The organism is Tsukamurella serpentis (assembly GCF_054780975.1).
Genome location: NZ_BAAGVH010000009.1, coordinates 1 through 115,343, shown reverse-complemented (window position 1 = coordinate 115,343; position 115,343 = coordinate 1). Strand labels below are relative to the sequence as shown.

Genomic DNA, 115,343 nt, shown 5'->3' with positions numbered 1-115,343 from the left:
CCTCGTGGTGCACCACGAAGTCGGCGGCGCGCACCGCGGAGGTCCACAGGGTGATCTGCAACGGGGAGTCCTGGTGCCGCAGTTGTCCGCGGTAGTCCACCTCCAGCCGGGCCAGCAGCAGGCCGTCGAGCAGATCCCTCGTGGGTGCGTCCGGCGCGAACAGCAACGGCACCCGCGCCTCCTCCAGCAGCGTCACCATGCGTGCGTTGTTGATGTGCTGGTAGACGTCCATATCGGACCATCGGACGTCCACCGGCACGGTCAGGGTGGCACCGTCGTCGCCGACGGTGCGCACACCCGTGACGCCGGCCGCGGTGAAGCTGTAGTCGGTCACCCGACCAACGTTAGCCGACGTGCCTCAGCAGGGACCGCAGCGATCGCGTGGCCACCGACAGCCGCGACTCGTCGTTGGCCACCGCCGTGCCGGCGTCGGCGGGGTCGAGGATCTCCCCGAGCAGCGCCCCGACCCGTTCCAACCGCCGCGCATGGTGCGAGGCCCAGTCACCGATCTTCTGCTCCGCCGGCTCGGCCGGGTCGGTGAAGTTGAGCACCTCGACGGTGAGCGCCCGCAGCACGCCGTACAGGTCATCGCGCAGCGCCAGGCGAGCCATCCCACTCCAGCGGTCGCCGCGCGGAAGATCAGCGACCGCACCGAGCATCCGGTCGATCCGCAGATGCTGCATGAGCGCGAAGTACAGGCGGCCCACCTCGTCGTCCTCGCGGTCGGTGATGTCGGCGATGTCCACCACGTCGAGCAGGCTGAACCGGTACAGCGCGCGGGAGACGGCGGTGGCGATCGCATCGGAGACCCCGGCGGCCCGTGCACGCTCGGCGGCGGCGTCGGCCTGGTCGTCGTAGCGGATGCCCCAGTCGTCCATCGCCGCCGTCATCGCCGCGATCCGCTCGGCGTACCGGTTCACCTCGGCTCCGATCGCGATCGGCTGCGGTCGGTTGGTGAGCATCCACCGGGTGCCGCGGTCGAGCAGGCGGCGGCTCTCGGCGAGTAGCGCACCGGTCTCCGCGGCGGAGACCGGCTGGTTCCGAATGTTCCGCCAGGTGGCTTCCAACCCGAAGACGCGAGTCACGGCCACGAATGCCCGGACCGCTTCGGCGGCACCGGCTCCGGTCTCCTCCGCGAGCCGGAACACGAAGCTCACCCCGGCGTTGTCGACGAGCTCGTTGACCACCTGGGTGGCCACGATCTCCCGGCGCAGCGGATGCGCGCCGATGGCGTCCCCGGCCCGCTCGCGCAACTGGTCCGGGAAGTACTCGGGCAACCGTGCCGTGAGCACCTCGTTGTCGGGCAGGTCGCTGGCCAGGACGTCCTGCTTCGCCGCGAGCTTGACGTGCGCCATCAGGTTCGCCAGCTCCGGGGAACTCAGTCCCTGGCCCGCGGCGCGCAACCTGTCGATCTCCTTCGAAGTGGGCAGCGCCTCCAGGCGCAGGTCGACACCCCGGTTACGGGAGAGGTCCGCGAGCACCCGGGCGTGCACCCCGAGTGACTTCGCCGCGGTCGAGCGTTCGACGGACAGTGCCGTGTTCTGGGAGATGTTGTCGTCGAGCACCAGCCGGGAGACGTCGTCGGTCATCGACACCAGCAGGTCGTGGCGCTCGCCGGGGTCGATGGCGCCGGCCGCGATCTGCCGGTCGAGGAGGATCTTGATGTTCACCTCGTGGTCGGAGCAGTCCACACCGGCGGAGTTGTCCATCGCGTCGGTGTTGATCCGTCCGCCGCTCCGGTCGAACTCGATCCGCCCGCGCGGGGTGACTCCGAGGTTCCCGCCCTCACCGATCACCTTGGCGCGCACTTGGTTACCGTCGACCCGGATGGCGTCGTTGGCGCGGTCTCCGACATCGAGGTTGGTCTCCGTCGAGGCCTTGACGTAGGTGCCGATGCCTCCGTTCCACAGCAGGTCCACCGGCGCCAGCAGGATCGCCTGCATGAGCTCGGGCGGGGTCATCTCGGTGACGTCGTCGGCCAGGCCGAGCGCCCGACGCACCTGCTCACTGATCGGCACGGACTTCTGATCGCGACTGAAGACGCCGCCACCGGCGCTGATCGCGGCACCGTCGTAGTCCTTCCAGGACGAGCGCGGCAGCTCGAACAGTCGTTGCCGCTCAGCGAATCCGGTGGCGGCGTCGGGATCCGGGTCCAGGAAGATGTCGCGGTGGTCGAACGCGGCGACCAACCGGATGTGCTCGGAGAGCAGCATTCCGTTGCCGAAGACGTCGCCGCTCATATCGCCCACCCCGACCGTGGTGAAGTCCTCGGTCTGGGTGTCCACGCCCATCTCCCGGAAGTGCATCTTCACCGATTCCCAGGCCCCCCGAGCGGTGATGCCCATGGCCTTGTGGTCGTATCCCTCGGAGCCGCCCGAGGCGAAGGCGTCACCGAGCCAGAAACCGTATCCGGCGGCGACCTCGTTGGCGATGTCGGAGAACGAGGCGGTGCCCTTGTCGGCGGCCACCACGAGGTAGGTGTCGTCGGCGTCGCGCCGCACCACCCGTTCGGGCGGGAGTACCGCACCGTCGGGCCCGAGGTTGTCGGTCACATCCAGCAGGCCGGCGATGAACATGCGGTAGCAGGCCACCCCCTCGGCGCGCTGCGCGTCGCGGTCGGTCGCCGGGTCTCCGGTCGGCCGCGGTGGCTGCTTGACCACGAAGCCGCCCTTGGCACCCACCGGGACGATCACCGCGTTCTTGACCGCCTGCGCCTTCACCAGCCCCAGGATCTCGGTGCGGAAGTCCTCTCGGCGATCGGACCAGCGCAGTCCACCGCGCGCGACCATGCCGAAGCGCAGGTGCACCCCCTCCACCCGGGGCGAGTAGACGAAGATCTCGAACCGCGGACGCGGCTTGGGCGCCTCCGGAATGCGGCCCGGCTCCAGCTTGAGCGAGATCACCGGCTTGTCGGCGTAGAAGTTGGTGCGCACGGTCGCCTGCACCACGTGCAGATAGGCGCGCAGGATCCGATCCGCGTCGAGGCTGGCGACGGCGGCCAGCGCCGTCTCCACCTCGGCCTGCGCCTGGCGCGCGGCGTCGGCGTCGGCGCGGACCGGATCGAACGAGGCGGTCCACAACCGGTGCAGCGCGAGCACCGCGTCCCGGTGTTCGAGCAACACCTGCGCCACGTGGCCGGGGGTATAGGGGAAACCGCATTGCCGCAGGTAGTGGCCGATCGCCCGGAGCAGGGCCGTACGCCGCCAGTCCAGACCGAAGGCCAGGATCAGTTCGTTGAACCGATCGACTTCGGCATCGCCGCGCCAGACCGCGGAGACGCCGTCACCGGCCAGGGTGCGCAGCGCCGCCAGATGTGCGGGAACATCGGTCTCCGCGACTCCCTCGGTGGCGGTGGCGTGCAGGGCGGGTGGCACCCGCAGCCCGAAGTCGTACACCGAGCAGAGCACACCGTCGGGCCGGCGGACGGTGAAGGGCCGCTCGTCGAGCACGTCCACGCCCAGCGACTGCAGCACCGGCAGCACCTGCGAGAGCGTGACCTGCCCTCCGGTGACGTACATGGTGAAGCCGAGGTCGGCGGCTGCGGGCTGGGGCGGGTCGTAGAAGGCGAGTTCGGTGCCCTCGGCGGGCAGCTCCGCGATACGCGCGATATCGGCGAGCGCAGCCGCGGGAGTCTGGTCCTCCTTGTAGGTCGGCGAGATCCCGGGCAGGTACTGGGCGACGGTGCCGGGGTCGATCCCGGAGGCCGACGCGGCCGAGAGCACGTCCTCGTCCCAGGTGCGGCTGGCGTCGCCGAGCCGGCCCCTGATGCGCGCCTCGTCGGCGGCCTCGAACGCGGGGACGGGGGCATCGCCCTGCGGGAGCAGCACGAACTGGATACGCGCGATCGCCGATTCGGTGACGCGCGCGGTGAACCGGTCCACCCGCATACCGGTCTCCTGCTCCAGCACGTCGATCAGGACGCCGCGAGCACGGGAGGTGTAGCGGTCGCGGGGCAGGTACACCAGCGCCCACGCGAACCGGGCCAGTCGGTCGGCGCGCAGGAACAGCGCGAGGTCACCGTCGCCGAGGTCGCGGAGCCCGCCGAAGACCCGAGCCAGTTCGTCCTCCTCGGCCACCACCAGCCGCAGTCGCGGGTACGTCTGGATGTACTCCATCAGCCGCTGGTTCTTCGGATCGGCGCGGTCCACGCCGATCCGGGCCAGCACCCGTTCGATCTTGGCGCCCACCATGGGAATACCGAAGACGTTGTGGTGCAGGCCCAGCACTGTCAACGCCATGGCGAAGACCTCCACCGGTCCGCCGTCCTGCGGAGCGGCGGCGAGCAGGAACGGTGAGCCGGCGGCGTCGCCGAGCGGTCGTGCCAGTTCCACCACACTGATCGCGCCCGGCTCCGGAGCGGTCATGGAGTCGATCACCGCGCGCACCTGATCCCCCGGGTCGGCGAGCGCACCGGTCCCCGTTCCGTTCGACCACTCGCCGAGGACCCGGGCGTTGTCCTGCGCGAGCCACGTCATCAGGTCCGACGGTGACCGACCGGGCGGTTGTGCCGCGACGGTCGCGGCGATACGGGTGAAGACGGACGGATCGATCGCGGACTGCGCCACGGACGTGAACCTCCTGCAGGTACCGGAAACAGGCACGCCAAATGCGGAGTCAGCACGCGGCGCCGTTGCCAAGGTGTGACGGAGCCGGGTGAGCTCCATCGCCCACCCTACGGCCGATATGTCGGCTACGGGCCAGTAATGAACCAGGGCTGGGCTCCGACCTGCGTCGGAGCCCAGCCCTGTTCATCGTTGTGCAGTTCATCGGCGCGCTTCAGCGATCACGCACGCCGTTGCGCCGCCGATCAGTCAGTCGATCAGTCGCGGGTCAGCTTGCGGTGGGTGACCGCGTGCGGGCGGGCGGCCTCGGCGCCCAGTCGCTCGATCTTGTTCGCCTCGTAGGCCTCGAAGTTGCCCTCGAACCAGAACCACTGCCCCTCCTCCACGTTGCCCTCCCAGGCCAGGATGTGGGTACAGGTGCGGTCCAGGAACCACCGGTCGTGGGAGATCACCACGGCGCAACCGGGGAACTGCTGCAATGCGTTCTCCAGGCTGGAGAGGGTCTCCACGTCCAGATCGTTGGTCGGCTCGTCGAGCAGGATCAGGTTGCCGCCCTCCTTGAGGGTCAGCGCCAGGTTCAACCGGTTGCGCTCACCACCGGAGAGCACCTCGGAGGGCTTCTGCTGGTCCGGCCCCTTGAACCCGAACGCGCTGACGTAGGCGCGGGCGGGCATCTCGTTCTGCCCGACGGTGATGTAGTCGAGCCCGTCCGAGACCACCTGGAAGACGGTCTTCTTCGGATCGATGTTGGCGCGGTTCTGGTCGACGTAGCTGAGCTTGACCGTCTCGCCCACCTTCACGTCGCCGGAATCCGGGTTCTCCAGCCCCACGATGGTCTTGAACAGCGTGGTCTTACCCACACCGTTCGGGCCGATGACACCGACGATGCCGTTGCGCGGCAGGGTGAAGCTCAGGCCCTTGATCAGCACCCGGCCGTCGAAGCCCTTGTCCAGGTCGGAGACCTCCACCACCACGTTGCCCAGACGGGGCGGGGTGGGGATCTGGATCTCCTCGAAGTCGAGCTTGCGGTGCTTCTCGGCTTCGGTCGCCATCTCCTCGTAGCGCTCGAGACGGGCCTTGTTCTTGGTCTGCCGGGCCTTGGCTCCGGAACGGACCCAGGCGAGTTCCTCCTTGAGCCGCTTCTGCAGCTTCTGGTCCTTCTTGCCCTGGACCTCCAGGCGCTCGGCCTTCTTCTCCAGGTAGGTCGAGTAGTTGCCCTCGTACGGGTGCAGCTTGCCGCGGTCGACCTCACAGATCCACTGCGCGACGTGATCGAGGAAGTACCGGTCGTGGGTCACCGCCAGGACGGCGCCCGGGTAGCCGGCCAGGTGCTGCTCGAGCCACAGCACCGACTCGGCGTCCAGGTGGTTGGTGGGCTCGTCGAGCAGGAGCAGGTCCGGCTTGCTCAGCAGCAGCTTGCACAGTGCGACGCGGCGCTTCTCACCGCCGGAGAGGTTGACCACCGGCGAATCGCCCGGCGGGCAGCGCAGTGCGTCCATGGCCTGCTCGATCTGCGAGTCCACGTCCCAGGCGTCGACGGCGTCGAGCTGCTCCTGCAGCTTGCCCATCTCCTCCATCAGCTCGTCGCTGTAGTCGGTGGCCATCAGCTCGGCGACCTCGTTGTAGCGGCGCAGGTTGACCATCGTCTCGCCGAGACCGTCCTCGACGTTCTCCTTGACCGTCTTGGTCTCGTCGAGCTGCGGCTCCTGCATCAGGATCCCGACGGTGGCCTCCGGATCCAGGAACGCCTCACCGTTGCTCGGCTGGTCGAGCCCGGCCATGATCTTGAGGATCGACGACTTACCCGCACCGTTGGGTCCGACCACACCGATCTTCGCGCCCGGGTAGAACGACATCGTCACGTCGTCGAGAATGACCTTGTCGCCGTGCGCCTTGCGCACCTTCTTCATCGTGTAAATGAACTCAGCCACGACTTACCACCTCTGACCTCGCTGTATCAAAATCTCCGCAGGTCGCGCTAGCAATCGGTTGCTATTCGGGCAGACGGGCCCTAGCCGCCGACCTCGGAGTGTCCTCGTGAAGCCTACCCAACCTGCACCGGGCCAGTTCCTCGGCGCTCGTCCTTGCACGGGCGTCCTACGTCGTCTTCTACGCCTGGTCGCGGCCCGTGCCCGATCGCCGCGTCAGATGTCCGAAACACGCTGTCCTTGACACTCGATCCACTACGTTCACCACGAGGTCGGTGGGTGTTTCCACCCGGAACGACATGCTCAGGTGAGATCGAGTGCAACTGTGTCGATGCAACACGCAATCAACTGCGGCACGTCGTAGGAGAACGAATGACGAACATGAAGAAGATCGGCCAGATGACTCGCGGAGCGCTCGTCGCAACGGTGGTCGCGGGTGGCGTCCTGCTCGCAGGAGCCGGATCGGCGAACGCTTTCACCGCACAGGACCAGGCATTCCTGACTGCATTGCGCGCGCAGGGCATCGTCGCCACGGACGGAGGTGCGACTGCGGTGCGCATCGGGAAGGCGGTGTGCGCGGATCGCCGTGACGGGATCCCGCTGCAGATCATCGTCAATAAGCTCAACCGGCAAGCCGGACTCACGCCGTACAACGCTTCGTACTTCGCCGGAGCCGCAACGCGGGTCTACTGCCCGCGCTACCTCTGAGCCGTCGAAAGCGTAGCGGGCGCGGAGGGTTTCCCCCTGACAGAATCGGGGGTATTCACGGAGCCGGGGAATGGGGGCATAGTGGACTTGTCGGACTACGCGGTGATCCGGCCGCTGGGTCATGGCGCCATGGGTGAGGTCTTCCTGGTGCGGCATCCACGTCTGCCTCGATTGGAAGCACTCAAACTTCTGACGCCGGCGCTTTCGCGGGACGAAACGTACCGGGCACGGTTCCATCGTGAGGCGGCGATCCTCGCTGCCGCGTCGCATCCCAATGTCGTCACCGTGTTCGACTCAGGTGCTGCCGGAGAGCGCCTGTGGATGACGTGTCAGTTCGTCGACGGGCCGGACGTGTCCAGCCTGATCAGAAGCAACGGCGCGCTGGCTCCGTGGCAGGTCATCCATATCGTGAGGGCCGTCGCTGAAGCTCTGGACTTCATGTGGTCGAGGTACGGGCTGGTACACAGAGACATCAAGCCTGCCAACTTCCTCACAGTCTTCGACGGCGGCCGTCCGTGCGTCGTCAAACTCGCGGACTTCGGCGTCGCGCCGATGACGGAATTGACCAGTGGATTGACCGAAACGCGCGGAATGGTCGGCACGCTGGCGTATCTCGCTCCCGAGGTGATCCGCGGCGACGGCGCGGACCCGCGCTCGGACCAGTACTCACTGGCATGTTCGGCATTCGAGATGCTGACGGGAACTCCCCCGTACCGCGGCGCCGCACCTGCTGCGCTGATGATCGACCATCTTCACACACCTGCGCCATCGGCTTCTGCCCGGAGGCTCGGCCTTCCTGAAGCCGTCGATGCCGTCCTCGCGAGGGGATTGGCCAAGAGACCGGATCTGCGGTACGGGTCGTCGGCGGACTTCGCATCCGCACTTGCAGCTGCGCTCGACCGGGGGCACGCTCCTGTCCAGCGCGCACAGCAGGCATCGTGTCGGCGGGGGCTTCGATGGCGCACTGCTGTGGCCTTGAGTGTTGTCGCGCTCCTGTCGGTGACCGCCGTGGTACTGGTGGGACCGTTCGGCTGGGGGGTACAACGGGTGTCGGGTCAAGCGATTGTGAGCGAGCCGGTACTCGACACCGGCAACTTCGGTACCGAGCCGCGCACTGTCGTCGCGCGCACCGAGTCCGACGCCTGGCAGCAAGAGGCGCTCAACATGACGGACGCCGTCGTGGCACCGTGGGAGGTGGATTCGGACTTTCAGCACAGATTCGACACGACCACCGACGGCCAGAACTACCAGGAGGTCAGCGGGCCGATCGTTTCGACCGCCAAATTCGGATACCAGACGACCGCAAGGCTGTTCAACGCAGAGCAGGCAAGCGCACTCCGGGCAATCAGAATGACTGCGGGTTACGTCGCGGTATCGGTGGACGCAGCAGGCAATGCTGCCAATCGAGTACTCCGAGTGGGCATGCTCCGCTTCCGCAGCGCGGACGCGGCGGAGTTGGCCTTGCGCGCAGCGAGGGCGAAGCCAAGCACGGACGCATTCTTGAAGGGCGCCGGCAACACGGTGACGATTCTGGACGAGATTCTCGCCGTAAACTATCCGGATGGTTCTGGAAAGACCGTTCCCATCCGCACTCTGACCGCTGCGATCAAGCTCGGCGACCTGCTCGTAGTGGCGGGCGCGTCAGGGGTCGACGGAGCCGCAGCGGCCAGGCTGGTCGCGAAAGCGCTTGCGATGCAGGAAAAACGATCGGCGCAGTACAAGCCGACAGCCTTTCCGACTTCCTCACCAGAGATCCCACGCGTCCTCATGGATCGAGATGGGATCATGAGTGCCACACTGCCCAACAAGGTGGACACGAATTCCGACCAGGGCTTCTCACCCGGCATCTCGGCAGGGGACGGATACGTCACCGTTCGCGGTTGGGCTCTGAACCAGGGAAGCCATCTGACCGAACGGACCCTGGACGAGTACGGAGTCGATCTCGTCGGGTCCACCCAGAACGGCAACAGCGTCGTTTTCCGCGCCAAGGATGCAACACAGGCGGGGCGGATGTTCGCAGGGTACGTCTCGGACCGTACCGCCGGCGGCGTCACGAACTTCGGCGTGCCAGGACTGGATCGAGCGACCGCCTCCTGCACCGAGACCCCGGAAGCAGGATCTGACCGGTCCGTTCGGCCGTATTACGTGTGCCGCGTACATCGGGGGCGATACATGGCAGCTCTGGGCAGCTTCCAGAAGACTGATGCGCTGCAGGGCATCGCGGCGCAGTACAAGATCGTCGGCTCATTACCGTGACGATTACCGTTCCCGGACCGTCTTGGAAGCCCCGCACGACGATGAATTCGTCAGAAGGAATCGTCCCGAGCCGCGCGGTATTGAAGCAATGAGCGCAGCTGCTCGACAAATGAACCACTCCGGGCAGGTCACGGAGTTGACGAATCATGACATCAGACGCAGCGAGTCGCGCGATAATGGCCTGCTGGCCGCGGTCCATTCACAGCGCGCGCCACGGCGGTCAGTCGCAGTGGAGCGTGGGGCGAGGCCCGGAATTCTCACAGCGGTTCGCTTGATGCACAGATCATCGATCCTTCGCTCGCGCTTCGTCATCGACCATTCGACACAGCAGACTGCATCCTTCGTCGAGACGATCTGCACAGTTCCAGTACGAACTAGGGCGCAGGCACCACGAACCCCAGAAATGTCATGTTCATCACTCCTGTATGAAGGTAGTCGAAACGATGCCACTACGAGTAGCCATACAATTTCGGGCCGTCCGCTTCACCGAAGCGCCCGGGGTAGTTGTTCGTCTCGGCGTTCGCTCCGAGACGCGATATGGAAACCCGTATCGGGCACGATCCTGAGCCTGACCGCATGAGGACTGTCCCGACGCCTAGTCAGTAACAAGCAGCGTCCAAGCGTCGACAGAGAACATAGGGGCCGACGGCGGCGGTACCACCGGTCCGCCGGCCCGCCAGAATCGAAGATGAGGAGTGGACGACTTGAGTGACGGATCCATACCGGGCTACTCGTCCGATCGCACCGATCACGAACCGATCGCCGTCGTCGGAATCGGGTGCCGCCTGCCTGGCGGGGTGCGTTCGGCGGCCGAGTTCTGGGATCTGCTCGACGCCGGTCGCGATGCGATCACCGACATCCCGGACGAGCGGTGGAGCCGGTCCCGGTACTACGAGCCGGACCGGGTTCCCGGGAAGAGCCGGGTCAGCCGCGGCGGCTTCCTCGCCGAACCGGTCGACGAGTTCGATCCCGCGTTCTTCGGGATCTCGCCGGTCGAGGCCGATTCGATGGATCCACAGCAGCGGCTGCTGCTGGAGGTGGCGTGGGAGTCCATCGAGGACGCGGGGATGCGCGCGGAGGATCTGGAGGGCTCTCGCACCGGCGTGTTCACCGGCGGTTTCACCCTCGACTACGGTCAGATGCAGTTCTCCTCGGCCACGGCCGAAGCGCCCACCGTCGCGGCGCACACCGCCACCGGCGTCGTGATGACGATGCTCTCCAACCGGATCTCACACGCCTTCGACCTCCTCGGACCGAGCATGTCGATCGACACCGCCTGCTCGTCGTCGCTGGTGGCGATCCACCTCGCGTGCCGCTCCCTGTGGAACGGCGAGAGCGATCTGGCCCTGGCCGGCGGGGTCAATCTGATGCTCAGCCCGAACTTCACGATCGCCGCCTCCACCGGCGGCTTCCTCTCCCCCACCAGCACGTCCCGGGCTTTCGACGCCTCCGCCAACGGCTACGTCCGCGGAGAGGGCGCCGCGCTGGTGGTGCTCAAACCGCTCAGCCGGGCACTGGCCGACGGCGACCGCGTGTACGCGACCGTGCTGGGCACAGCCGTGAACCAGGACGGCCGTACCAACGGCATCACCGTGCCCAACGGGGAGAGCCAACAGCGCGCCATCGAGGCCGCACTGACCGATGCCGGAATCCGCGGCGAGAGCATCTCGTACGTCGAAGCCCACGGAACCGGGACCCCCGTGGGTGATCCGATCGAGGCCCGGGCCATCGGTCTCGCCTACCGTGGCGACCGTGATCCGCAGCAGCCCTTACTGATCGGTTCGGCGAAGACGAACCTCGGCCACCTCGAAGCGGCAGCCGGTGCAGTCGGATTCATCAAAACTGCTCTCTCCCTGTTCAATCGCCGAGTTCCACAGCACCTCAACCTCGAACAACTCAATCCCGACATCGACCTCGACGAATTGCGCCTACGCATCCCCACCGAGCCCGCGCGACTCCCCGCGAGCGGCCCGGTCCGCGCCGGGGTGAACTCCTTCGGGTTCGGCGGCACCAACGCCCACGCCATCCTGCAATCACCACCGGCTGCTGCGGATCAGGCCGACTCGCGCAGCACCGCAGTTGCTCCCACTCCCAGCGCTCCCCCTCCCAACCCGCTGGTTCGGGACGGGATCGCCCTCGTCCTACCCATCGCCGCACGCAGCGACGCTGCCCTGGCACGGCTCGCCGCCGACTACGCCGACCTGCTCACCGCCGGAGGCGTCGGGGAGACCGCAGCGACTGCGGAGGTCGCAGCGGCTCTGGTGCACCGACGCAGCGCCCACCGCACCAGCCGGATCGGTGTGGTCACCGGGGACGCAACGGCCGCCTCCGATGCGCTCTCCGCCGCGTCGGAGGGACTACCGCACCCGAATCTGCGGTCCGGTTCGGCGACGCTCCCCGCCCGCCCCCTGGTGTTCGTGTACACCGGGATGGGGCCGCAGTGGTGGGGTATGGCCCGCGGTCTCCTCGAGAACAATCTGGTGTTCCGGGAGGCGGTCGACCGGTGCGATGCGGCACTGCGTCCGATCATCGGGTGGTCGGTCACCGACGAGTTGCTCGCCGATGAGGATCGCTCGCGCATGGGTGAATCCGTGGTCGCCCAGATCGCGAACTTCGCGGTGCAGTACGCGCTCACCCGGCTGTGGCAGACCTTCGGTGTACGCCCGGACGCGATCGTCGGACACAGTGCCGGGGAAGTCGCCGCCGCACTGGCGGCGGGAGCTCTGACCTTCGAGGACGCGATCACCGTGATCGCGCATCGCGCTCGCCTCCAGCACCTCGCCAGCGGCGGTGGTCGTCTGCTGGCCGTCGCGCTCAGCGAATCCGAGGCGGCGAAATCGCCTGCCGTCGCCGACGGCAGGCTCGAGTTCGCGGCGTTCAACAGCCCCGATTCGGTTGCGCTCGTCGGTGAACTCGCAGAACTGGAACCGGTCCGCGAACAGCTCACCGCCGACGGGGTGTTCGCGAGGCTGGTTCCGGGCGACGTGCCCTACCACAGCCGGTCGATGGACCCGCTGGAACCGGAGGTCCGCGCGGCCCTGCGCGATCTCCGCCCGACGGCACCGGCGCTACCGCTCTACTCCACGGTGACCGGCACCGTGGTCCCCACGGACGGCTCGGTGCTGCACGACGCCGAATACTGGTGGCGGAACATCCGCCGGCCCGTTCTGTTCGGTGCGGCGGTCTCGGCCCTGCTCGACGACGGTGCCACGACCTTCCTGGAGATCGGGCCGAGCGCGGTACTGGCCCGGGCGATCGCGGAAGCGGCGGCCGCCGGGGACGCTCACGCGCCCACCACCGTCGCGTCCCTGCGGCGCGACGGCGACGATGCGCACTCCTTCGCCACCGCCCTCTGCGATCTCTGGGTGCACGGCGTCGACGTCGATCTCACCCCGCTCGCACCGCGCGCGCCGATGCGCACCCTGCCCGCCTACCCGTGGCAGCGGGCACGGTACTGGTCCGAATCCGGATCCGGACGCACCGAGCGTCTCGCCGAGACCGTCGAGCCCTACCTGGGTAACCGCAAGGACGACGCGCGACCGTGCTGGCGACGGATCCTCGACGGCACCGCCCCGAAGGCGCTGCGCGACCACGTGGTGCACGGCGCCGCTCTGTTCCCGGGCGCCGGATTCGTGGAGATCGCCGCGGAGGTCGCCCGCGACGAGTACGACGCGTCCACGGTGACTCTGCTCGACGTCTCGTTCGACGCCGCTCTGGCGCACCGGAGCGGGGGCACCTACCTGGTGGACACCGATCTCGATCCGTCCTCGGGACGGATCACCATCCACGGACGGCTGCCCGAGGCGCAGCGCTGGATCCGGCACAGTGGTGCCACACTCCGGCCCGGGCCGGTGCTCCGCTCGGTCATCGACGTCTCGGACGCCACCGTCGAGGCTCTCTCCCCGGTAGCGGCCGAGGCGCTGTACCAGGATTTCGCGCGCGCGGGATTCGAGTACGGTCCGGCGTATCGACTCCTACAGGAGGTACGGATCGGCGACGGTGCAGTCGCCGCGCGGATCGCGGCCGTGACGCCCGAGCCGGTCGCCGACCGGGAGCCGGTGCTGGAGCCGAGCGTCCTCGACGCCGCCTTCCAGTCCTTGCTGCCGCTGGCGCTGGCGCGCACCGGTGAGGCCCGGATCATCCCGGTCGGTGTCGACCGGATCTCGGTCTGCGGCCGGGCGGAGGGCCCGCTGCTGGTCCGTGCATCCGCACGGGAACCCTCCGATCCTGCCCTGATCAGCGGTGACGTCACCATCGCCGACGACAACGGCACCGTGCTGGTGCAGGTCGAGGGATTCACCGTCCGGGTGCTCGACGGTCCGGCGCCGTCGCGGGTGGGCACCGACTGGGTGTACGAGCAGCGCTGGCAGCCGAGCGCCGCCGGCGCGGCGGTGCCCGCGGAAGGCACCTGGCTGCTCTTCGCCGACGACTCCGGGATCGCCGAAACGCTCGCTCAGCGTCTGACCGCCTCCGGCGCCACGCCGGTTCTGGTGCCGCTCGGCGACGCCACCGGGATTCCGGCAGCGGACGACCGGGACGCTCTCTCCGCGATGCTCGACCGGGTGCTCCCCGACGACGGACTGGGCGGGATCGTCCACCTGTGGTCGCACGATCCGGCCCGCACACAGACCGCTCGGGCGCTCGGGTGGACCTCGCACGACGCCGTTCTCTCCCTGGTGCACCTCGCCGCCGAGTTGGACCGTCGCGGGGTGGCCGCACCCACCTACGTCGTGACCAGCGGCGCGCAGCCGATCGACGGCGCGATGTCCGAGGACGGTCTGTGGCAGTCGTCGATCCTGGGGATCGGCCGGGTCCTGCACCACGAGCTCCTGGGCCTGCAGGCACGGCTGGTGGATCTCGATCCGGCTGACCTGCCCGGCAGTACCGAGCTCCTCCTCGACGAGCTGACCCACGACGGTGGCGACGAGGATCAGGTGGCCTTCCGCGGCGGCGAACGCCTGGTGGCCCGACTCCATCCGTCCGCCCGCTCCGGCGGCCGGATCCCCGCCCACCTGCGGCCGGACGGCTCGTACATCGTCACCGGTGGATTGGGCGCCCTCGGTGCCCTGGTGATCGGCACACTCGCCGAGCTGGGCGCCGGGCACCTGGTGGTCACCTCCCGCTCGGGCCTGCCGCCTCGGGAGACCTGGGACGCTCTGACCGATACCCGGCAGCGAGCCGCGGTGGCGGCGATCCACCGCGCCGAGGCCGCGGGTACCGCAGTGCACGTCGAACCGGTGGACGTCACCGATCAGCGGGCGCTCACCGCGATGCTGGAGCGGCTGCACGCCCGGGGGCTACCACCGGTGCGCGGGGTGATCCACTCCGCAGGCACCGTCGAGGACCAGATCCTGGTGCGGATGACCGCCGATCAGGTGGACCGGGTGGTCGGCCCCAAGGTTCTCGGGGCGTGGGCACTGCACGAGGCCACGCTCGGCGCTCCTCTCGACTTCTTCGTCCTGTTCTCCTCGATCTCGGCGGTGATCCCCTCCCCGGGGCAGGGCAACTACGCCGCCGGTAACGCTTTCCTGGACGCCCTCGCGCACTATCGGCGCGGGCGGAACCTTCCCGCACTGTCGATCAACTGGGGTCCGTGGGATGCCGGCATGATCGCCGATCTCGGCCTGCGCGAGTTGTACAGCCAGCGCGGCATCGACCTCATCGACCCGGAGACCGGCATGGCTCTGCTGCGGGAGCTGATCGGCTCCGGTGAGGTGCAGCAGGGCGTGGTGTCGGCGCACTGGCCGTCGGTGATCGCCAGCTACGCCCTCGAACCAGTGCTCGTCGCCCACCTCGGTGACCAGCCCGAAGACGGCGCACACGCCCAGGATTCGGTCCTCGACCGGCTCGCCGGCGCGGTCGAATCCGATCGTTACGCGATCGCCGCCGAGGGGGTCCGCGGCACGGTGTCCCGGGTCCTGCGGATGCCGGAGGACCACGTACCCGACGACGAACCGCTCGGCCGCCTCGGGATGGACTCGATGCTGGCGACCGAACTGCGCATCCGGTTGGAGCAGCAGTTCGCAACGGCGCCCACCATCGCCTTCCTGCTGGACGGTGCCACTGTAGCCACCATCACGGCGGAGCTACTGGCCGCGATCGATCCCGTACCGGCCGACGCCGAGGTGGAGGACCTCGCCGACCTGCTCGCCGATCTCGACGCCGACGAGGTGGCCGCCCTTCTGGCGGCCACCGATACCACCGACCCCGGCACGGAGGCCCCCGTTGACTGAAATCAGCTCCCGCCTCGCCGCGCTCAGCCCTGAACAGCGCGCCCGACTGCTGTCCCGCCTGGGACGGGCACCGTCGCGACCGGCCGAGCCGCGGATCGAGCGTCGCGTCGGCGACGGTGATCCGGCACGCCTGTCCGCGACCCAGGAGAACATGTGGTTCCTCGAGCAGTTCCACCCCGGGACCAGCATGCACGTGATGTCCGGGGTGGCGAGACTGCCGGTGGACGTACCCGAGCACGTGTTCATCGACTGCCTCGGCGAGGTCATCGAGCGTCACGCGGTGCTGCGCACACGGTTCGAGAACCACGACGGTGCACCGGTCGCACGAGCGGTGCCGGTCGGCCGGCCGCAGGTGAGGATCCTCTCCGGCCTCGATGACGCCGCAATGTGGGCAGCGTTCGAGGAAGATGCGCGGACCCCGTTCGACATCGAGCAGGCGCCGCTGATCCGGGCCACCCTGGCGCGGGCGGTGGGCGGAGGGTCGTGGGTGCAGATCTCTCTGCACCACATGGTCGCCGACGGGTATTCCACCGGCATCCTGTTCGGAGAACTGGGCAGGCTGATCACCGGGCGGCTGATCGGGCGGTTGCAGACTCTGGCGGACGTTCCGTTCCAGTACGCCGACGTCGCCCTCTGGGAGTCCGACCGCGCCGAAACCGAAGCGGACGACGCCGAGATCGCCTACTGGACCAACGGTCTGGCCGGCGCGCCGGCCGCACTCTCGCTCCCCACCGACCATCCACGGCCGGACCAGCAGAGTCATCGCGGACGACGCACCCCGTTCACGCTCACCGCCGATCAGGCGAGCGCGCTACGCAGTTTCAGCGCCGACCTCGGCGTCACCCCGTTCGTCACCGTCGTCACCGCGTACGCGGCGGTCCTGAGCCGCTGGTCAGCGCAGGACGAGGTGATGATCGGCGTCCCTGTCGCGCAGCGCTCGCAGCCGGGTACCGAGTCTGTGATCGGTCCGCTGCTCAACACCCTCGCCCTCCGGATCCGGATCGGCACGGACGATCCGGTGGAGGATCTGCTGGCGCATGTCAACGACGTGGTCCGGGAGGGATTCCGGCACCGCGGCGCACCGTTCGACCGAGTGCTCGCGGCGCTGGACCTGGCCCGCGACCCGGCACGGCCACCGCTGTTCCAGGCGATCCTCAACATGCAGGAGGACCGCAGCGCGCCGGAGATGCAGATGCGCGACATGTACAACGGCTGCGCCAAGTACGACGTCCTGCTGAACGTGACCACCTCTGCGCAAGGCGTATCCGGCACCCTCGATGTGGCGGCGGACCTGTTCGACCAGCCGACCGCCGACGCCCTGATCGAGGGCTTCCTCGCGGTGCTCGACGCCCTGGTGCAGCCGGGACGCGACACCGGCCGTCCGGCCGGCGCACTCCCGCTCACCACCACCGCACCGGTGCCCGAGGTGCCCGCGCCGCAGTCGCTCACGGCCGCCTCGCTCGACGAGTACGTCCTGGGCTCGGTGTCCGCGGGGTCCGGCCGAGTGGCCGTCGTCGCCGGCGGCGAGGAGATCACCTACGCCGACCTCGAACTGCGGGTCGATGCTCTGGCCGCCCGTATCCGCAGCGGCGTCGACGCTCCTCCCGGGACTCCGATCGGTCTGCTGCTGCCCCGCTCGCCGCACGTGGTGATCGCGATGCTCGCGGTGATGCGAGCGGGCTTCGCCTTCGTGCCACTCGATCCGGCGTACCCCGCGCAGCGGCTCGAGTTCATCTGCACCGATGCCGGAATCCCGGTCCTGCTGAGCACGCCGGAGGACCGGGAGGCGCTGCCCGCCTCCACGCTGCCGTGGATCGATGTCAGTGCCGATCCGGGTTGTGCCCGGGCGAAACCGTCCGCACCCAGCGAACAACCCGACCCCGCCGAGCGGCCGGCGTACATGCTGTACACCTCCGGCTCCACGGGCCGCCCCAAGGGGGTGCGGGTCTCGCACCGCAACGTCATCACGTTCCTCGCGGCCATGGCCGCCGAGCCCGGGATGACCGCGACCGACACCTTGCTGGCGGTCACCAGTCCGTCGTTCGACATCGCCATGCTCGAACTGCTGCTGCCGCTCGCGGTCGGCGGACGGGTGGTGTTGGCCGACGCCGACGACGCCCGCGACGGGGACCGGCTGGCCCGGATGCTCACCGACCACCGGGTCACGCTGATGCAGGCCACGCCCACCACCTGGCACCTGCTGCTCGACGCCGGCTGGGCGGGACACCCCGGGCTGCGTGCCCTGTGCGGCGGCGAGGCGATGCCGGCGGTGCTCGCCGGGAAACTGCTGCGCCACTGTGGCCAGTTGTGGAACATGTACGGTCCCACCGAGACCACCATCTGGTCGACGGTGCACCGGGTCACCACGGCGGACGTCGAACGAGGGACGATCCCGATCGGTCGCCCGATCATCGGAACCGGTATCGCCGTCGTCGACACCGCGCTGGCCCCGGTGCCCGACGGGGTCTTCGGCGAACTGTGCATCGTCGGCGACGGCGTCACCCTCGGATACCACGAGCGCCCCGACCTCACCGCGGACCGGTTCATCACGCTGGCGGGGCCCGGCGGCCCGCGCGCCTACCGCACCGGTGACCTGGCCCGCCGCACCCGCGACGGCCGGATCGAGTTCAGCGGCCGGATGGACACCCAGGTGAAGGTCCGCGGCTACCGGGTGGAGCTCGGCGAGATCGAAAGCGCGCTGGAAACCGCAATTCCCGGGATCCGGGCGATCGCCGGGCTCGACTCGGCGGGTGCGGCCGTCGTCGCCTACCTCGAATGCACGGCCGACGATCTCGGTGACATCCCGGCCCTTCTGGACCGGCTGCGCCGGACCCTGCCCCCGTTCATGGTTCCGAGTTCCTTCGTGCCGGTCGGGGCCTTCCCGCTCACCCCCAATCGCAAGATCGACCGGAAGGCACTCGCCGCGCGGGGCGGCACACCGGTCTCCCTGGCGACCGCAGCGGGCACGGAGTTCATCGCCGCCCGCACCGACCTGGAACGGGATCTGACCGCGATCTGGGTGGACCTGCTCTCCCTGCAGACGGCACCCGGCCTGCGCGATGACTTCTTCCTGCTCGGCGGACATTCCCTCCTGGCCACGAAGCTGGTGTTCCGGGTCCGGGAGAAGCTCGGCCTGATGGTGCCGTTGCCGGCACTGTTCGCCGGCGAGCTCACCATCGAGCGACTGGCGCACATCCTCGAAAACGGTGGCACCGTTCACAATCCCCTGGTGCTCGCCGACGAGGCGGTGCTGCCGGACGAGATCCGGCCGGCACCGGGCGCACCGGTGCGCAGCACGGCGAACGCGACGAACCTGCTCGTCACCGGCGCCACCGGGTTCGTCGGCGCCTTCCTTCTCGCCGAACTCCTGACCACGTCCGACGCCACCATGCATTGCCTGGTGCGCGCCGGCACCGTCGACGAGGGCGCCGCTCGGCTACGGAGCGCGCTGGAGGGATACGGCATCTGGGACGGGTCCTTCGCCGATCGGATCGTCGCGGTCCCGGGCGATCTCACCGAGGAGAGACTGGGGCTGAGTGCGGATTCGTGGGCCTCACTGGCCGCCGGTGTGGACGCCATCATGCACTGCGGTGCCGACGTCAACTTCCTACGGCCCTACCAGACCCTCAAACCGGCGAACGTCGGCGGAACACAACAGGTTCTCGCTCTGGCCTGCGACGGTCCGGTCAAGCCCGTGCACTTCGTCTCCACCACCTACGTCTTCTCCCGCTTCTCCTACCCGCAGGACACGGTGTTCTCCGAGCAGGACCACGATCCGATCCAGAACCTGGAGTACACGTTCGGCTACACGCAGTCGAAGTGGGTGGGTGAACAACTGGTGTTCGAGGCCGGGCGGCGCGGCGTTCCGACGTACGTCTACCGCACCGGCCGGGTGTCCGGTCACAGCCGCACCGGCGCCTGCCAGTTCTCCGACTTCCTCTGGCAGACGATCCGATTGGGGATAGCACTGGGCGCCGCACCGGTGATGGACATGTCCACCGATGTCACCCCGGTCGACTACGTGGTCGGGGCGATCGCCCACCTGTGCCGGGACGACCGCGCCGCCGGCCGCGCCTTCCACGTGGTCTCGTCCGAGACCGTCGCAGTGGCGGACCTGGTCCGCTGGATGGCCGAGTACGGTTACGACGGCATGCAGGTCCCGTTCGCGCAGTGGTGCGAGATGGCCACCGACCTCGCGGACACCACCGGGGACGAGACCGCCGCCGCTCTTGCACCGTTCCTCTCCGCCACTCCGCTGGACCGGATGCCCGACGCTGTCTTCGACGACTCGCACGTACGGGAGGGGCTGGCCGGCACGTCCATCGCCTGCCCACCGATCGACTCGGAGCTGTTGCGACGGTACTTCGACTGGTTCGTCGACAGCGGCTATTTCCCCGCCCCCACACCACCCGACCTGCGAGATCGCGCCTCATGAGCGATCGGACGATCCTGCTCTGCCTACCGTATGCGGGTGGCATGGCAGGGAGTTTCCAGCGCTGGCAGCGTCTGCTCGGTGATCGGGTCGATGTACGCCCCCTGGACTACCCGGGCCGGGCCGCTCGGGACACGGAGACGCCGGTCCTGGACGCGCAACAACTGGCACGCGACGTCGCCCGTCACGTCCTCGCGCTGGGACCCGCCCGGACGATCCTGTTCGGACACAGCATGGGCGCATGGATGGCGTACGAGGCGGCGCTCCTGCTGCAGCGTGCCGAAAGCGGCCCGGCGGGCCTGATCGTCTCGGGTGCTCCCGCGCCCCGGCACGCCGCCCGCCGGGAACCACACGGCCGGCTCGACGACGAGCGGCTCCGCGCGAAATGCCTCGACTGGGGCGGCACCCCCGTCGAACTGCTCGACGATCCCGCGTTCCGGGAGCAGGCCTTCCCGCACCTCCGTGCCGACCTGCAGGCCATCGACTCCTACGTTCCGACTGTGGACGGCGTGGTCGAAGCGCCGATGATCGCCCTCGCGGGCCGCGAGGACAACACCGCACCCGCACGGGAGGTCGCGGGCTGGGCCGACCACGCCCGCACCTGGCGCGGAAACCACATCGTGCCCGGCGGCCACTTCTTCCTCTCCAGCGCGGAGGACGTCGTGGTTCGCCTGGTCTGGCAGCATTGCCGTACGTCCCGCTCGCCCATCGGCACCGTCTCCGGCGACAACCAGTGAAGGGAATCACGTGGCACCGGTAATCAGAGTGCACAACCTGATCAAGGACTACGGCAGCGTGCGGGCCGTCGACAACCTGTCGTTCACCGTCGACGCCGGTACGACGTTCGCCTTCCTCGGCACCAACGGCGCGGGCAAATCGACCACGATCAGCTGCATCACCACCTTGAGCGCTCCCACCTCCGGAGCCATCGAGGTGGCGGGAATGAGGGTCGGCAAGCAGGACACCGATATCCGGCGCTCGATCGGTGTGGTGTTCCAGGAGTCCTTGCTCGATCCGGCCCTGTCGGTCCGGGAGAACCTGGCTCTGCGCGCAGCGTTCTACGGGATCGACAAGGGCGAGGCAGGCATCCGGATCGACGGCCTGTCGAAGCTGCTCGATCTGGACGAGTTCATCTCACGGCGGTACAAGGGACTCTCCGGCGGTCAGAAGCGCCGCGCCGACATCGCACGCGCGCTGATCCACCGGCCGAGGATCCTGTTCCTCGACGAGCCGACCACCGGACTGGACCCGGACTCCCGGGAACGGGTGTGGTCGACGATCGTCGATCTGCAGCGGCGATTGCGGCTGACGGTCTTCCTCACCACGCACTACATGGAGGAGGCCGAGCGGGCGGACCGGATCGCGATCATCGATCACGGCCGGATCGCCATCGCCGGGACGCCGACGGACCTGCGTGCCCGGTACGCCAAGGACGAGTTGCGGCTGACCCTGCGCAACGGGCGCCGGTTCGACGCGAAATACCCCACCCCGGCGTTCACCAAGGACAACGAACGCCGCGTCCATGTGGCATCGAGCCGCGAAGCGATGCGGATCCTGCGCGAGTTCAGCGCCGAGATCACCGACTTCGAGTTCCGCCACGGGACCATGGACGACGTCTTCCTGAACATCACGAGGAACGGGCGATGATGCTGTACCACCTGACTGCACGCAACGTCATCGTGTTCTTCCGGGACCCGGCGGCGGTGTTCTTCTCGCTGCTCTCGCCGATCATCCTGTTCGTCTTGTTCGCGGCGTTCCTGGGTGGAGTGCAGACGAAGGCGCTCTCGGATTCGGTCCCCGGCTCGTCGCCGGAGGACGTCGACGCCTTCGTCTACTCCTGGGTGATCGCCAACCTGGTGATGATCACAACCGCCACCACCAGTCTGTCCGCACTCGTCGTGTTCGTGACCGACCGGGCCGGCAACGTCTTCCGGGACTTCCTGGTGTCCCCGATCAGTCGGATACAGATGATCCTGGCGTACCTCTTCGGCGCCTTCCTGATCGCCTTGTCGCTGAGCGCGGTCGTTCTGGTTCTCGCACAGATCTACCTCGCGGTCGTGTACTCGGCGGCGATGTCGATCGGTGCGTTCGCGCACGCCCTGGCGCAGATGATCGGATTCTGTCTGCTGTTCTCGGCGGTGTGGAGCCTGGTGGTCACTTTCATCGCCTCGAACGCAGTGTTCACCTCGGTTGCGACCATCGTGGGCACCGCAGGCGGATTCCTCGCCGGGGCCTACATCACCACGGGCGCGCTGCCCGGGGGTGTGGTGACGGTGATGAACCTCCTGCCGTTCAATCAGGCCGCCACCCTCATGCGCCGCCCGTTCACCACCGGGCCGCTGGACGATCTGGCGGGGAATTCGGAACAGACCCGCACCGCCATCCAGGACGAGTACGGGCTCATCCCGCACCTCGCGACCATGCAGATTCCGGAGTGGGCCATGTGGTTGTGGTTCGCTGTGATCTTCGTCGCGTTCACCCTGCTCGGAGCCTGGCGGATCGGTCGCCGGATAGGTTGACACCACCGCGGGCGGCGACCCGGCCACCGTCGCCCGCTCTCGACAGGAGCGCATCGTGTTCGATCGGCAGGTGTTCCGCGACCCACCGGTTCCCCTGACGCCCCGCCAGGAGTGGAACGCCAGGTACGAGGCCCGCAGGTCCGCGCGACGGGCTCGCAATTCACTGCGCACCGCCCGCGGTGAGTACCGCCGCTACCGCGCTCGAATCGACGCCGCGGCATACCTCGACTGGCCGCGATGGAAGGACGAATACGACAGGACCTTCCGGCGCATCGGAGTCGCGGCACCGCCCGCGGAAGGTGGGCCGGTGTCGGGACTGGGCGGCTGACCGGACGGTTGCGCACGGACGCACCTGCAGCCGCACGCGACGGCGGTGACACCGCCGTAACAATCCGGCCCGACACCGGAAACACCGCACGGGCACCGTGGCGATATGGACATCGAGACGGTGTGCGGCTACTGCGGGGTGGGCTGCGGCCTCACCCTGCAGGTGCGCGACGGCGCTGTGACGAAGTCCGTCGGCACCAAGGATCACCCGGCCAATCGCGGCAGGCTGTGCACCAAGGGCACGACCACCGTCGACCTACTGGCCGCCGGAGGCCGGCAGAGCCGCGCGGAACTGCGGGCCGACCGTGACCACGACCGCGCCCCGGTCGAACTCACCGAGGCGGTCGCAGCCACCGGGCGCCGGCTGCGCGCGATCCGCGACGAACACGGACCGGACTCGATCGCCCTGTACGTCAGCGGACAGATGACGATCGAGGCGCAGTACCTCGCCACCAAACTCGCGAAGGGCTTCCTCCGCACGAAGTGGATCGAGTCGAACTCACGACTGTGCATGGCGAGCGCGGGAACCGGTTACAAGCAGTCCCTCGGCTCCGACGGGCCGCCCGGCAGCTACGACGACCTCGACCACGCAGACGTCTTCCTGGTCATGGGCGCGAACATGGCGGACTGCCACCCGATCCTGTTCCTGCGGATGATGGACCGGGTCAAGGCCGGAGCCAAGCTGATCGTGGTCGACCCGCGACGCACCGCCACCGCCGCCAAGGCCGACCTGCACCTGCCGATCCGCCCCGGAACCGACCTGGCGCTACTCAACGGGCTACTGGCGCTACTCCTCGAACGCGACGCCGTCGATCACGAGTTCATCGACGCCCACACCGAGGGCTGGGATGCGATGCCCGCTCTCCTCGCCGAGTACCCGCTCGATCGGGTCGCGGAGATCACCGGGCTGAACGCCGAAGACGTCGCCGCAGCTGCGGACCTCATCGCCGGAGCCGACAACTGGACCAGCCTGTGGACGATGGGCCTCAACCAATCCACCCACGGCACCTGGAACACCGTCGCCCTCTGCAACCTCCATCTGGCCACCGGTGCGATCTGCCGAACCGGCTCCGGCCCGTTCTCGCTGACCGGTCAACCCAACGCCATGGGCGGCCGGGAAATGGGGTACATGGGACCCGGCCTGCCCGGGCAGCGGTCGGTCCTGGTCGACGATGATCGTGCCCGTGCCGAGGGCCTGTGGAACCTGCCCGCCGGTACCATCCGCACCGATGCCGGCGCGGGCACCGTGCAGATGTACCGCGAGATGGCGGCGGGAGACATCAAGGCAGCATGGATCATCTGCACCAACCCGGTGGCGTCGATGGCGAACCGATCCACGGTGATCGACGCGCTCCGAACCGCCGAGCTGGTGATCGTTCAGGACGCCTACACCGGCACCGAGACCGCCGCCTACGCCGATGTGGTGCTGCCCGCCGCGCTGTGGGCGGAGACCGACGGTGTGATGGTGAACTCCGAACGCAACCTCACGCTCACCTCGGCCGCGACACCGCCGCCCGGCGACGCGCTCCCGGATTGGCGGCTGATCTGCCTGATCGCCGCCGAACTGGGCTACGGCGAGCACTTCGACTACCCCGACGCCGCCGCCGTCTTCGACGAACTCACGACGTTCCACAATCCGCGGACCGGGTGGGACCTGCGCGGTGTCGATCACCAACGGCTGCGCAGCGGCCCGGTGCAATGGCCCGCCCCGCCGGGCGCACCCGACCGGAACCCCATCCGGTACCTCGACCCGCACGCCGATGAGCAGGACCGACCCGGCCACCGCGGATTGCGGTTCGCCACCGCGTCCGGTCGGGCCCAATTCCTGCCGCGGCCCTACCTGCCGCCCGCCGAGCTGCCCGACGACGAGTACCCGATGGTGCTGACCACCGGTCGCCTCGCGCACCAGTGGCACACCATGACGAAAACGGGACGGGTGGACAAGCTCAACAAGCTCAACCCATCGCCCTTCCTACAACTGCACCCCGACGATGCGCAACGCCTGGGACTGGCGTCCGGCGCGCAGGTTCGAGTCTCCAGCCGGCGCGGCGGCGCGACCCTGCCGGTCGCCGTGGACGCCACCGCCCGCCCTGGGGTCTGCTTCGCCCCCATGCACTTCGCCGACGCCTACGCCCCGGAGGTGGCCGTGAACACCGTGACCAACGACGCCGTCGACGCCGAGTCGCTGCAGCCGGAGTTCAAGGTCAGCGCGGTCGCACTGACGCCGGTCCCCGCCGATCCGGCCACCGTCGGACCTTCCGCGACTGTGCCCGATTCGCCGCTCGCGGCGGTTCACGATTCGCCGCTCGCGGCGGTTCACGATTCGCCGCTCGCGGCGGCCTTAGCGCCGTACGCATCCGGCCCCGGTGAGCTCTCCGCCGAGGCCTCCGGCTATCTCGGGGGCCTCCTCACCGGACTCGCCGCCGCGCCCCCGTCGGGCGTACCGACGGTGCCCGACAACGCACCCCTCACCCCGATCGCCCGCGCCTGGCTCTCCGGCGTCCTCGCCGGTGTGTACGCCGCCCGCACCGACGACACCGGCTCCGTCACACAGACCGTGACGGTGGTGTGGGCCTCGCAGACCGGCACCGCCGAGGGTTACGCCACAGACTGCGCCGCCGCCCTCACCAGTGCCGGAATGGCGCCGACGGTGCTCGGTGCCGAACAGATCTCACCCGCGCAACTGAACGGCACCGTCGTCTTCCTGGTCGCGACCACCGGCGACGGTGACGCCCCGGACAACGGCGTCGCACTGTGGGATGCGCTCGCCGCGGCCGAACCCGGCGACCTCGACGGGTTGCGTTTCTCGGTCCTCGGATTCGGCGACCCCTCCTACGCGGACTTCTGCGGATTCTCCCGCAAGCTCGACGCCCGCCTCGAACACCTGGGCGGGACCCGGATCGCGCCACGCGCCGCATGCGAACCCGACTACAGCGAGACCGCCGCGGCCTGGCTGACACAGGTGGTCTCAGCCCTGGCCCCGCACCTCGACGCCGACACCGCGACCGACGCCGCAGCATCGCAGGGCCCGCTGGGCTACTCGCGCACCAACCCGCTGCGCACCCGATTACTGGAATCCGAACGGCTCTCCGGCGACGGCTCGGCGAAGGACGTGCGCCGCTTCACGTTCGCGCTACCCGCCACGGAACTGCCGTACCGGGCCGGTGACGCTCTGGGGGTGTGGCCCCGCAATTCGACAGCGGTGATCGAGGAGTTCTGCGCCCGGACCGGCGTCCGTCCCGAGACCGAGGGACTGGACCGGATGGACCTCACCCGCATCTCCCCGGAACTGCTCCGGTTCGTCGCCGACCGCTCGGAGGCGAGCGACGAACTGCGCGGAATCATCGACGAGCCCACCAAGTTCGCGGATTGGACCTGGGGCCGGCAACTGCTGGACCTGCTGACCGCCCATCCCGTCCGGGCCGACGAGGCCGAATGGACCGCGCTCCTACGACCGCTCACTCCCCGCCTGTACTCGATCTCGTCGAGCCCGCGCGAGGATCCGGACCGGGTCTCGGTGACCGTCTCGGTGGTCGGATTCGACCACGCCGGTGCCGACCGCTCCGGGGTGTGCTCCTCACATCTGGCTTCGCTCAGCGAGTCCGACGAGGTGGACGTCTTCATCCAGCCGACCAGAGCCTTCCTGCCGCCGCAGGATCCGCACGCCCCGGTGGTGATGATCGGACCCGGCACCGGCATAGCGCCGTTCCGCGGATTCCTGCACGAGCGGCGAGGAGCCGGGCACGACGGTGACAACTGGCTGCTGTTCGGGGAGCAGCACGAGGCGACCGACTTCTATTACCGGGACGAGCTGGCCCGACTCGCCGACGCAGGAGTGCTGACCCGGCTCGACACCGCGTTCTCCCGCGATCACGCCCAGAAGGTGTACGTACAGGACCGGATGCGGGAGAACGCCGCCGAACTGTGGCAATGGATCCGCCGCGGCGCCTACGTCTACGTCTGCGGCGATGCCGCCCGGATGGCCCGCGACGTGGACGACGCGCTGCGCGGTATCGTCGCCGAACAGGGCCATATGGCTCCGCGGAGCGCGGACGCCTACGTCGCCGCCTTGTCAGCGGAACGGAGATACGTGCGTGACGTCTACTGACCACGATGACCCCGCCGCTCTCCCGGATGCGGCGATCATCGTGGCCGGAGGCGAAGGACGCCGGCTCGGCTGCGACAAACCTGAGCAGGTGGTCGGCGGGCGACGCCTCCTCGACGCAGCTCTCGACGCCGTCCGCGGTACGACGACGGTGCTGGTGGGACCACCGCGCACCGTTCCCGATTCGGTGCCGCCCGATTCCGTGACGACGACGCGCGAGGATCCCCCCGGCGGAGGACCACTCGCGGCGCTCGCCGCGGGGCTCGCGGCACTACCGGAGCGGTGTCGCACCGTCGTCGTCCTCGCGGCCGACCTGCCCGAGGTCGATCGAGGTACGGTCGCGCGGCTGGCGCAGTTGCGGGCGCGGCGCCGCGCACCGGTCGCGCTCGCACAGGACACCACGGGCCGGCTCCAGTACCTGCTCGCCGTATGGGACACCGCCGCTCTGCGGGCCGCGCTCGCCGGAGTCGGGGATCCGGCCGGGAAACCGGTACGCGCCATCGTCCCGGCCGACCCTCCCTGCCTGCGTTCGGCGATCGCCGACGTCGATACCCCGGACGACCTCACGCGGGCTCGGCGCTCCCCCGACGCCGCACGCCGCACGCTCCGCGCCACCCTCCCGACCCTGCCCGCCGCTCCCGGCCCGCTGGTCGACGGCGCGGTGCTGGCCGAACCGCTGCACGCGACGGCCCCGTTCCCACCGTTCGACCAATCCGCGATGGACGGATGGGCCGTCGCCGGCCCGGGCCCGTGGACCGTGACGGCCGGCGCCGTCCTCGCCGGACACCGCTCAGCGCGGCTGGGACCGGGCCGCGCAGTGCGGATCGCGACCGGCGCGCGTCTCCCCGCCGGCGCCGACCGGGTGATCCGGGACGAGGAGGTCACCGTCGACGCCGACCGGGTGAGCTGCTCACACCCCGGGCGGGACGACGTGCGCCGCACCGGTTCCGCCTGGCCCGCAGGGCGGATCCTGGCACCGGCCGGCGCCGTCGTCGACCCGGCGCTGATGTCCGTGGCGGCGGCCGCGGGCACGAACAGCGCCGCGCTACGCGGACCGGTCCGGATCGCGCTGCACACCTCCGGTGACGAGGTCGGGTCACCCGGCCACGCGGGACTGCCCGAGACCGCGGCGGGTCCGGTGACGGCGCTGCTGGAGGGTCTCGCCACGCGCGTGACCCGTGCCGCGCACCTACCCGACGACGCCACGTCCTTCGCCGCGTCGTTACGCCCGGATTCGGCGGACGTCGTGATCATCATCGGCGCCACCGGGCGCGGCGCCGCCGACCGGTTGCGAGGTGCGCTCGCCGGCGCCGGCGCCACCCTGCTGGTCGACGGCATCGACGTCCGGCCCGGTGGATCCCTGCTGGTGGCGACCGTGCCCGGCGGACCGGTGGTGATCGGCCTCGGGGGCAACCCGGTGGCCGCGCTGCTCGGCGCGGCGCTGGTGGCGCGCCCGGTGTGCGAGACACTGACCGCAGCCCGGCCCCGGCCGGTGGAACTGGTCCCGCTCGCCGGCCGCAACCCCGATCCTCGTACCCGGATGCTGCCGGCCGAACCGGACGGCCACGGCGGCTGGCTGGTGCCGGAATCGGTGGCGACAGGGCACCTCCTGGGCGTGCACGACCACCGCGCGATCGTGGTCCTGCCTCCGCTCGCACAACCCGGTGACCTGGTCGAACGACTCGCCTGAGCGGTTCTCACAGCCTCCCGGCGCGAATGTGAGGATTGCGTGACGGAGCCGCAACGCACGAGCACCTGACGGCAACACCGTCTCCCTACCGTCGTCTCCAACGAGTTCGCAACGTGAGGAGATCGACATGACTGCGCCACGCACCGTCGTCGTCATCGGCCACGGCATGGTCGGCCACCGGTTCATCGAGGCGCTCCGCGCTCGCGACGACGACGGCGACTGGCGCGTGGTGGTCTTCGGCGAGGAGACGGACGCCGCCTACGACCGGGTGGGACTGTCATCGTACGTCGGCAAGTGGGATCGCAGCGGCCTGGCGCTCGCCGGCAACGACTACGCCGGCGACGATCTGGTGCAGGTGCGCCTCGGGGAGCGGGTCACCGGTATCGACCGGGCCGCGAAGACGGTCACCACCGCTACCGGATCGGTGTCCTACGATGCGTTGGTCCTGGCGACCGGCTCCTACGCCTTCGTCCCACCGGTTCCCGGTCACGACCTCCCCGGCTGTCACGTGTACCGCACCCTGGACGATCTCGACGCCATCCGCGCCGACGCCGATGCCGCCCTCGCCCGCGGTGAGGGCGCCGTCGGCATGGTGGTCGGCGGTGGCCTGCTCGGTCTGGAAGCGGCGAACGCACTGCGCACCCTGGGGTTGCGCCCGCACGTCGTGGAGGTCAACCCGCGCCTGATGCCGCAGCAGGTCGACAGCGGTGGCGGCGAGCACCTGGCCCGGTTGATCGGCGAACTGGGCATCGACATCAGCCTGTCCTCCGGCACCACCGACATCTCCCGCACCGACACCGGCCTGGCGGTCACCCTCAAGGACGAGACAGTGGTCGCCGCGGCGGTCGTGGTCTTCGCCGCCGGGGTCCGCCCGCGGGACGAGCTGGCCCGCGCCGCGGACATCGAGGTCGGCGAGCGGGGCGGCGTGATCACCGACCTCGGCTGTGTCACCTCCGATCCAGACGTCTACGCCATCGGTGAGGTCGCCGCGATCGAGGGTCGCTGCTACGGCCTGGTCGGTCCCGGTTACGCCACCGCCGAGGTGGTCGCGGACCGTCTGCTGGGCGGCGACGCGCAGTTCCCGGGTGCGGACATGTCCACCAAGCTGAAGTTGCTCGGCGTGGACGTCGCCTCCTTCGGCGACGCGCTCGGCACCACCGAAGGCGCACTGGACGTGGTGGTCAGCGACCCGATCGGCGGCACCTACGCCAAGCTCGTGCTCTCCGACGACGCGAGCACCCTGCTCGGCGGTGTGCTGGTCGGCGACGCCTCGCAGTACGGCGTCCTGCGTCCCCTGGTCGGCTCCTCGCTGCCCGGTGATCCGGTCTCGCTGATCGCACCCGCCGGTGCCGATTCCCCCGGCATCGGCGTGGGTGCGTTGCCCGGCGAAGCACAGATCTGTTCCTGCAACGACGTCACCAAGGCCACACTGTGCAGTGCCATCGCGGACGGCTCCTGTACGGTCGCCGAACTCAAGGGCTGCACCAGCGCCGGAACCTCCTGCGGTTCGTGCGTGCCCCTGCTCTCGCAGCTGCTCGAAGCCGAGGGCGTCACCGTCTCGAAGTCCCTGTGCGAGCACTTCTCCCAGTCCCGGGCAGAGCTCTTCGAGCTGGTCCAGGCCAGCGGTATCCGCACCTTCTCGGGCCTGATCGAGAGGTTCGGCACCGGCACCGGCTGCGACATCTGCAAGCCGACGGTGGCCTCGATCCTCGCCTCCACCAGCTCCGACCACATCCTCGACGGCGAACAGGCCTCGCTGCAGGACTCCAACGACCACTTCCTGGCGAACATCCAGCGCAACGGCACCTACTCCGTGGTGCCCCGGATGCCCGGCGGCGACGTGACCGCCGAGCAGCTGATCGTGATCGGTGAGATCGCCCGGGACTTCGGGCTGTACACCAAGATCACCGGTGGCCAGCGGATCGACATGTTCGGCGCCACCGTCGACCAGCTCCCGCTGATCTGGCGACGACTGGTGGACGCAGGCATGGAATCCGGTCAGGCCTACGGCAAGTCCCTGCGCACCGTCAAGAGCTGCGTGGGCAGCGACTGGTGCCGCTACGGCCAGCAGGACTCGGTGCAGATGGCCATCGACCTGGAACTGCGGTACCGGGGCCTGCGGTCCCCGCACAAGATCAAGATGGGCGTCTCGGGCTGCGCCCGCGAATGCGCCGAGGCACGCGGCAAGGACGTGGGGGTCATCGCCACCGAATCCGGCTGGAACCTGTACGTCGGCGGCAACGGCGGTATGACTCCGCGGCACGCGCAATTGCTCGCCGGCGACCTCGACGACGAGACGCTGATCAAGTACGTCGACCGGTTCCTCATGTACTACATCCGCACCGCGGACCGCCTGCAGCGCACCGCGGCCTGGGTGGAAGGGCTCGACGGCGGCATGGACCGGCTGCGGGAGGTGGTGATCGACGACGCACTCGGCCTCAACGCCGATTTCGAGGCCAGTGTCACCCGGCACGTCGACGGCTACGGCTGCGAGTGGAAGGGCGTCCTCGACGATCCGGACAAGCTCTCCCGCTTCGTCTCCTTCGTCAACGCCCCCGGCGCCCCGGACCCGACCGTCGACTTCGGGGAGAAGAACGGCCGCAAGGTCCCGGTACTGCTCGGCACACCCGCACCGCCCACCACTCGTCCGCTCACCGGTCAGGAGGCCTGAGATGACAAGCGTTCCCTTCGATCTGCACCGCTGGACCCGGGATTGGACCGAGGCCTGCCCGGTCAGCCGGCTCGAACCACTGCGCGGGGTCGCAGTGCTGCTACCCGACGGTGCCCAGGTGGCCCTGTTCCGGCTCGCGGACGACAGCATCCGCGCAGTCGGCAACATCGATCCGATCGGTCGCGCCGCGGTGATGTCACGCGGAATCGTCGGTGACCGCGGCGGTTTCCCGGTGGTCCAATCGCCGCTGAAGAAGCAGGCGTTCAGCCTGCTCGACGGCCGCTGCCTGGACGCACCGGGAGTCTCGATCCCGGTCTACGACGTCCGGATCTCGCTGGACGGCACCGTCTTCGTCGCGAACTCCCCCGAGGTGCGGTTCGGATTCCGGCCGCGCCCGGCGACCGCCTGAGGTCAGGTGCGGACGGTGGCCGTCGCCGGGACCGCGATCCCGGCGTGCGTGCGGCGCAGGCACGCCAGGCGCACCACCGACGGATGCAGCCCCAGCGGCGCACCGACGGCATCGGCGCCGGACTCGCGCAGGCGTTGCTGAAACAGTCCCTCGGAGAGCAGGTACGAGGACACGGCGACTCGGCGGGCACCACCGGCCCGCACCCTGGAGACCACCTCCGGCACCGAGGGATAGCCCTCGGTCTGCTGGCTGGGGGCGGCGAAGGCGATCGACACGCGGGCACCGACCAGTGCGGACAGCGCCGCCGCGGTGCGCCGCAACTCCCCCTGCGCGTGTATGTCACGGGTTCCGGCCGCGGCCATCACCACCGCGTCGCCGCGGCGCCATCCGGCGTCCTGGAGCCGCCCGAGCATGGCGCGGGCCAGTTCCGGAGACGGCCCCAGCGCGGGAGTGACAGTGACCCTGCGGTGCCCGGATTCGGCGACCTCGCGGGGCAGATCGTGGCGCACGTGGAAGCCGCTGGACAGGAACGCCGGCACGACGACGGTGTCCTCGTCGTGCACCGCCCGCAGTACCTCGCTCGGGGTGGGTCCGAGGACGTCGACGAAGGCGACCCGGACCTGCTCGTCGAGCCGGCCGGCCATCGCGGTGGCCAGATCACCGATCAGTGCGACCCCGTGTTCGCTGCGCGTTCCGTGCGCCACCAACAGTGTTCCCATGTCACTACTCCTCGTCGGTGGCCAGGCGGTAACCGCGCTTGACCACCGTTGCGATGATCTCCTTGTGCCCCATCCCCAGGCGCAGCCGGGCGACGGCGGCCTCCACCGCGTGGGTGTCGTCGCCACCGAGAGCGGCCAGCAGCTCGTCCCGGGAGACCACGTCCCCCGGATGCCGCGCGAGCAACCGCAGCAGCACGATCGAGGTGGGAGTGAGTTCCCGGACCTCGTCGTCGACCACCACGCCGCGGGCGCGGATGCCCACGGTGTGCCCGGCCACCGACAGGTCGGGGCGCCGCTGCGGCAGGTCCTGCTCCACGAGCCGGGCCAGTGCACCCAGTCGCATCCGGTCCGGGGTCACCGAGTCCACGCCCACACGCTGCAACGGTGTCGCGGTGACCGGCCCCACGCAGTACGGGACCACGGGACCGCTCAGTGCGGCCCGGACGGCACCGTCGAGACCCACCTCCGCTGCGCGTTCGAGGACGGAGGCCACCGCGGGGGCGGAGGTGAAGGTGACGGCGTCGACGTCGGCGGTGGCGATCGCCTCGACGATCCGGTCCAGCCCGGTCAGGTCCGCCGGCTGCTCCCATCGGTACACCGGGACCGGGATGATCTCGGCGCCGAGGGCGCGCAGGCCGTCGAGCAGACCCGGGTTCGGGTCCCAATCGTCGGTGGCACCGTGCAACTGGACCGCGACCCGCTGACCGGTGAGGTCGGCACCGCTGAGGTGGCTGAGCACTTCCTCGGAGGACTCCGACGGCGGCGACCACTCCTCCCGGAGTCCGGCCGCGCGTAGCGCTCCGGTGGCCTTGGGCCCGCGGGAGATGACCCGCCCCGCTCCGAGGCCGGCCAGCAGCCGCTCCGCCACACCCCACCCCTCAGCGGCTTCCAACCAGCCCCGGAAGCCGATCCCGGTGGTCGCGACCAGCAGGTCCGGTGGATCGCCGAGCAGCTCGTCGGTGGCCGCCCGCAGCCGCTCGTCGTCCGAGAGCGGAACCATGGCGATGGCGGGAGCTGCGACCACAGCGGCGCCGCGCCGTTCGAGCATGGTGGTCAGCTCGTCGGCGCGGCGCGCGGCCGTGACGGCCACAGTGAATCCGAGGAGGGGGCGGTTCGGCGCCTCGGTCATCGGATCCGGCTCCTTCTGCGTTGCGGTCATCGGGTGTCGGCGGCGGTGAGCTCGCCTTCACGATGCGTCGTGTCAAGGGTCGCATGCTCGGGCGCCGAGGGCCTACGCACGTACACCTTCCACGTGACCAGCGCGGCGACCGCGTAGAAGCCGACGAACACCCAGAACGCCGTCGTGGCGGTGCCGTAGGACTGGTAGGAGGCCCGGAGCACCAGGTTGATGCCCACGCCGCCGAGACCGCCGATCGCACCCGCGATGCCGATCACCGCGCCCGACATGGCCCGCGAGTAGTGGATTCGGGTCGCCTCGTCGGCGTCCAGCGAACGGGACTTTGCCTCGAAGATCGACGGGATCATCTTGTAGACCGACCCGTTGCCGAGCCCGCTGAGCAGGAACAGGGCGATGAAGCCACTGACGTACGCCACCATGACCGAGCCCGACGGCGCCCCGGAACCGGCTGTGGTGGCCGCGGCCACCAACACCCCGCCGGCGGCGATCATGCCGCCGAAGACGTACAGCGTGACCCGTCCGCCACCGAGACGATCGGCCAGTTTGCCGCCGTAAACCCGGGAGATCGAACCCAGCAGCGGGCCGAGGAAGGCGATCTGTGCCGCATGCAGCGATGCCTGCGCAGCGGTCTCGCCGCCCGCCTTGAACGTGGCCTGCAGCACCTGACCGAAGGCGAACGAGAAGCCGATGAACGAGCCGAAGGTACCGATGTAGAGCAGCGAGATGATCCACGTGTCCCGATCGGTGGTGGCCGCCTTCATCGCGGCGGTATCGACCGTCGGGACCTGCAGGTTGTCCATGAACAGAGCCGCACCGATACCGGCGATGGCGAGCAGCACCAGGTACACCGCACACACCCAGTAGGGCTGCCGGTTACCCGCGGCCGCGATCACCAGCAGGCCCACCAGCTGCACCGCCGGGACGCCGATGTTGCCGCCGCCGGCGTTCAGGCCCAGGGCCCAACCCTTGAGCCGCTGCGGGAAGAAGGCGTTGATGTTGGTCATCGACGAGGCGAAGTTGCCGCCTCCGAAACCGGTGAGCGCCGCGCACAGCAGGTACACCCAGAGCGGCTGCCCCGGATTGGCCAGGATCACGATGGTCGCGACCACCGGTACCGCGAGCACGAAGGCACTGAAGATGGTCCAGTTGCACCCACCGAAGCGGGCCGTGGCCAGGGTGTACGGAATCCGCAGGCAGGATCCGACGAGGGTCGCGGTGGCGCCGATCAGGAATTTGTCGGCGGTGGTGAGGCCGTAGACGTCCTGCGGCATGAACAGGACCATCACCGACCACAGTGACCACACCGAGAATCCGACGTGCTCGGCGACGACGGACCAGAGCAGGTTCCGTTTGGCGATCCTCTCGCCACCTGACTCCCACTGTTGCCGGTCCTCAGGGTTCCAATCAGTGATGGTGCGTGCGCGAGCCATAGTGCCCTCCCGGCATTCTCGACGGCCTTTCCGGTTGAAGGTAAGGACGTGATGTTGCAGCTCCGATGCCCACCGTGTCCCCTCGGTGAACTCATCCTCACGGCGCCGTGGGCCGCACGGTGAGCACAGGGTGGATAATCGCGGCGTGATCGTCGCGACCCTCACCGCATCCGCGACACTGGTGGTGTGGTGCCTGCTGTCCGGCCGGATGACCCGATGGGGAATCTCGGCACCGCTGGTGATGGTGCTCGCCGGTGCGATCGTGGGCATCGGCGCCCACGGAGTCGTCTCCGCGGCCCTGAACACGACTGCGGCGCAGCGCGCGGCTGAGGTGATCCTGGCGATCCTGCTGTTCGTCGAGGCTACCGAGGTCCGCGGCTCTCTGTTGGGCCGGTACCCGCGGCTGGCGTCCCGTTCACTGCTGATCGGCATTCCGGTGGGGCTGATCCTGTCGGTGCTCCTGGGCTGGCTGCTGCTCCCGCAACTGAGCTGGCCGGTGCTGCTGTTGATCGCCTGCGTCGTGGCGCCGATCGATTTCGCATCGGCTCCGTCGTTGTTGCGGAACCGGTACGTCCCGGACCGGGTACGCGATGTGCTCACCGTCGAGTCCGGGTACACCGACGGCCTGGTGACCCCGCTGTTCGTCTTCGCGCTGTTCTGGGCGGACCCGGAGCACGGTGCTGACGATCCCGCTCGGGCGCTGCTGGCCGCGGCTCCCCAGGCCGCCATCGCGCTCGCGGTGGGCGTGGTGACGGGGTTCGTGTTCGCACTGGCGATGAAGGCCAGCGAGCGGGCCGAGCTCTCATCGCTCAACGCCCGCAGACTGGCGGTGGTCGCCGTTCCCCTCGTGGTCTACACCCTCGTGGTGGGACTGAACGGGAACGGCTTCGTCGCCGCGTTCGTGTGCGGCATCATCTACCGGCTGCGCCGCGGTCCGGCCGCCGCCGACGACGTCCGGCTCAGTGAGGACGTGGGATTCCTGCTCACCGGGACCATGTGGTTCGTCTTCGGCTCGACCGCGGTGTTCGCACTGTTCGGCGGCTACGACTGGCGCGTACCGGTGTACGTGATCGCGGCGTTGACCGTGGTGCGGATCATTCCCGCGGCGGTCGCCATGACCGGCGCCGGGCTGCCGCGGCGGCAGGTTCTGGCACTGGGGTGGCTGCGGCCACGCGGTACCTCGACGATCGTCTTCGCGTTGATCGCCTACAACACGCTGCCGGACGGTCCGGTCGCCGAACTCGCGCTGACGATAGCCGTGCTGGTGGTCCTGGGCAGCGTGGCGCTGCACACCGTGGGCGTGCCGATGGCGATCGCCGGCCACGACCGCCGGGAGCGGCACCGGGTCTGAGCCCGGGCCTCCCCGCGCCTCCCAGGGCCTGCCCGGGCGCAATGGGCCTGCCGGGTGGGCGGGCCGGGTGGGCGGGCCGGGCGGCGCCCTCAGAACGCGGGCTGGTCGCCGGCCGCCATCGGCTCACGCACCGGCCCGAGTTCAGGCGCACCCTCGTCCCCCGCACCGTCCGCCAGCGCTCCATCCGGGGCCCTCCCGCCGAGCGCCGTCCCGTTCGGTGCGGTGTCCACCCGGCCGTCGTCCGCCCGTCCGGTGACCGCGGGCGCGATGATCTCGCGGTACCGCTCCCCCGCGCCGACGTACTGGCTGGCGCACATCCGCAGGTTCAGCCCGATCGCGTCGGCCTTGAGTTCGAGCAGGCTGTGCCGGTGACCGTCGGCACCGTCGAAGCTCTCGTGCTTGAGTTCACCGTGCACCATCACCGGCCGCCCCTTGGCGATGGCGCTGCGTGCGTTCCTGGCCAGGGCGCCGAAGGCCTTGACGCTGATCCACAGCGTGCCGGTCTGCTTCCACTCACCGTTCTCGTCGATGTAACCGTTGTTCGCGGCCATGGTGAAGCTCAGGAAGTCGTGGCGCTGATCACGCGCCGATTCCCGATAGGTCAGGTCGTTCGTGACGTTCCCCGCCGCGAAAATCATCACCCCGGGCATGCGGTCCTCCTCGTCTGCAGTGCGACCGGGACGTCCGGCCGTCTGGGTGCAGTGTGAACCGCGCCGCTCCCGCGCAGCGCCGCTGAGCGGCCGCCCTGTGGAGAAAACACGTTTCATACGCTCAGTTGTGGAGGAACCGTGGCATCGTGCCCTCTCCGACCGCCGGTGCGGGTATGTTCCGCGCACCGCGATCAGAACCCTTTCACTCGGCAAGGACAGGTGGTGGACTGCCACCGTTCCCGTCGTCGAGCGAAAGGCAGGCAGCCGTGAGCTCCGCCTCCCCTCTCCACCTGCACTGGTTCCTGCCCACCTACGGGGATTCACGCAACCTCATGTCGGGTGGTCACGGCAGTTCGATGAGCGGCGACCGGCCGGCTGACCTGCACTACCTCAAGCAACTCGCCCTCGCCGCGGAGGCCAATCGCTTCGAATCGGTGCTGATCCCCACCGGACTGTGGTGCGAGGACGCCTGGCTCACCGCGGCGCTGCTCACCGAATCGACGCAGTCACTGAAGTTCCTGGTGGCACTGCGCCCGGGGTTGGTCAGTCCACTGCTGTCGGCACAGATGGCCAGCACCCTGCAGTGGCAATCCGGGGGCCGGGTTCTGCTGAACGTGGTCACCGGTGGCGAGTCGTCCGAGCAGCGCGCCTACGGCGACGATCTCACCAAGGACCAGCGCTACGCCCGCTGCGGGGAGTTCCTCGACATCACCCGCAAGCTGTGGACCTCGACCGAGCCGGTGACGGTGCGCGGCCGGTACGTCGGCGCCGAGGAGGCGGTCCTGGCGCGGCGCCCCGATCCGGCGCCGCCGATCTTCTTCGGTGGTAGCTCCCCGGCGGCCGGAGACGTCGCCGCCGAGCATGCGGACACCTACCTGACCTGGGGTGAGCCGCCCGCTCAGGTGGCCAAGAAGATCGAGTGGATCCGGTCCCTCGCCGCCGCGCGGGGCCGGGAACTGAGTTACGGGATCCGGCTGCACGTGATCTCCCGAGACACCTCCGAGCAGGCCTGGGCGGAGGCGAACCGGCTGCTGGGGAACCTGGACCCCGCGGCCGTGCGTTCCGCGCAGGAGAACCTCGCGCGCAGCGAGTCCGAGGGACAGCGGCTGATGCGGGAGCTGCACGGCGGCGGCAACGCCTTCGACGAGGCCGCCGACGCCCGGTCGTTGCAGGTCTACCCGGGTCTGTGGACCGGGGTCGGTCTGGTTCGCGGCGGCGCCGGTACCGCTCTGGTCGGCTCGCACGACGAGGTGGCCGACCTGATCGCCGAGTACGCCGCGCTCGGCCTCGATCACTTCATCCTCTCCGGGTATCCGCACCTGGAGGAGGCCTACCACTTCGGTGAAGGCGTACGACCGCGGCTGGCGGCACGCGGACTGCTCAGCGCCGACGGAGCACCGTCGGAACCGGTTCGGGGCGCCTTCCTGCCCAACCTCGCCCCCACCTCCTGACCTCGATCCCCGAACCGCTATCCCAGCCCTCGAACCGAAGGACGCCATGACCACCGAGAAGATCACCGACGAGATCAAGTTCGCCTACTGGGTTCCCAACGTCTCCGGGGGCCTGGTGACCAGCGACATCAAACAGCGCACCAGCTGGGACTTCGAGTACAACAAGAAGCTCGCGCAGACCGCGGAGCGGGTGGGCTTCGAGTACGCGCTCTCCCAGGTGCGGTACATGGCCAGCTACGGCGCCGAGTACCAGCACGAATCCACCTCGTTCAGCCTGGCACTGCTCGGTGCCACCGAGAAGCTCAAGGTGATCGCAGCCGTGCACCCCGGGCTCTGGCACCCGGCGGTGCTGGCCAAGTTCGGCGCGACCGCCGATCACCTCAGCGGCGGTCGGTTCGCCATCAACGTGGTCTCCGGTTGGTTCGCCGGCGAGTTCAAGGCGCTCGGCGAGCCGTGGCTCGAGCACGACGAGCGGTACCGCCGCAGCGCCGAGTTCCTGGAGGTGATCCGCCGGATCTGGACCGAGGACGAGGTGAACTACGGCGGCGACTTCTACCGGATCCGCGACTTCACGCTCAAGCCGAAGCCGCTGAACACTGCGGAGCGCCCGAACCCCGAGCTGTTCCAGGGGGGCAACTCGTCCGCAGCACGGGTCAACGGCGGCAAGCACGCGGACTGGTACTTCTCCAACGGCAAGGACTTCGGCGGGGTCACCGAGCAGCTCGACGACCTGCGCCGGGTGGCGCGGGAAGCCGGCCGCGAGGTGAAGTTCGGTCTCAACGGCTTCATCATCGCCCGTGACACCGAGGCCGAGGCCCGGGACACCCTCCGCGAGATCGTGGAGAAGGCGAACCGGCCCGCGGTCGAGGGCTTCCGCGACGCGGTGCAGCAGGCCGGCAAGTCCACCTCGGACGGACGCGGCATGTGGGCGGACTCGTCCTTCGAGGATCTGGTGCAGTACAACGACGGTTTCCGCACCCAGCTCATCGGCACACCGGAGCAGGTGGCCGAGCGGATCGTGGCCTACAAGGAGCTCGGCGTCGATCTGATCCTGGGCGGTTTCCTGCACTTCCAGGAGGAGATCGAGTACTTCGGGGAGAAGGTGCTGCCGCTGGTCCGCGAGATCGAGGCCAGCCGGACCGGGGCTCTGGTGTGACCCTGACGACGCCCCTCGACGCCGCCCGGGCCGCCCGGGTCGCGACCGAGCTCGCCGCCCGGTTCGCCGACGGTGCCGCCGCGCGGGACAGGGATCGTAGACTGCCGCACGCCGAGGTCGAGGCACTCTCGCAGGCGGGCCTGTTCGCGTTGACGGTGCCCGCACGGTTCGGCGGTCCGGATCTGCCACCGTCCGCAGTCGCCGAGGTGTTCCGGATCATCGCGGGCACCGACGCCTCGCTCGCGCAGATCCCGCACAGCCACTACGTGTACCTCACCGCCCTCCGGCTGGCGGGTTCGGAGGAGTTGCAGGGCAACATCTTCGGTCAGGTTCTGGCCGGGGCGCGGATCGCCAACGCTCAGTCCGAGCGGGGCGGTAAGACCGTCGCCGAGGTCGCCACCACGCTCACCCGCGGCCCTGGTGGCGGACGGATCGACGGTGAGAAGTTCTACTGCACCGGCTCCCCGTACGCGAACCTGCTCGCCGTGCTCGCCCGGGAAGCCGGGTCCGAGCAGCAGGTGATCGCGTTCGTGCCCGCGGACGCACCGGGAGTGACGATTGTCGACGACTGGAACGGTCTCGGTCAGCGCACCACCGGGAGCGGCACCGTCCGCTTCGACGGCGTACAGGTCGACGACGACGCCATCGTCCCGCGCTCACCCGCGGTCTCCGCACCCACCGGATACGGGGCGTTCGCGCAGTTGCTGCACGTGGCGATCGACACCGGGGTGGCCCGCGGTGCACTGGAAGCCGCAGCCGAGTTCGTTCGGACCCGTTCCCGTCCGTGGTTCGAAGCGGGTGTGGACCGTGCCCAGGACGATCCGCTGTTGCTCCAGCGGTTCGGTGAGCTGACGGTGACGGTGCGCGCGGCGGAGGCCGCCCTGACCGTGGCCGCCACGGCGGTCGATGCGGTGTTCACCGCGCCCGGCCCGGACGCTGCGGCGCAGGCCTCGCTCGCGGTGGCGACCGCGAAGGTGCTCGCCGATCGTGCCGCCACCGAGGTTCCGTCCGCCCTGTTCGAAGTGAGCGGCACCCGCAGCGCCGGTGGCGATCTGGGTTTGGACCGCTACTGGCGCGACGGCCGCACCCACACCCTGCACGACCCCGTGCGGTACAAGACCCATCACCTGGGACGATTCACCGTGAACCAGGAGAGGCCGCCGCTGCACGGTGTCGTGTGACCGCCGTCCGACGACCGGCCCCCGGAACTCGCCGGTCAGCGGGTCATGCCGAGCCGATGACCGGCGAGTTCCGCACCGTCGCCGTCGATCCCGGACAGCCCGGCGGGCCGGCCCGAGAGCACCAGGAGCAGGTCGGCGATCGGCCCGCGAACCGTGGGCCCCTCACCCGCGGACCAATCACAGTCGGTCGCTGCGAAACTCAGCCCGGCGAACCGCTTTCGCGCTCCGAACAGGTAGCCGACCCGCCAGATGCGCTCGGCGCCCTGGGCTGCGGCGGCCGTGTCGAGCGGCATCACGAACCCGAGTGGGCGGGCGATGTCCTGACTGTGGATCTGCGTGTCGAACAGGATGTTCTGCCAGTTCGTCATCCGCGGCAGCGCGGTCACCTCCGCCTCCTCCCGCAGCATCACCGCCGAGCGGGTTCCGTACTCGGCGGCCGCCTCACGGGTGAGCAGGTCGATCATCCCGTGCAGTCTCCCCCGGGCGCGGACCGCCGCCGCGATCATCGCGCCCGCCGACGCCGGCCGGAGCACGGCCGCGAGGTGGCCGGCGACATCGCATACCGTCCAGCCCGCGCACAGCGACGGTGTGGACCACTGCTCCGGCGTCAGTCCGTCGAGTAGGTCCGCGATCGCCACCCGCTGTGCCGCGATCACCCGCCATGCTTGCCGATCGTCCACGACGACCTCCCAACAGTCAGATTCTCTGACCAATAATAGTCAGTCTCTAGTACCATCGCAAGGGTGGAGATCGGAACCGGTGTGCTGATGTTCGTCGCCTACCGCGCGATGGAGAACCGCGCGATCGGCGCCGCGCGGGACGCCGGTTACACCGATATCACGCTCGCCCAGGCACGCATCGGTCAGCGCATCGGCCCCGACGGCACCCGGCTCACCGACCTCGCCGAACAGGCCCAGGTGACCAAACAGACCGCGGGGTTCCTGGTCGACCAACTCGAACGCGCCGGGTACGTCGAGCGCGTCCGTGATCCCGCCGACGGCCGAGCCCGACTCATTCGGCTCTCCGCACGCGGCGTCGGCGTGGCCTCCGTCGCGAACGCCGAAGTCGCCCGGGTGGAGCGGGAGTGGGCAGCACACCTCGGCGCCGACTCCTACCGGGAACTGCGCGGTGCCCTGCTGAGACTGCGGGAGATCACCGACCCGTACCGCTGACACGGCACCGTCGTCCACCGCGCGCCGAGGGTTCCGCAACCCTGCCCCTCCCACGCCCGCACTATCCTGGCCGGGTGCCCTTCCCACGCGCGCGCGGCGCCGCATCTCGACCTCTGATCACCGGTATCGCCCTGGCTGCGGTGGTGATCGTCGTGGCGGCGGTCGCCGCCATCGGCTTCCTGGGGCGGTCCGGTGCGGCGGCCGTGCAACGCACCGATCAGATGCTCGACGGTGCCGGCGTCAGCCTGGACACGTCGTTGTTCACCCCGTCGGGCGGCGGCGGACCGTACCCGGCGGTGCTGCTCGCGCACGGCATCGGCGGCAGTAAGGATGATCTGCGATCCGAGGCCGAGGAACTCTCCCGACGGGGCTACGCGGTCCTGACGTACACCGCCCGCGGTTTCGGCCGGTCGACGGGGCTGGTCGGACTGGACGCCCCCGACACCGAGGTCGCCGATGCCCGCAAGCTGCTCGACTGGCTCGCCGCCCGCCCGCAGGTGCGCACCGACGGCCCCGGTGATCCGCGGGTCGGCGTGGCCGGCGGCAGCTACGGCGGCGCACTGGCGCTGCTGCTCGCCGGGCTCGACTCGCGCGTCGATGCGATCGCCCCGCGGATCACGTACTGGGACCTCGAACAGGCCCTGTTCCCGGGTGGGGTGTACAAGAAGCAGTGGGCCGGGGTGCTGTTCACCACGGCGGGTGGTTGCGCGAAGTTCGAGCCCGCGGTGTGCGAGATGTACAACCGGATCGCGCAGGGCGGCTCCCCCACGGACGCCGACCGGGCACTGATGGCCGAGCGCAGCCCGGCGAGTGTGGGCGCGAACATCCGCGTCCCGACCTACTTCGCGCAGGGTGAATTGGACTCGCTGTTCCCACTGGAGCATTCCGATGCGGCGGCGCGCCGGATCGCCGGCAACGGCGCACCGGTGGCGGTGGATTGGGTGGCCGGTGGTCACGATGCCGGCAGCGCTGAGGAGAGCCGGGTCAATGCGCGCACCGTCGACTGGTTCGACCGGTACCTCAAGGGGGAGAACGCGCCGGCGGTACCGGCGTTCGCGGTGAGCAGGTCCGGCGGAGTGGACCGGGAGACCGGAACGCCCACACTGCGCGGAGCGAGCGCACCCGAGTACCCCGGCATCGACGGTGCCACGACCTCCGAGATCGCACTGCGGGGTGCACCGCAGACCGTGGAGAACCCGGCGGGCGGTGCGCCACCGTCGATCTCCGGGGTACCTGGGCTGGGCGCCCTCGCCTCGTCGGCAGCGGCGCTCGGAACCGGAGGGCTGGCACGGGACCTGCCCACCCAGTCCGCGGGCTTCGAATCAGAGCCGCTCACCGAGGGTGTGACCGTCACCGGTAGTCCGACGGTGACCGTCAAGGTCGATTCGAGCGCGCCCGAGACGGTACTGTTCGCCAAGCTCTACGACGTGGGCCCGGGCAGCGCCCCGGTGCTGCCGCAGCAATTGGCGGCACCGATCCGGATCACGCTGCCGGGCGGCAGCGCCACCACCACGGTGCGACTGCCCACCATCGATCACTCGTTCGCGGCCGGTCACCGGCTGCGCGTGGCGTTCTCCACCACTGATCTGGCGTACCTGTCCCCCGCAGCTCCGGCCACCGTCACCGTCGCCGTGACCGGTCCGGTCACCGTACCGCGCGCACCCGCACTGGTCACCGCTCCCGCCCCGCTCCCGACCTGGGTGTGGGTGCTGCCGGCCGCGGCCCTGGCCGTCGCGGTCGCACTGGTGACGCTGCGCCGGCGCACCCCGGCCGCTGCGGAGCCGGACCCGGCGCAGCACTCGGAACCGGCCGATGCCGCGCTGAGAATCGACGGCCTGTCGAAGAGGTACGCAGGTGGAGACGGGTACAGCGTGCGCGAGGTGAGTTTTCAAGTGCAGCGCGGACAGGTGCTGGGCCTGCTCGGCCCGAACGGTGCCGGGAAGACCACCACGCTGCGGATGCTGATGGGGCTGATCACCCCCGACGAGGGCGAGATCAGAGTCTTCGGGTTCCGGATCGAGCCGGGCGCCGCGGTGCTCTCCCGGGTCGGTGCGTTCGTGGAGGGTTCGGGTTTCCTACCGCACCTGTCCGGCCGGGCCAACCTGGATCTGTACTGGCGCGCCACCGGCAGACCCGCAGCCGATGCGCACTTCGACGAGGCCCTGCAGATCGCCGATCTCGGTTCCGCGCTGGACCGTCCGGTGCGCACCTACTCGCAGGGCATGCGGCAGCGACTGGCCATCGCCCAGGCGATGCTGGGCCTACCGGACCTGCTGGTCCTCGACGAGCCGACCAATGGCCTCGATCCGTCGCAGATCCGGGAGATGCGCGCGGCGATCGCGCGGTACGGCGCCACCGGCCGCACGGTGATCGTCTCCAGCCACCTGCTCTCCGAAGTGGAGCAGACCTGCTCGCACGTGGTGGTGCTGCGCGAGGGGCGGCTGATCGCAGCGGGCACCGTCGAACAGATCGTGCAGTCCGGCGGTACGGGGACCGGAAACCTCGAAGACGCATTCCTCCGACTGACGGGCGACGACGCATGAGCACCGACACCTCCGTCTACCCGCGCGGCGCCGGCCCCGGTTACCGGCCCGGCCACACTCTGACGGTGCGGGTGGAGCTGACCCGGCAACTGCGCCGGCGCCGAACCCTGGTGGTCGCCGCGTTGCTCGCGGCGCTGCCGGTCATCCTGATCACGGCGCTCGCCGTGGGTGACGGAACGAACGAGCACGGCAACGGCCGGCCGTCGATGTTCGACGTCGCGACCGCCTCCGGATTGAATCTGACCGCGACGGTCCTGGTGGCGGGTACCGGCTTCCTGCTGGTGATCCCGGTCGCGTTGTTCTTCGGTGACGCGGTCGCGTCGGAAGCGGGCTGGTCGACGCTGCGGTATCTGCTGGCGGCGCCGGTCCCGCGGACCCGGCTGCTGGTGACCAAGGCGATCGTCGCACTGATCCTGTCGGTCGCCGCAGTCGCCCTGCTCACCGCGGTGGCGCTGGTCGCGGGCACCCTCGCCTACGGCTGGGGACCGTTGCAGACGCCGACGGGGGCCGCACTACCGGCCGGCGAGGCGTTGTGGCGGGTGCTAACCGCGGCGGCGTTCATCGTCGGATCAGAGCTGGCCACCGCCGGGCTGGCGTTCTGGCTCTCGACCCGCACCGACGCACCGCTGGCCGCGGTGGGCGGCGCGGTGGGCCTGACGGTGATCGGCAGTGTGCTCGATCAGGTGACCGCGCTCGGGGACCTGCGGGCCGCGCTGCCTGCGCACTGGCAGTACGCCTGGACCGACCTGTTGCAGCCGAGCATCGAGTGGGCACCGATGGCGCAGGGGCTCTCGCTGTCGGTATCGATCGCGATCGTCTTCTTCGCGCTCGCCATCCGCGGCTTCCGCACCAAAGACATCGTCAGCTGACATCTCCGTGCCGGTGACCGAACGTGTCACACCAGCGCGTAGCGCTGACGGGGCCGCCCGGTGGAGCCGTACTGCAGTTCCATGGTGAGAGTGCCCTCGCGGACCAGTTCCGCGAGGTACCGGCGGGCGGTCGCCGGTGCCACGCCGACTTCGGCGGCGATGTCGTCGGCGAGCAGCGGGCCGCCGGCCGCGCGCAGGGCTTCGACGATTCGTCGTTCGGTGACCGAGCCGGAGTCCTCGCGGCGTTGCGGCCGCCGGTCCGAACGCAGCACCGAGGCCGCGGCGTCGACCTGCTCCTGAGTCACCTCCCCACCGTCGAGGATCCGCCGGTAGGCGGTGTACCCGGCCAACCGGCGGGCGAGTTCGGTCGCGGAGAACGGCTTGATGAGGTACTGCAGGGCGCCGGCGGCGAAACCGGCGCGGACGCTCGCGGCGTCGTCCGCCGCGCCCAGGATGAAGCAGTCGCAGTCGGCCTCACGGACGAAGTCGATCCCGGATCCGTCAGGGAGGTACACGTCCACCAGAGCGAGGTCGACCCGCTTCTCGCGCAGGAGGGCACGTGCCTCGGACAGGGTGCGCGCCGAGCCGACGGTGCTCAGGCCCGCCATCGTGTCCACCACCTTGGCGTGCATGGCCGCCACCCGGAAGTCATCGTCGACCACCAGGATCCGCAGGTCACTCGGCATCGTCGTGCACTCCCTCCGGCAGGGTCGCCATCACGGTGGTCGGCTCGCCGCCACCGCCTTCCCGGGAGGCGCCTCCGCGGGAGACGACACTGACCTCGCCGCCGTGTCCGCGGGCGACCTGCCGGGCGATCGCCAGGCCCAGGCCGCGCCCGCCGGGGACGGTGGGATCGGTGCGTGTGGAGACGCCCTCCGCGAACGGATCGCCGACGGTGAATCCAGGGCCGCTGTCGGTGACGACCACGGCCAGGTCGTCGCCGTCGCGCAGCACGTCCAGTTCGACCTCCCGCGGCTCACTCCCCTCCGCAGCGGCGTCGATCGCATTGTCGAGCAGGTTCCCCACCAGGGTGGTGGTGTCCACCGGGTAGGCGAGCACGCCGACGAACGCCGTGTCCGAGCCGATCCGCAGCGTGACGCCGCGTTCGCGGGCGCGGGCCGCCTTCGCGGAGACGAACGCGCTCAGGTGCGGCTCGTCGAGGCGGTCCAGTCCGGACACCGGCAGCACGCCCGCGCGACCGGCGACCTCCTCGATGTAGGCCAGGGCCTCGTCGGTGCGGCCGTCGCGCAGTAATCCGGTCACCACGTGAACCCGGTTCGCGGTCTCGTGCCGCTGCGCCCGCAGGGCCCCACTCATCGCCTGCACCGAGTCGAGTTCCCTGGTCAGAGCCTCGAGGTCGGTCCGGTCCACCGCGGTGAGGACGGTTCCGAGGTCGGTTCCGTCGCGGTGCACGCGCCGCGAGGCCACCAGCACGACTCGTTCGTTGACGGCCGCGGCCACCGGGGTGTCGGTGGGGTTGTCGACCACCGCGGCGACCCGGTCGGTCAGGCCCAGGTCCGCGAGCGGGGTCCCCGGTTCGGCGGTGATCCCGAGTAGTTCGCGGGCGCGGTCGTTGATCACCCTGGTCACGCCTCGGGCATCGATGGCGACCACGCCTTCGGACCCGGAATGCAACACCGCCTCCTGTTCCCGGATCAGTTCCGCCATCTCTTCCGGTTCGAGCCCGAGAGTCAGGCGCCGCCACCGTCGGGCGAGAAGACCCGAGCCCGCGATCCCGACGGCCAGGGCGATCGCGATCAGACCGGCCATGAGCAGCATGGTCCGGCGGGCCGCTGCGGCGACGGTGCCGGTGGAGACACCGACACTGACCAGGCCGACGACGCGACCGTCGTCCCCGAGGATCGGGGCCTTCGCGCGCACCGAGTCCCCGAGGGTTCCACGCTGTTCGGTGAGTTCGACCTTGCCCGCCAGCGCGGTCGACGGGTCGGTGCTCAACGGTTGTCCGAGCAGGTCCGGCTCCGGGTGCGCGATCCGGAAGCCGGCGTCGTCAGCGATCACCACGAACATCACGTCGGTGCGGTCGATGATGGCGAGGATCTGGCGCTGCAGCGGTTCGGCGGCCAGTTGGGCCGCACTTGCCGGACGTCCGGCGCGACGGGCCGCGGACTGCTCGGCGGCACCGGCACGGACCTCCGCGTCGGAGGCGACGGTCTGGGCGATCGCCTCGGCCCGCAGGCCGAACTCCCTGCGGGTCTCGGAATCCACGCGGTGCAGGACGATACCGAAACCGGCGGCCAGGCTGACGACGATGATCACCACCTGGAGCAGGAGAATCTGCGTACGCAGCCTGATCCTGGGCATCGTCATAGCCTAGCCGCCGGCAAGCGGATTCAGAGCTTTAGAACGGGATCTGGCCGAGCAGGATTCCCACTCCGAGCATGACCAGCGAGACCACGGCCGCTCGCCAGAGCACCTTCTTGTGGTGGTCGGCCAGTCCGACACCGGCCAGGGCCACCAGCAGCAGGATCGCCGGAACCAGCGGGCTCTGCATGTGGAAGGGCTGTCCGGTGATCGAGGCCCGCGCCATCTCGGCGGCGCTGATCCCGTAGTTGCTCGCGGTCTCCGAGAGCACCGGCAGGATGCCGAAGTAGAAGGCGTCGTTGGACATCAGGAACGTGAACGGGATCGACAGGATGCCGGTGATGAGCGCCAGGTGCGAGCCCATGGAGGACGGGATGATGCTGGTCACCCACGCGGCGACCGATTCGACCATGCCGGTGCCCTTGAAGACTCCGGTGAGCACCGCTGCGGCGAAGACCATACCTACCACCGACACGATGGACTTCGAGTGCCGGGTGATGGCCTCCTGCTGATCGGCGACCTTCGGGAAGTTCACGGCCAGTGCGATGGCAGCGGCGATCATGAACAACACCGGGATCGGCAGCAGGTCGAGGGTGAGCACACCGAGCAGGGCGGCGGTCAGGGCGGCGTTGAACCACAGCAGCTTCGGGTTGCCGACGTGGTCACCGGCGGCGGTCAGGGCGCTGTCGCCGGCAGCGGCGGGCGTGCGGGGCGAGGTGGGTGCGTCATCGTCCGAGCCGGTGGCGTCGGAGCCGGCGGCTCCGCCGGTGCCGACGGTGCCCCCGGTCTCGCCGGAGCCAACGCCGGCGAGGACCCGCTCGCGGATGACGATGCTGCCGATGCGCTTTCGCTCCATCAGTCCGAGGTGCCAGGCGAAGGCGAAGACCACGACCATGCCGGCGATCAACGACGGGATCATCGGGATGAAGACCTCGGACGGTGAGATCTTCAGCGCGGCGGCAGCGCGTGCGGTGGGCCCGCCCCAGGGCAGGATGTTCATCGTTCCGTTGGCCAGGCCTGCTACCACGGTGAGCACCACCGGACTCACGCCCAGTTTGAGGTAGAGCGGCAGCAGTGCGGAGGTGGTCACGATGAAGGTGGTCGAACCGTCGCCGTCCAGGGAGACGACTCCGGCGAGCACCGCGGTGCCGACCACCAGCTTCGCGGGGTCCTCCCCCACGAGCCGGACCACCGCTTTGACGACCGGGTCGAACAGGCCGACGTCGATCATCACGCCGAAGAAGACGATGGCGAAGAACAGCATCGCTGCGGTGGGCGCGAGGTCCTTGATCCCGCTGGTGATCATCTTGCCTATGCCGGTGCCTGCACCGGCGAGTAGACCGAAGACCACCGGGACGGCTATCAGCGCGACGATGGGCGTCGCGCGGCGCGTCATGATGACCACCATGAACGCTGCCACCATGGTCAGTCCCAGAACTGTCAGCATGGGATTCTCCTCGTGGAATGAATGATCGGGATAACACGAGAAGCATGGACGTGACCCGGCTCACAGCGCGATCTTGTGCTTATTAGTCGCACTTCTGCGCGTTTCGCGCGACACGACACGCGTACACGCGGGCAGTTCATCGTTCGTTTACGTAACGGAATACCTGGGGTAACGCCGCGAGCGACCGGCCTGCGATCGACGGGATGTGCGCCCCCGGCAGGAATCGAACCTGCGACCTAGAGATTAGAAGGCTCTTGCTCTATCCAACTGAGCTACGGAGGCAGTGACGCGCTGGTCATCCTATCGGGAAGTACGCGGTCGTCCGACCTCTGCATCACCACGCACTGCAATCAGTTGCATAGCCCGGTGGGTGGCGGTAGCGTCGCATCCGTGGCCCTCGAACACGCACTGCTCGTCTCGCTGAGCGAGCGCTCCGGCTCCGGGTATCAGCTCACCCGGCGCTTCGACCGTTCGATCGGACACTGGTGGCGGGCCTCCCACCAGCAGATCTACAAGACACTTGCACGGATGACCGAGAGCGGGCTCGTCACGTTCGTCGAACAGGCGCAGGACGGCAAGCCCGACAAGAAGGTGTACTCGATCACCGACACCGGCCGAAAAACCCTCTCCGAATGGATCCGCACCCCGGGCAAGGACCTGTCCGACCGCCGTGAACTGGCCACCAAGATCCGCGGCGCGGCACCGTCGGACCTACCCCACCTGACCGACGAGATCCGGCGCATCCGGGCTCTGCACACCGAACGCGCCGAGCTTTTCCGCAGCCTGGAGAATCGCGATTACCCCGCACCCACCGCCCTGACCGGGACCGCTCTGCAGCAGTACCTGGTGCTCCGCGGCGGGGTGCTCTCCGAACAGGCCGCCGTCGATTGGCTCGACGAGGTCCTGAGCGCACTGGCACTGCCCACACCGTCCGAAGTCCATTCCACACCAGCACAGCCCACAACAGCCCAGCACTGAACCAGCCGACGAAGGATCAGCCATGTCAGCGAAGTACCCCCACCTGCTCGAACCCCTCGACCTCGGGCACACCACGCTCAAGAACCGCGTCGTGATGGGCTCCATGCACACCGGACTCGAAGACCTGCCCTGGGACATGGGCAAGCTCGCCGCCTATTTCGCCGCCCGCGCCAAGGGCGGTGTGGGCCTGATCATCACCGGCGGCTACTCCCCCAACATCACCGGCTGGCTGCTTCCCGCGGGCGCGAAGATGTCCAGTCCGATCGACGCGATCCTGCACAAGAAGGTCACCGACGCCGTGCACGCCGAGGGCGGCAAGATCGCGATGCAGCTGCTGCACGCCGGCCGCTACGCGTACCACCCGCTCAGCGCCTCCGCGAGCTCGATCAAGGCGCCGATCAATCCGTTCAAACCGCGCGCGATGCACGATCTCGAGGTGCGCAAGACCATCCGGGACTTCGGCAACGCCGCGCGCACCGCGCAGAAGGCCGGCTACGACGGCGTGGAGGTGATGGGCGGCGAGGGCTACCTGATCAACCAGTTCCTCGCCGCGCGCACCAACAAGCGCACCGACCGCTGGGGCGGCTCGGCGGAGAACCGTCAGCGGTTCCCGGTCGAGATCGTCAAGGAGATCCGCAAGCGCTGCGGCAAGGACTTCATCGTCGTCTTCCGGCTCTCGATGGCTGATTTCGTCGACGAGGGCCAGACCCGGGACGAGATCATCTCGCTCGCACACAAACTCGAAGCCGCCGGCGTCGACATCCTCAACACCGACATCGGGTGGCACGAGGCCCGCGTGCCCACGATCGTGACCTCGGTCCCCCGTGCCGCCTTCGCCGCGTTCACCGCCGATGTCACCCGCGCGGTGAACATCCCGGTGTGCGCCGCGAACCGGATCAACATGCCCGAGACCGCCGAGGACATTCTCGAGCGGGGCGACGCCCAGCTGGTGCAGATCGCCCGGCCGCTGCTGGCCGATCCGGAGTGGGTGAACAAGGCCGCCGGCGAGCGAGCCGACGAGATCAACACCTGCATCGGTTGCAACCAGGCATGCCTGGATCACGCCTTCGTGCACAAGAAGGTCTCCTGCCTGGTGAACCCACGGGCCGGACGGGAGACGGATCTGGTGCTCGCCCCGACCCGCGCCGCGAAGCGGGTCGCCGTGGTCGGCGCCGGCCCCGCCGGTCTTTCCGCCGCGGTCAGCGCCGCCGAACGCGGACACAAGGTGGAGCTCTTCGAAGCCGGAGACCGGATCGGCGGCCAGTTCGGCTACGCCGCGAAGATCCCCGGCAAGGAGGAGTTCAACGAGACCATCCGGTACTTCACCACCATGCTCGACCGGAACCAGGTCACCGTGCACCTGAACACCCGGGCCGGTGTCGACGATCTGGCCGGCAAGTTCGACGAGGTCGTTCTCGCGACAGGTGTGGTGCCGCGTGTCCCGTCGTTCCCCGGTGTCGATCACCCGAAGGTCATCACCTACGCCGAGGCGATCAGCGGGGCCAAGGACATCGGCGACACCGTCGCGATCATGGGCGCCGGCGGCATCGGCTTCGACGTGGCCGAGTTCGTCACCACGGACAAGTCACCGACGCTGCACCTGGATGAGTGGAACGCCGAGTGGGGCGTGACCCGTCAGGGCGACGTGCCCGGATTCGTGACCAAGCCGAACCCCTCACCCTCGGCCCGATCCAAGGTGTACATGCTGCAGCGCAAGAGCACCCCGCAGGGCATCGGTCTGGGCAAGACCACCGGCTGGGTCCACCGTGCGGCAGTGAAGATGAAGGGGGTCGAGCAGCTGCGCGGGGTGAACTACGAGAAGGTCGACGACGCCGGCCTGCACATCACCTTCGGCGAGGAGCGCAAGGACGGCCGGGTGCTCGATGTGGAGACGGTGATCCTGTGCACGGGCCAGGAGTCGGTGCGCGAACTGGACGCCGCGCTCGCCGAACGCGGTGTGAAGGTGCACGTGATCGGCGGCGCCGCGCTCGCGGCCGAACTGGACGCCAAGCGGGCCATCCGACAGGGCACCGAGGTGGCCGCGGCACTGTAGCTCCCCGGTGGAGCCGCCTCGGCGACCGGCTCGGTTACGATCTGGACTCATGCCTGTTCCCGCACCCAGTTCGTCCGCCCGCGCCGTCGTCACCGGCGGCTCCTCCGGTATCGGCGTCGCCCTGGCCACCGAACTCGCCCGCCGGGGTCACTCGGTGATCCTGGTGGCGCGCAGCACCGGTCCGATGGAGGAGCTGGCCGCCGCCCTGCGCAGCCGGTTCGGGGTCGAGGCCGAGGTCCGCGGGGTCGACCTGTCCGATCCGGTGGCGCGGGGCGAGCTGTGCAAGGAGCTCGCCGGCCGGGAGATCTCGATCCTGTGCAACAACGCAGGCACCGCGACGTTCGGCAAGATCATCGACCTGGATGCTGCGTACGAGCGCGCGCAACTGGAGCTGAACGCGAATGCGGTGCACGATCTGACGCTCGCGGTTCTGCCGCAGATGGTCAAGCGCGGTAACGGCGGCATCCTCACCACCGGGTCCGCGGCGGGCAACATGCCGATCCCGAACAATGCCACCTACGCGGCGTCGAAGGCCTTCGCGAACACCTTCTCGGAGTCACTGCGCGGTGAGGTCAAGCCACTCGGCGTGCATGTGACGCTGCTGGCCCCCGGACCAGTGCGCACCGAGCTCCCCGATCCAGCGGATCGCTCCACGGTGGAGAAGGTCGTTCCCGAGTTCCTCTGGGTGAACACCGAGTACACCGCCCGAGTCTCGCTGGACGCGCTGGAGAAGAACCAGATGCGGGTGGTCCCCGGACTGCTCTCGAAGGGCATGTCCGTGGCCGGCAACTACAGCCCGCGCAGGATCATCGCGCCGATCGTGGGCCAGATGTACAAGAAGCTCGCGGGCAACTGACCAAGACTCCGGTCACTGACCCGCGGTATCCGTGGGTCAGTGACCGGAGTTTTCCGGTCGCCGGGGTCAGCGGCGACGCTTGGTCCCGAAGATGCTGCGCGTGATCTCCCGCCCGGCGCTGGAGGCGGCCGAGCGCAGGAACGACTTCACCGCCGGATTGCCCATGACATCGGAGACCCAGGATGATTCAGCCTCCTGCTGCTGCGGAGCGGGCGGAGGCGGGGGCGCCTGCTCGGCGGGCGCGTTGTCCTGCTGCGCCTGCTGGGCGTTCTGTGCGAGCTTCTCGAAGGCCGAGACGTTGTCCACGGTCTGCGAGTACTTCGCCCACAGCGGCGAGGCCTGGGCTGCCGAGCGGACCGCGTCGTCGCCGATCGCGGCCATCAGCGACCGGGGCGCCCGCAGCCGGGTCCACGCCACCGGGGTCGGCGCACCCTTCTCCGAGAGCACGGTCACGATCGCCTCACCGATGCCGAGGCTGGTCAGGGCCTCATCGAGCTTGTAGGTCGGTGAGGTGGGGTAGGTCTTCACCGTCTTACTCAGCGCCGCCTGATCCTCCGGGGTGAAGGCGCGCAGGGCGTGTTGCACGCGGGCGCCGAGCTGGCTGAGCACCGGGTTAGGGATGTCGGTGGGCAACTGTGAGCAGAAGAAGACACCGACACCCTTCGAACGGATCAGCTTCACCGTCTGCTCGACCTGATCCTTGAACGCCTTGGTGGCGTCGGCGAACAGCAGGTGCGCCTCATCGAAGATGAACACCAGCTTCGGCTTGTCCAGGTCGCCGGCCTCCGGCAGGTACTCGAACAGATCCGCCAGTACCCACATCAGGAAGGTGGAGAACAACGCGGGCCGTGCCGCCTGATCACCCAGTTCGAAGACCGTCACGATGCCCTGGCCGCCGGCGGTGCGCAGGAGGTCGGCCATGTCGATCTCGGGCTCACCGAAGAAGGTGTCGCCGCCTTCTGCCTCGAGGTTGGCGAGGTTGCGCAGGATCACGCCCGCGGTCTGCTTGCTGACGCCGCCGATGCCTTCCAGGTCCGCCTTCCCCTCGGCGGAGGTGAGGTACGCGATCACCGAACGCAGATCCTTCAGGTCCAGCAGTTCGAGCTGATTCTGATCGGCCCAGTGGAAGATCAGCCCGAGCACAGACTCCTGGGTGGCGTTCAGTCCGAGGACCTTGGCCAGCAGGATCGGGCCGAAGGCCGAGACGGTCGCACGTACCGGCACGCCCACCCCCGTGGTGCCGAGCGAGACGAACTCCGTCGGGACGGCCGAGGGTTTCCAATCGTCACCGGTGTCGGCGGCGCGGGCCGTGGTCTTGTCGTTGGCCTCACCGGGCTTGGACAGTCCGGCGAGGTCACCCTTGATGTCGGCGAGCACGACCGGCACACCGTTGGCCGAGAGTTGCTCGACGATGAGCTGCAGTGTCTTCGTCTTACCGGTTCCGGTCGCGCCGGCGACAAGACCGTGGCGGTTCATCATGGCCAGCGGGATCCGGACCTTGGCCGCGGGATCGACGGCACCGTCCACCACGACGGTGCCCAGCTCCAGCGCGGGTCCCGAGAATTCGTAGCCGGCTGCGATCGTCTGCGCCGGTGAGTTCGCGTTGTCAGTCACGCTGCAAACACTAGCTTGGATACGCTGAACCGCGTGGACGACAAACTGGTATGGGTCGATTGTGAGATGACCGGTCTGGATCTTGGCTCCGACCGGCTGATCGAGATCGCCGCTCTGGTGACCGACGGCGACCTGAACATCCTCGGTGACGGTGTGGACCTGGTGATCCACGTCGACGATGCCGCCCTCGACGGCATGCCGCCGGTAGTGCAGGAGATGCACGCCCGCTCGGGCCTGACGGATGAGGTTCGGGCGTCGACGGTGACCGTGCGCGAGGCCGAGGACGCGGTTCTCGCCTACCTCCGCGAACACATCGACGCCGGTGCAGTGCCGCTCGCGGGCAACTCGATCGCCACCGACCGCCGGTTCATCGCCCAGGAGATGCCCGAGTTGGACGCCTTCCTCCACTACCGGATGGTCGACGTGAGTTCGATCAAGGAACTGTGTCGCCGGTGGTACCCGCGGATCTACTTCGGTCAGCCCGACAAGGGGCTCGCCCACCGCGCGCTCGCAGACATCCGTGAGTCGATCCGAGAGCTGAAGTACTACCGCAGTACCGCGTTCGTCCCCACACCGGGACCGTCGACGGAGGAGATCTCGGCGTCCGTCGCAGCACTCGGCCCGGCGTGACGTCCCAGTTCAGACGCGGCGACGGTGCGGTGCGGTAACCGATTGGCTTCCACCTGGCAGCGTCGGGTAGAGTTCTTCGAGCCTGGCGATCCCAGGCACCTGGTGGGTGTAGTTCAGTTGGTAGAGCACCAGATTGTGATTCTGGCTGTCGCGGGTTCGAGTCCCGTCATCCACCCCAAGCGGTGAAGGCCGGTCGATCAGCGGAATGCTGACCGACCGGCCTTTCTCGTTTCTCAGGGGGCACGGGCGAGAAGACCGGCGATCGGGCGGCAATCGGATTCCTCACCGTGACCGAACCCACATGGCGCATCCATAAGGTTAGCCTTACCATTCTCACTTCAGGCACGCGTCCCGGGTGAGAGTGATCAGTTGAGCGAACCACGTACCGGTCTGTACGACCCCACCCGGGAGTCGAGCGCCTGCGGCGTCGGCTTCATCACCCGCAAGGACGGCACACAGCATCACGACGTGATCGCCTACGGCGAACACGCGCTGTGCGCCATCCCGCACCGCGGGGGCATGTCCGCGGAGGGCGTGGGCGACGGCGCCGGGGTCAATGTCGACCTGTCCGTGGAGTTCTTCCGCGCGATCACCGGACTGCCGCTCGAACGCGGTCGGTTCGGGGTCGCCAACTTGTTCCTGCCCTCCGACCCGGCCCAAGGGCCGACCGCCCGCGCAATCGTCCGCACGGCCCTCACCGACCACGGTTTCCAGGTGATCGCCGAGCGCGACGTCCCGGTCGACCCCGGCGCGATCCGTCCCGCCGCACTCGGGCACCAACTCCCCATCACCCAGTGGGTGTTCACACCACCGGCGGGCCTGCCGAGGGTCGACGTGGACCGCGCGGCCAACGCCGCCCTGCTCACCATCGAGCAACTCGCCTACGGCACACCTGAGCTCGCGGGCCTGTACCCGCTGTCTTTGAGCACACGCACCCAAACCCTCAAGGGACGCCTCAACGCCGATGAGGTCATCCGGTACTTCACCGATCTCACTGACCCACGACAGTCGGTGTGCACCTTGTACTTCCACACCCGATTCTCCACGAACACCGAGCCGCACCCGTCCATGGCCCAACCGTTCCGGTTGATGGCGCACAACGGCGAGCTCAACACCGATCGCAAGAACCGTCTCGCCGACGACGCAGTCGCCCGCGCCAAGGATCGGACCATCGTCCGCCCGCCAGGGCAGTCGGATTCGAGCCGCCTCGACCAGTCGTTGCAGAGCAGGGTGATCGACGACGGCCTGAGCCTGGTCGAAGCGGTCGTCTCACTGATGCCTCCGGCCTGGGAGAACGACGGCACAGTACCGCCGCCGGTCCGGGACATGCTCGAGTACTTCTCCCTCAGCGAGGAGAAGAACGACGGACCCGCTGCGCTGATCTTCTCCGACGGTGACGTGGTCGGAGCGCGCCTGGACCGTCTGGGGCTGCGGCCCTTGCGCAGCGTCGAGACCTCGGACTACGTCGTCGTCGCCTCGGAGGCCGGACAGGTCCCGTTCCCCGCGGACTCGGTGATCCACCGTGGACGCATCGAGGCCGGCGGCATGCTCTACGTGGACCACCGGGCCGGCGACGGCCGGGTCCGCCGCACCCGCGAGGCGCTCGACCTCCTGGCGGCGCGCCGAGACTACGCCTCACTGCTCGACGCCGCCCGGGTGAATCTCACCGAGCTCGCGCCGCCCCCCATCCAGCGGGACACGGCCACCCTCGGATACCCGGGCGATCTCAGTCTCCACGGCCGGTACGTCGCCTATTCACTCAACCAGGAGAGCTTCCGGTTCCTGCTCGACCCGATGCTGACCGACGGCGCCGAGCGGATCTCCGCCATGGGTTACGGTAACGCGATCAATGCCCTGTCGGACCACGAGGGAGGCATGGCCAAGTACTTCTCCCAGCGCTTCGCCCAGGTGACGAACCCTCCGCTGGACTCGATCCGCGAGGCCGAGGCGATGAGCATGCGGGTGGCTCTGGGCAACGCGGAGCACGGCCACGCCGCTCCGCAGATCGTCGTCGAATCACCGATCCTCAGCCATCTCGACATGGTCAGACTCCGCCACCAGCAGGTGACTCCGATCCGCCAGTTCGACCTGTTGTACCGGCCCCACCCGGATGACGCGGCGGCGAACGCCGATTCCGTTCTCACCGCGGTCGAACGGCTCACCGCTGAGGTGGAGGCCTTCGCCCGCGACGGTGGCGGCATCGCCGTCCTCTCCGACCGTGGTATCTCCACCGAACTGGCACCACTGCCCCTGCTGCTGGCGCTCGCCGCCGTCGACGTCCGGCTCACCGAAACCGGTCTGCGGCTCCGGCTCTCGCTGCTCGCCGAGAGCGGTCAATTGCCGTCATCGCACCACATCGCCGCAGCATTGGGCTTCGGCGCTTCGGCGGTGTACTCGCTGTCCGCACGGCTGCGGGCGGAGGAGCGGTTTCCAGCGGACGCGGCGCCCGCCACCGAGACCACCGACACCGACCGCGCGTTCGACCGGTTCCGCGCAGCGGCGGAGAAGTCACTCGCCAAGACGATGGGCCGGGTGGGTCTGTGCACCGCCGAGTCGTACATCGGCGGCCAGTTCTTCGAGCCCAACTACCTCGATACGCGGGATCCGGTGCTGGCCCGGTACTTCCCGCACCTGGACGCTCCGGTCGGCGGCGTCGGGTTCACCCGGATCGCAGAGGCGAACTCCGACTGGCACGAGCGTGCGGCCGCCGTGGCCGAAGAACGTGACGTGCCGCTGCTGGGCCTGTTCAAGGAACGCTCCGACGGCGCCGGACACTCGTACGGCATCAACGCAGTCCGCGGCTTCACCCGGATGGCCGAGGAACCACTCGCCCTGACCGGCCCGGACGGCATCGGGTCCACGTCGCTGCGCCTTTTGACCCTCTCGCGCCTCGGGGACGCCTTCGGACTGGACGACGACGCCTACCGCAACAGCGGCTTCAAAGCACTGCTGCCGCGTCAGATCGACGGCTTCGAGATCACGGACGGCTACCGGGAGTTCCTCGCCGCCACCCTGGCCGAACGGGAGAGCCGTCCCTCGGCGTTGCGCGACGTGCTCGCACTGCCCGCGGACGTCACGATGCTCACCACGGCACAGGAGTTCCACCGCGAGCTCGCCCGGTTCTCCCTGGAGGGCAATGCGAGCCTGCCGACGCGGGGCCTGACCGTGGAAACCGACCCGGACGGTCGGTTCCGGGTGTGCCTAACAGACACCCCGGAACACGAGACCGCGACGGCCTACGCCGGGTTCACCGCGTTCCTCCACGAGATGTTCGCCGGTGAGGTGACGGTGCAGACGCATGCCGGCACCGCCGTCCTGATCGCGGCCACCGGACGGGCCCGCGAATACCTGTCGATGCTGTGCGCCGCTCCCCGGTCGCTACCGCTGGACGAGGTGCAGCCCGCGCACGAGATCACGCGCACCCTGGCGTCCGGCGCGATGAGCCACGGCGCGCTCGTCGCCACCGCCCACGAGGCCGTGGCGCACGGCACCAACATGGTCGGTGGCATGTCCAACTGCGGCGAGGGCGGCGAGCACCGCACGCGGTACGGCACCATCCGTGGCTCCCGGATCAAGCAGTTCGCCTCGGGGCGGTTCGGCATCTGGTCGGGATACCTGGCGGACCCGATGCTCGAGGAACTGGAGATCAAGATCGGCCAGGGCGCCAAGCCCGGCGAGGGCGGACAGTTGCCGGGGCCGAAGGTCACCGTCGACATCGCGGCGGCCCGGGGTGGCACACCCGGTATCGAACTGATCTCTCCCCCACCGCACCACGACACCTACTCGATCGAGGACCTGGCGCAGCTCATCCACGATTGCAAGGCCGCCCGAGTCCGAGTGATCGTCAAGCTGGTCTCCTCCGAGGGCATCGGGACGATCGCGGTCGGCGTCGCGAAGGCCGGCGCGGACCTGATCAACGTGGCCGGCAACACCGGCGGCACCGGCGCAGCCGCCGTCACCAGCCTCAAGTACGCCGGACGATCCGCTGAGATCGGCGTGGCCGAGGTGCACCAGGCTCTGGTGGCGAACGGTCTGCGCGACAAGGTGACCCTGCGCTGCTCCGGCGCGCACCAGACCGGCGGCGACGTAGTGGTGTCCGCCCTACTCGGGGGCGATTCGTTCGAGTTCGGTACCACGGCACTGATGATGCTCAAGTGCGTGATGGCCAAGAACTGCAACCTCAAGTGCCCGGCCGGACTCACCACGAATCCTGAGGTCTTCGACGGGGATCCGCGCGCGCTTGCGCAATACCTGCTCAACATCGCACACGACGTGCGTACTCTGCTCGCCCGCCTCGGACTCCGGTCGCTGCGGGAGGCGCGCGGGCGCACCGATCTACTCCAACTGCTGGAACATCCCGCGGCAGTGGGGCATCTCGATGTCCGCGCGATGCTGCACGCACCGCCGCCGCGGACCATCGACGATCCGGTGTACCTGGAGAAGGACTACTCGGTGGACGACCACCTGCTGCACGAGGTCCGCGAGCGCCTGTTCGGTGCGGGCACCGAGTCGATCGCCGTCGACGACGTGGCACTGACGAACCCGAACAAGTCGGTGGGCGGCCAGCTCGCGATCGATCTCGAACGTGTGCTCAACCACCCCGACGCCGACCAGCGCGGGGCCTTCGCGGGCACCACTGCACCCGAGGATCACCCTGCGGTGCTCACCGACGAGCGCGGTCGCCGCTTCCTCGCCGACGGGGCCGTGCGGGTACACACGCACGGCAGCGCCGGACAGTCCTACGGGGTGTTCTGCACCGACGGTATGGACCTGCGGCACACCGGGACCGCCAACGACGGGGTCGGCAAGAGCCAGTGCGGCGGCCGCATCGTGGTCCGCTCCCCCGGCGGTGGTGGGGACGCCGCCGGCGCCAACGTGCTGATCGGCAACTTCGCCCTGTTCGGCGCCACGGGCGGGAGGACCTTCGTGCAGGGCGAGGCCGGTGACCGCTTCGCGGTGCGCAACTCCGGCGCCACCGCCGTGGTCGAGGGGGTCGGCGACTACTGCTGCGAGTACATGACCGGGGGCGCAGTCCTGAACCTCGGCGGATTCGGCAAGGGCCTGGGCAACGGCATGAGCGGCGGGTTCGTCTACCAGTACGACCCTGCGCGACGGGCCGCGGGCGCCGCCAGCACCTCATTGCACGTCGAGGCCCTGGTCGACCCACGGACACCAGCCTTCCACGAGTCCGCGGTGCGCATCATGCTCGGCTGGCACGCCGAGGCGACCGGATCGCCGCTGGCCGCACGGCTGCTCGCCGATTGGGCGGAGACCCGCGAGAGCATCGCGGTGGGCACCCCCCTGGCCCTCCTGCGCTACCAGGACGCCGACCACATCTGGGCGGCACACGGCCGCAAGGATCTGCTCGACGAACTGGCGGGATCCGTTGCCGCGGATCGCCTCCGCGAGTTCAAACGCTCACTGCGAGCGGGAACCCCGGTCGGCGGTGGCACCGCACCGCGGTTCGGCGACACCCGCTCCGCGCACGCCTTCTCCCTGCTCTCGTCGTTCACGGTGCTGTCGCTGGCGCAAGAGGTCGCCGCCGAGCGCGTACCGGGTGCGACGGGACACGACGATCCGCGGGTGTCCGCACGCGCCCGGAATCTGGTACTCACCGAGGACTTCGCCGTCCGACAGCGACTGACCAAGTACCTGCGAGCCAGACTGGACACCTTCCAGGACGCGGAACTGGCCGCACTCATCGCCACGAAGCGACTCGCCGACTACACCACCTCACTCGAGGAACGGAACGTGCTGAGCATGGACGCGCCCGGCACGTACGGCTGGATCCTGCACCACCGCGCACGTAACGCCGCAGCCCTGGACGGGGCAGCGGTGAACGCCATGCTGGTCGAAGGAGCGATGCCCGACCTGGTTCGATTCGCGAAGGAGACCCTGGCATGAGCGCTCCCGGCTATGCCCTCCCCGAAGCCGATTCGTCCGCGCTCATCGACGTCTTCACCGGCGACCAGCGGGCGTGGTTATCGGGATTCCTGGCCGGTCTCGCCGCGTCGCAGGCCGGCCAGGCCCAGGCCGAGACCGCCGCGACGCTGCACGCGACGGTGCTCTACGGTACGCAGACCGGCAACAGCGAGGAACTCGCGGAGCGGTTGGTGGGAATGCTGCGCGAGGGCGGACTGGGTGCCGAGCTCGCCGCCCTCGACGACACCGACCCCGCCCGGCTGGCCGATGCCTCGCACCTGCTGGTGGTCACCTCCACCTACGGTGAGGGTGAGATGCCCGACAACGCCGAGTTGTTCTGGGAGGCACTGTCGTCCGACACCGCACCGCGGCTCGAGCACCTCCACTTCTCCGTACTCGCACTCGGCGACAGCGGCTACGAGGGATTCTGCCGGGCGGGACAGATCCTCGACACCCGGTTCGAACAACTCGGCGCGACCCGCCTCGCACCCCGAGCGGACTGCGATGTGGACTTCGAGGAGCCCGCCACGGCGTGGCTGCAGGAGGTGGTCGGACGGCTGCGCGCGATGGCGGCGCACCTGGATCCCGGCGACTCCGTCGCCGTTCCCGTGGCCCCCGCGCCGACGGCACCGTCGAAGCCCCGGTCTCGATGGAACAAGAAGAACCCGTTCCCCTCCCGGCTGGTGGAGAACCGCCTGCTGTCCGGCACCGGGAGCGCCAAGGAGATCCGGCACTTCGAGTTCGCTCTCGCCGACAGCGGCATCGAGTACGCGGCGGGCGATGCCCTGAACGTGATGCCGCGCAACGCACCCGCACTGGTCGATGCCCTGCTCGCGGCTCTCGGTGCCGCTGCGGACACCGATGTCGACGGTGCCCCGCTCGCGGCCCGCATGACCACCGACTGGGAGATCTCCACACCGTCGAAGGACCTGCTCAAGACGCTCGCTGAGCGCTCCCCCGAGTCCGAACTCGCCGCGGTCCTGGCGCGCGGCGAGCGAGAGACCCTCGACGCATGGCTGTGGGGGCGCGACGTCCTGGACCTGCTGCACGGGTGCGACGACGCCCGCATCGAACCCGCAGAGCTCCCCGACCTGCTCCGTCCCCTGCAACCGCGGGCGTACTCGATCTCGTCGAGCCCGTTGACCAGCCCCGACCGCATCCACCTGACGGTGGCGTCGGTGCGGCACGGCGCGGACACCGGGCGCGAACACCAGGGCGTGTGTTCGACCTTCCTCGCCGACCGCTGCGGCACCACGGACGCGGTGGGGATCTCGCTGCAACCCAACGCGGCCTTCCGGGTGCCCTCCGACCCCGACCGGCCGGTGATCATGGTCGGCCCCGGTACCGGCATCGCCCCGTTCCGAGCGTTCCTGCACGAACGCGCCGCGTCGTCGGCGGGCGGCCGCAATTGGCTGTTCTTCGGCGACCAACACCGCGACACCGATTTCATCTACGCCGATGAACTGGCCGGCTTCACCGAGGCCGGTGTGCTGCATCGCCTCGACCTCGCCTTCTCGCGGGACCAGGCGGACAAGATCTACGTGCAGACCCGGATGCTCGAAGCGGCGCGGGAGCTGTACGCGTGGTTGGAGGACGGCGGGCACTTCTACGTGTGCGGCGACGCCGTGCGCATGGCCAAGGACGTGGACCAAGCACTGCGGGACGTGGTCGCCGCACAGCGCGGCCGCGGCGCCGACGACGCCGACGAGTACATCGCGGCGCTCAAGCGGGACAAGCGCTACGTGCGGGACGTCTACTGATGCGCCCCCGGCCCTGTCCCGGATGCGGCCGCGACCGGGGCAGGTGCCCGCTGCAGCGCTCACGCGGCTGCGTCCCGATCGACGGTGCCTCGGCGACCGAGGTCGCGAGTGCATTACCCCTGCTCGACACGGCTGTGGCGGTGACCGAGTCCATGGTCGCCACGCTCGCGCACGAGGGTCGCTACGACCGCCCGACCAGCTGCGGCGAGGAGTTCTCCGTGCACGCCGGCCGCATCGCACTGCGGATCGTGCCGGAACGGGTGGTGGGCGCCGTCACCGACGACGACACCCCTGGTGGGCCCGCCGACGCCAGCATGGTCGGACTCACCGACCGACGCGGTGCCGCCGTGCACCGCGCATTCGTGACCGCCGATCCGGACCGGATGATCGTGCGCGCGCTCGGCCACCTGGCACCGTCCGACCCGCATCGCGCGATGCTGTTCGGCGCGACCCCGCCCACCCCGTCTCCGGGCACCGCGGACGCCGCAGCACAGATCGACCCGATCCTCAACGGTGGACGCGAACGACTGCGGGCGCTCTGCTCGGCGGGCCCGCAAAGGTACCGTCAGATCACCACCGCGTGGGTTCCCCGCATCTTCGACCATCTCTGTGACAGCGGTCTGCCGACCGATCTCGCCGTCGTCTCGGAGGGGGTCGCCCAGGTCTGCCGCGGCGAGATCCACGCAGCACTGCGCGAGGGCCAGCGCCTGCTCACCGGTTTCGCCGACGCGGCGGTGGACATCGACCTGGCACGGGTGGACGGTTGCGCCGTGGTGCGCTCGACCGGACCCGCGGGCGCCGTCTCCGCGATCGAACTGTACGACGCCGGCGGGGCCTGTTCAGCGGTGCTCACCCAGTTCGGGCGGGTCGGCAGCGACGTCCACCTGGCTTGGGAGGCGATGGTGCAGTCGCTGTGCGAGACCGCTGCGTGAACTACCTCGGCTACTTCCCAGCGAGCCGGACGGCGTCGTCGAAGTCGGCGTCGATGGCACTGTCGGGCCGGTAGGTCGCCAGGCTGACGCCGACCGCGACCACGAGGTTGGCCAGGAAACCGGGCACGATCTCGTACAGCTCGAAGGGCGGCCACTGCCCCCAGACGAAGGCGACGACCGCGCCGACGATGAGCCCCGCGAGGGCGCCGGGGGCGGTGAGCCGGCGCCAGAACAGCGCCAGCAGCACGATCGGCCCGAACGACGATCCGAAGCCTGCCCAGGCGAATCCGACCAGTTCGAGGATGCTGTCGGACGGGTCGATCGCCAGCAGCACGGCGACCACCGCGACGATGAGCACCCCGAGCCGGCCGAGCGTGACGTACGACCGGTCGGAGATCCGGGCGCCGCGGCCGGTCTTCTCGGCGAAGATCTTGAACAGGTCCTCCACCAGCGCCGATGAGCAGACCACCAGCTGCGACGACACCGTCGACATGATGGCGGCGAGCACGGCCGCGAGTACCAGGCCCGCCACGAACGGGTGGAACAGGATCTGCGCGAGCACGAGGAACACCGTCTCCGGATCCTTCGGGGCCTTATCCGGGTGCAGTGCGAAGTAGGCGATGCCGATGAAGGCGGTGAAGATCGCGCCGAGCGCTGCCGCGACCATCCAACTGATACCGAAGCGCCGGGCCGTACCCGCTTCCTGCGGTGACCGCAATGCCATGAACCGGACGATGATGTGCGGCTGGCCGAAGTAGCCCAGGCCCCACGCCGCAGCGGAGATGATCCCCAGCGCGGTGCCGCCGGCGAACAGGCTGAAGAAGTTCGGGTTCACCGAGTCGACGGTGTCGACGGTGGCGGCCGGTCCACCGACCTCGATCAGCGCCACGATCGGTACCGCGACCAGCGCCGCGAGCATCATCAGCCCTTGCGCGACATCGGTGAGAGTGGCGCCGAGGAAGCCGCCGAACAGGGTGTAGATCATCGTGATCGCACCGACGATCAGCATGCCGTGGATGTACTCGACACCGAAGGTGCTGTCGAAGAACTTTCCGGCGGCCACCATGCCGCTGGAGACGTAGAAGGTGAAGAACACCAGGATGATCAACCCGCACACGATGCGCAGCGCCCGCGAGCGGTCACCGAGACGGTGCTCGAGGAAGCTGGGAATGGTGATCGAGTTGCCCGCCACCTCGGTGTACGAGCGCAGGCGCGGCGCGACCAGCTTCCAATTCAGCCAGGCGCCGACGGTCAGTCCGATCGCGATCCAGGACGCGACCAGCCCCTTCGCGTAGACGGCGCCCGGAAGGCCCATCAGCAGCCACCCGGACATGTCCGAGGCGCCGGCGCTGAGCGCCGCCACCCAGGGTTTGAGGCCGCGTCCGGCCAGCATGTAATCATCCAGGTTGTCACGGGTGCGGCGGAACGCACTCCAACCGATGTACAACATGGCGGCGAAGTACAGGGTCACTGCCACCGTCATGAAGGTCTGGTCAGACACGGGTGTCTCCCTCAGGTCCAAGAACCGGAACTCGTTGTTCGCGCTGAACGGATGCGACGAACGAAATGTCACTTCAGCACACTAATCTCACTCGAAGTCAGCATCGAGAATGGTAGGCTCGGCGACGGTTTTCGGGGGCACTTTTGCAGCCGCGACAAGTCACGACCGAGACCCTAGGAGGGTTCCACTTTGGCCGACGGACCAGGCATCGGTGCCGCACTGCGACGGGGGACGATCGGAGTGGTCACCGCAGCGGTAACCGCGGCAGTCCTGATTCCGGCTTCGGCCGGCGCCGCACCCGCCCCTGCTCCGGCACCCGCCCCTGCTCCGGCACCGTCCGGCCCCTCGATTCCGACCCGCACGCCCGCTCCCACCTCGGTGGCGCCCGGCGACCGGATCGACATCCTGCAGCGCTCCCTGGGCGACGGCCGGTTCGAGTCCCTGCACTGCACGATGGGGTTCGCGGTCACCGCACCGAACGGTGAACGACTGGGCGTGACCGCCGGACACTGCGGATCTCCCGCGCAACCGGTGGGGGTGAAGAAGTGGATCGTGGGCGAAGTCGTGCAGTCGAACGCCCCGAAGCTCCAACCGGACCCGAAGCGGCCCGGCCAGTTCTCCCCCATCGATCCGTACAGCCCGGACTGGGCCACTTTCCGGCTCACCGATCCGCAGGTCAAACTGCTGGCGTCGGCGCCGGGATTGACCCCCCGATCGGTGGGAACGGCGCGCGTCGGTGATCCGGTCTGCCAGATCGGCTCGGTGAACGGCCGGCGCTGCGGCAAGGTCACCAAGGTGGTCAACGACTGGGTGGTCTCGGACATCCAGACCACCCAGGGCGACAGCGGCGGGCCGTTGGTCCGCAGCACCGACAACGCCGCACTCGGCATCATCACCGACTCCGTGACCCTGACGGACACCGATTCCGGCAAGGTCACCGAGAAGTCGACCCAGTACTACGCGCTGAGCGCAGTCCTGCGGGCCGCGGGTAACGCCCGCCTCGCGACCGATTAGGCGAGGAAGCCACGCACCGTTCGCTCGTCGATGACGAGCGCGGTCCGCGTGGCGCGCTGGGCGGTCACATCCACCGCGCTCGACGATCCGGCAGCGGTCGCCAGGTGCAGCGTGAGTACCCCGGCACGGCGCTGGAACAGCGACTCGGAGGTGACGAATCCTATCACGCCATCGGTCTCCAGGACGGTCCGCGAGCGCGCGAGCGTGCCGGCACCGAGTACGACGATACCCTCGCCGGTGACCGAACCCAGGTGCGCGTACCGCACCCGGGCCAGGGGGAACGCCGAGCCCAGTACGACGATCGCGATCACAGCGGGGACGACCCAGGCCGCGATGGGAACGTCGGCGCTGGGGTCGTCGGCATCCACGACGAGCAGAGCGAGTGTCGCCACCGCGAACGGCAGCGCCAGCAGCGCCATCCCGAGGAACGATCGGGTGTACCTGCGGCGCAGCGCCTTCGACCCGTGCGGAATCAACTCCGACTCGGTGGCGCCGGGCCGGCCGAGTATCTCGTCGGCCACTCGGACCGCATCGGCCCGCGGAGCCGGCGGCAACAGCGTGGGGTTGCGGTCGGTGCCGGTGGCCACGGCCTTGAGTTTCGCGCCGCCCGGGATCCGCATGAGAACCGGTTCGTGCAAAGAGATCCCGCGCACCCGCTTGCGTTCAATCGTGGCCGCCACGGTGGAGATCAGCCCGCGAGTGGTGTGCAGCGCACCGTCGGAGCGGCGGACCAGGCGAAAGCCCCAGAAGGCGAGCAGGTAGGTCAGCACCGATACCAGCACCGACAGCACCAGGACGAGCACGATCACCAGTGGGATCAACACAATCGGACCGAGCTCGACCAGGCCACGGAACCACGATTGGGCGACCTCGTAACCACGGTCGTCCAGGCCGGTCTCGTCGAGGATCCGGAAACCGATTCCCGCTCCGGCGGCCACCAACGCGAACCCGGTGAGTGAGAACGGCGCGAAACGCAGCCAGCGCGGCGTGAACCGGGCCAGCTCCTGCTCGGCGGGTTCCCCGGATGCCCGGGCACCGTCTGCATCCTGCGCGTTCTCGACTGCCCCCTCACCATCGATCGCCGCCGCATTCGTCGGTACCGGCGTGCGCCGCAATAGATCCCGGCTCAACCGGTCCGCGATGGCGACCGGTATGGGGTCGAGGACCAGCGCGGACTGCTCACCACCGACGCCGGTCCCGACCGAGACCTTCCGCAACCGGAGCACCCGCTCGATCGGCCCGGCCGTGACATCGACACTGCGGATCCGGTCGCGGCGAGCGGTGGCAGACACCCGGCGAAGCAGCCCGTGCCGCAACTCCAGCTGATCCTCGGTGACCCGCCACCGCGTGGTCAGCCACGGCAGCATGCCCACCATGACGCTGATCGCCACACCGCCGACGATGAAGAACACCGGTCCGACGCTCCGGCCGACGAAGAAGACACCGATCAGGGCGGGAATCAGCGAGGGAATCGCCTTCACCACTCTGGTTCCGATCCCCCACGGGGAGAGTCGGTTCCAGGGCTGCTGCTGATCAGGTCGCGTCATCGGTGTTCTCCGAAGCGCTGACGGTCAGGCCTGCCGCGATGGACTCCGCGGTCTGTTCCGGCAGGCCGGAGATCCGCACGGTACCGGCCGACGATGCCGTCGTCACCGTCACCGTCGCCAGGCCGAAGGCGCGCTCCAGCGGTCCGGCGACGGTGTCGATCACCTGTACTCGCGAGACCGGGATCAGCACCCGGGTGCGGGTCAGCCATCCGGCCTGGGAGTAGACCGCCACCGGATTGATCTCCCAGCGATGGAAGGCGAACCGGAAGCGCGGCATGACGTACAGGTGTGCGGCGGCCGCGATCAGCAGCGCGAGCAACACCGGAACCACGACCAGCCACGGCACCGCCGGAATCAGGATCAAGGCGCCGGCGATCACCGGCAGCACTACCAGCCAACCGATGGCCGCGCGTACCGCCCACCACCGCTTCGCCGTCGGCGAGACCTGGTGGGCGGGAGCTCTGAGGACTTCGACGGCGCCGTTCTGGGCGAGGGTTCCGGATGCGTCCATGCGCACAGCTAAGCACGCACCCCGCTTCGGGGGCCATAGCCGAGCGGCCCGCGCCCGGCGCGATCGCGTCGATATCCACCCTGAGCAGCCGATTTCATGTTTCCGACTTCCGCTTGCTAGAGTACTTCAGCACGCAGCGAGCGAGCGCGCGCCATTAGCTCAATTGGCAGAGCAGCTGACTCTTAATCAGCGGGTTCGGGGTTCGAGTCCCTGATGGCGCACTCCGAGGCCCCGTCACCACCACCAGGTGACGGGGCTTCGCCCGTTTCCAGCCAATGCAGATCGACCCCGGTGGCGAATGCCCATGCCACCATCTCGGGCCGGGTCGGCGCCTTGGCGCCCGATTCCATCCGGCTCACGGTCCGGCGTGAGGTTCCCAGCAGTTCAGCGAACACACCCTGCTCGTGTCCGGCGTAGTTGCGTGCGCGCGCGAGTCGTGCTCCCACCGGTTCCGGCGGGATGACCCCGGTATTCAGTGAAGTAGTCATAAGCTGCATATTAGGCCGATTGGCTCACTACTGCAAGCGTGGGTAAACCACACCGATGTAATCGGTTACTTGCGGGATTGGCTCATGTGCGCCATGCTGGCTGGCATGACACAGGTGCGCCCCGCCGACCAGGTTGGCATCCAGTACGCCATGCGGCGGCTCGGCAAGAGCCGCGCAACGGTTAAGCGAATGGCGGTAGACGGCCGTCTGCCAGCGACCAAGCTCCCCGGCCCGCTCGGCGCGTACTTGTTCGATCCGGCCGACGTGGATGCCTACGCGGAGCGTGCGAATGCGTAACCCGTGGGTTCGGTTCGTGACCGGCGCCTACTGGGCGATGCGCGGCACGCAGCTCTCAGAGCTGGAAGCGACCGCGATGGGCCACGCTGGTGATGAGTGCGACTACTACGCCCGCACGCCGCGTGTGACGTTCCGAGACACGCTCATCGCCTGCTCCCCAGAGTGGTCCGCGATGAAAGCGGGCACGCCATGAGTCCAGCTCTGCAAGCTCTCGTGTTCTTCGGCGTCGTCATGGTGCCGGTCGGCTACTGGTGCCGACCCGCCCACATGGGCGATCTCATTCGTGGCCCGTGGCCCGCCCGCAAACGGGCGCCCGGCCCGGCCACTCAGCCTGCGCAGCGTCCCCGCTGGGCCTCCGAGCGGTATCACTCCCCGGAGGAACGGCGCGCGTCGATCCTCGCGGCGAAACCCGAATGCAAGCGGTGCGGCCGCATGTTCCACCCGCGCGGCTATATCCCCAATGACCTTGTGTGCCTGGACTGCCGAAAGGCGCCCAAGCAGCAGGCGGGCGCCGAAACGCCGCCCGATCCCACCCTGTTCGACAACCCGCTAGGAGAAACCGAATGACCGACACACATGCACCGACCTACTCGGACGTCAAGCGTGAAATCAAGGCGCGCCTGATGTTCGATGAGCCGCCGCTCGCAGCCACCAGCAAGAAGGCGGAGGCGATCACAGAGCGCGTCATGGCCGGGCTGGTCAAGCAGGGCGCGCTGGTGCCGTCCGCGATCCCCGCCGACCAGCCGGAGCAGTCCAGCCTGGATGAGTTCCGCGCGGACACCGAATAGCTAGGTAGCCCCTGATGGTCACGCAGGCGGGTTCGATTCCCGCGAGGGGCGCGCACTATCCCTCTGCGCCCGTGGGGTTTACGGGTGACACGCCTTGTCGTCGTGGTCGTCCCCGGTCAGAGCGGGAAGTGCACTCATGCCCAGAAACGGGCATGACCGATCCACTGCTCCCACCGCGATACCTAGAAGGACGGCCCGGCGCGGGACGGCGTGACAGCCGTAGCTGGACATGTGGAACATCCCGGCCCGTGGGCACGCGAGTAATACCCGTAGCCCGTTGCTATTCGACCGACGCGACCGACCGACCGACGGCCGATCCTATGGCAGCCCTGAGCAACGCTCAAGCCATTTGCGTTACCGGGGTTACCTCTCCCTCTGCTCCCTCCCTCCCTCTAGCCGGTCAATTCCAGCCCTCTGTCCGCCACGTAGGCGAACGAACACAACGAAAGGCACCAAACGATGACTCTGGAACTCACCACCTACCAAGCGAAGCGACTCCAAGCAGTCGCCGACTCACTCGACACACTCGACCCTGACCAGCCGCGCACGATGCAAGCTGCCCAGATGGTCGAACAGCTCCGAGCGCTGGGCTGGATCGTCGTCCAGCCGGTCACGCGCCGATGAACGCGCCACGGCTGGCACCGGCCGCGTGGACCGAGCGCGCCGCGTGCATCGGCACCAACCCTGACTACTGGGACTTGGACCAGCATCCCCGGATTCCCCGGTTCGCCCGTGAGCTGTGCCTCCGATGCCCGGTCCTCGCGCAATGCGCACTCTCAGCTCGCGCCGACAAGGCAACCGGCGTCATCCGAGCCGCCGTCGAGTGCCGCCGCACCACCGCCGAGTTCCGTGAGGACACGGACGCGGAGCTATCCCGTGCGGCGCTGGTAGCTCTCATCGCGGACGGCACACCGCCCGCTCGCGCCGTGGAGCTGGTCCGGTGAGGCAGTGGGGCGGCAGGGCAGCGCAGCGGCTCACAGCGCAGTGCCTAGCCGCCAAGGGCACACTGTGCACGCTCCGGCTGCCCGGATGCACGCGCGTGGCGACGACGGCCGATCACATCATCGCCCGCAAGCGTGGCGGACCCGATGAGCTATGGAATCTGACCCCGGCCTGCTCGCACTGCAACAGCTCCAAGGGTGCCCGCCCCGTACACGCATTGAACCGCGTCGTCCGGCCCACACCTGCCAGGCGGTGGTGAACGTGAATCCATCGTCAACCAAACGTGGACGCTCTGCCCACTCAGAGTTCCAAGCGTTTGTCAAGCGCATCGTGCGCGCGCACGGAAAACGGGTCGCCGAATCCGACCCCGAAGCACTCGCAGAACTACTAGAGCTGCACATCGAAATCGCCCACGCCATAGAAACCGGCGTGCACGGACTCCGCGCAGCCGGATACAGCTGGACCGAAATAGGCCGACCGATGGGCCTGACCAAACAGGCAGCACACAACAGATGGGGAAACAAGTGAAGATCACAGTGAAAGTGAAGACCTACGGACCCGCGAAAGTGCGCGGCGAACACACAATTCCCGGCGTGACCGCCCTGCATCTGACCAATGACGGGCTAGTCGTGGATTACGACAATGGGCTACGGCAGCAGTCGTGGCCGCTGGCCGTTGTGGTGTCCGTGACGGCAGCGGGTGCGGACCAGTGAGAGTGACTGTTGATCTGCACACTGGCGTCACGCGTGAGCATGTGAACGTAGTAAAGGTGACACAAGATGCTGGTGAGCCTGTGTATATCTACTACCGTCACGGCACCTACCTTGCGACGTATGACCCGACCACTATCGCGCGCATTGTGATCGACGCATGATCCCGCTCTACATGCTGGGCGTGTTCGCTGTCGTGGTGTGTGCGCTTGCGCTGGTCATTGCACTCATTGATCGATAGTATGCACTGCTCCTGCATGAATATACGATTGGAGTCGCAAACTTTTTGCGATAATCCGGCCCCGGAAGCCCCGCGCAGGTACGAACCGAACTCGGTGATCGCCTCATTCCATCGCATCCCGCCCACCGTATCGGTAGTGAGCGCAATCACATTACCCACGACGTAAGCGACGCTCGGCGGCGGCGAACGGTCGGTAGTACAGCGCCCACGCCCGCCGCATAAAGCGGGTGCGACCCGCCGCGATTGCGACCACGCCAGCAAGCCAGCCCGCCGCAAATCCGAACGGTGCCAGCGCAACCCCTACCCAGATACTCATGCGGCTACCCTAACCAGCGAAAGGCAGTTGTCAGCGGGTTCGGGGTTCGAGTCCCTGATGGCGCACAACCAACCGATCCCCTGCACCACCGGTGCCGGGGATCGCCCGTATCCCGGGCCTGATCCCGCCCCTCCTCAGCCCGTCCCGCTCCCCGATCGAGCAGGCCACACCGTTTCGTCCTCTGTCGGACACCCCCGGTAGAGTCGGGCGCACATCGGTCGTGTCCGCCGCCGTCGAACCTTCTGGAGCTGACTATGCGCATCCGCCCCACGTTGTCCCGTCGCGCCCTGACCGCGGTGATCTCCGCGGCCACCACGATGGCACTGGTGGCCGGCTGCACCTCGTCCGCGAACGACGCGCTCCCCCTGCCGGACACCAGCCAGAAGATCACCGACTCCACCCCGTTCTTCGATCTGCTCCGGCCGCAGATCACCTCCAGCGTCAAGAACGGCGCGGTCAATGTCCAGCCCGGCGTCCCGGTCAAGGTCTCCGTCTCCGGCGGCACCCTCACCCGCGTGGTGATGACCAACCCCGAGGGCAAGGAGGTTGCGGGCAAGATGAGCCCGGACGGCCGCTCGTGGTCGAACTCCGAGCCGCTGGGCTACAGCAAGCAGTACAAGCTGCGGGCCGAGGCGGACGGCATCGGCGGCGTCAACGTGGCCGACGAGACGTTCAGCACCGAATCCCCCGCGAACCTCACCCAGGCCTACTTCACCACCTCCAACGACGCGGTGGTGGGTGTCGGACAGACCGTGGGCGTGAAGTTCGACGAGCGGATCACCGACCGGATGACCGCGCAGCGCGCGATCAAGGTGGTCACCGATCCCCCGGTGGAGGGCGCGTTCTACTGGATCAGCCCGTCCGAGGTGCGCTGGCGCCCGGAGAGTTACTTCAAGCCCGGCACCAAGGTCAGCGTGGACGTCAAGATCTACGGTGTCGACCTGGGCAACGGCCTGTTCGGCCAGAAGGATCTCTCCACCAAGTTCACCATCGGCGACGAGATCATCGCCACCGTCTCGGACAAGGACAAGATCATCCGGGTCACCCGCAACGGCAAGCTCGAGCGGACGATGCCCACCTCGATGGGCGAGCCGAACAACGCCACCCCGCGCGGCATCTACTTCCTCGGTGACCACAACGAGCAGATGATCATGGACTCGTCGACCTACGGCGTCCCGGTGAACTCGGCGAACGGCTACCGCACCCTTGTCGACTACGCCACCCAGATGTCCTACAGCGGCATCTACGTGCACAGCGCCCCCTGGTCGATCAACCAGCAGGGAGTGAGCAACGTCAGCCACGGCTGCCTCAACGTCAGCCCGGACAACGCCCTGTGGTTCCTGCGCAACACCAAGCGCGGTGACGTGGTGAAGGTGACCGACACCACCGGCCCGGTGCTCGAAGGAACCGATGGGCTAGGCGACTGGAACGTCCCGTGGGACGTCTGGCGCGCCGGTAACGCCAAGGTCGGGTAGCTCCGGCGGCGCCTGCGCGGGGTCCGTACCGGAGGTGACCGGCGCACCGGTGCGGCTGGGATCGGACCGGTCGAAGCCCGGGCGGGCGGTACCGACGAAGGCGCGCAGCCAGTCCACCAGAACCGCGGCCCGGTTGCCCACCCCCACCAGGTAGTACAGGTGCACGGCCAGCCAACCGGCCCAGGCGATCAGCCCCGTCATCACCGGAAGTCCGAGCGGCGGGTGCATCACCGCGTGCGGGGTGTCGATCATGGCCATGCTGCCCTTGTCCAGGTAACGGAAATGCGTGCCGGGCGCGGTGACGCCGCGGATCACGTCCGCCGCATGACGGCCCTGTTGCACGGCCACCGGGCTCTGCCCGGGAAGCCCGCCCAGGCTGGTCATATCGCCGATGGCGAAGACGTCGGCCCGGCCCCCGACCGTCAGATCGCGGTTGATCAGCAGCCGGCCCGCGCGGTCGGTCTCGCATCCGGTGGCCTCGGCGATCACCCCGGCGAGCGGGGGCGCCTGCACCCCGGCCGACCAGACGACGGTGCCTGCCGCGATCCGCTGCTCCCCCGCGGCGGCGCTGGTCACCGTGACCGAACGGTCATCGATCGCGGTCACGAAGGTTCCGGTGTGCACAGTGACGCCCGCCTTCTCCAAGGCCCCGCGGGTGTAGCCGGACAGCCTGCCGCCGTAGTGGGGCAAAACGTCGTCGGCACCTTCGACCAGATGGATGCGCACCGGCGCACCGCGGTGGAACCGCCGGGCGAGCTCGGCGATCTGTCCAGCCACCTCGACGCCGGTGGCACCGGCACCGACCACCACGAACGTGCGCTCATCGCTCTCTGCGGGCGCCGAGAACGCCACTCGCATCCGCTCGCGCAGGTCGCGCGCGTCGTCGAGGGTCTTCAGCGCGAAGATGCGGTCGGCCCACTCGTCGTGACCGAAGTACGCCTGGGTGGCACCGGCGGCGACGATCAGTTGCGTGTAACCGATCTGCTCGATGCCGTCGTCGGTGGCACAAGTGACCACCTTGTTCTGCGTGTCCACCGCGGTGACGTAGCCGGTCACCGCTTCGACGGTGTTCCGGTCGCGCAGCACCTGTGCGATCGGTGGTGCGATCCTCGCACCGTCGGTGATGCCGGTGGCGACCTGGTAGAGCAGGGGCTGGAACAGGTGCGTGCCGTTCGCCGAGACGACGATGGTCTCGACGCCGGACTGCGCGAGCCGTCTCGCGGCGGCGAGTCCGCCGAATCCCGATCCGATCACCACGACCTGGGCGCTGCGCATTCCGAGTTCCTTCTCTCGTGACATCGTTGTCAGTTACCAGGTTGCTGCATGGATACCGCGGCGTACAACCAGATAGATCGGTCTCTTGGCGATCACAACCATCTGTTCTATTCATATGATGAGGGAATGGAGTTCCGGCAGCTCGAGTATCTGGTGGCAGTGACCGACCACGGCGGCTTCTCCCCTGCCGCGCGCCACTGCTTCGTCTCCCAGTCCGCGGTGAGCCACCGCATCGCCGCACTGGAGAAGGAGCTCGGCGCCGACCTGTTCGAGCGGACCGGGCGGCGGGTACGGCTCACCGCGGCCGGGGAGACGCTGCTCCCCCGCGCCCGCGAACTGCTGCGGCTGCGCGATGAGGCGGCCGAGGCGGTACGGCCCCGTCCGGACCGGATCCGCCTCGCCGCGAACATGTCCTTCGCGAGGTCGGCGCTGGCGGCCACCGCAGCGGTCCGGGACCGACATCCGCGGGCGGAGATCGACTTCCTGATCAAACCCTTCGCCCAGCGCATCGCCGCAGTGACATCGGGGGAAGCCGATCTGGCGTTGATCCGCGGCGGACTGGACGAGCCGGGCCTCTACCTGGAACCGCTGTGGGTGGACAATCCGCTGATCGCCTTCTCCACGCGGCATCCGCTCGCCGCACTGGACCGGGCCCCGTCGCCCCGGGAGCTCGCGCAGTACCCGCTGCTGCTCCCGCCGGCGCATCGTCAGGTGCTGTTGCACCGACTGGTGGAGCGGGTGTTCGCGGCGGAGGGGGTCGATGTGCGTCTAGGGCCGCAGATCCGGGACGAGCACCCCGTGGGGTTCGAACTGATCAACCAGCCCGAGGGGTGGACGGTGCTCTACGAGGATCCGCGCCAGCCCGGGATCGCCAGTCGTCCGGCTCCCGGCTTCACGCTGCCGGTCTCGGCCGTACTGCGCCTGGACGCGGCACCGAACCCGCTGGTCGCGGAGCTGTTGGTGGGCCTGTCCAACGGGTACCGCCGGGCCTGACCGGCCGGTGGGCGGTTATTTCCCGAACAGCCTGCGAGTCACCTGGCCCGGCACTTCGAGCATCCGCTCGGCCGCGGTCACCGCTGTCCCGGGAACCGCGAGCAACAGGTTGACCTTCTCCAACGCCGCGTCGGTCTTCTCCAGGGTCGCCGAGAACCGCGCGGTGAGCCGCTCGAACTCGTCGAGGTTGCGGTTCACCCGGGCGACGGTCTCGTCGAAGGTCGCCATCGTGGCACTCATGTTCTCCAGGGTCACCGCCATGCCGTCGAGCATCGCCGTGGCCTGGTCGATCGTCATGTCCGCGTTCAGGGCGGCGCTCGCCAGGTTCCGGATCCGCGCACGACCCCGACCGGGGAACTCGTCCTGTGTCGCCATGCCCGATACGGTAACCGGCATGACTACCTCAGCGCGCCTGCAACCGGGAGATCCGGCACCGTCGTTCACCCTCCCCGACCAGAACGGGAACGAGGTGTCCCTCGCGGACTACCGCGGACGCCGGGTGATCGTGTACTTCTACCCCGCCGCGATGACGCCCGGCTGCACCAAGCAGGCCTGCGACTTCCGCGACGACCTGGCCCAGTTCAACGAGGCCGGCCTGGACGTCATCGGTATCTCACCGGACAAGCCCGCGAAGCTCAAGAAGTTCGAGGAACGCGACGAGATCACCTTCCCACTGCTGTCCGACCCCGATAAGGGAGTGCTCACCGAGTACGGCGCCTTCGGTGAGAAGATGATGTACGGCAAGACCGTGACCGGCGTGATCCGGTCGACCTTCGTCGTGGACGCCGAAGGCCGGATCGAGGTGGCCCAGTACAACGTGCGCGCCACCGGGCATGTCGCGAAGTTGCGCCGCGACCTCAAGCTCTAGGAAGGACCCTTAGTGGACCGCACCATCTACTCCGACGATCACGAGCAGTTCCGCTCGTCGGTCCGCGACTACCTGCTCAAGCAGGTGCTACCGCACGCGGAGCAGTACATCGACGACAAACTGATCTCCCGGGACGTCTGGCAGGGCCTGGGCGAACAGGGCGTTCTGGGTCTGGAGATCCCCGAGTCGTACGGCGGTGGCGAGGCCGGGGACTACCGGTTCAACGCCGTCGCCCAGGAGGAGCTGGCAGCGGTCTCGATGGCCTTCGCCAGTTCGGTGGGCATCGATTTCGACATCACCACGCCGTACCTGGTGAACCTGGGCTCGGAGGAGATCAAGCAGCAGTGGCTGCCGCGGATCGCCACCGGTGAGGCGGTCGCCGCGATCGGCATGACCGAGCCGTCCGCGGGATCGGATCTGGCAGCGATCAAATCGACCGCCGTGCGCAGCGGCGACGATTGGATCTTGAACGGCTCCAAGACCTTCATCACCAACGGCTACACCTGCGATGTCGCGGTGATCGCGGCCAAGACGAACGTCGAGGCCAAGGCCCGGGGCATCTCGCTGTTCGCGGTCGACGCCACCCTGCCCGGCTTCCAGCGCGGGCGCAAACTGGACAAGGTGGGCCAGCCCGAGGCCGACACCGCGGAGCTGTTCTTCGACGACGTGCGGCTGCCCGCCGACGCACTCGTCGGTGAGGTCGATCGCGGCTTCGTGCACATGATGGAGAAGCTGCCGCAGGAGCGGATCGGCTCAGCAGTGGGCAACGTGGCGCACGCCAAGCAGATCCTGGCCGAGACCGTGGAGTACGCGCGTGAGCGCAAGGCCTTCGGCCAGTCCATCGGCTCGTTCCAGCACAACAAGTTCCTGCTGGCCGATCTGGTGACCCGGATCGAGATGGTCCAGGCGTACGTCGACCAGGCGGTGCTCGCGCACACCGAGGGCACGCTGACCGCGGTCGACGCCGCGAAGGCCAAGTACATCTCCGCCGAGATCCAGAACCAGGTACTGGACTCGTGCGTGCAGTTGCACGGAGGCTACGGCTACATGCGTGAGTACCGCGCGGCACGCGCCTGGATGGACGCCCGGGTCACCCGCATCTGGGCCGGCTCGTCGGAGATCATGAAGGAGATCATCGGGCGCGACCTGGCGCTGTAACCCACTTCGCGAACGGCCCGCACACGCGAAGGGCACCGCCGGGAGATTCCCGACGGTGCCCTTCCGTTCTGCGTACTACAGCGCGGCCTCGATCACCGAGATGATCTTGGGCCGCAGGTCTGCGGCGGCGATGATCTCATCCACCGAGCCGACCTCCACGGCGCGGCGGATGCTGTGCACCCCGTCGAACTCCGAGGCGACCTCACCGAGCTTCTCGGCGCGGACCGAACCGCGCACCTCGTCGAGCTCGGCCAGCAGCGCCGCGCGCTCGGTGCCGGTGGCCTCGGTGAGCTGCGCCTCCAGCTCGGTGACCCGCGCATCGGCTGCGGTGCGGGCGTTGACCTCACCGGAGAAGACGACCGCCGCGGCCGGGGCACCACCGAGCACCGAGGCGAACGAACCCTCGATGGCCAGCACCGTCATGTTCGGGTTCAGCTGCTTGGAGAACACCACGAACGCCCCGCCGTGGTAGCGCGAGATCACGCAGAACACGATCGGGCCGGAGAAGTTGACGATCGCGCGGCCGATCTCGGCGCCGTACTCCAGTTGCAGCTTCCGCAGCGACTCCGGTGAACCGTCGAAGCCGGACAGGTTGGCCAGCACCACCAGCGGACGGTTGTCGCTGGCCGCGTTGATCGCACGCGCCGCCTTCTTCGACGACTGCGGGAACAGAGTGCCGGCGGTGTAGGTGTCCGGACCGTCGGTGGCCGGGAAACCCAGGCGTGGAACGGACTTGGACTCGATGCCGAGCAGGCACACCGGGATACCGCCGATGTGTACGTCCTGCACCACCGCGGTCTCGGCATCGGCCATGGTGGCCCACCGCTCGAGCACCTGGTGATCCTGATCGGACAGCGCACGCATCACGGTGCGGATGTCGAAGGGCTTCTTCCGGTCCGGGTTCTTCTCCGCCGAGAAGATGTCACCGACCTGCGTGAAGTCGCTGTCGGCCAGCACGTGCGGGAACGTGGTGATGTCGCGATCGGCCGGGTCGGTGGTGTCGGCACGGCGCGGTGAGTGCTCGCCCGGTGCGATGTAGGTGTGCGCGTAGTGCTCGAGCAGGATCGTGTTCGCGCCCATCAGGTCCGGGGCCCAGTACTGCGCCTGGCCGTTGGGGCCCATGATCCGGTCGTAGCCACCGATGCCGAAGTTGTCCTCGGCCGAGACGCCACCGGAGAAGTCCAGGGACTGCTTGCCGGTGAGCACCATCGCCGACTCCGGCGTCATGATCAGCACGCCCTTGGTGTGCATGAGCATCGTCGCCTCGGCGTTCCAGTACGGCTGCGCACCGACGTTGATACCGGCGGAGACGATGTTGATCTCGCCGCCCTGCTGCGTGAACTCGACGATCTTCTTCAGCGCTGCCGCCACCCAGTCCATGTTCTCTGTACCGGAGTCCATGGAGATGCGGGCACCTGCGGAGAGTGCGTACCACTCGACCGGCAGTTCCAGCCGGTGCGCGAGATCGATCGCGGCACCGATCCGGCGGCACTCGGCCTCGGCGAGTGCACCCAGCGACTTGGTCGGGTCGCCGAGCAACAGCACGCGCTTGACGCCCTCGGGGTGCAACTCGGTGGGCGTGGAGATCACACCGGCGACGATGCCCGCCGTGTTGCGGCCCTTCGGCCGGTCGGTGGGCACCAGCACATCACCGAGGTCGCCCTCGGCGAGCTCGTACTCGACGAAATCGCCCAGCGCCTCGGTCAGTTCGTACGGGTAGACGGTGTTGCGGCTCGCCGCGCGCAGCACCTTCTGCCGATACCCGTCGATCGGCTCGACCACCTCAACGGCGTCCTCCGACGGTGCCCCGACGCTCAGGTCGGCGCGACCGGTGGGACTGAACGACACCCGGACCTCGGTCTTGACCAGCTGCCCCGTCGCCGCGTCCCGGCGACGGCCGATCAGCAGCACCTCCTCCAGGCCCGCGCCGACGGACGTGGATTCAATGTGCCCGGCGAGGGCTTCGAGCTCGGCGTCACTGAGATCGACCGGCGGCCAGATGTACATCACGATCCGGTTGGTCGGCAGGCGCTTGGCGCTCGGACGCACCGCCTGCGCCCGGCGGATCGAATCCACGCAGGTGGCCAGGGCGATCTCCGCGGTCGGGAGCGCCAGCAGCCGGCCCTGACCGTCCCGCACCGCTGCCAGGTCGCGGACCTGCGCGAACGCCACCAGACGGTCGTCGGCGGGGTTGTCCTTGGCGACGGCCCGGTACAGGTAGACCTCCTCGTCGTCGGACGAGGTGAGCCGGGTCAGATCGAACCGGCGCAGCCGCTCGAGCTGCATGCGCTGCGCGATGTACGGGTGCAGGCCGCGGATCAGGCGGTCCTCGGCGACCCCGTTGGTTCCCGCACGGAAGGTGAAGTGGTGGTGCATGACCGCACCGCCGCTACCGGCGACGGTGATGGTCACCCGCCGCACCTGGGCGGGCAACGGATGCTCCGAGAGCACACTGTCGAAGGCCGCGACCATCTCGTCCTGATCCTCGGGCTGCTGCTCCCAGCTGAGGTAGATGTCGGCGTCCACGGACGCGGCACCGTCGGACACCTGCGCCAGCCCCGCGACGGCGTCGCCGAGACCGTCGTAGGACACCGCGGCGGAGACCAGCAGGGCACCGTCGCGCTCGGCGATCACGAAGTCGGTGGCACCGACCTGCTGCGTGCGCACATCCGACAGGCCCTTGTTGCCGTAGTAGCGGCGGGTGAGCACCTCCAGCATGACGGCGTTGTCGCGGGCCTCGGAGCTTCCGCCCGCCAGGCGCTCACCGAGCAGCAGCACCAGCGGCTCGGTGCTGCGGACCATCTCGGCGATCCGGTCGGACCGATCGGCCACGGTGGGGTTCGCATCGAGCAGTTCGAGATTCGTGCGGACCGACGAGTACACGCCCTCCCGGTTGCGGCGCAGCAGCGGCTGGCCGAACCAGGCGAAGACCACACCGCGGGCGAGGTCGGAGATCACCGGATAGCGGGACTGAGTGGCGTCGATGAGGCGCTCGAGCACCGCGCGGGCGTCACCCCCCTGCTCCGCGGCGGGCACCGGCTCCCGCAGCCACTTGCGCAGCAGTGCGGTGATCACCCGGACCGCGGCCTTCGGCCGCTGCTGCGCCAGGAAGATGCGGAACACCGCGGACTCCAGTTCCGGAGTACGGTCGAGTTCGGTGACCCCGTAGTGGCCCAGCGCCGCGAACAGCTTCGCGCGGTACGAATCCGGCAGGCCGGCACGATCGGCGTCCAGGCTGCGCAGGTAGGTGTGGAAGTGCTCGCGCGGGCTGTGCACCTCGTCGTCACCGCCGACGGAGCGACGCAGACCCAGCTCGGCGAGGTCGGCGAAGACACCGGCGAGGGCCAGCTCGTGCGCCGCGGGAACGGCGCCCTCGAGCTCGGCGGCGACCCGGTCCACCAGATAGGCGTCCAGCAGGCGGCTCTCGTCCGCCGGGTCCACGTCGTATCCGAGCAGCTGGCTGCACAGCGCGTCCCGGCCGGCGGCGGCCCGCTCGACGGCACCCACAGGTGCGGGCTCGTCGGGCAGATCGATCGGCGCCGCGGAGGTCCCCTCGGCATCGTCGTCGCCGTCGCCCAGCGGCTCCAGGCGCAGCAGCGGGGCGCCCGCCTCGACCTGGCTGCCGACGGTGACCGCACTCTCCTTGAGCCGCGCGGCGAACGGCGCGCGCAGCACCGTCTCCATCTTCATCGACTCCAGGACCAGGATCGGGGCACCCGCCTCGACCTCATCGCCGATGGCCAGCGGTACTGCGACCACCAGAGCCGGTGCGGGCGAGCGGACCACGCCGCCCTCGTCCCGGCTCACCCGGTGGGTGACGCCGTCGACGTCGACCACGTGGACCGGTCCGTGCGTGCCGGTGGTGAGCCGGTGCCGGACACCGTTGACCACGGCCTGTCCGGTGTGCCGGTCGAAGCGCTCCAGATCGACGTCGGCGGTGCGGGTCTCCGCTCCCGTGTCGATCACCAGCCGGAAGGTGTGGGCGCCGGTCCGCGCCACCCGGACCCGGTAGCTCGCGCCGCGCAGCTTGAAGTCGAGCGGGGTGCCGCTCTCGTGCTGCACCTGCGGCCGGCCGCCGGAGGCGGTGGTGAGCAGCCGGGTGAGCTCGGCGCGCTCCTCGTCCTCGTAGGCGTCGATCGCGGCCGAGGCGAGCGCGACGGCGGTGTGCCGGTCGGCCACCAGTCGACCCTCGCCGCGGACCCGGTCGATCCAACCGGTGTCGGCGCTGCCGTCGATCACCTCGGGCTGCCCCAGCAGATCGAGTACGAAGCTCTTGTTGGTGGCACCGCCCTCGATGATCACCCGGGTCTCGTTCATGGCGCGGCGCAGCCGGCCCAGCGCCTCGTCGCGGTCCTTGCCGTAGGCGATGACCTTGGCGATCATCGAGTCGAAATCGGCGGGAATGGTGTCACCCTGGGAGACGCCGGTGTCGATCCGGATTCCCGGGCCGGCGGGCAGGTCCAGCAGCGCGATCCGGCCGGGCGCGGGCGCGAAGTCGCGGTCCGGGTCCTCGGCGTTGAGCCGCGCCTCGATGGCGTGACCGCGCTCGACCGGCGCCGCGCCGGTGAGCTTGCCCCCGGAGGCGACGTGCAACTGCGCACGCACCAGGTCGAAGCTGTTGGTGACCTCAGTGATCGGGTGCTCGACCTGCAGGCGGGTGTTGACCTCCAGGAAGGCCAACAGATCGTCGCCCGGGTGGTACAGGAACTCGACGGTGGCGGCGCCGCGGTAACCCACCCGCACGGCCAGGCGCTCCGCGGACTCCTTGAGCCGGCGGACCTGCGCCTCGCCGAGTACCGGCGACGCGGACTCCTCGATCACCTTCTGGTTGCGGCGCTGCACCGAGCAGTCGCGCACGCCCAGGGCCCACGCGGTCTCACCGTCGGAGATCACCTGGACCTCGACGTGCCGTGCACCGGTGACCAGGCGCTCGAGGAAGACGACGCCGCTGCCGAAGGCGCGCTCGGCCTCATCGCGGGTGCGCAGGTAGGCGTCCTCGAGATCGGCGTCCGAGGCGACCATCCGGATGCCGCGACCGCCGCCGCCGGCCGTGGCCTTGAGCATGAGCGGATAACCGATCTCCGCGGCCGCGGTCTTGGCCGCCTCCAGAGTCTCCACCGAGCCGCGGCTCCACGGCGCGACCGGGACACCGACCTCCTCGGCGATCAGCTTGGCGCCGATCTTGTCGCCCAGCTGGCGCATCGCGTCGGCGCTGGGGCCGACGAACGCGACTCCGATCTTCTCGCACAGTTCGGCGAAGACCGGGTCCTCGGCGACGAAGCCCCAGCCGACCCAGGCGGCGTCGGCTCCGGTCTCCTGCAGCGCCGTGCCCAGCAGCTCGTAGTTCAGGTACGGGCGTGCCGAGGCCGGACCGAGGTCGTAGGCGATGTCGGCCTCGCGGACGAAGGTCGCAGTGCGGTCGACGTCGGTGTAGAGGGCGACGGTCTCGATCTGCTGCCCGGTCTCTGCTGCCAGGTCGCGGACCGCGTGGATGAGGCGCATCGCGGCCTCTCCTCGGTTCACGATGGCGATTCGGCTGAACACTCGCTTGTTCCCTTTCGGCTTCAACTGGTACGTGCAGCGATCCCGCCGGGGCGGAACCGTCTCTCTCTTACGTTCTCTCGATCACCGCGAACGCGGCGGCGGTGTCACCGTCGTGGGTGAGTGAGACATGTATTGTCGCCCCTCCCCCGAGTTCCTCGGCCATCCGACCGTGCACCCGCACCGCCGGTCGTCCCCAGGCATCGGAGACGACCTCCACTTCCCGCGCACCGATCTCCTTCTCCGCGGGCCGTTGCGCGTAGTAGCCCGACGAGAACGCCTTGAACACCGCCTCCTTCGCCGCCCACCTGGCGGCGAGGGACCGGACATCGCCCGCGGCGTCCCGTCGTTCGGCGGGGCTGAACGACGAGAGCATCGTGGTCCCGGGTTGCGCGAGTTGCTCCGCGAACCCGGGCACGTGCACCACGTCGATCCCGATCCCCACCACTGCCATGGCGGGAAGCCTATCGGTCTACCGGCACCCGTCGGAGCAGTACGTGCCGTCCGGACCGAGGCGGGTGTCACCGTCGAGCAGCAGGGCCGCCTCGCTGCGGTCCGCCGCCTCCGACGAGGCGTCCGCGCCGAAGCGCCGGCCTGCCGGGGGCTTGCGGTACAGCTCCGAGCGGCCGCACATCGCCGAGAGCACCGCCCGCCGGCCCGCCACCTCGCGCTCGCGCGCGGCCTGCAGGTACTGCGCCCGCTCGTTCTCGCCCAGCGAGACCAGGAAGGCGTCGCGGTGCACGACCGCGATCAGGCCGGAGACGTGACCGAACCCGAGCGAGGTGAGCAGGCCCGCCTTGGGCCGGAAGCTCTCATCGAAGCGGTGCGTCTCGCGCAGCCAGACCAGATGCGGGTACTTGCGCATCTCGTCGTCGACGCAGTCCAGGCTGCGGTTCGGCGGAAGCACCGCGTCGTTGAGCATCTGGCACATGCCGATCAGCTGGAAGGCCGCGGCGCCGCCCTTGGCGTGGCCGGTCAGCGACTTCTGCGAGACCACGAACATCGGGGCACCCTCACTGCGGCCGATCGACTCGGCGATCCGCTCGTGCAGGTTCGCCTCGTTCGGATCGTTCGCATTGGTCGAGGTGTCGTGCTTGCTGATGATCAAGACCTCGTCGGCAGCGACGCCCAGCCTGCGCAGACTCTGCGCGATCGGCGCCTGCGGTCCGCCCGCGGCCACCGACAGCGCACCCATGCCCGGAGCCGGGATGGAGGTGTGCACACCGTCGCCGAAGCTCTGCGCCCACGCGACCACACCCAGCACCGGTAGTCCCATCTGCGCGGCGATGTCACCGCGGGCCAGCAGCACCGTGCCACCGCCCTGCGCCTCGACGAAGCCGGCCCGGCGGCGGTCGTTGGCGCGGGAGAAGCGACGCGGGCTGATGCCCTTGGACAGCATCCGATCACTGTCTGCGGTGGCCTGCATCATGCCGAAGCCGGTGATTCCCTCGATGGAGAGATCGTCGAAGCCGCCCGCGACCGCGAACAGCGCCTTGCCGACCTTGATCTTGTCGACGCCCTCCTCGACCGAGACCGCGGCCGTGGCGCACGCCGCGACCGGGTGGATCATCGCGCCGTAGCTGCCGATGTAGCTCTGCACCACGTGGGCGGCCACCACGTTCGGCAGGGCCTCCTGCAGGATGTCGGTCTGGTTGGGCTCGCCGAGCAGGGTGTTGATGAACAGGTCACGCATGGAGGCCATACCGCCCATGCCCGTTCCCTGGGTGTTCGCCACGTAGGCGGGATGCACGTAGCTCATCAGCTCGGACGGCTCGAAGCCGGCGGAGATGAACGCGTCGACGGTGGCGACCAGGTTCCACAGCGCCAACCGGTCCACCGACTCCATCATCTCCCGGCTCACACCCCAGTGCGTGGGGTCGAAGCCGTCGGGCACCTGGCCGCCGACGGTGCGCAGCAGCTTGGTGCGGCGCGGCACCCGGATCTCGGTGCCGGCCTTGCGGGTGACGTTCCACTCACCGGACTCCATCGGCGTCGCCACGGTGTTCTCCGGATCGGCGTCGACGAAGGACCGCGCCTCGGCCTCGTTGGCCACCACGAAGGACATGTCCTCGGGGAGGAAGACCGAGACCAGCAGCGGCACGGACTGATCGACGATGTCACCGTCGTCGCTGAACTCGCGGATGCCGCACCGCTCGACCACGGCGTCGTGGTACCGCTCGGCGAGCTCCTCCTCGGGCACCAGATCACCGGACTCGGCGTCGTACCAGCCCGGCTCCGGATCGTTCTCCCAGGTGATCATGCCGGTCACCCAGGCGAGTTCGGCGACACCGGCGGCCGAGAGCCGCTCGTCGACCTCCATCTCGAAGCGGGTGCGGGAGCTGCCGTACGGGCCGACCTCACCCGCACCGACGATGACCACCATGTCCTCGGGGCGGGCCTCGACGCCGTCCCAGACCGGGTCGGCGATGGTCGCCACCGGCGCTCCGGGCAGGGCCGCGATCATGCCCTCGGACTCGTCCTCCTCGGCCTCGGCCAGGCGCGCTTCCATGGCCTGCTCGGCGAGCGCCTTCATGTCCAGCGAGACGCCGCCGAGACCACCGGTGAGATCGGCGTGCAGCGGTCCCTGCTGGGCCCGCTCACGCGCCTCGGGGGTGGCGTTGGCGAGCAGCTGATCGGCCATCTCGAAGGTGGACCAGGTGCGCACACCGGCCGCCTCGACCGCCTCGACCAGAGGATCGTTCCCGCCCATCAGACCGGTTCCGCGCACCCAGCCGATGATGGCGTGGGCCAGGGTGACCCGCTCGGACCAGGACTTCTCGGCGTTCCACTTGGCGATGATCGCGTCCAGGGCGGCCTTCGACTCGCCGTAGGCACCGTCGCCGCCGAACATGCCCCGGTTGGGCGAGCCGGGCAGCACCACGTGCAACTTCGAGGCGAGGTCGGTGTCCTTACCGATCGCGGCGAGCCCGGTGATCAGCCGCTCGACCGACCACAGCAGGATCTTCATCTCCAGTTCGGCGCGGGCACCGGCGTCGGACATGTCACCGGAGACCCGCGGCGCCGCGAACGGGAACAGCAGCGTCGGGACCAGAGCCTCCTTGTGGACCATGGTGTAAGGGCCCACGGTCTCGGCCTGCCGCTCACCGATCCACTCGACCAGCGCGTCGACGTCGGCGTAGCTGGACATGTTCGCCGGGACCACCCACAACGCGGCGTCGGTGCGGGCGCTGGTGCGGTAGAGCTCCTTGAAGAAGGTCAGGCGCTTGTCGTCGAGCCGGCTGGTGGTGGCGATGACGGTGGCACCGCCCGCCAGCAGCCGTCCGGCGACCGCGGCCGCGATGGAACCCGACGATGCTCCGGTGACCACGGCGACCTGGTCGGCGTACTCTCCCGGCTCCGGGGTGCTCTCGGCCAGCTCCGCGAGGAACCGGTAGGCCTGCGCGTGCTCGGGGCGGCCGGCCTCGACCGCCTTGGCCTCCCACCAGCGGGCCTGGTTCACCAGCACCGGTCCGGCGCCCTTGGCCGTCTCCAGGATGTGCTTGCTGAAGGTGGGGAAGGTCGACGGGTCCATGTTCCACACCCGCAGCAGATCCTCGCGGGCACTGGCCCACCGGTCGTCGAGCAGAACGGCCTTGTTGGCGTCGAACGCCGGCGCCACCGCGGTGGACCAGTCGTCGCCGAGCTCGTTGCTGATCAGTGCGGCCAGCTTCTCCGACTGATCGTCGAGCTCCGGCAGCGAGCCCTGGATCTGCTCCAGTCCCAGCTTGCGCAGCAGGGTGCGGGCCGATGCCGCGAGGGCGCCATCCTCCCCCGTGATGGCGGAGGTGAACTCGGCGAGTGCGGCGGCGTCGACGGTCGCGCCGCCTCCCCCACCGCCGACTGCCGGCTTACCCACCGGGATACCCTGTGCGGCACCGACTTCGGCGACAGCACGGTCGATCAGCGCGTCCAGTGCGGCGGTGTTGGACACTGGCCCGTCGAGCAGAGTGGCGAGGTCACCGCCGCGGACCGAGGCACCCTCCCGGGTGCCCGCGGCCAGTGCGAGCACGGTGTGCTGCGCCCACCCGGGGCCGAGTTCCCAGGTGCCGGTGACGTACTCGGTGATGTAGTTGGGGCGCTTGCCGGTGGAACCGAGCAGCTTGCGGATCTGGTTGCCGACGGTCTCGGAGAGCACCGGGCCGAGCGGCTTGTAGGTGCGCGCCAGCTTGGTGACGGTGGCGGCCAGCGTCGGCAGGTCGGCCTCCGCGGCACCGTCGATGGCGCCGAGGTTGAGCTCGCTGCCGAGGTCGAGCAGCAGCTGGTTGCGGCGCGAACTGACACCGTCGCAGAGGGTCTCGATGGTGTCGGTCTTCTCCAGCTGGTCCGGACGCATCTTGGTCCAGATCGCGATCATCACGCGGGTCGCATCGGAGGCGTCGAAGGTCAGATCCGCCGGACGGGGACCGCCTGCGGGCGCGGCCGCTGCGGCGGGGGCCGCCGGTGCAGCAGCGGCTACGGCGGTGGTCTCCGGGGCGGCCTCGGCGTCCGGCGCTCCGCCGGCGTCGCCCGAGCCGTCGGCGTCCTCGATGACGTCCTCATCGGTGGCGAAGACCTTCGCACCGTCGCGCTCGGCGTTGAGCACGGTCGCCGCGGCCCGCTGGTAGGAGGCCAGCGCCAGGGTGCGGGCGGCGAGGTTCGCCAGCGTCGGGGCGGACGCGAGTCCGACCTCGATGAAGCGCTCCACTCCCAGGCCGCCGTGATCGGTATCGATCAGCAGCTGGTCCTGGGTCTCGATCCACCGGACCGGGCTGGCGAACTGCCAGGCCAGCAACTCGATCAGCAGGGTGCGCGCCGTCGCCATCGGATTCGCGGCGGCGGCATCCCAATCGGCCAGCAACGCGCTCACCGGCTCACTGGGCACCACATCGAGGATGGACGCCGCGAAGTCGGCGGTCAGCTCGAAGGGGCGGGCCACCAGGTTCGGCAGGTACTTGCCGACCAGCTTGGTGTAGTCGAACTCGGCCGGCACCAGCTGCTGCAGGCGCGCAGCGAACTCCGGGACCCCGTCGCGCAGGACTGAGGAGTGGAACGGGATGTCGATGCCCGGAACCTGCTGGAAGGCCTTGGGGCTGTCGGTGAGTTCGGCGATCGCCGACTCCAGCGCGTCCAGGCCCGGGCCGTTACCGACCACCACGTACTGGGCGCCGCGCAGGTTCAGGTTGACGATCTCGGCGAACTCGTCGGCACCTTCGAGGTTGCCCTCGAGCCAGGTCGGGAGGTCGGCGTCGTCGACCCCGAACAGCTCTGGGCGGATCGCGGCCATCGCGTACGGGCTGCGCCCCTGCTCGTCCCTCGGGACCAGGCCCTGCATGATCCGGCCGCGGTGGAAGACGGTCTCCAGGATCGTGCCCAGAGGCAGCACACCGGCCGAGGCCAGCGCGTTGTACTCACCCACGGAGTGACCGGCGATGATCGGCGCATCCACCCGCGCTCCGGCCTCAGTGAGCTCGGCGAGCTGCGCGCAGGCCACGGTCGCCATCGCGACCTGGGTGAACTCGGTGAGGTAGAGGACGCCGTCGGGGTGGCTGTAGACGGCACCGTCGGCACGGATGGACAGAGGGTTGTCGCGGACCACCGCCAGGATGGAGAAGCCCAGGCGCTCGCGGGTGTGCTCGTCGGCGGCGTCCCAGATCTCGCGGGCGGCCTTGCTGCGCGAACGCTGGGCCAGGCCCATGCCCTTGCCCTGGATGCCCTGGCCGGGGAAGACGTACGCGGTGACCGCGGGGAACGCGACCGCGGACGCTGCCATCACCAGTTCGTCGCCGACCCGTGCGGTGACCTCGAGCTGCTCACCGCCGCGGTCGATGCCCACCCGCTCGACGGTGAACTGCACTTCGTCACCGGGCAGCACCATGCCGAGGAACCGCGTGGTCCACCCGCGGATCTTGCGGTGCATGACGTCACCGTTGGAAGCCGATGCCACCTGCTGCGCAGCGGCGGAGAGCCACATGCCGTGCACGATCGGGCCCGGCAGGCCCGCCAGGCTCGCGGCGACCTGCGAGGTGTGGATCGGATTGTGATCGCCGGAGACCGCGGCGAAACCGCTCATGTCCTGTGGGGCCTTGACCACGACCTGGCGCACCCGCTTGCGCGGGGTATCGGTGGCGGTCTCCCCGCGGGCACCGCCTGCGGGCTGCGGATCGGTGAGCTCGGCGGCGCCGGTGCGGCCACGGATCGCGAACCGCTCGGTCATGGTGACGGCGGGTGCGTCGGCGCCCGGCGTGCGCACGTCGATGCCGACGGTGACCACGGTCCCGATCTCGGTGGCCTCGACCCCCTCGAGCCGGGCGGTGGCGCGGTAGGCACCGGGGGCCGGGTTGGCGGCCAGCTCGATCGCGTGGTCGAGGTGCACCAGGTCCAGCATGCCCTCGACGACGGGCCGTCCCTGGTCGGTCTCCGCAGCGCCGACCACGGCGAACGAGGCGGGCCAGCACAGGCCGACGAAGGCGTCCGGCACGGCGAGCTGCTCGTCGCCGTAGAGCGCGGACAGCCCCGTGGGCAGGCTGTCGGCGGTGATCGCGGCGTGATCGGCGGCGTCGTTGGCGGTGAACTCGAAGTCCACGCTCGCGGCGCCGTCGGTCACCCGGGGGAGCTCGCCCGCGGCGGCGAGGGCGACCAGCTTCGACATCGCCTCGCCGGCCTCGCCGAGCTCGATCACGGGCACCCCACCATCGGCGCAACTGTCCGGGACCCGGATCGGGATGATCAGATCGGTGCCCGACACCGGCACCTCCAGACGGACCGCGTCCGGACCGGTCACGACCACGCGCGCACCGCTCTCGGGCTGCACGGCGGAGTCACCGTCGGAGCTGACCCAGGTGCTGCCCGCACCGAGCCGCGCGATGGGACTGTGCACGAGCCGGCCGGCCCACAGCACGTTGGTGGCGGCGAGGACACGGGCCAGCGGCACCGAGTCGATGCCGGGGACGACCCGGCGGCCCGCGACCGGCTCTCCGGTCTCGCCAGCGGCGGTGCGGCGGCCGACCAGTTCGGCCTCGAACCGGTTCAGCAGCGCACCCACCGGCTCGTCGACCTCGGTGATGCCGGCGACGGCCTCCGGGCCGGGAATGATGCACACCTGGTCGGCGGAGTAGCGCGGCGAGTGCGCCTGCCACAGCGAGTCACTGCGCCACCAGCGGCGGACGTCCTTATCGACCACCGGCACGAAGTTCACCGGCTTGCCGGGAGTCCGGCACAGGGAGACGAAGAAGGGCACATCGGCCGGGTGCAGCAGAGTGCTCGCGGCCTCGGGATGACCTGCGAGCAGCGTGTCCAGAGCGGCGTAGCCGTCGTCGGTGCTGGAGACGCCGGCGAAGGCCGTCTCGATCGGTCCGCGGTCCTCGACGGCTAGACGCGCCTCGGCGCGGTGCAGCATCGACAGGAAGCGGTCCTGGTGGGTGATGTCGAGCCAGCCGTAATCGCCGAACCGGTTCCGGTCGGCGGCGGCGACCTGCTCGCGGGTCCCGATCGAGAGCTCCAGGTAACGCTCGAGCCACTGCGCGTAGGTCATGGTGTCGACGTCGCCGAAGAAGGGCTTCGCCGTGCCGGCCATGGCGGCGATGATCTCGTCGCGGCGGGCGGCGACGGCGTCACCGTCACCGGCGACCTCGTCGAGCAAACGTCCGCACGCGGAGGCGGCGTTGTCGATCTCGTGGATGTCGGCGCCGAGCTGGCTGCGACCGGAGGCCATGCCGCCACCGGCGTGACCGGCCCCGATCCAGTCCGCGGTGCCGGGGATCTCGGCAAGCAGACGTTTGACGTCGTCGGAGGTGGTGGCCTCCAGGGTGGCCATCGCGGCGGTGCCGACCAGGATGCCGTCGACCGGCATGGCGGGAGCGCCGTAGCTGCGGGACCATTCACCGGAGAGGTACTCGGCGGCCAGCTCGGGGGTGCCGATGCCGCCGCCGACGGCGAGCACCACGTTGGTGCGGTCACGCAGCTCGCCGTAGGTGGCGAGCAGCAGCTCGTCCAACTCCTCCCAGGAGTGGTGGCCACCGGCCTTACCGCCCTCGACGTGCACGATCACCGGGTACTGCGGGACCTCAGCGGCGATGCGCGCCACCTGGCGGATCTGCTCGACGGTGCCCGGCTTGAACGCCACGTACCGCATACCGGCCTCGGTGAGCTCCTCGACCAGAGCCGTGGCCTCCTCCAGCTCGGGGATTCCGGCGGTGATGATCACACCGTCGAGCGGGGCTCCCGCGGCGCGGGCCTTCTGCACGATCCGCTTCCCGCCGAGCTGCAGTTTCCACAGGTACGGGTCCAGGAACAGCGAATTGAACTGAGCGGCTCGGCCCGGCTCGAGCAGCGAGGTCAGCTTCTCGATGTTCTCGGCGAAGATCGGCTCGGTGACCTGGCCGCCGCCGGCCAGTTCGGCCCAGTGGCCGGCGTTGGCCGCCGCGGCGACGATGCCCGGATCGACCGTGGTCGGGGTCATCCCGGCGAGCAGGATGGGGCTGCGGCCGGTGAGCTCGGTGAAGCGGGTGGAGAGCACCGTCCGGCCGTCCGGCAGGGTGACCAGCCGAGGCGAGAACTCGGACCAGGCCTGCGGCAGTTCCGGCACACCGCCGGGCGAGAACAGGTTACGGGCACCGCGCAGGGTGGTGGCCGGCACCAGTCCGACACCGTGCCCGCGGGCCGGAGCGGAGGTCAGTTTGGTGGCGATGTCCTCGGGGCCGAGGTCGATCAGCCACTGCGCCCCCTTGGTGATCGCGGCATCGACCTCGGCGACCCAGTCCACGGACTCGACCAACACGGCGCCGGCCAGGCGCGCGGCGACCTCGGCGTCGAGGCCGCAGCGCTGCGCCCATTCGGAGACCAGGGTGACGCCCTCGGCGAGGGCCGGGTGATGGAAGCCGATGTCGACGGCGACGTCCTCGAACTTCGGGGCGAAGGCCGAGCCGCCGGTGAGCTTCTCCTTGCGCTTGGCCTCCTCCTCCTCGGCGACGGACTCGCAGAACTCGCGGAATCCGGCCAGCAACTTGGGGGTGCCGGTGAGCACGAAGGAGGTGCGGCTGTTGCGGACGGCCAGGACCGGCCCGCAGGCGTCGAAGGCGACGGTGGCGGTGAACTCGCCGAGCAACTGTTCGAGCTTGTCCTGGCGGACGCCGGACACGGACATCATCGGGGTCGCGCCACCGAGCGCGACCAGGCCGCGACGGCGGGCCACGACCCGTCCGGCGGCGCCGATCAGGCGGGCGATGGCGAGCAGATCGCCCTCGTTGCCCCGCGATGCGAAGGCGGAGACGGCGAGTTGGCCCTGCGAGTGGCCGATCGCGGCGACCGGTGGCACGTCCCACGGATCGAGTCCCTGCGCCTCCAGGCCATAGAGCGCCACCAGCTGGCTGAACAGCACACCGGGGACGGAGAAGACGGCACCGTCGACCTGCGGCGCGAGGGTGCGGCGCGGCTGCGGGGCCTCCTCGGACTCCTCGTCGGTGGTCTCGGCCTCGGCGGCGGCGATGGACGCATCCCGCCAGCGCATCGGGTCGAAGGTCAGGGCCTGCGCGCGAAGCAGTTCGGCACGTACCGGCTCGAGGACGCTGTCGGCACGCTCGACGAAGCCGTCGAACAGTTCGCGGTACTCGGGGTCGTCGGCGAGCCCGGTCTGCTCCAGCAGCGACACCAGTCCGGGCAGCCACGGCCCGCCCTGGCCGCCGAAGATCAGCGCGTACTTCTCCCCCGCTGCCAACCTGTCCACCAGCGCGTCGTTGCTCCGCGGGTTCTTCGCGGTGCGTGCATTCGCGGTGACGAAGTCGTCGACAGTCATGAATCTCCTCGGATCGGCTCGCTTGCGCACCGAAACACGGCACGTCCGCGGCAGGCCCGCGGAAACCCGTAGTACATGAGACCACAGGATTTGCGACACCTCTGACGTGCGCAGATGTAACCAGTGGGTATACCCGCGAGTAGCTACGAGTTATCGATTCACGGGTGTATTCGAATGGCGATACACCGGTGAATCAATGCTGGTACGTCGGTGCGTGACAGCGCTCACGGATGTTTCCCGCGAGTAGCAGTTGTTATCGAATCGTTATCTGACGGTGGGGGTCGACACGGCTCGGTACGCTGTGCTGATGCAGCCCGGAATGCAGCCCTCCGACCGTCCGGCCGCGGTCCCGGTTCCGGCGCCGGCGGCCGAGTTGGTCCGCTCCGCGGACTCGATCGTGGTGCTCACCGGCGCGGGCATGAGCCGCGAGTCCGGCATCTCCACCTTCCGCGAGGCGCAGACGGGCCTGTGGGAACGCTTCGATCCCGAGGAGATCGCCTCGGTCGACGGCTGGTCCCGCGACAACGCCCTGGTCTGGGGCTGGTACCAGTGGCGGGCGCACATCGCCCGCCGCGCCGAGCCCAACGACGGGCACATCGCGCTCGCCGAACTGGCCGCGGCGAGGGCGGTCTCGATCGTCACGCAGAACGTCGACGACCTGCACGAACGTGCCGGTTCCCGGGTGATCTCACACCTGCACGGCAGTCTGTTCGCGCCCCGCTGTGAGCACTGCGGCACCCCCTACCTCGGCGCGGACGCCTTCCTCCCCGACGACGACGATGTGCAGCCGAAGCTGCGCACCACCCCGCCGACGTGCATGCACTGCCTGTCGCTGGTGCGCCCGGGAATCGTCTGGTTCGGTGAGAACCTGCCGATGGACGCCTGGAGCCGCGCCGAGGCGGCCGTGCGCCTGGCCGACCTGGTACTGGTGGTCGGGACGTCCGGCATCGTCTACCCGGCGGCCCGGCTGCCGGAGATGGCCGTCGAGACCGGTATCCCGGTGATCGAGATCAACCCGGAGCGCACCGCCCTCAGCGCAGCCGCAGCTCTGCACTGGCCGGCGACCGCCGCGACGGCGCTTCCCGCCCTGGTTGCGGCGATCAACGCGGAGGCCTCCCACTCCTGACCTGCGGATCGTTCGAGCCGGCGGGCCGATCCGGGCGACTGTCGGCGGAGCCGTCGCCGCGCCATTGCCCGATCACCCCCGGCCCCACCAACGGCATCGGTCCGATGACCTCCTCGCCGTTGCGCTTATCGATGAGGTAGGCCGGGACCCGGTGCGGTCCCGGCCCCTGCCCACGCCCGCCCGTCCCGGCGGGCGGGACCCCGAACGGAGCGGCAGCAGAGCGGGCGCCGCCCGCGGGAACGCCCCCCGGAGCCGACCCGGACGAGCGCAGGAGCGACGGCTCCTGGCGCATCCCGAGCGGTGACGGTCCCTTCCCGAAGTCCCCGCCGCGCGTTGCCGGCATCCCCGGCACGGCAGTACCCGTCCCACGGGCCGGCGGCGAGGACGGCACCGACGCCGCCGGGGCGAGCAGGGACCCCGGCACACCCGGCTCGACCGGCTGCGCCCGCTCGAACGACTGCCCGGCCGGATCGCCGGCCCCGGCCTCCGACGCCGGATCGCCGGCGCTATCGCTGCCACCGGACCACGGAGCGCCCGGCCCGCCCTGGGACGGTACCGCCGCAGCGATCGGTGCCGGGGCAGCGCCCGCGGAAGGGGCCGCGGCGCCCTGTGGATCTCCGGATCGCGGTTCCGCCACAGGTGTCCCCGGTCCGCCGGAGCCCGCGGTACGTCCGGCGGAGTGGCCGGTAGCGGCGTCACCGGTATCGCCGCCTCCGGCGGAAGCGAGCACCGAATCCGATGGTGCGACGTCGCCGGAGGCCGCCGCCGCGTCACCGGTCCCGGGAGTCTGCGGCGGCCCCGGCTGATCGGTGCTCCGCATCTCCTGTAGGGACCCGCGCCCGATGTGCGTGAACGAGACACTGCCCGCGCGCTCGCTCAGCGGCATCGTCGAGGCGGCACCGGCGACCGGCGTGCTGTAGCCGGTCTGCAGCGCCGCGGCGATCTCCGCGCGGGCGTCGAACTCGGCCCAATTCGACCAGGGGATCCCCCGCATCCCCACCGGGTCGGGCAACTCGGCGAACCTGCGATTGGTCGTCGAGGCGGTGGACGAGAGCGACTGCACCCGTGCCACCAGTTTCTCCACCGAGATCCCCACCCGGTAGGAACGAGCGGCGTACCTGCCGATCACGTCGAACGACTCCGAACCGGCCTCCCCCTGCCACCGCGGGCGCAACGCGTCGACGTCACGCTCGAGCTCGGCGATGCTGTCGGAGAGCCGCTCACCGGCCTTGCCGATGGCCCGGGCATCGGCCGCGATCCCGGACGAGGAGAGGCCGCGTGCGAACGCCCGCACCTCGGAGAAGGACCAGCGGGCGAAGTCGGTCGCGTCGACGTTTCGGAAGTCCGTCACATCAATTGGACGCACCGGCGCCACATCCGGTTCCCCGGGGCACCGGGCTACCCTGGTCCGGGTGACCGACTCCATCGCCATGCCCGACCGCGACACCGTACTGTGCATGTCCTTGTCCGGGCGCCCCAGCAGCATCGGCACCAGGTTCCACAATTTCCTCTACCGGGAGCTGGGCCTGAACTACGTGTACAAGGCCTTCTCCACCACCGACCTGCCCGCCGCCATCGGTGGGGTCCGGGCGCTCGGGGTGCGCGGATGCGCGATCTCGATGCCCTTCAAAGAGGCGGTGATCGAGTTGATCGACGTGATGGAACCGTCGGCGCTGGCCATCGACTCGGTGAACACCATCGTCAACGACGACGGAGTGCTCCACGCGCACAACACCGATTACGCCGCGGTCGCCTCTCTGCTCGCCGCGAACCGGGTCGACCCGGGGCTGCCGGTCGCCGTCGCCGGTTCCGGCGGTATGGCCAAGGCGGTGGTCGCGGCGCTGCGCGATCACGGCTGCACCGAGGTCACCGTCGTCGCCCGGAACGCACGGGCCGGCTCGGTCCTGGCCGAGGCCTACGGGTTCACGCACTCCGAGACCACGCCGCCGGCCCGGGTGCTGGTGAACGCCACCCCGATCGGCATGGCGGGCGGTCCGGCGGCCGAGCAGTCACCCTTCGAGGCCGCGCTGGTGGCCCGGGCGGACACCGTCTTCGACGTGGTGGCGATGCCTCCGGACACCCCGCTGGTCCGGGCCGGTGTTGCCGCCGGTGCGACGGTGATCACCGGCGCGCAGGTGATCGCGCTCCAGGCGGCGGAACAGTTCGTGCTGTACACGGGGGTGCGGCCGGCCCCGGAACTGATCCGTCGCGCCTCGGAGTACTCCCGCGCCTGACGCAACGGTCCCGGTTCACGCGTGGGTTCGTCCCGGTGCACCGGGCTCCGACCCGTTCGGCCTATTCGGTGTCGATGTCGAGCCCGACCGGCTCCCACAACTCCACCGAGCCGTCGTCGGCGCGCTCACCCACCGTCAGCGCCCGCTGCAGCGTCATCGGCGCGACCCCGCGACGATCCAACCCCTTGAGCACCACGGACATGGCCGCATCGGCGTCGGTGGCGAAGACCGATTCGCGCACCCGCACGAACTCCCAGCCGCACCGCCGGAGCTCGCGCTCGCGTTCGATGTCGGAACGGGCCTGCTCCGGGGTCGAGGCGTAGTCGGCACTGTCGCACTCGACGGCCAGGCGCCCCTGCTCGCCGGTGACAACCAGGTCGATCACCCGGTTGTTCACCGTGACCTTGGGGTTGACGTGATAGCCCATGTCCCGCAGCCGCACGAAGACGTGCTGTTCGAAGAGGGTGTCGAAGGGTTCGACCCGTCGGTCCACCGGCACGTCCGCCGGCATCGGCTCGGCGACCTCGACATCGGCGCGGGTCATGTACCGCAGCAGCGAGGCCCGCAGGTCCGCCGGCTTGAGGTCCTGCTCGTCGACGGAGCTGAACAGCCACAGCTGATCGCGGGCGCGGGAGGCCGCGACGTTGAACCGGCGCTGGAAATCGCGGCCGGTGAGAGCGCGGAACCGGTAGTCCGGGGAGACCACCATCGACAACAGCACCACGTCGCGCTCGTCGCCCTGGAAGTCCGGGGGCGTACCCACGCGCAGCCGCCGCGCATCCCACTCGTCGGGCTCGATCACCTCCCGCAGGCGGCGGTACAGCTCATCCACCTGGCCCTGCCCCTGCAGCACGATCACACCGAAGGTGCGCCCGGCGTACAGCGGGTCGGCGAAGCAGCGGGCGAGCTGATCGACGATCGCCTGCGCCTCCAGTGGGTTGCTGATCCGGGTGCCCTCACCCTGAACCCGCCCTGCCGGGACGTGCGTGACCCGTAGCGGGACGGGGCGGTCGGCTCCGTAGTGCCGCACCGGGATCAGCGGTGCGTCGCCGTAGAATTGACGAGAGCTGAAGTCGATGATCTCCGGCATGCAGCGGAAGTGCTCACGCAACCGGACGGTGTGCCCGAACCGGGTACGCAGCAAGGTGAACAGGCTCGACCGCGGGGTCAGCGAGTCCCGGAGGAAGGGCGGGATGTCCGGCAGCTGCGCGTCCAGGCGAGCGAAGACGTCGTCGAGGCTCACGCCGGTGTACGCCGACGGTGCGCACTGGTTCTCGTCGCCCACCACGATCACCCGCGGCGCCAGCCACAGCAGGAACGAGCTGGTGATGTCGGCCTGGCTCGCCTCGTCGACGATCACCACGTCGAAGGCATTGCGCTCGGGCGAGATCGAGGCGACCACCTGCGAGATCGGCATGATCCACGCGGGGACCGCCGATTGCGCCTGGCGCATGGCCTCGCGGGCGGCTACCCGGAACCGTTCGGCGTGCCGGCCGGAACCGCGGCCGATGGACGCGACGTGGTCCCGGTAGGCGTGCAGAGCCTGGATCTCGTCGAAGGTCATGCGGCGCAGGCACTGCCGCCATGCGCTCGCCGTCGCGATCAGGGTCGTGTAGTGCGCGACGTCCTGTTCCGCGGCCTGGAGATCGGCTTCGAGCTGGGCGTCGTCGGCGGGGTGCACCCGGCCTGCGGCCCAGGTGACCGCGCGCCGCCAGGACCACGCCTGCGCCAGATCCGGTACCCGCGCGTCCCAGGCCGGATCGTCGGCCGTCCGGGCCACCAGCTCGAACAGAGCCGGAGCCTTGGCCCGCAGCCGCAGCGCCAGCAGGTCCAGGGCACCGCGGTCGTCGCGCTCGGCGCGGGCGGCGTCCCAGGCGCGGCGGGCGTCCCGGATCGGGGCGTAGGAGTACTGGCGCAAGGCCGCGACCAGTGCGTCTCCCTCGGGGGACGGTCCGCGTTCGACGATCTCCTGCACCCGCACGCGGACCGCGTTGAGCCGGCTGTGCGCCTCACGTGCGCCCGCGGCGGCGGAGATCGCCACCACCTGGCGGGCGACCCGCTCGGTCTCGGCGAGGTCCTTGGGACGGGGGCACTGCTCGGACAGCCGCTGCATCTCGACCACGAGCCGGTCGCGCTCATCGACCAGTCGGGCCACCGTGCGCGCCCGGAGCAGTTGATCGGCGGCCTGGCTCAGTCGCTCGGACCGCCCACGGGTCGCGGTGCGGCCAGTGGGGTCAGCGGCGGGGGCCTCCAAGCCGAGTGCGGTGAGCACCTCTCCGACCTCACCGATCACGTCCTCGACCTTGAGGTGCTCGGAGACGGCCCGCAGCCGCTCGGCGTCGACGGACTCGTCACCGTCGACCTCGATACCGAGACCGGTTTCCTCGAAGGCCTTCTGCTCGGGCCTGCGGAAACGCCGCCGGGGCGTGTTCCCGGCCCCCAGGTGCCGGGCGTAGGTGTCGATGGCGGCCCGGTCGTTGGCGTCCGGGGTGTCGCTGAGCTGCACGACAGCGCCGCCCAGCGCCTTATCGGCCTCGCGGGCGGCGACGATCCGATCGTCGCACCCGCTCAGCCGCGAGGCGAGGTGTGCGCGGTCTCCGATCAGCATGTCCTCGGCCAGCAACTGCGCCGACGGTGGGTAGCGGCGCACCCGGTCGGTGAGCTCGGCGATCACATCGGCCCGGGCCCGGATCACGCCGAGCCGGTTGGCGTCGACCCCACCGAGGGCGTGCGCGAGGGCACCGTCGACGCTCCCCTGGGCCAGCGGGGATCCGGAGACCAGCGCGCACAACTGCTCCACTTGGTCGGCGTCGGGCACTTCGGCGGAGAGATCGGGCAGGCTGTGCGTGAGGCGGCGGGAGAACCGTTCGTCGTTGCGCCGCAGCAGTGCGACCAGTCGCTCGAACTCGCGGGTGTCCAGCGGCGGGACAGCGCCGTCGACCGGCCCGGGTAGCCAGGAGTGCTGTTCGGCGTCGCGGCGCACCTGCGCCACGATCTGTGCCGGCTTGCCGGAGTACGCGGAGGTCACCCAGTCGGAGTCCTCGGTCTCGGCGGTGCGCAGCGCCCATACCCTGCGCAGGAGTTCCTCGCGGTGCTCGATCGCGCGATCGCGCTTGGCCCGCAGATCACGCAGTTCGGCGTCCGCGAGCGCCTCGGAGTAGGTGGACTTGCGGGTGGCGATCTCGGTGACCGAAGCGGCGAGCGAGGCGGAGCCGTCCTTGGTGACGTCGGTGACCGAGACCACCAACTGGCGCAGCTCCGGCGGGAGCTTGTCCTCCAGGACCGCGAGCGCCTGCGCCTTCTCCGACACCACCAGCACCCGCTGGCCCTTCGCGAGCAGCGCGGAGAGCAGGTTGGCGATGGTGTGCGTCTTACCGGTACCGGGCGGCCCCTCGACCACCACACCGGAATCGGCGCCCATGTGCGCGAGGATGTCCCGCTGCTCGACGTTCGACGGGAGCACGTAGTACGCCTCGTCGAGCAGTTCCAGCGGGCTGATCGCTCCCTCGCTCGCCAGCGATCGCAGCCGCTCCTGGGAGCTGACCGATTCCACCAGCTGGGCCAATCCGACGGGGACGGTGTTCCCCGGATCGCTCACGTCGGCCTTCATCGCGTCGTAGAAGCCGAGCAGCGGCGCCGAACCGCGGGTGCGCAGCACCAGGGCGGGTGCGAAATCGACGTGTGCTCCCGCACTTCGTGAGGTGTTCTGCAGCCAGGTCTCGGCGAACTCGGCACAGGCCGGGTCGACGACGGTGCGCACCGTCTCCCGCAGTTCGGTCTGTAGGTCGGAGGAGCCGCTGAGGTCGAAGCCGGGGAGCCCGGCGAGCAGCATCGAGTCCTCGATGCGGGGTGTGGAGTCACGGGGCAGGATCACGCGCAGCCGCTTGCCGCGGCGGTCGCGTTCGAGCAGGACCGGCTGGGTCAGCAGATGCGCACGCACCCCGACCTCGCCGTCGCGGGCGGTGAGCAGGCACGAGGCCAGCACCAGTTCCACCGATTCGGGATGGTCGGTGAGCTCGTCGAAGACCCGGAGCAGCCGCGCGTGCGCGGAATCGGGCGCATCGTCGCGCGGGACGGTGAAGATGGTGCCGCCGGGCCGGGCGTCGGCGTCCCAGCTCTCGGTGAGCGCGCCCTCGCCGGTCAGTGGGAGCACCGCCAGGTGGTCGCTGAGGTCGCGGGCCACGACGGTGCGCGAACGGATCAGCTCGTCCAGGTACTGCAGTAGCCGGACGACGCGATCCCGACGACCACCCGGGCCGTCGCCCTGATCACCGGCGTCGCTCATGTGCTCCTCACGTCTGTCGGGTCGGCACGCCGACTCCCGGCGCCACCCGATCGGGCTACACCTTGACTGAAGGTTAATACATGTCGGCGCAGATCCGACAGGTCGCTACTTCTTCCGGCCTGCGCGGAAACGGGCCTTTCCACCCGGACGCCCCGTCGGCGCACCCGGGTCCGGCTCGATGTTGATCAGCTGCCCGGAGATGCGGGTGCGCTCGAGCGCGTCGAAGACGTCCCGGCCCAGATCGTCCGGCAGCTCGACGATGCTGTGGTCCGGGCGGATGCTGATATGCCCGAAGTCGCTGCGCCGCAGGCCGCCCTCGTTGGCGATGGCTCCGACGATCTGCGACGGGGTGGCGTGCTGCCGCTTCCCGACGGCGATCCGGTACGGCATCATCGGCCGCCCGGTCTTGCGATGCACCGACGGCTCCCGGTCGCGGTCACGGTCGCGGCCCCGGCCCCGCTCCGGACGATCGCCGTGATCACGATCACGATCACGGCGGTCGCGGTTGTTGCGCTCGCGCTCCGGCGGGTCGGGCTTGAGCAGGAACGAGGCACCGTCGCGCGATTGCAGTGCCAGTGCCGCGGCGACGTCGACCAGCGGCACGTCGTTGGCGGCCACGTAGTCCTCGATGAGTTTGCGGAACAACTGGACGTGGTCGTTGGACAGGTTCTCGGTGATGGATTCGCCGAACTTCTCCACGCGGTGCGCGTTGACGTCCTCCACCGAGGGCAGCCCGATCTCGGCGAGCGGCTGCCGGGTGGCCTTCTCGATGGCACGCAACAGGTGTCGCTCGCGCGGGGTGACGAACAGCAGGGCGTCGCCCTTGCGCCCGGCGCGACCGGTGCGGCCGATGCGGTGCACGTACGACTCGGTGTCGTGCGGGATGTCGTAGTTGACGACGTGGCTGATCCGCTCGACATCCAGGCCGCGGGCGGCGACGTCGGTGGCGACCAGGATGTCGACCTTGCCGTCCTTGAGCTGGCCGATGGTGCGTTCGCGCTGGGCCTGCACGATATCGCCGTTGATCGCGGCGGCGGCGTGGCCGCGGGCGCGCAGCTTCTCGGCGAGTTCCTCGGTGGCCGACTTGGTGCGGACGAAGATGATCATCCCGTCGAACTCCTCGACCTCGAGGAGCCGGGTGAGCGCGTCGAGCTTGCGCTGGTGCGCGACCTGCAGGTACCGCTGCGTGATGTTCGACGCGGTGGCCGTCTTGGCCTTGACCGTCACCTCGACCGGATCGTGCAGGTACTTCTTGGAGATCTTGCGGATCGCCGGCGGCATGGTGGCCGAGAACAGTGCCACCTGCTTGAACTCGGGGGTGTCGGCGAGGATCCGCTCGACGTCCTCCTGGAAGCCCATGGTGAGCATCTCGTCGGCCTCGTCGAGCACCAGGAACTCGAGCTCGGACAGGTCGAGCGTGCCCTTCTCCAGGTGGTCGATCACGCGGCCGGGGGTGCCGACGATGATCTGCGCGCCACGACGCAACCCGGACAGCTGCACGCCGTAGCTCTGGCCGCCGTAGATCGGCAGCACGGTGATGTCCGGCATGTGCACGGAGTACTTGCCGAAGGCCTCGGAGACCTGCAGCGCCAGCTCCCGGGTGGGCGCCAGGACCAGGGCCTGCGGCTTGCGGCTGGCACCGTCGATCTTGGAGAGCACCGGGACGGCGAAGGCCGCGGTCTTACCGGTGCCGGTCTGTGCGAGTCCGACGACGTCGCTGCCGGAGAGCAGGGGCGGGATGGTGGCGGCCTGGATCGGCGAGGGGTTCTCGTATCCGACCTCGGCGAGGGCGCGCAGCACACGCTCATCGATACCCAGGTCCAGGAAGGACACCGGTTCGGTCACGCCTTCGGGCGTCCGCTCGGCGGTGTCGGCTGCGGCGGGGGCGGTGCGCTCAGCACCAGATTCTTCAGACATTGTTTTCCCAGCATATGCCGTATTCCCCGGTCACGCGAAACACCAGCGGATTCGGACATTGTTCGATAGATTGCAAAGCGCTCCCTATCGCCGACGAATACAGGACTCCCCCTTGCGCATCGAGGCCACCGCTGCCACCCGCTCCCACGCCCCGTCGGACAACCTGACCACCCGGGTCCGCGTTCTGGCCGAACAGGCCCCGGGCACCGAACTGTTCCTGCGCCCCACCGATTCCGGCTGGACAGCGGTGACCGGGCGTGAGTTCAACACCTTGATCACCGCCGTGGGCAAGGGACTGATGGCGCGCGGGGTGCGATCGGGCACCCGGATCGCGCTGATGAGCCCCACCCGGTTCGAGTGGGCCGTGCTGGATTACGCGAACTGGGCGATCGGCGGTTCGACGGTGGCGGTGTACGAGTCGAGCTCCCCCACGCAGGTCGAGCACATCCTCACCGACTCGGCCTCGGTCGCATTGATCACCGATAGCCGGGCGACCGCTGAGCGGATCGGTTCCGGGGTGCCGTCCGGCGTCGAGGTGATGGTGATCGACGAGGGCCTCCTCGATGCCCTCACCGAGGCCGGTGCGACGATCAGCGATGCCGATTACGCCGACCGGGTCGCATCGGTCACCGCCGATGCCGAGGCCACCCTGGTGTACACCTCGGGTACCACCGGTCGGCCCAAGGGCGTGGTTCTCACGCACGACAACCTGCTCTCCGAGTACGACGCCATTCACAACGGCCTGAGTCAGATGACGGAGCCGGGAGCCAGCACGGTGATGTTCCTGCCGCTGGCGCACATCTTCGCCCGTGCGATCTCGGTCGCGGCCGTCCAGCACGGCATCCGGGTTGCGCACACCTCCGATCTGGCGAACCTGACGACGCTGTTCGCAGAGCTCAAGCCCTCGTACATCCTCAGCGTGCCGCGGGTGTTCGAGAAGGTCTACAACACCATGGGCGCCAAGGCCGAGGAGGCCGGCAAGGGGAAGATCTTCCACGCCGCCGTGGAGACGTCGATCGCGTACAGCAAGGCGCAGGACGAGGGCGGCGCCGGCCTGCTGCTCAAGGCCAAGCACGCCCTGTTCGACAAGCTGGTGTACTCCAAACTGCGGGTGGCACTGGGCGGCCGCTGCACGTGTGCGGTCTCCGGCGGCGCTCCGTTGGGCGCCCGGCTCGGGCACTTCTTCCGCGGCGCGGGCGTACCGGTGTACGAGGGTTACGGCCTGTCCGAGACCAGTGCTGCGATCACCTGCAACTCCCCGTCGGATCAGCGGGTCGGCACCGTGGGCCGGCCGCTGCCCGGGCAGGAGGTCGCGATCGCCGAGGACGGTGAGATCCTGCTGCGCGGGCCGGTGGTCTTCGGTGGCTACTGGGGCCTGCCGCAGGCGAGTGCGGATGCGATCGTCGACGGCTGGTTCCACACCGGTGACCTCGGCTTCCTCGACGAGCAGGGGTACCTGTCGATCACCGGGCGCAAGAAGGAGATCCTGGTGACGGCGGCGGGTAAGAACGTCGCGCCGGCCCAGACCGAGGACGCCCTGCGCCAGCATCCGCTGGTCTCGCAGGCGATCCTGCTGGGCGATCAGCAGCCCTTCGTCGGCGCGCTGATCACACTCGATCCGGAGGCGCTGCCCGGGTGGCTGCACGCCCGCGGGCTACCGGAGATGACGGTGCCGGAGGCAGCACGGAACGAGACCCTGCTGGCCGAGATCGGATCAGCGGTGGCCACGGCGAATGCCCTGGTGTCCAACGCCGAGCAGGTGAAGAAGTGGAGCGTGCTGACCAATGACTTCACCATCGACGGTGGCGAACTGACGCCTACCTTGAAAGTCAAGCGCACGGTGGTGATGGACAAGTACGCCGACGACGTGAACGCGATCTACAGCTGACCGGTCAGAGGTCGAACCGGGCCTTGATCTCGTCGGAGTTCTTCTTCTCGAAGTAGAAGCCGAGCAGCGGGATCGTCCCGGCGAGCAGGGTGAGCAGGAACCGCGGCGCGGGCCAGCGCACCTTGACTCCGAGGTCGAGCGTGAAGATGAGGTACACGAAGTACCCCCAGCCGTGGATGATCGCGACCAGCGAGAGCCAGCCCGGCATGGGCCAGTCGAAGGCCGGTGCCAGTAGGTACTTGTAGATCATCTCCGCACACAGGATCAGGAGGAAGTAGCCGGTGAAGTTGGCCATGATCCGGTACCGGCCCAGGGCCGCCTTCACCTGGTTGCGACGCTTCTCGGCGAGCTGCTCCGCAGTCAACGACGGGGCCTTGGTCACTTCTTCTCCTCGGTGTGCTCGCTCGCCGCGAGGTCGGCGAGGAGGCGGTTGTACTCGTCGTGCGCCGGATCGTCCGGCGCGAACTCCGGTTGCGCCGGTGCGCTCGGCCGGCTGGGCAGGAATCCCTCGGGGATCGCGGTGAGCGTCCCCGCCGTGGGTCCGGCCGTGGCGGTATCGACCGAGGCGCCGTCACCGGCCTCGGCGAGCCGTTCCTGGAGGTCGGCCTCGTCCTCGAGTTGGACGAAACGCTTGTAACCCCAGAGGAAGGCGAACGCGAACAGCGGCCACTGCAGGGCGTAGCCGAGGTTGCGGGCCGAGCCTGCGCTGGATTCGAAGCGTCCCCACTGCCACCATCCGAGCACCAGGCAGGACACCGCCGCGATCACCACGAAGGCGATGAGAGCGGGACGGTGACGACGACGTTTCACGCCTTCGACGGTACCCGTCCGCTCACGATTGTCCGAAAACCGGTATCGTGACCGTCGCTGCATCGCCGGTTCGCGCGGTCGCATGCGCCCGTGGCGGAATTGGCAGACGCGCTGGATTTAGGTTCCAGTACCTCCGGGTGTGGGAGTTCAAGTCTCCCCGGGCGCACCCATCATATACGCAGGTCAGACTACATTTCGACCCCCACCGGAACATCTGTTGGGCACATATTGGGCACACTTCTGCGTGACGGTCGGCGTGGTGGCACACGACAGACTGGCGACGATCCTCGCGTCCAATGCGGCGGTGGTTCGCACCCCGACGCCCAGGGTCGCCCGGTAGTGCTCATGCAGCAGCTCAGAGAGGTCCATACTCATTGGACGCACCAGCGGGGCGTCTGGTTCCTGAAACACGAAAAGCGGCCCCCGACCAGAACGGTCGGGGGCCGCACACGTGTCGGCGGGGAGGCTACTGGTGCCACTCCGACAGCGGCTTCCACGGCGGCATCTCACAGCCCTTCTCCGCAGCGCGCACCGCCACCTCCCGGTGATGCGGCTGATCGACCTGCGTGTACCAGTCCATGAACCGGCCCATCTCCGACTCAGCTGCCTCAGCGCGCCGCTGGTGCCGCGCCGCCATCGCCTCGAAAGCATCCCGATCCGCCGTCAACGCCGACACCTGATGAGTGTCCGCGTCAGCACGCTCCCGGCGCCGCTGCTCCCCCCGCGCCCGCCACCGCCGGCCCAGCGGACCCAGAACCTTCGCCCACGGCTCCGACGCCTCCGACAGAAACTGCCCCAGCAGCTTCAAGCCGAGGCCGATGGTGACAGCCAAGACCAGCCACCCCGGGGTGTCAGCCGGCAGATTGATGCCCATCGACAGTCCTCTCTCTCGCGATCTGCCGGTCCCGCCACGCATCCAGTGACGCGTCACCGAGGATGGAGTGCGCGACAGCGGCGATGAAAAGCCAGTCGGTGACGGTCCGCCACCCGTACACACCCGACGCGGACGCCATCGCGGTCACCGTCCCGGTGACGGCGGCGGCGAGGAGCACCCAGGACGCTGCCCGCCACCGGCGCAGACGCCAGTGCGCCACCACCACGGTGATCGCAGCGGCGATGAGCGCGGTGATGCAGGACGCGACGATCAGGACACTCGGGACGGTGCGGATCAGCTCCGCCAGGGACAGGAGTGCGGCGACGGAGAAGATCCCGTACAGGCCGACACCGACAGCGTGTGAGAGGGCGGTGATCGGGTACCGGGTCCACGCCAGCCCGGCGAGCCCGGACAGCCCACTGGCGAGGAACAGGACACCCCAGGTGTGGAGGGGTAGGACTTGTTCGACGGCGGATAGGAGGGCGGGGCCTTCGTACGGTGGGGTGAGGTAGTCGAGGCCGCGGTAGATCATCGCGAGGAAAAGCGCGGCTTGGAGGACGGCGATCTCGGGGTAGACGAGGACGACGCGCAGCCTGACGAGGCTGCTGATGGTCCCGGGCATTACGCCGCGTGCCGGCCGTAGGTGTCCGGCAGCGCGGATGCCGACTCTCGATCGCCGACACCGCTAGACACGATCGACGTGAGGTAGCTCAGCAGTGTGGCGGTGCCGACCACCGCGCCCGCGGCCGGCCAATTGAGACTGAGCACGGTCACGTCGGCGGCGAACACACCGATCGCGGACTGTGCGGCGGTCTTGATGGCGCGCTCGGTGGCGTCACGCCAGAACTTCTTCGTGAACATCAGATTCCTCCGTATCGGATGGCGAGCTTGAAAGTGAGCACCGCCGACAAGGTGGCGGCGGTCGTGTACAGGCAGGTGTGCCAGGTGTGCGTGAACCACGAGCCGGCGACGAGGTGAAGCAGCTCGGCCCGCTGCGGCCCGGTCACGCCACGTCCCGAGTGCAGACACGACCATCACGGACCAGGGCTTTCAGGTCATCGAGAGCGAGGCCGAGGAGGATCTCCCGGGAGCCGTGGCCGTCGGCGTTGTCGATGACGACCACCGGGGTCTGTGGGCGGCGGCCGTCGGTGAGGTGCTCGTAGAACTCCACCACCTGTGCGAGGGCGGCCGGGTCCTGCTGGACGTCCCGCTCCTGGTAGGGGATGCCGTACCGGTCGAGGGCCTTCTTCATGCCCCGGCAGGGCTGGCAGCCGGGCTGCGTGTACACAGTGGCGTGGGCGCTCATTTCGGGGCCTTGAATCCGGCGATGCCGAGCTTCTCCCCGATCACGGCGACCGCGTCGACGACAGTGCGACCGCCGAGCTGATCCCACCCGGGGTACTGGCCGGCGTCACGGCCACCAGTGATCTGCTCGCGGGTGTCCTTCACGTCCGACCCGATGGGGCCGACGTAGGTGGCGAGGCACTCGTAGATGAGGGTTTTGAGCTGGTCAGCGTTCATGTCGAGGATGTCCTTTCCCGGCAGCAGCCGGTCTCCGAGTGCGCGGCAGCGGTTCCACCGCGCTCGTCTGTCATCGAGGCCGTTCAGGCCGCCGTTGATGGCGCGGGTGACGCCTTCGAGGTCACTGGCGTCGCACATGGCGTTGATGCCGGGGCGGGCGACGACCCAGTACCAGGACGCGGCGAGGAATCCCCACCGCGGTTCGTCCCTAACCAGCTGGGGGTTGTCCTCGAAGTAGGTGGGGGACGGCACCATTCCCTGGCTGTGGCACCACTGGGAGAATCGGCGGAAATTCGCGCGGCCGGTGAGCTGGATCGGTCCGGAGCCCTTGTACCGTCGGCCGTCGCCCGGCTGTGTGTTGCCGAGGTCGGCGCGCCACTCGTACTGGGAGCCGTCCGCGATCTCCGCCATGTAGACCAGGCCGGCCGATTCGTGGCCGAGCTGCGCGGCGAACATCGCCGCCCGGTTCGCAGTGGTGATCTCGGCGGCCTGCATGGCGCCGATGTAGCCGGGGAGCATCTGCTCGGCCCGGGCCAGTGGGCAGCCCATCGCCTGCGCGAGAGCAGCAGCGTCGATCCCCACCGGTGCGGGTGGAGTGTCGCCGGGGTAGAGAGCGCCGTCGAGCAGGCCGCGCCAGTCCTTCTTCGCGCCCGGGTTGTAGGCGTACGGCATGTAGGAGATGTGGCAGTGCGGAGCCACACCACCGTTCGTGTTGCTGTTCGGGTTGACGCGTGCGATCCGCTGCCCCGCCCGCACCTGGTCACCGACGCCGACCTCGCGGATCAGATGCCCATACTCGAATACTCCGCCGCCCTGGGAGTCGTCGGAGTCGATGACGAGCCACCCCGCGGGGTCGGGGCCGCCGTAGCCGGACGCCGCGCCCGCGTAGATGACGGTGCCGGACTGCACCGCGTAGATGGGCCGGCCCGCGGACCCGCCGGGCCAGCCGAAGTCGATGCCGGTGTGGAATCCGCCGTCCCGAGGGCCGAAGGGGCTGGTGATCTGGTACCCGCGGTCGAGCGGGTGAAATCGGGTGGTCATGGCCGCAGCACCCCCGCGTCGATGGCGATGTCCCGGGCGAGCTCCTGAATGTAGGTTCGGCCGGAGGGGGTCTTCTCGGTCCCGTACGCGCAGTGCCGGGCCGGATAGCCCAAGCCTTGGTCGACGGTCCGCTTCACCACGTCCGGCAGCCCCACCACGGTCGCCGGGTTGTTGATCAGGCGCAGCAGCCACGGCAGGTTCTGCCACGCCCGGCGCTTGATCTTGCCGAGCAGATCGTTCATCAGCTGTTCCGCGTCGTCGAGGCCCGCGAACCCGACGAACTCTGTGGCGTCGGCGAAGGTCCGCACGAGGTTGTCGGGGTAGGCGTCGGTGATGATGTCGTCGGGGAGGCTGTACCAGCGGGCCACGCCGATCCGCCGCTGCCCGGCGATCCCGAACCCTGTGAACTGCTCCTGCGGCTGGTAGCGGCGCTGCCCGGGTGCCCCGGTGCGGTTGGCGCCCGCGGGTCGCAGCGGATCGGACAGCAGGTAGCCGCAGGGCACGTCATCGCGGGCGTCGGTCACATCCCCCGCCGCCCATGCGCCCTGGCTGTACCCGACCACCCGGCCGCCGCCAAGGGTGTCCAGGAGGCGGTTGGCGTGGGTTTTCGCCTGCGCGATCGAATCACCGTTCGACTGCGGATTCGCGTACTGGGAGGCGTGGGTGGTGGAGTGATGCCGGAATTGGCCGGGGGCGAGGCGATCCAGCTCGCGGGCCACACCGGAGAGCATCCCGGCCGGGTACCCGTTCGGGGCTGGGGGCGGTTCGTTGGCGCCGCGGATGTACACGATGTCTCGGTTGGTCATGGGTTTCTCCGTTCGGGTACGGCTGAGCCCCTGCGCCGTAAGCTGGCGCAGGGGCTCAAAAAGGACGACTACTGTTCCTTGTGGCGGGTGCGTGGGGTGACGTCGATCGGCACCGCCTCCGCGTTGCTGGTGAGTGACGAGTCGAGGTCTGCGGACCACAGGTACGTGGTGCCCGCGGGGTTCCACACGCTGTAGCTGCGCGCGGTCTTATTCGGCGGCAGGCTGTACCCGCACTTCGAGCCGGCCGCGACCGCGTACCCGGCGTCAGCGCCGGACCCCATCGCGGACGCGCCCCACGTGGTCGCGGCGCTCGCGGGTGTCGTAGCGATCGGTGCCGCGGTGCCCGCACCTGATGCGGCGTGCACGGTGGCGCGGTCCTGCTCGTGGACCTTGATGACGTTGCCGAGGCTCGCCTTGTAGTCGCAAACCTGCTTGTTGACGGTGTCTGTTGCTGGCATGGTGTTGTCTCCGTTCAGGATTGACGTGCGTAGAAGGATGCGCGGCCGTTGCCACCCGGGCCGCCGCGGGTGCGGGACCCGAAGAATCCGCCGTTGCCGCCCGCCCCGCCGCCACCGGGGGCATTGCCCGCGCCCGCGTTACCGGTGCCACCAGCGCCAGACGGATAGTTCTGGCCGGCCACCGAGGTCGCGGTTGAGCTGGCGCCGTTCTGCCCCGACGCGACGGTCCCCGAGCCGCCAGGTGAAGTGATGCTGCCGCTCCCCCAGTCCGCGGTGGTGTCACCGCCGGCGTTCGGGGCAGCACTGTCGGAGTTCGCGGCCTGCGCACCACCCGCGCCTACGGTGCCAGTGATCGTCGATTGCGACCACGGGATGTCGACGCCGCGCTCGAGGGTGCGCACCACGTAGATCGCGGCGTTGCCCCCCTTTCCTGCTGCACCGCCCGCACCGTTGCCGGTCTGGCCGGATGCGGCGCCGCCGATGATCACCTGGTCGATGAACCGGGACCAGCCGGGGATGTTGTAGGTGTACGCGCCGGTGGCGGTGATGTCGGTGCGCGCGGGCGCGTGCGCAGAGAACGCGGACGCCGCGGCGCCATCGCCGGTCGCGGTACCGCCGCCGGCGAGGTGCGCGAGGACCGCGGCGGCGCTGTCGCTGATGCTGATCCCGGTGCCCTGCAGGTGAGCGAGGACGGTGGCCGCGGCGTCGCTGAGGCTGGTGCCGACGCCCGTGAGTGGGAACGCTGCGCGGCCTGCGCTGTCGCCGAGGCTCGTACCGGTGCCGATCAGATGCGCGAGGACGGTCGCGGCGCTGTCGCTGAGCGGCGTGCCGGTGCCGATCAGATGCGCGAGGACGGTCGCGGCGCTGTCGCCGATACTGGTCGCGGTACCGAGGGAGCTCATGGCTACCCGGGCTGCACCATCTCCGATGCTGGTGCCGGTGCCGATGAGCTGCGCGACGCCATCCCACCCGGGGACGCCGCCGCCGGTCTCGCGAGGTGGCCCCTCGGGGGACCAGCCGAGTCGAGCCGGCCGCACGCGCGTCTCGGGGTGTGGGGTCCAGGGCATCAGGGCACCAACCAGGGCATCGCCTCACGGACCAGCGCGGCGGGGCTGCGCCACCAGTGGCCGTCGCGGTAGACGCACAGGTCATCGCCGTTCTCGTGCACGGCGTACATGTCCGAGTGCGAAGCGGGCAGCGGATCGAAGGTGCCGACGTAGTGGTACGCGGCGTCGTCGCCGGGCGCGACGTCGCTCACACCGGTTCCTCGAAGACGTAGAAGGTGATCTCGCCCGGGCCGCCCGCAGCACCGTTGCCGGTGCCACCGCCGAGGCCGGTGTACGGCGACCCTCCCCCGCCGCCACCACCACCGCCGGGATTGCCGCCCGGCGCGCCGTCGCCGGACAGCGTCGTGGAGTTCGGTCCGGCGTATCCGCCGCCACCGCCTGGGGCTCCGAACCGGTACACGGGGTCCGTGCGGGCGGCGGGACCTGCGGCGGCGTTCGTGGTGGAGCCGCCGAGCCAGCCGCCCGAGGACCGGCCACCTGCACCGCCGACGCCGCCCGCGCAGGACTCGCCGCCCTCGCCGTCGCCGCGGCTGTACGACTTGCCGGTGACCGCGCCGTTGCTGTCGGTGGTGATGTCCTTGAGCAGCGCGTCACCTCCGCGGCCGCCGCGGCCGGGCTTGGTCTCCAGTCGGACGGGAATGGCGCCGACGAGCTTCGCGAACGCGGCGCCCATCGTGGCCTCGGCGAACACGATCGCGCCGTTCATGACGCGCGTCGCGCTGGGCATGGCGCCGGGGCCGGTCGACGTGGCCCCGGCGCCACCGTTCGCGACGACGACCGACAGGCTAGCCGGCATATCGGCGGGCAGAACCTCGATGTAGAAGGCGCCACCGTCGATGCCGTCCGCGGCGCCCTGCCCGTTGCCCTTCGCAGCCTTGCCGCCACCCTGGCCTGCGCCGATAACGTGGATGCCGAACTTGGTGATCTTCTTCCCGGACGACGGTGCCGGCCGGTTCCAGGTGTAGCTGCCCGGGGTGTAGACCGTGCGGGTGATCGTCTCGTCGGGGTTCACGACCACAGTAGTGAGGGCCGAGGACGCGACCGCGGACACGGACTCTTGTGCGCCGGTGGCCGTCGACCGGACCCCCAGGAACGCGTTGATCAGGCCGTCGAGAGCGGGGATTCCCGTCGACGGGGCGGTGCCGTTGTTCCCTGCGGCGGTGAAGCCGCTCAGGAACTTCGTCCAGTCCGCCTTCGGGAGCAGCACGCCGAGCGCGTCATCGAGACCGGCGACCAAATCCTTCGGGATACTCGACCCCGGCCCGAAGACCTTCGCCACCTCCGTCTCGAAATGCGAAAGAGAGAACCCTGACCCGACGAGCCCGCGTCCGTTCATGAACCGGTCGATAGTCTGCTGCGCTTGATCCCACGCACCCAGCACCCCAGCGGACAAATCCGCCAAGCCCGGCACCAAGCCTGTGATCCAGTCTTGCGGCATCGACACGGCCGGCTTCCGTAGCCACAGGTCATCCCAGTTGACGGCGCCGCCCGTCGCCGCTGCGGTGCACTCCATGCGCACCCGTACATAGGCGGTGCCTGCGGGCGGCGCCCACGATCCCGCCATACCCGCCTCGAAATCAGGTGCGTCCGCCGACGGCGGCGTGACCGCCCCGATCTGCTGACTCCCGAGGAGCTGATCCCCGACGCTGTAGGCGAGGGTGCGGAGGACGAACGCGGGGCCGCCGGTCCCGGTGAAGTTGGTCCAGCGGAGCTTCCCGCCGACATCGAGAGGTTGCCCGGGCGCGGCGTCGATCGCCTCCGAGGTCTGCACATGCTCGGTGCCGTCGAGAGTGCATTTCGCGCTACCTGGGGCTGTGCGGCCCACGGACGCATCCCAAGACCACGCCGGATCTACATCCGTCTTGATCGACGCCGCGGTGTCGAAAGGCTCGAGCCAGTTCTTCTCTTGCCCTGCTGGTGGACGCCACAACTGCCCCAGCTCGACGTTCCCGAACAGCGCCTTGAGGACAGCCCGGAGGGTGGCGACCATCTCCTGCGGCAACTCCCCCACCAGCTTCGACGCGTCGAACTGGCCGGCCGGGGTCAGACCACCCAGCATCTCACCGAGACCCGTGAAAATCGCCGGAAGCTCAAGACCAGCACCGCCACCGAACAGACCCGCCAACTGATCCAGGAACCCCCGCGGATCCAGAGTGACCAGACCCTCCAGGAGCTTCAGCACACCCGCGCCGCCCTCGGACAGATTGAGGCTCGACGCCAACGCCTCGAAAATGGAATCCGAGAACTCGGCGATCCCAGACAGATCAATGCCGGTAGTGCTCTTGATCCACTCGATCACCCCATCGCGGAGCTGCGTGATGAACTCGTGGACCTGCTGCCCAGCCTCGCGAGCGACACCGTCGATGTTCTCCCAGTCGATGCCGCGCAGCGGATTCCGATCCGGCACACCACGCCGATACAGGTCAACCTGACGCATGTCAGCTCACCGGGAACCCGCGGATGACGACCTGCGAGTAGCTCGCGTCGATCGTGTACGACCCGCCACCGGAGATGCGCCGCGCGATCACCCAGACGGTGCACGCCTGATTGGCGGGGATGCGGCCGACCTCCGACGTCGGCGACACCGCACGCATCGGCTCACTCTCAGTAGAGAAATGCGCACCGATATTCGTCACCGTCGTCGTATCCAGCGTCGACGGATCGAAAGGTCCGACACCGAACACAGGTGCGCTGCCCGGGACAGACGGGGTGCCGTCATCCGCCTCGATGCGCACCTCGATCTGAATGCCAGCGCTCGACAGGAGCCCGCGGCGCCACTTCACATGCCCGGACACGTCAGCCCACCACGCCACAGGCTGCGCCTCAATCGACAGCTGCGCGATGATCTGCTCAGGCGCGTTGTAGCTGTCCCCGTTGAACGCGCCCTGCGGGATCGTCCACATCTGCAAGCCGTACGGTGACAGATCACCCGGCTCGAACTTGCTCTTGGTCTTGCTCCAGACGATGCCTTGCCCGTCCTGCGGGTCGATCGAGTCGTCGAAGTCCAGCGCGTCCCTGATGGTCGCGTTGTCGCCCTTCGGGCCGACGATGCCGGGGATCTTGAGGTGGTAGTGCGGGTCGGCGTCTGGCCCGGAACGCTCCACCACGATCGTGCCGTACGGGCCGCCAGTGAGTGGCGCGACGAGCTCGGCGCTCATCGACACATCCGGCGTCGGACCGGGAGGGCCCTCCAAGGATCCCTGCTCCTGAATCCACTCACTGCCAGTCCAGATGTGCCAGAACCCGCCGATGTACCACGCCTTCCCCGCGTCCCCGGCTACAGGACGCTCAGCGGCCTTCATCTGCGCGGCCGTCGAGTACCCGTGGCCCCACTGCGGCAGAATGATCGGCGACGGCACACCAGGAACGCCCTGCGGCCCCTGCAACGCATCCAGGGTCAGCACACCATCGGAGTCCTCGATGGTGAACGTCCCGACAATCGTCTGCGGATCACCGGGCCGCCGAGCCATCGCGTAGAAGCGGGTCCGGACCAACTTCTCACCGATGTACTGCGTGGTGCCGGGCAGAATAGGGCTGGTCACTGGTCTTCCTCCTGAGGATTGGCGAGCGCTTCGAAACCGGCTGCCATGAGCGCAGCCGCCCGCCGGCGGACATCATCCGGGAGCCGCTCACCGAGAGCCTTCGCGACAGCCTGCGCCTCAGCCTCGACCTGCTGCTCGTCGTAGTCGGCCGGCAAGTCCTCGCGGAGCTTCCACTCCACACTCCCCTCCATCTGCAGATGCTCATCTGCCAGAGGGACCGCGACGATGAACGCCAGCTCCGGGTGCACCCGCACGCCCGCCATAGGGAGCTTGACCCGGTTTCCCGGACAGTTGACGTGACGGCTTCAGGCTACCGATGAGGCGGC

At 69.3% G+C, this 115,343-nt stretch carries 80 protein-coding genes and 4 tRNA genes (1 of these 84 running past the window's edge); 44 read left to right on the top strand and 40 right to left on the bottom strand.

Annotated elements, in window-relative coordinates:
- From ACYVHG_RS15390 to ettA, 3 genes are all read right to left on the bottom strand, one after another.
- Positions 1-334, bottom strand: partial view of an acyl-CoA thioesterase gene (locus tag ACYVHG_RS15390; RefSeq protein ID WP_461168350.1) — the 5' portion only. The gene continues 140 nt to the left of window position 1, outside the view; 334 of the gene's 474 nt are visible here — the first part of the coding sequence; its start codon is at positions 332-334; its stop codon lies off the left edge, out of view.
- A 10-nt stretch (positions 335-344) separates the two neighbouring features.
- On the bottom strand, positions 345-4,565 hold the full coding sequence (locus tag ACYVHG_RS15385; RefSeq protein ID WP_461168349.1) for an NAD-glutamate dehydrogenase: 4,221 nt from the start codon (positions 4,563-4,565) through the stop codon (positions 345-347).
- A gap of 254 nt (positions 4,566-4,819) precedes the next feature.
- Entirely contained in the window at positions 4,820-6,493 is a 1,674-nt protein-coding gene (gene ettA / locus ACYVHG_RS15380; RefSeq protein ID WP_461168348.1) for an energy-dependent translational throttle protein EttA, read from the bottom strand.
- Positions 6,494-6,862: 369 nt separating this feature from the next.
- On the opposite strand from ettA, the gene ACYVHG_RS15375 reads away from it, so the two are divergent.
- The 12 genes from ACYVHG_RS15375 to nirD all read left to right on the top strand — a co-directional run bounded on the left by ACYVHG_RS15375 (position 6,863) and on the right by nirD (position 31,840).
- Positions 6,863-7,198, top strand: a complete 336-nt coding sequence (locus ACYVHG_RS15375) for a DUF732 domain-containing protein (protein ID WP_461168347.1) — start codon at positions 6,863-6,865, stop codon at positions 7,196-7,198.
- A gap of 81 nt (positions 7,199-7,279) precedes the next feature.
- A complete protein-coding gene (locus ACYVHG_RS15370) occupies positions 7,280-9,454 on the top strand; it encodes a serine/threonine-protein kinase (RefSeq protein ID WP_461168346.1) in 2,175 nt (724 codons plus the stop codon).
- A gap of 704 nt (positions 9,455-10,158) precedes the next feature.
- The gene (locus ACYVHG_RS15365; RefSeq protein ID WP_461168345.1) at positions 10,159-15,687 is read left to right on the top strand and encodes a type I polyketide synthase; all 5,529 of its coding nucleotides are present in this window, start codon (positions 10,159-10,161) and stop codon (positions 15,685-15,687) included.
- The gene (locus ACYVHG_RS15360) at positions 15,680-20,122 is read left to right on the top strand and encodes a non-ribosomal peptide synthetase (protein ID WP_461168344.1); all 4,443 of its coding nucleotides are present in this window, start codon (positions 15,680-15,682) and stop codon (positions 20,120-20,122) included. Before ACYVHG_RS15365 ends, ACYVHG_RS15360 begins: the two co-directional genes overlap by 8 nt.
- Before the next feature lie 41 nt (positions 20,123-20,163).
- On the top strand, positions 20,164-20,856 hold the full coding sequence (locus ACYVHG_RS15355) for a thioesterase II family protein (RefSeq protein WP_461168343.1): 693 nt from the start codon (positions 20,164-20,166) through the stop codon (positions 20,854-20,856).
- A gap of 10 nt (positions 20,857-20,866) precedes the next feature.
- Positions 20,867-21,766, top strand: coding sequence for an ABC transporter ATP-binding protein (locus tag ACYVHG_RS15350; protein ID WP_461168342.1), 900 nt, complete (start codon positions 20,867-20,869; stop codon positions 21,764-21,766).
- Positions 21,763-22,638 (top strand): ABC transporter permease, encoded by an 876-nt coding sequence (locus tag ACYVHG_RS15345; RefSeq protein WP_461168341.1) that lies wholly within the window; start codon positions 21,763-21,765, stop codon positions 22,636-22,638. The genes ACYVHG_RS15350 and ACYVHG_RS15345 overlap by 4 nt, the downstream gene beginning before the upstream one ends.
- Positions 22,639-22,693: 55 nt before the next feature.
- On the top strand, positions 22,694-22,966 hold the full coding sequence (locus ACYVHG_RS15340; RefSeq protein WP_461168340.1) for a hypothetical protein: 273 nt from the start codon (positions 22,694-22,696) through the stop codon (positions 22,964-22,966).
- A 105-nt stretch (positions 22,967-23,071) separates the two neighbouring features.
- A complete protein-coding gene (locus ACYVHG_RS15335; RefSeq protein ID WP_461168339.1) occupies positions 23,072-27,073 on the top strand; it encodes a molybdopterin-dependent oxidoreductase in 4,002 nt (1,333 codons plus the stop codon).
- Complete coding sequence (locus ACYVHG_RS15330; RefSeq protein ID WP_461168338.1) at positions 27,060-28,760, top strand: NTP transferase domain-containing protein; 1,701 nt, start codon at positions 27,060-27,062, stop codon at positions 28,758-28,760. The genes ACYVHG_RS15335 and ACYVHG_RS15330 overlap by 14 nt, the downstream gene beginning before the upstream one ends.
- A 127-nt stretch (positions 28,761-28,887) precedes the next feature.
- Complete coding sequence (nirB, locus tag ACYVHG_RS15325) at positions 28,888-31,431, top strand: nitrite reductase large subunit NirB (protein ID WP_461168337.1); 2,544 nt, start codon at positions 28,888-28,890, stop codon at positions 31,429-31,431.
- A gap of 1 nt (position 31,432) precedes the next feature.
- Positions 31,433-31,840 carry a nitrite reductase small subunit NirD gene (nirD, locus tag ACYVHG_RS15320; protein ID WP_461168336.1) on the top strand — a complete coding sequence of 136 codons (408 nt, stop codon included), beginning with the start codon at positions 31,433-31,435 and terminating at the stop codon, positions 31,838-31,840.
- A gap of 2 nt (positions 31,841-31,842) precedes the next feature.
- Here nirD and ACYVHG_RS15315 read toward each other — a convergent pair whose 3' ends face one another.
- From ACYVHG_RS15315 to ACYVHG_RS15305, 3 genes are read right to left on the bottom strand one after another with little or no spacing between them, the layout of a single operon-like run.
- Positions 31,843-32,559 (bottom strand): sirohydrochlorin chelatase, encoded by a 717-nt coding sequence (locus tag ACYVHG_RS15315; RefSeq protein WP_461168335.1) that lies wholly within the window; start codon positions 32,557-32,559, stop codon positions 31,843-31,845.
- A gap of 4 nt (positions 32,560-32,563) precedes the next feature.
- Positions 32,564-33,688 (bottom strand): uroporphyrinogen-III synthase, encoded by a 1,125-nt coding sequence (locus ACYVHG_RS15310; RefSeq protein WP_461168334.1) that lies wholly within the window; start codon positions 33,686-33,688, stop codon positions 32,564-32,566.
- Between the two features lie 26 nt (positions 33,689-33,714).
- Positions 33,715-35,127, bottom strand: coding sequence for a nitrate/nitrite transporter (locus ACYVHG_RS15305; protein ID WP_461168333.1), 1,413 nt, complete (start codon positions 35,125-35,127; stop codon positions 33,715-33,717).
- 145 nt (positions 35,128-35,272) lie between these two features.
- Between ACYVHG_RS15305 and ACYVHG_RS15300 the strand changes: the two genes are divergently transcribed.
- Positions 35,273-36,478: a cation:proton antiporter domain-containing protein gene (locus tag ACYVHG_RS15300; protein WP_461168332.1), complete on the top strand. Its 1,206-nt coding sequence runs from the start codon at positions 35,273-35,275 to the stop codon at positions 36,476-36,478.
- 89 nt (positions 36,479-36,567) lie between these two features.
- Here the strand turns inward: ACYVHG_RS15300 and ACYVHG_RS15295 are convergent, their stop codons facing one another.
- Positions 36,568-37,128 (bottom strand): single-stranded DNA-binding protein, encoded by a 561-nt coding sequence (locus tag ACYVHG_RS15295; protein WP_461168331.1) that lies wholly within the window; start codon positions 37,126-37,128, stop codon positions 36,568-36,570.
- Positions 37,129-37,460: 332 nt separating this feature from the next.
- On the opposite strand from ACYVHG_RS15295, the gene ACYVHG_RS15290 reads away from it, so the two are divergent.
- From ACYVHG_RS15290 to ACYVHG_RS15280, 3 genes are read left to right on the top strand one after another with little or no spacing between them, the layout of a single operon-like run.
- Positions 37,461-38,579, top strand: a complete 1,119-nt coding sequence (locus tag ACYVHG_RS15290; RefSeq protein ID WP_461168421.1) for an LLM class flavin-dependent oxidoreductase — start codon at positions 37,461-37,463, stop codon at positions 38,577-38,579.
- A gap of 46 nt (positions 38,580-38,625) precedes the next feature.
- Entirely contained in the window at positions 38,626-39,735 is a 1,110-nt protein-coding gene (gene sfnG, locus ACYVHG_RS15285; RefSeq protein ID WP_461168330.1) for a dimethylsulfone monooxygenase SfnG, read from the top strand.
- Entirely contained in the window at positions 39,732-40,916 is a 1,185-nt protein-coding gene (locus ACYVHG_RS15280) for an SfnB family sulfur acquisition oxidoreductase (protein WP_461168329.1), read from the top strand. Before sfnG ends, ACYVHG_RS15280 begins: the two co-directional genes overlap by 4 nt.
- Before the next feature lie 35 nt (positions 40,917-40,951).
- On the opposite strand, the gene ACYVHG_RS15275 is transcribed toward ACYVHG_RS15280, so the two are convergent.
- Positions 40,952-41,596 carry a maleylpyruvate isomerase family mycothiol-dependent enzyme gene (locus ACYVHG_RS15275; RefSeq protein ID WP_461168328.1) on the bottom strand — a complete coding sequence of 215 codons (645 nt, stop codon included), beginning with the start codon at positions 41,594-41,596 and terminating at the stop codon, positions 40,952-40,954.
- 87 nt (positions 41,597-41,683) lie between these two features.
- Between ACYVHG_RS15275 and ACYVHG_RS15270 the strand changes: the two genes are divergently transcribed.
- The 3 genes from ACYVHG_RS15270 to ACYVHG_RS15260 all read left to right on the top strand — a co-directional run bounded on the left by ACYVHG_RS15270 (position 41,684) and on the right by ACYVHG_RS15260 (position 45,500).
- The gene (locus tag ACYVHG_RS15270; RefSeq protein ID WP_461168420.1) at positions 41,684-42,088 is read left to right on the top strand and encodes a MarR family winged helix-turn-helix transcriptional regulator; all 405 of its coding nucleotides are present in this window, start codon (positions 41,684-41,686) and stop codon (positions 42,086-42,088) included.
- Positions 42,089-42,162: 74 nt separating this feature from the next.
- Positions 42,163-44,631, top strand: coding sequence for an alpha/beta fold hydrolase (locus ACYVHG_RS15265; RefSeq protein ID WP_461168327.1), 2,469 nt, complete (start codon positions 42,163-42,165; stop codon positions 44,629-44,631).
- Complete coding sequence (locus ACYVHG_RS15260; protein WP_461168326.1) at positions 44,628-45,500, top strand: ABC transporter permease; 873 nt, start codon at positions 44,628-44,630, stop codon at positions 45,498-45,500. The genes ACYVHG_RS15265 and ACYVHG_RS15260 overlap by 4 nt, the downstream gene beginning before the upstream one ends.
- Positions 45,501-45,526: 26 nt before the next feature.
- On the opposite strand, the gene ACYVHG_RS15255 is transcribed toward ACYVHG_RS15260, so the two are convergent.
- The 4 genes from ACYVHG_RS15255 to ACYVHG_RS15240 form a co-directional block, all read right to left on the bottom strand.
- Positions 45,527-46,186 (bottom strand): response regulator, encoded by a 660-nt coding sequence (locus ACYVHG_RS15255; RefSeq protein WP_461168325.1) that lies wholly within the window; start codon positions 46,184-46,186, stop codon positions 45,527-45,529.
- A complete protein-coding gene (locus ACYVHG_RS15250) occupies positions 46,176-47,822 on the bottom strand; it encodes a sensor histidine kinase (RefSeq protein WP_461168324.1) in 1,647 nt (548 codons plus the stop codon). The genes ACYVHG_RS15255 and ACYVHG_RS15250 overlap by 11 nt, the downstream gene beginning before the upstream one ends.
- 37 nt (positions 47,823-47,859) lie before the next feature.
- On the bottom strand, positions 47,860-49,269 hold the full coding sequence (locus tag ACYVHG_RS15245) for a CitMHS family transporter (protein WP_461168323.1): 1,410 nt from the start codon (positions 49,267-49,269) through the stop codon (positions 47,860-47,862).
- A 208-nt stretch (positions 49,270-49,477) separates the two neighbouring features.
- A tRNA-Arg gene (locus ACYVHG_RS15240) sits at positions 49,478-49,551 on the bottom strand.
- Between the two features lie 108 nt (positions 49,552-49,659).
- Between ACYVHG_RS15240 and ACYVHG_RS15235 the strand changes: the two genes are divergently transcribed.
- The 3 genes from ACYVHG_RS15235 to cmrA are packed head-to-tail and all read left to right on the top strand — an operon-like array spanning position 49,660 to position 53,156.
- Positions 49,660-50,247 (top strand): PadR family transcriptional regulator, encoded by a 588-nt coding sequence (locus ACYVHG_RS15235; RefSeq protein ID WP_461168322.1) that lies wholly within the window; start codon positions 49,660-49,662, stop codon positions 50,245-50,247.
- A 22-nt stretch (positions 50,248-50,269) separates the two neighbouring features.
- Positions 50,270-52,300 (top strand): FAD-dependent oxidoreductase, encoded by a 2,031-nt coding sequence (locus ACYVHG_RS15230; RefSeq protein ID WP_461168321.1) that lies wholly within the window; start codon positions 50,270-50,272, stop codon positions 52,298-52,300.
- A 49-nt stretch (positions 52,301-52,349) separates the two neighbouring features.
- Positions 52,350-53,156: a mycolate reductase gene (gene cmrA / locus ACYVHG_RS15225; protein ID WP_461168320.1), complete on the top strand. Its 807-nt coding sequence runs from the start codon at positions 52,350-52,352 to the stop codon at positions 53,154-53,156.
- Between the two features lie 66 nt (positions 53,157-53,222).
- On the opposite strand, the gene ACYVHG_RS15220 is transcribed toward cmrA, so the two are convergent.
- Positions 53,223-54,770, bottom strand: coding sequence for a helicase HerA-like domain-containing protein (locus ACYVHG_RS15220; RefSeq protein ID WP_461168319.1), 1,548 nt, complete (start codon positions 54,768-54,770; stop codon positions 53,223-53,225).
- A 33-nt stretch (positions 54,771-54,803) separates the two neighbouring features.
- Here ACYVHG_RS15220 and orn point away from each other — a divergent pair, with 33 nt between their 5' ends.
- The 5 genes from orn to ACYVHG_RS15195 all read left to right on the top strand — a co-directional run bounded on the left by orn (position 54,804) and on the right by ACYVHG_RS15195 (position 64,014).
- On the top strand, positions 54,804-55,400 hold the full coding sequence (gene orn / locus ACYVHG_RS15215; RefSeq protein ID WP_461168318.1) for an oligoribonuclease: 597 nt from the start codon (positions 54,804-54,806) through the stop codon (positions 55,398-55,400).
- Positions 55,401-55,502: 102 nt separating this feature from the next.
- A tRNA-His gene (locus ACYVHG_RS15210) sits at positions 55,503-55,578 on the top strand.
- A gap of 191 nt (positions 55,579-55,769) precedes the next feature.
- Positions 55,770-61,304 (top strand): glutamate synthase-related protein, encoded by a 5,535-nt coding sequence (locus ACYVHG_RS15205; RefSeq protein ID WP_461168317.1) that lies wholly within the window; start codon positions 55,770-55,772, stop codon positions 61,302-61,304.
- Positions 61,301-63,082 carry a sulfite reductase subunit alpha gene (locus tag ACYVHG_RS15200; RefSeq protein ID WP_461168316.1) on the top strand — a complete coding sequence of 594 codons (1,782 nt, stop codon included), beginning with the start codon at positions 61,301-61,303 and terminating at the stop codon, positions 63,080-63,082. Before ACYVHG_RS15205 ends, ACYVHG_RS15200 begins: the two co-directional genes overlap by 4 nt.
- A gap of 140 nt (positions 63,083-63,222) precedes the next feature.
- Positions 63,223-64,014: a hypothetical protein gene (locus ACYVHG_RS15195; RefSeq protein ID WP_461168315.1), complete on the top strand. Its 792-nt coding sequence runs from the start codon at positions 63,223-63,225 to the stop codon at positions 64,012-64,014.
- Between the two features lie 10 nt (positions 64,015-64,024).
- Here the strand turns inward: ACYVHG_RS15195 and putP are convergent, their stop codons facing one another.
- Positions 64,025-65,515 carry a sodium/proline symporter PutP gene (putP, locus tag ACYVHG_RS15190; RefSeq protein WP_461168314.1) on the bottom strand — a complete coding sequence of 497 codons (1,491 nt, stop codon included), beginning with the start codon at positions 65,513-65,515 and terminating at the stop codon, positions 64,025-64,027.
- Positions 65,516-65,704: 189 nt separating this feature from the next.
- On the opposite strand from putP, the gene ACYVHG_RS15185 reads away from it, so the two are divergent.
- Positions 65,705-66,529: a trypsin-like peptidase domain-containing protein gene (locus ACYVHG_RS15185; protein ID WP_461168313.1), complete on the top strand. Its 825-nt coding sequence runs from the start codon at positions 65,705-65,707 to the stop codon at positions 66,527-66,529.
- Here ACYVHG_RS15185 and ACYVHG_RS15180 read toward each other — a convergent pair.
- Both ACYVHG_RS15180 and ACYVHG_RS15175 read right to left on the bottom strand, forming a co-directional pair.
- Positions 66,526-68,076 carry a PH domain-containing protein gene (locus ACYVHG_RS15180; RefSeq protein ID WP_461168312.1) on the bottom strand — a complete coding sequence of 517 codons (1,551 nt, stop codon included), beginning with the start codon at positions 68,074-68,076 and terminating at the stop codon, positions 66,526-66,528. The two genes, ACYVHG_RS15185 and ACYVHG_RS15180, sit on opposite strands and share 4 nt — an antisense overlap.
- Positions 68,063-68,587, bottom strand: a complete 525-nt coding sequence (locus tag ACYVHG_RS15175) for a PH domain-containing protein (RefSeq protein WP_461168311.1) — start codon at positions 68,585-68,587, stop codon at positions 68,063-68,065. The genes ACYVHG_RS15180 and ACYVHG_RS15175 overlap by 14 nt, the downstream gene beginning before the upstream one ends.
- Positions 68,588-68,735: 148 nt before the next feature.
- Between ACYVHG_RS15175 and ACYVHG_RS15170 the strand changes: the two genes are divergently transcribed.
- Positions 68,736-68,808: transfer RNA gene (locus tag ACYVHG_RS15170), tRNA-Lys, on the top strand.
- Here the strand turns inward: ACYVHG_RS15170 and ACYVHG_RS15165 are convergent.
- On the bottom strand, positions 68,770-69,075 hold the full coding sequence (locus ACYVHG_RS15165; protein WP_461168419.1) for a helix-turn-helix domain-containing protein: 306 nt from the start codon (positions 69,073-69,075) through the stop codon (positions 68,770-68,772). The genes ACYVHG_RS15170 and ACYVHG_RS15165 overlap by 39 nt on opposite strands.
- A 105-nt stretch (positions 69,076-69,180) precedes the next feature.
- Between ACYVHG_RS15165 and ACYVHG_RS15160 the strand changes: the two genes are divergently transcribed.
- From ACYVHG_RS15160 to ACYVHG_RS15125, 8 genes are all read left to right on the top strand, one after another.
- Positions 69,181-69,372 carry a helix-turn-helix domain-containing protein gene (locus ACYVHG_RS15160; protein ID WP_461168310.1) on the top strand — a complete coding sequence of 64 codons (192 nt, stop codon included), beginning with the start codon at positions 69,181-69,183 and terminating at the stop codon, positions 69,370-69,372.
- 189 nt (positions 69,373-69,561) lie between these two features.
- Positions 69,562-69,939: a hypothetical protein gene (locus ACYVHG_RS15155; protein ID WP_461168309.1), complete on the top strand. Its 378-nt coding sequence runs from the start codon at positions 69,562-69,564 to the stop codon at positions 69,937-69,939.
- The gene (locus ACYVHG_RS15150; RefSeq protein ID WP_461168308.1) at positions 69,936-70,160 is read left to right on the top strand and encodes a hypothetical protein; all 225 of its coding nucleotides are present in this window, start codon (positions 69,936-69,938) and stop codon (positions 70,158-70,160) included. Before ACYVHG_RS15155 ends, ACYVHG_RS15150 begins: the two co-directional genes overlap by 4 nt.
- A gap of 459 nt (positions 70,161-70,619) precedes the next feature.
- Positions 70,620-70,784, top strand: coding sequence for a hypothetical protein (locus ACYVHG_RS15145; RefSeq protein ID WP_461168307.1), 165 nt, complete (start codon positions 70,620-70,622; stop codon positions 70,782-70,784).
- Positions 70,781-71,104, top strand: a complete 324-nt coding sequence (locus ACYVHG_RS15140) for a WhiB family transcriptional regulator (RefSeq protein WP_461168306.1) — start codon at positions 70,781-70,783, stop codon at positions 71,102-71,104. The genes ACYVHG_RS15145 and ACYVHG_RS15140 overlap by 4 nt, the downstream gene beginning before the upstream one ends.
- Positions 71,101-71,361, top strand: coding sequence for an HNH endonuclease (locus ACYVHG_RS15135; RefSeq protein ID WP_461168305.1), 261 nt, complete (start codon positions 71,101-71,103; stop codon positions 71,359-71,361). Before ACYVHG_RS15140 ends, ACYVHG_RS15135 begins: the two co-directional genes overlap by 4 nt.
- A gap of 265 nt (positions 71,362-71,626) precedes the next feature.
- Complete coding sequence (locus tag ACYVHG_RS15130) at positions 71,627-71,815, top strand: hypothetical protein (protein ID WP_461168304.1); 189 nt, start codon at positions 71,627-71,629, stop codon at positions 71,813-71,815.
- Between the two features lie 808 nt (positions 71,816-72,623).
- Complete coding sequence (locus ACYVHG_RS15125; RefSeq protein WP_461168303.1) at positions 72,624-73,844, top strand: L,D-transpeptidase; 1,221 nt, start codon at positions 72,624-72,626, stop codon at positions 73,842-73,844.
- On the opposite strand, the gene ACYVHG_RS15120 is transcribed toward ACYVHG_RS15125, so the two are convergent.
- Positions 73,785-75,119, bottom strand: a complete 1,335-nt coding sequence (locus tag ACYVHG_RS15120; protein ID WP_461168302.1) for an NAD(P)/FAD-dependent oxidoreductase — start codon at positions 75,117-75,119, stop codon at positions 73,785-73,787. The two genes, ACYVHG_RS15125 and ACYVHG_RS15120, sit on opposite strands and share 60 nt — an antisense overlap.
- Positions 75,120-75,245: 126 nt before the next feature.
- On the opposite strand from ACYVHG_RS15120, the gene ACYVHG_RS15115 reads away from it, so the two are divergent.
- On the top strand, positions 75,246-76,112 hold the full coding sequence (locus tag ACYVHG_RS15115; RefSeq protein ID WP_461168301.1) for a LysR family transcriptional regulator: 867 nt from the start codon (positions 75,246-75,248) through the stop codon (positions 76,110-76,112).
- Positions 76,113-76,127: 15 nt separating this feature from the next.
- Here ACYVHG_RS15115 and ACYVHG_RS15110 read toward each other — a convergent pair whose 3' ends face one another.
- On the bottom strand, positions 76,128-76,487 hold the full coding sequence (locus tag ACYVHG_RS15110; RefSeq protein WP_461168300.1) for a hypothetical protein: 360 nt from the start codon (positions 76,485-76,487) through the stop codon (positions 76,128-76,130).
- 19 nt (positions 76,488-76,506) lie between these two features.
- Between ACYVHG_RS15110 and bcp the strand changes: the two genes are divergently transcribed.
- On the top strand, positions 76,507-76,980 hold the full coding sequence (bcp, locus tag ACYVHG_RS15105; RefSeq protein WP_461168299.1) for a thioredoxin-dependent thiol peroxidase: 474 nt from the start codon (positions 76,507-76,509) through the stop codon (positions 76,978-76,980).
- Positions 76,981-76,992: 12 nt separating this feature from the next.
- On the top strand, positions 76,993-78,138 hold the full coding sequence (locus ACYVHG_RS15100) for an acyl-CoA dehydrogenase family protein (protein WP_461168298.1): 1,146 nt from the start codon (positions 76,993-76,995) through the stop codon (positions 78,136-78,138).
- Between the two features lie 75 nt (positions 78,139-78,213).
- Here ACYVHG_RS15100 and ACYVHG_RS15095 read toward each other — a convergent pair whose 3' ends face one another.
- From ACYVHG_RS15095 to ACYVHG_RS15085, 3 genes are all read right to left on the bottom strand, one after another.
- Positions 78,214-83,682, bottom strand: a complete 5,469-nt coding sequence (locus tag ACYVHG_RS15095) for an ATP-binding protein (RefSeq protein WP_461168297.1) — start codon at positions 83,680-83,682, stop codon at positions 78,214-78,216.
- 67 nt (positions 83,683-83,749) lie between these two features.
- Positions 83,750-84,133, bottom strand: a complete 384-nt coding sequence (acpS, locus tag ACYVHG_RS15090) for a holo-ACP synthase AcpS (protein ID WP_461168296.1) — start codon at positions 84,131-84,133, stop codon at positions 83,750-83,752.
- A gap of 18 nt (positions 84,134-84,151) precedes the next feature.
- Complete coding sequence (locus ACYVHG_RS15085; RefSeq protein ID WP_461168295.1) at positions 84,152-93,448, bottom strand: fatty acid synthase subunit beta domain-containing protein; 9,297 nt, start codon at positions 93,446-93,448, stop codon at positions 84,152-84,154.
- Positions 93,449-93,755: 307 nt separating this feature from the next.
- Between ACYVHG_RS15085 and ACYVHG_RS15080 the strand changes: the two genes are divergently transcribed.
- On the top strand, positions 93,756-94,574 hold the full coding sequence (locus tag ACYVHG_RS15080; RefSeq protein ID WP_461168294.1) for an SIR2 family NAD-dependent protein deacylase: 819 nt from the start codon (positions 93,756-93,758) through the stop codon (positions 94,572-94,574).
- Here the strand turns inward: ACYVHG_RS15080 and ACYVHG_RS15075 are convergent.
- Positions 94,549-95,925 carry a WXG100 family type VII secretion target gene (locus ACYVHG_RS15075; RefSeq protein ID WP_461168293.1) on the bottom strand — a complete coding sequence of 459 codons (1,377 nt, stop codon included), beginning with the start codon at positions 95,923-95,925 and terminating at the stop codon, positions 94,549-94,551. The two genes, ACYVHG_RS15080 and ACYVHG_RS15075, sit on opposite strands and share 26 nt — an antisense overlap.
- Positions 95,926-96,004: 79 nt before the next feature.
- Here ACYVHG_RS15075 and ACYVHG_RS15070 point away from each other — a divergent pair, with 79 nt between their 5' ends.
- On the top strand, positions 96,005-96,808 hold the full coding sequence (locus ACYVHG_RS15070; RefSeq protein WP_461168418.1) for a shikimate 5-dehydrogenase: 804 nt from the start codon (positions 96,005-96,007) through the stop codon (positions 96,806-96,808).
- A gap of 61 nt (positions 96,809-96,869) precedes the next feature.
- Here the strand turns inward: ACYVHG_RS15070 and ACYVHG_RS15065 are convergent, their stop codons facing one another.
- Together ACYVHG_RS15065 and ACYVHG_RS15060 are read right to left on the bottom strand one after the other, a co-directional pair.
- Positions 96,870-101,093 carry an AAA domain-containing protein gene (locus ACYVHG_RS15065; protein WP_461168292.1) on the bottom strand — a complete coding sequence of 1,408 codons (4,224 nt, stop codon included), beginning with the start codon at positions 101,091-101,093 and terminating at the stop codon, positions 96,870-96,872.
- A gap of 105 nt (positions 101,094-101,198) precedes the next feature.
- Positions 101,199-103,010, bottom strand: a complete 1,812-nt coding sequence (locus ACYVHG_RS15060) for a DEAD/DEAH box helicase (protein WP_461168291.1) — start codon at positions 103,008-103,010, stop codon at positions 101,199-101,201.
- Between the two features lie 112 nt (positions 103,011-103,122).
- Between ACYVHG_RS15060 and ACYVHG_RS15055 the strand changes: the two genes are divergently transcribed.
- On the top strand, positions 103,123-104,898 hold the full coding sequence (locus ACYVHG_RS15055; RefSeq protein WP_461168290.1) for an AMP-dependent synthetase/ligase: 1,776 nt from the start codon (positions 103,123-103,125) through the stop codon (positions 104,896-104,898).
- A 4-nt stretch (positions 104,899-104,902) separates the two neighbouring features.
- Here the strand turns inward: ACYVHG_RS15055 and ACYVHG_RS15050 are convergent, their stop codons facing one another.
- Both ACYVHG_RS15050 and ACYVHG_RS15045 read right to left on the bottom strand, forming a co-directional pair.
- Positions 104,903-105,280, bottom strand: coding sequence for a DUF3817 domain-containing protein (locus ACYVHG_RS15050; RefSeq protein WP_461168289.1), 378 nt, complete (start codon positions 105,278-105,280; stop codon positions 104,903-104,905).
- On the bottom strand, positions 105,277-105,708 hold the full coding sequence (locus tag ACYVHG_RS15045; RefSeq protein ID WP_461168288.1) for a transcriptional regulator: 432 nt from the start codon (positions 105,706-105,708) through the stop codon (positions 105,277-105,279). Before ACYVHG_RS15045 ends, ACYVHG_RS15050 begins: the two co-directional genes overlap by 4 nt.
- Positions 105,709-105,792: 84 nt before the next feature.
- Between ACYVHG_RS15045 and ACYVHG_RS15040 the strand changes: the two genes are divergently transcribed.
- Positions 105,793-105,874: transfer RNA gene (locus tag ACYVHG_RS15040), tRNA-Leu, on the top strand.
- 300 nt (positions 105,875-106,174) lie between these two features.
- On the opposite strand, the gene ACYVHG_RS15035 is transcribed toward ACYVHG_RS15040, so the two are convergent.
- The 13 genes from ACYVHG_RS15035 to ACYVHG_RS14975 all read right to left on the bottom strand — a co-directional run bounded on the left by ACYVHG_RS15035 (position 106,175) and on the right by ACYVHG_RS14975 (position 115,280).
- Positions 106,175-106,582, bottom strand: coding sequence for a hypothetical protein (locus tag ACYVHG_RS15035; protein WP_461168287.1), 408 nt, complete (start codon positions 106,580-106,582; stop codon positions 106,175-106,177).
- Positions 106,560-107,204, bottom strand: a complete 645-nt coding sequence (locus ACYVHG_RS15030; protein ID WP_461168286.1) for a hypothetical protein — start codon at positions 107,202-107,204, stop codon at positions 106,560-106,562. Before ACYVHG_RS15030 ends, ACYVHG_RS15035 begins: the two co-directional genes overlap by 23 nt.
- Positions 107,204-107,443 (bottom strand): holin, encoded by a 240-nt coding sequence (locus ACYVHG_RS15025; RefSeq protein WP_461168285.1) that lies wholly within the window; start codon positions 107,441-107,443, stop codon positions 107,204-107,206. The genes ACYVHG_RS15030 and ACYVHG_RS15025 overlap by 1 nt, the downstream gene beginning before the upstream one ends.
- Positions 107,443-107,589, bottom strand: coding sequence for a hypothetical protein (locus tag ACYVHG_RS15020; RefSeq protein WP_461168284.1), 147 nt, complete (start codon positions 107,587-107,589; stop codon positions 107,443-107,445). The genes ACYVHG_RS15025 and ACYVHG_RS15020 overlap by 1 nt, the downstream gene beginning before the upstream one ends.
- Positions 107,586-107,888, bottom strand: coding sequence for a glutaredoxin family protein (locus ACYVHG_RS15015; RefSeq protein ID WP_461168283.1), 303 nt, complete (start codon positions 107,886-107,888; stop codon positions 107,586-107,588). Before ACYVHG_RS15015 ends, ACYVHG_RS15020 begins: the two co-directional genes overlap by 4 nt.
- The gene (locus ACYVHG_RS15010; RefSeq protein WP_461168282.1) at positions 107,885-109,144 is read right to left on the bottom strand and encodes a peptidoglycan DD-metalloendopeptidase family protein; all 1,260 of its coding nucleotides are present in this window, start codon (positions 109,142-109,144) and stop codon (positions 107,885-107,887) included. Before ACYVHG_RS15010 ends, ACYVHG_RS15015 begins: the two co-directional genes overlap by 4 nt.
- Positions 109,141-109,950 (bottom strand): hypothetical protein, encoded by an 810-nt coding sequence (locus ACYVHG_RS15005; RefSeq protein WP_461168281.1) that lies wholly within the window; start codon positions 109,948-109,950, stop codon positions 109,141-109,143. The genes ACYVHG_RS15010 and ACYVHG_RS15005 overlap by 4 nt, the downstream gene beginning before the upstream one ends.
- A gap of 68 nt (positions 109,951-110,018) precedes the next feature.
- Positions 110,019-110,408 carry a hypothetical protein gene (locus ACYVHG_RS15000; protein WP_461168280.1) on the bottom strand — a complete coding sequence of 130 codons (390 nt, stop codon included), beginning with the start codon at positions 110,406-110,408 and terminating at the stop codon, positions 110,019-110,021.
- A 14-nt stretch (positions 110,409-110,422) separates the two neighbouring features.
- On the bottom strand, positions 110,423-111,310 hold the full coding sequence (locus ACYVHG_RS14995; protein WP_461168279.1) for a glycine-rich domain-containing protein: 888 nt from the start codon (positions 111,308-111,310) through the stop codon (positions 110,423-110,425).
- 164 nt (positions 111,311-111,474) lie between these two features.
- Positions 111,475-111,666, bottom strand: coding sequence for a hypothetical protein (locus tag ACYVHG_RS14990; protein WP_461168278.1), 192 nt, complete (start codon positions 111,664-111,666; stop codon positions 111,475-111,477).
- Positions 111,663-113,882 carry a hypothetical protein gene (locus tag ACYVHG_RS14985; protein WP_461168277.1) on the bottom strand — a complete coding sequence of 740 codons (2,220 nt, stop codon included), beginning with the start codon at positions 113,880-113,882 and terminating at the stop codon, positions 111,663-111,665. The genes ACYVHG_RS14990 and ACYVHG_RS14985 overlap by 4 nt, the downstream gene beginning before the upstream one ends.
- Before the next feature lie 31 nt (positions 113,883-113,913).
- Positions 113,914-115,017, bottom strand: a complete 1,104-nt coding sequence (locus tag ACYVHG_RS14980; RefSeq protein WP_461168276.1) for a phage tail protein — start codon at positions 115,015-115,017, stop codon at positions 113,914-113,916.
- Positions 115,014-115,280: a hypothetical protein gene (locus ACYVHG_RS14975; RefSeq protein WP_461168275.1), complete on the bottom strand. Its 267-nt coding sequence runs from the start codon at positions 115,278-115,280 to the stop codon at positions 115,014-115,016. Before ACYVHG_RS14975 ends, ACYVHG_RS14980 begins: the two co-directional genes overlap by 4 nt.
- Positions 115,281-115,343 lie beyond the last annotated feature (63 nt).

What these genes read in the sequence shown, in the direction of transcription:
- ACYVHG_RS15015 (WP_461168283.1), bottom strand. Translation starts at nt 107,888, where the DNA reads ATGAGCGCCCACGCCACTGTGTACACGCAGCCCGGCTGCCAGCCCTGC.
- ACYVHG_RS15010 (WP_461168282.1), bottom strand. Translation starts at nt 109,144, where the DNA reads ATGACCACCCGATTTCACCCGCTCGACCGCGGGTACCAGATCACCAGC.
- ACYVHG_RS14995 (WP_461168279.1), bottom strand. Translation starts at nt 111,310, where the DNA reads ATGAGCTCCCTCGGTACCGCGACCAGTATCGGCGACAGCGCCGCGACC.
- ACYVHG_RS15255 (WP_461168325.1), bottom strand. Translation starts at nt 46,186, where the DNA reads ATGCCGAGTGACCTGCGGATCCTGGTGGTCGACGATGACTTCCGGGTG.
- ACYVHG_RS15345 (WP_461168341.1), top strand. Translation starts at nt 21,763, where the DNA reads ATGATGCTGTACCACCTGACTGCACGCAACGTCATCGTGTTCTTCCGG.
- ACYVHG_RS15060 (WP_461168291.1), bottom strand. Translation starts at nt 103,010, where the DNA reads ATGTCTGAAGAATCTGGTGCTGAGCGCACCGCCCCCGCCGCAGCCGAC.
- ACYVHG_RS15065 (WP_461168292.1), bottom strand. Translation starts at nt 101,093, where the DNA reads ATGAGCGACGCCGGTGATCAGGGCGACGGCCCGGGTGGTCGTCGGGAT.
- ACYVHG_RS15230 (WP_461168321.1), top strand. Translation starts at nt 50,270, where the DNA reads ATGTCAGCGAAGTACCCCCACCTGCTCGAACCCCTCGACCTCGGGCAC.
- ACYVHG_RS15125 (WP_461168303.1), top strand. Translation starts at nt 72,624, where the DNA reads ATGCGCATCCGCCCCACGTTGTCCCGTCGCGCCCTGACCGCGGTGATC.
- ACYVHG_RS15375 (WP_461168347.1), top strand. Translation starts at nt 6,863, where the DNA reads ATGACGAACATGAAGAAGATCGGCCAGATGACTCGCGGAGCGCTCGTC.
- ACYVHG_RS15070 (WP_461168418.1), top strand. Translation starts at nt 96,005, where the DNA reads ATGCCCGACCGCGACACCGTACTGTGCATGTCCTTGTCCGGGCGCCCC.
- ACYVHG_RS15290 (WP_461168421.1), top strand. Translation starts at nt 37,461, where the DNA reads ATGTCGGGTGGTCACGGCAGTTCGATGAGCGGCGACCGGCCGGCTGAC.
- ACYVHG_RS15250 (WP_461168324.1), bottom strand. Translation starts at nt 47,822, where the DNA reads ATGCCCAGGATCAGGCTGCGTACGCAGATTCTCCTGCTCCAGGTGGTG.
- ACYVHG_RS15110 (WP_461168300.1), bottom strand. Translation starts at nt 76,487, where the DNA reads ATGGCGACACAGGACGAGTTCCCCGGTCGGGGTCGTGCGCGGATCCGG.
- ACYVHG_RS15160 (WP_461168310.1), top strand. Translation starts at nt 69,181, where the DNA reads ATGACACAGGTGCGCCCCGCCGACCAGGTTGGCATCCAGTACGCCATG.
- ACYVHG_RS15260 (WP_461168326.1), top strand. Translation starts at nt 44,628, where the DNA reads ATGAGCACCGACACCTCCGTCTACCCGCGCGGCGCCGGCCCCGGTTAC.
- ACYVHG_RS15155 (WP_461168309.1), top strand. Translation starts at nt 69,562, where the DNA reads ATGAGTCCAGCTCTGCAAGCTCTCGTGTTCTTCGGCGTCGTCATGGTG.
- ACYVHG_RS15145 (WP_461168307.1), top strand. Translation starts at nt 70,620, where the DNA reads ATGACTCTGGAACTCACCACCTACCAAGCGAAGCGACTCCAAGCAGTC.
- ACYVHG_RS15315 (WP_461168335.1), bottom strand. Translation starts at nt 32,559, where the DNA reads ATGGGAACACTGTTGGTGGCGCACGGAACGCGCAGCGAACACGGGGTC.
- ACYVHG_RS14975 (WP_461168275.1), bottom strand. Translation starts at nt 115,280, where the DNA reads ATGGCGGGCGTGCGGGTGCACCCGGAGCTGGCGTTCATCGTCGCGGTC.
- ACYVHG_RS15305 (WP_461168333.1), bottom strand. Translation starts at nt 35,127, where the DNA reads ATGGCTCGCGCACGCACCATCACTGATTGGAACCCTGAGGACCGGCAA.
- ACYVHG_RS15035 (WP_461168287.1), bottom strand. Translation starts at nt 106,582, where the DNA reads ATGGGCATCAATCTGCCGGCTGACACCCCGGGGTGGCTGGTCTTGGCT.
- ACYVHG_RS15175 (WP_461168311.1), bottom strand. Translation starts at nt 68,587, where the DNA reads ATGGACGCATCCGGAACCCTCGCCCAGAACGGCGCCGTCGAAGTCCTC.
- cmrA (WP_461168320.1), top strand. Translation starts at nt 52,350, where the DNA reads ATGCCTGTTCCCGCACCCAGTTCGTCCGCCCGCGCCGTCGTCACCGGC.
- ACYVHG_RS15085 (WP_461168295.1), bottom strand. Translation starts at nt 93,448, where the DNA reads ATGACTGTCGACGACTTCGTCACCGCGAATGCACGCACCGCGAAGAAC.
- nirB (WP_461168337.1), top strand. Translation starts at nt 28,888, where the DNA reads ATGACTGCGCCACGCACCGTCGTCGTCATCGGCCACGGCATGGTCGGC.
- nirD (WP_461168336.1), top strand. Translation starts at nt 31,433, where the DNA reads ATGACAAGCGTTCCCTTCGATCTGCACCGCTGGACCCGGGATTGGACC.
- ACYVHG_RS15295 (WP_461168331.1), bottom strand. Translation starts at nt 37,128, where the DNA reads ATGCCCGGGGTGATGATTTTCGCGGCGGGGAACGTCACGAACGACCTG.
- ACYVHG_RS15115 (WP_461168301.1), top strand. Translation starts at nt 75,246, where the DNA reads ATGGAGTTCCGGCAGCTCGAGTATCTGGTGGCAGTGACCGACCACGGC.
- ACYVHG_RS15000 (WP_461168280.1), bottom strand. Translation starts at nt 110,408, where the DNA reads ATGCCAGCAACAGACACCGTCAACAAGCAGGTTTGCGACTACAAGGCG.
- ACYVHG_RS15200 (WP_461168316.1), top strand. Translation starts at nt 61,301, where the DNA reads ATGAGCGCTCCCGGCTATGCCCTCCCCGAAGCCGATTCGTCCGCGCTC.
- ACYVHG_RS15355 (WP_461168343.1), top strand. Translation starts at nt 20,164, where the DNA reads ATGGCAGGGAGTTTCCAGCGCTGGCAGCGTCTGCTCGGTGATCGGGTC.
- ACYVHG_RS15140 (WP_461168306.1), top strand. Translation starts at nt 70,781, where the DNA reads ATGAACGCGCCACGGCTGGCACCGGCCGCGTGGACCGAGCGCGCCGCG.
- ACYVHG_RS15310 (WP_461168334.1), bottom strand. Translation starts at nt 33,688, where the DNA reads ATGACCGAGGCGCCGAACCGCCCCCTCCTCGGATTCACTGTGGCCGTC.
- ACYVHG_RS15180 (WP_461168312.1), bottom strand. Translation starts at nt 68,076, where the DNA reads ATGACGCGACCTGATCAGCAGCAGCCCTGGAACCGACTCTCCCCGTGG.
- ACYVHG_RS15335 (WP_461168339.1), top strand. Translation starts at nt 23,072, where the DNA reads ATGGACATCGAGACGGTGTGCGGCTACTGCGGGGTGGGCTGCGGCCTC.
- ACYVHG_RS15270 (WP_461168420.1), top strand. Translation starts at nt 41,684, where the DNA reads ATGTTCGTCGCCTACCGCGCGATGGAGAACCGCGCGATCGGCGCCGCG.
- sfnG (WP_461168330.1), top strand. Translation starts at nt 38,626, where the DNA reads ATGACCACCGAGAAGATCACCGACGAGATCAAGTTCGCCTACTGGGTT.
- ACYVHG_RS15025 (WP_461168285.1), bottom strand. Translation starts at nt 107,443, where the DNA reads ATGTTCACGAAGAAGTTCTGGCGTGACGCCACCGAGCGCGCCATCAAG.
- ACYVHG_RS15120 (WP_461168302.1), bottom strand. Translation starts at nt 75,119, where the DNA reads ATGCGCAGCGCCCAGGTCGTGGTGATCGGATCGGGATTCGGCGGACTC.
- ACYVHG_RS15150 (WP_461168308.1), top strand. Translation starts at nt 69,936, where the DNA reads ATGACCGACACACATGCACCGACCTACTCGGACGTCAAGCGTGAAATC.
- ACYVHG_RS15080 (WP_461168294.1), top strand. Translation starts at nt 93,756, where the DNA reads ATGCAGCCCGGAATGCAGCCCTCCGACCGTCCGGCCGCGGTCCCGGTT.
- ACYVHG_RS15245 (WP_461168323.1), bottom strand. Translation starts at nt 49,269, where the DNA reads ATGCTGACAGTTCTGGGACTGACCATGGTGGCAGCGTTCATGGTGGTC.
- ACYVHG_RS15165 (WP_461168419.1), bottom strand. Translation starts at nt 69,075, where the DNA reads ATGACTACTTCACTGAATACCGGGGTCATCCCGCCGGAACCGGTGGGA.
- bcp (WP_461168299.1), top strand. Translation starts at nt 76,507, where the DNA reads ATGACTACCTCAGCGCGCCTGCAACCGGGAGATCCGGCACCGTCGTTC.
- acpS (WP_461168296.1), bottom strand. Translation starts at nt 84,133, where the DNA reads ATGGCAGTGGTGGGGATCGGGATCGACGTGGTGCACGTGCCCGGGTTC.
- ACYVHG_RS15030 (WP_461168286.1), bottom strand. Translation starts at nt 107,204, where the DNA reads ATGCCCGGGACCATCAGCAGCCTCGTCAGGCTGCGCGTCGTCCTCGTC.
- ACYVHG_RS15005 (WP_461168281.1), bottom strand. Translation starts at nt 109,950, where the DNA reads ATGACCAACCGAGACATCGTGTACATCCGCGGCGCCAACGAACCGCCC.